This window comes from Peribacillus suis (assembly GCF_059384845.1).
In genome coordinates, this window is sequence record NZ_CM182019.1 from 2,767,080 (window position 1) to 2,882,422 (window position 115,343).

At 41.0% G+C, this 115,343-nt stretch carries 107 protein-coding genes, 1 other RNA gene, 1 pseudogene and 2 other annotated features (1 of these 111 only partly in view); of the genes and pseudogenes, 13 read left to right on the forward strand and 96 right to left on the reverse strand.

From position 1 onward, the window contains the following. Positions 1-59 precede the first annotated feature (59 nt). The 5 genes from recD2 to cymR form a co-directional block, all read right to left on the reverse strand. Positions 60-2,486: an SF1B family DNA helicase RecD2 gene (gene recD2, locus AC503W_RS13540; protein WP_494914466.1), complete on the reverse strand. Its 2,427-nt coding sequence runs from the start codon at positions 2,484-2,486 to the stop codon at positions 60-62. Positions 2,487-2,525: 39 nt separating this feature from the next. Next, the gene (locus AC503W_RS13545) at positions 2,526-3,191 is read right to left on the reverse strand and encodes a tetratricopeptide repeat protein (protein ID WP_494914467.1); all 666 of its coding nucleotides are present in this window, start codon (positions 3,189-3,191) and stop codon (positions 2,526-2,528) included. 132 nt (positions 3,192-3,323) lie between these two features. Beyond that, entirely contained in the window at positions 3,324-4,439 is a 1,116-nt protein-coding gene (gene mnmA / locus AC503W_RS13550) for a tRNA 2-thiouridine(34) synthase MnmA (RefSeq protein WP_494914469.1), read from the reverse strand. Positions 4,440-4,465: 26 nt separating this feature from the next. Continuing rightward, entirely contained in the window at positions 4,466-5,611 is a 1,146-nt protein-coding gene (locus AC503W_RS13555) for a cysteine desulfurase family protein (protein WP_494914470.1), read from the reverse strand. 200 nt (positions 5,612-5,811) lie between these two features. Next, positions 5,812-6,231, reverse strand: a complete 420-nt coding sequence (cymR, locus tag AC503W_RS13560; RefSeq protein WP_494914472.1) for a cysteine metabolism transcriptional regulator CymR — start codon at positions 6,229-6,231, stop codon at positions 5,812-5,814. Positions 6,232-6,620: 389 nt separating this feature from the next. Between cymR and AC503W_RS13565 the strand changes: the two are divergent. Continuing rightward, positions 6,621-6,782: pseudogene (locus AC503W_RS13565) on the forward strand (nuclease-related domain-containing protein); the annotation flags it as partial. 175 nt (positions 6,783-6,957) lie between these two features. On the opposite strand, the gene AC503W_RS13570 reads toward AC503W_RS13565, so the two are convergent. Further along, positions 6,958-9,111, reverse strand: a complete 2,154-nt coding sequence (locus tag AC503W_RS13570; RefSeq protein WP_494914473.1) for an LTA synthase family protein — start codon at positions 9,109-9,111, stop codon at positions 6,958-6,960. A 960-nt stretch (positions 9,112-10,071) separates the two neighbouring features. On the opposite strand from AC503W_RS13570, the gene AC503W_RS13575 reads away from it, so the two are divergent. Next, positions 10,072-11,343: a replication-associated recombination protein A gene (locus AC503W_RS13575; protein WP_494914474.1), complete on the forward strand. Its 1,272-nt coding sequence runs from the start codon at positions 10,072-10,074 to the stop codon at positions 11,341-11,343. A 28-nt stretch (positions 11,344-11,371) separates the two neighbouring features. Here AC503W_RS13575 and AC503W_RS13580 read toward each other — a convergent pair whose 3' ends face one another. The 6 genes from AC503W_RS13580 to AC503W_RS13605 form a co-directional block, all read right to left on the reverse strand. Next, complete coding sequence (locus AC503W_RS13580) at positions 11,372-12,019, reverse strand: DUF2642 domain-containing protein (RefSeq protein ID WP_494914476.1); 648 nt, start codon at positions 12,017-12,019, stop codon at positions 11,372-11,374. 217 nt (positions 12,020-12,236) lie between these two features. Continuing rightward, positions 12,237-13,385 carry a hypothetical protein gene (locus AC503W_RS13585; protein ID WP_494914477.1) on the reverse strand — a complete coding sequence of 383 codons (1,149 nt, stop codon included), beginning with the start codon at positions 13,383-13,385 and terminating at the stop codon, positions 12,237-12,239. A 200-nt stretch (positions 13,386-13,585) separates the two neighbouring features. Beyond that, positions 13,586-14,872: a hypothetical protein gene (locus AC503W_RS13590; RefSeq protein WP_494914479.1), complete on the reverse strand. Its 1,287-nt coding sequence runs from the start codon at positions 14,870-14,872 to the stop codon at positions 13,586-13,588. A 187-nt stretch (positions 14,873-15,059) separates the two neighbouring features. Further along, a complete protein-coding gene (locus AC503W_RS13595; protein ID WP_494914480.1) occupies positions 15,060-15,752 on the reverse strand; it encodes an ABC transporter ATP-binding protein in 693 nt (230 codons plus the stop codon). Beyond that, a complete protein-coding gene (locus AC503W_RS13600) occupies positions 15,749-16,126 on the reverse strand; it encodes a GntR family transcriptional regulator (RefSeq protein WP_407406827.1) in 378 nt (125 codons plus the stop codon). The genes AC503W_RS13595 and AC503W_RS13600 overlap by 4 nt, the downstream gene beginning before the upstream one ends. Positions 16,127-16,130: 4 nt before the next feature. Next, positions 16,131-16,916, reverse strand: coding sequence for a hypothetical protein (locus tag AC503W_RS13605; protein WP_494914482.1), 786 nt, complete (start codon positions 16,914-16,916; stop codon positions 16,131-16,133). A gap of 154 nt (positions 16,917-17,070) precedes the next feature. Here AC503W_RS13605 and tagU point away from each other — a divergent pair, with 154 nt between their 5' ends. Beyond that, positions 17,071-18,000: a polyisoprenyl-teichoic acid--peptidoglycan teichoic acid transferase TagU gene (tagU, locus tag AC503W_RS13610; protein WP_494914484.1), complete on the forward strand. Its 930-nt coding sequence runs from the start codon at positions 17,071-17,073 to the stop codon at positions 17,998-18,000. A 461-nt stretch (positions 18,001-18,461) separates the two neighbouring features. Here tagU and AC503W_RS13615 read toward each other — a convergent pair whose 3' ends face one another. From AC503W_RS13615 to AC503W_RS13695, 17 genes are all read right to left on the reverse strand, one after another. Continuing rightward, a complete protein-coding gene (locus tag AC503W_RS13615) occupies positions 18,462-18,920 on the reverse strand; it encodes a hypothetical protein (RefSeq protein ID WP_494914485.1) in 459 nt (152 codons plus the stop codon). A gap of 85 nt (positions 18,921-19,005) precedes the next feature. Continuing rightward, complete coding sequence (locus AC503W_RS13620; RefSeq protein WP_494914487.1) at positions 19,006-19,494, reverse strand: VanZ family protein; 489 nt, start codon at positions 19,492-19,494, stop codon at positions 19,006-19,008. Next, on the reverse strand, positions 19,481-19,618 hold the full coding sequence (locus AC503W_RS13625; protein WP_494914489.1) for a YwzD family small protein: 138 nt from the start codon (positions 19,616-19,618) through the stop codon (positions 19,481-19,483). Before AC503W_RS13625 ends, AC503W_RS13620 begins: the two co-directional genes overlap by 14 nt. Positions 19,619-20,243: 625 nt before the next feature. Next, the gene (locus AC503W_RS13630) at positions 20,244-21,665 is read right to left on the reverse strand and encodes a lipopolysaccharide biosynthesis protein (protein WP_494914490.1); all 1,422 of its coding nucleotides are present in this window, start codon (positions 21,663-21,665) and stop codon (positions 20,244-20,246) included. A 76-nt stretch (positions 21,666-21,741) separates the two neighbouring features. Further along, entirely contained in the window at positions 21,742-22,647 is a 906-nt protein-coding gene (locus AC503W_RS13635; RefSeq protein ID WP_494914491.1) for a glycosyltransferase, read from the reverse strand. Beyond that, a complete protein-coding gene (locus AC503W_RS13640; protein ID WP_494914492.1) occupies positions 22,647-23,903 on the reverse strand; it encodes an O-antigen ligase family protein in 1,257 nt (418 codons plus the stop codon). Before AC503W_RS13640 ends, AC503W_RS13635 begins: the two co-directional genes overlap by 1 nt. 8 nt (positions 23,904-23,911) lie before the next feature. Beyond that, complete coding sequence (locus AC503W_RS13645; protein WP_494914493.1) at positions 23,912-25,027, reverse strand: glycosyltransferase; 1,116 nt, start codon at positions 25,025-25,027, stop codon at positions 23,912-23,914. Between the two features lie 17 nt (positions 25,028-25,044). Then, complete coding sequence (locus AC503W_RS13650; RefSeq protein WP_494914495.1) at positions 25,045-26,160, reverse strand: glycosyltransferase family 4 protein; 1,116 nt, start codon at positions 26,158-26,160, stop codon at positions 25,045-25,047. A gap of 139 nt (positions 26,161-26,299) precedes the next feature. Beyond that, a complete protein-coding gene (locus tag AC503W_RS13655; protein ID WP_494914497.1) occupies positions 26,300-27,691 on the reverse strand; it encodes a nucleotide sugar dehydrogenase in 1,392 nt (463 codons plus the stop codon). Between the two features lie 12 nt (positions 27,692-27,703). Continuing rightward, positions 27,704-28,804 (reverse strand): glycosyltransferase family 4 protein, encoded by a 1,101-nt coding sequence (locus tag AC503W_RS13660; RefSeq protein WP_494914498.1) that lies wholly within the window; start codon positions 28,802-28,804, stop codon positions 27,704-27,706. Next, positions 28,801-29,700: an SDR family oxidoreductase gene (locus tag AC503W_RS13665; protein ID WP_494914499.1), complete on the reverse strand. Its 900-nt coding sequence runs from the start codon at positions 29,698-29,700 to the stop codon at positions 28,801-28,803. Before AC503W_RS13665 ends, AC503W_RS13660 begins: the two co-directional genes overlap by 4 nt. A 34-nt stretch (positions 29,701-29,734) precedes the next feature. Beyond that, positions 29,735-30,358 carry a sugar transferase gene (locus AC503W_RS13670; RefSeq protein ID WP_494914503.1) on the reverse strand — a complete coding sequence of 208 codons (624 nt, stop codon included), beginning with the start codon at positions 30,356-30,358 and terminating at the stop codon, positions 29,735-29,737. A gap of 170 nt (positions 30,359-30,528) precedes the next feature. Beyond that, complete coding sequence (gene galU, locus AC503W_RS13675) at positions 30,529-31,419, reverse strand: UTP--glucose-1-phosphate uridylyltransferase GalU (RefSeq protein WP_494914508.1); 891 nt, start codon at positions 31,417-31,419, stop codon at positions 30,529-30,531. Between the two features lie 18 nt (positions 31,420-31,437). Then, positions 31,438-33,258 carry a polysaccharide biosynthesis protein gene (locus tag AC503W_RS13680; protein WP_494914510.1) on the reverse strand — a complete coding sequence of 607 codons (1,821 nt, stop codon included), beginning with the start codon at positions 33,256-33,258 and terminating at the stop codon, positions 31,438-31,440. Positions 33,259-33,379: 121 nt separating this feature from the next. Next, complete coding sequence (locus AC503W_RS13685; protein WP_494914512.1) at positions 33,380-34,147, reverse strand: tyrosine-protein phosphatase; 768 nt, start codon at positions 34,145-34,147, stop codon at positions 33,380-33,382. Positions 34,148-34,249: 102 nt separating this feature from the next. Next, positions 34,250-34,951 (reverse strand): CpsD/CapB family tyrosine-protein kinase, encoded by a 702-nt coding sequence (locus tag AC503W_RS13690; RefSeq protein ID WP_494914514.1) that lies wholly within the window; start codon positions 34,949-34,951, stop codon positions 34,250-34,252. After that, complete coding sequence (locus tag AC503W_RS13695) at positions 34,935-35,681, reverse strand: YveK family protein (protein ID WP_494914516.1); 747 nt, start codon at positions 35,679-35,681, stop codon at positions 34,935-34,937. The genes AC503W_RS13690 and AC503W_RS13695 overlap by 17 nt, the downstream gene beginning before the upstream one ends. 186 nt (positions 35,682-35,867) lie before the next feature. Here AC503W_RS13695 and AC503W_RS13700 point away from each other — a divergent pair, with 186 nt between their 5' ends. Then, positions 35,868-36,641, forward strand: coding sequence for an SGNH/GDSL hydrolase family protein (locus tag AC503W_RS13700; RefSeq protein ID WP_494914518.1), 774 nt, complete (start codon positions 35,868-35,870; stop codon positions 36,639-36,641). Positions 36,642-36,730: 89 nt separating this feature from the next. Here the strand turns inward: AC503W_RS13700 and AC503W_RS13705 are convergent, their stop codons facing one another. The 17 genes from AC503W_RS13705 to AC503W_RS13785 form a co-directional block, all read right to left on the reverse strand. Next, positions 36,731-37,498: a tyrosine-protein phosphatase gene (locus AC503W_RS13705; RefSeq protein WP_494914520.1), complete on the reverse strand. Its 768-nt coding sequence runs from the start codon at positions 37,496-37,498 to the stop codon at positions 36,731-36,733. Positions 37,499-37,812: 314 nt separating this feature from the next. Beyond that, positions 37,813-39,234, reverse strand: a complete 1,422-nt coding sequence (locus AC503W_RS13710; RefSeq protein ID WP_494914522.1) for a S8 family peptidase — start codon at positions 39,232-39,234, stop codon at positions 37,813-37,815. A gap of 133 nt (positions 39,235-39,367) precedes the next feature. Continuing rightward, a complete protein-coding gene (locus AC503W_RS13715; protein WP_494914524.1) occupies positions 39,368-41,251 on the reverse strand; it encodes a S8 family peptidase in 1,884 nt (627 codons plus the stop codon). Between the two features lie 150 nt (positions 41,252-41,401). Continuing rightward, on the reverse strand, positions 41,402-42,109 hold the full coding sequence (locus tag AC503W_RS13720; RefSeq protein ID WP_402869791.1) for an ABC transporter ATP-binding protein: 708 nt from the start codon (positions 42,107-42,109) through the stop codon (positions 41,402-41,404). Then, a complete protein-coding gene (locus AC503W_RS13725) occupies positions 42,109-42,891 on the reverse strand; it encodes an ABC transporter ATP-binding protein (RefSeq protein ID WP_494914526.1) in 783 nt (260 codons plus the stop codon). The genes AC503W_RS13720 and AC503W_RS13725 overlap by 1 nt, the downstream gene beginning before the upstream one ends. Beyond that, positions 42,863-43,828, reverse strand: a complete 966-nt coding sequence (locus AC503W_RS13730) for a branched-chain amino acid ABC transporter permease (protein ID WP_494914528.1) — start codon at positions 43,826-43,828, stop codon at positions 42,863-42,865. Before AC503W_RS13730 ends, AC503W_RS13725 begins: the two co-directional genes overlap by 29 nt. Positions 43,829-43,841: 13 nt before the next feature. Then, positions 43,842-44,720: a branched-chain amino acid ABC transporter permease gene (locus AC503W_RS13735; protein WP_494914530.1), complete on the reverse strand. Its 879-nt coding sequence runs from the start codon at positions 44,718-44,720 to the stop codon at positions 43,842-43,844. A 128-nt stretch (positions 44,721-44,848) separates the two neighbouring features. Continuing rightward, positions 44,849-46,036 carry an ABC transporter substrate-binding protein gene (locus AC503W_RS13740; RefSeq protein ID WP_494914532.1) on the reverse strand — a complete coding sequence of 396 codons (1,188 nt, stop codon included), beginning with the start codon at positions 46,034-46,036 and terminating at the stop codon, positions 44,849-44,851. 513 nt (positions 46,037-46,549) lie between these two features. Continuing rightward, positions 46,550-47,737, reverse strand: a complete 1,188-nt coding sequence (locus AC503W_RS13745; protein WP_494914538.1) for an ABC transporter substrate-binding protein — start codon at positions 47,735-47,737, stop codon at positions 46,550-46,552. 155 nt (positions 47,738-47,892) lie between these two features. Further along, entirely contained in the window at positions 47,893-48,654 is a 762-nt protein-coding gene (locus tag AC503W_RS13750) for a tRNA threonylcarbamoyladenosine dehydratase (RefSeq protein ID WP_494914542.1), read from the reverse strand. A 110-nt stretch (positions 48,655-48,764) separates the two neighbouring features. Beyond that, positions 48,765-49,913, reverse strand: coding sequence for a M20 family metallopeptidase (locus tag AC503W_RS13755; RefSeq protein ID WP_494914544.1), 1,149 nt, complete (start codon positions 49,911-49,913; stop codon positions 48,765-48,767). Between the two features lie 168 nt (positions 49,914-50,081). Continuing rightward, positions 50,082-50,807 carry a nuclease-related domain-containing protein gene (locus AC503W_RS13760; protein ID WP_494914546.1) on the reverse strand — a complete coding sequence of 242 codons (726 nt, stop codon included), beginning with the start codon at positions 50,805-50,807 and terminating at the stop codon, positions 50,082-50,084. Beyond that, positions 50,746-51,087 carry a hypothetical protein gene (locus AC503W_RS13765; protein ID WP_494914548.1) on the reverse strand — a complete coding sequence of 114 codons (342 nt, stop codon included), beginning with the start codon at positions 51,085-51,087 and terminating at the stop codon, positions 50,746-50,748. Before AC503W_RS13765 ends, AC503W_RS13760 begins: the two co-directional genes overlap by 62 nt. Before the next feature lie 192 nt (positions 51,088-51,279). Further along, positions 51,280-51,465: non-coding RNA, 6S RNA (ssrS, locus tag AC503W_RS13770), on the reverse strand. Positions 51,466-51,548: 83 nt separating this feature from the next. Then, positions 51,549-53,321 (reverse strand): aspartate--tRNA ligase, encoded by a 1,773-nt coding sequence (gene aspS / locus AC503W_RS13775; RefSeq protein WP_494914550.1) that lies wholly within the window; start codon positions 53,319-53,321, stop codon positions 51,549-51,551. Between the two features lie 12 nt (positions 53,322-53,333). Continuing rightward, the gene (gene hisS, locus AC503W_RS13780) at positions 53,334-54,605 is read right to left on the reverse strand and encodes a histidine--tRNA ligase (protein WP_402869810.1); all 1,272 of its coding nucleotides are present in this window, start codon (positions 54,603-54,605) and stop codon (positions 53,334-53,336) included. Positions 54,606-54,679: 74 nt separating this feature from the next. Further along, positions 54,680-54,916 (reverse strand) — a binding site (T-box leader). A gap of 80 nt (positions 54,917-54,996) precedes the next feature. After that, positions 54,997-55,170 (reverse strand): hypothetical protein, encoded by a 174-nt coding sequence (locus tag AC503W_RS13785; RefSeq protein WP_402869812.1) that lies wholly within the window; start codon positions 55,168-55,170, stop codon positions 54,997-54,999. A gap of 129 nt (positions 55,171-55,299) precedes the next feature. Here AC503W_RS13785 and AC503W_RS13790 point away from each other — a divergent pair, with 129 nt between their 5' ends. Then, the gene (locus tag AC503W_RS13790) at positions 55,300-57,063 is read left to right on the forward strand and encodes an N-acetylmuramoyl-L-alanine amidase family protein (RefSeq protein ID WP_494914552.1); all 1,764 of its coding nucleotides are present in this window, start codon (positions 55,300-55,302) and stop codon (positions 57,061-57,063) included. An 85-nt stretch (positions 57,064-57,148) separates the two neighbouring features. Here AC503W_RS13790 and dtd read toward each other — a convergent pair whose 3' ends face one another. The 6 genes from dtd to AC503W_RS13820 all read right to left on the reverse strand — a co-directional run bounded on the left by dtd (position 57,149) and on the right by AC503W_RS13820 (position 65,878). Further along, positions 57,149-57,592, reverse strand: a complete 444-nt coding sequence (gene dtd / locus AC503W_RS13795; protein ID WP_494914554.1) for a D-aminoacyl-tRNA deacylase — start codon at positions 57,590-57,592, stop codon at positions 57,149-57,151. Positions 57,593-57,606: 14 nt separating this feature from the next. After that, complete coding sequence (locus AC503W_RS13800) at positions 57,607-59,805, reverse strand: RelA/SpoT family protein (protein WP_402869817.1); 2,199 nt, start codon at positions 59,803-59,805, stop codon at positions 57,607-57,609. A gap of 318 nt (positions 59,806-60,123) precedes the next feature. Next, positions 60,124-60,636 (reverse strand): adenine phosphoribosyltransferase, encoded by a 513-nt coding sequence (locus AC503W_RS13805; protein ID WP_402869819.1) that lies wholly within the window; start codon positions 60,634-60,636, stop codon positions 60,124-60,126. Further along, entirely contained in the window at positions 60,627-63,002 is a 2,376-nt protein-coding gene (gene recJ, locus AC503W_RS13810) for a single-stranded-DNA-specific exonuclease RecJ (RefSeq protein WP_494914557.1), read from the reverse strand. Before recJ ends, AC503W_RS13805 begins: the two co-directional genes overlap by 10 nt. A gap of 121 nt (positions 63,003-63,123) precedes the next feature. Next, positions 63,124-65,376, reverse strand: a complete 2,253-nt coding sequence (secDF, locus tag AC503W_RS13815; protein ID WP_494914559.1) for a protein translocase subunit SecDF — start codon at positions 65,374-65,376, stop codon at positions 63,124-63,126. A gap of 196 nt (positions 65,377-65,572) precedes the next feature. Continuing rightward, positions 65,573-65,878, reverse strand: a complete 306-nt coding sequence (locus AC503W_RS13820; RefSeq protein ID WP_407407123.1) for a post-transcriptional regulator — start codon at positions 65,876-65,878, stop codon at positions 65,573-65,575. A gap of 166 nt (positions 65,879-66,044) precedes the next feature. Here AC503W_RS13820 and spoVB point away from each other — a divergent pair, with 166 nt between their 5' ends. Next, the gene (spoVB, locus tag AC503W_RS13825; RefSeq protein ID WP_494914567.1) at positions 66,045-67,607 is read left to right on the forward strand and encodes a stage V sporulation protein B; all 1,563 of its coding nucleotides are present in this window, start codon (positions 66,045-66,047) and stop codon (positions 67,605-67,607) included. Positions 67,608-67,627: 20 nt separating this feature from the next. Here spoVB and AC503W_RS13830 read toward each other — a convergent pair whose 3' ends face one another. Continuing rightward, positions 67,628-68,287, reverse strand: coding sequence for a DUF421 domain-containing protein (locus AC503W_RS13830; RefSeq protein WP_494914569.1), 660 nt, complete (start codon positions 68,285-68,287; stop codon positions 67,628-67,630). Positions 68,288-68,476: 189 nt separating this feature from the next. Here AC503W_RS13830 and AC503W_RS13835 point away from each other — a divergent pair, with 189 nt between their 5' ends. Next, positions 68,477-68,848, forward strand: coding sequence for a TIGR04086 family membrane protein (locus AC503W_RS13835; RefSeq protein ID WP_402869831.1), 372 nt, complete (start codon positions 68,477-68,479; stop codon positions 68,846-68,848). A gap of 42 nt (positions 68,849-68,890) precedes the next feature. On the opposite strand, the gene yajC is transcribed toward AC503W_RS13835, so the two are convergent. The 10 genes from yajC to safA all read right to left on the reverse strand — a co-directional run bounded on the left by yajC (position 68,891) and on the right by safA (position 77,881). Next, positions 68,891-69,175 carry a preprotein translocase subunit YajC gene (gene yajC / locus AC503W_RS13840; protein ID WP_402869833.1) on the reverse strand — a complete coding sequence of 95 codons (285 nt, stop codon included), beginning with the start codon at positions 69,173-69,175 and terminating at the stop codon, positions 68,891-68,893. Between the two features lie 39 nt (positions 69,176-69,214). After that, positions 69,215-70,354 carry a tRNA guanosine(34) transglycosylase Tgt gene (gene tgt, locus AC503W_RS13845; protein ID WP_402869835.1) on the reverse strand — a complete coding sequence of 380 codons (1,140 nt, stop codon included), beginning with the start codon at positions 70,352-70,354 and terminating at the stop codon, positions 69,215-69,217. A gap of 37 nt (positions 70,355-70,391) precedes the next feature. Next, entirely contained in the window at positions 70,392-71,420 is a 1,029-nt protein-coding gene (gene queA / locus AC503W_RS13850; protein ID WP_402958220.1) for a tRNA preQ1(34) S-adenosylmethionine ribosyltransferase-isomerase QueA, read from the reverse strand. Between the two features lie 39 nt (positions 71,421-71,459). Next, positions 71,460-71,663 (reverse strand): DUF2905 domain-containing protein, encoded by a 204-nt coding sequence (locus AC503W_RS13855; RefSeq protein WP_427686640.1) that lies wholly within the window; start codon positions 71,661-71,663, stop codon positions 71,460-71,462. Continuing rightward, positions 71,660-72,661 (reverse strand): Holliday junction branch migration DNA helicase RuvB, encoded by a 1,002-nt coding sequence (gene ruvB / locus AC503W_RS13860; protein WP_402869841.1) that lies wholly within the window; start codon positions 72,659-72,661, stop codon positions 71,660-71,662. Before ruvB ends, AC503W_RS13855 begins: the two co-directional genes overlap by 4 nt. An 11-nt stretch (positions 72,662-72,672) precedes the next feature. Continuing rightward, the gene (gene ruvA / locus AC503W_RS13865; protein ID WP_407406682.1) at positions 72,673-73,287 is read right to left on the reverse strand and encodes a Holliday junction branch migration protein RuvA; all 615 of its coding nucleotides are present in this window, start codon (positions 73,285-73,287) and stop codon (positions 72,673-72,675) included. 229 nt (positions 73,288-73,516) lie between these two features. Beyond that, complete coding sequence (locus AC503W_RS13870; RefSeq protein WP_402869845.1) at positions 73,517-74,017, reverse strand: BofC C-terminal domain-containing protein; 501 nt, start codon at positions 74,015-74,017, stop codon at positions 73,517-73,519. A 128-nt stretch (positions 74,018-74,145) separates the two neighbouring features. Further along, positions 74,146-74,748, reverse strand: coding sequence for a YhcN/YlaJ family sporulation lipoprotein (locus tag AC503W_RS13875; protein WP_427686642.1), 603 nt, complete (start codon positions 74,746-74,748; stop codon positions 74,146-74,148). A gap of 108 nt (positions 74,749-74,856) precedes the next feature. Continuing rightward, positions 74,857-75,795: a phosphotransferase gene (locus AC503W_RS13880; protein WP_402869849.1), complete on the reverse strand. Its 939-nt coding sequence runs from the start codon at positions 75,793-75,795 to the stop codon at positions 74,857-74,859. Further along, the gene (gene safA, locus AC503W_RS13885) at positions 75,785-77,881 is read right to left on the reverse strand and encodes a SafA/ExsA family spore coat assembly protein (RefSeq protein ID WP_427686644.1); all 2,097 of its coding nucleotides are present in this window, start codon (positions 77,879-77,881) and stop codon (positions 75,785-75,787) included. The genes AC503W_RS13880 and safA overlap by 11 nt, the downstream gene beginning before the upstream one ends. Positions 77,882-78,164: 283 nt before the next feature. Here safA and ypfJ point away from each other — a divergent pair, with 283 nt between their 5' ends. Together ypfJ and AC503W_RS13895 are read left to right on the forward strand one after the other, a co-directional pair. After that, positions 78,165-79,010, forward strand: a complete 846-nt coding sequence (ypfJ, locus tag AC503W_RS13890; RefSeq protein ID WP_427686646.1) for a KPN_02809 family neutral zinc metallopeptidase — start codon at positions 78,165-78,167, stop codon at positions 79,008-79,010. Between the two features lie 153 nt (positions 79,011-79,163). After that, complete coding sequence (locus tag AC503W_RS13895) at positions 79,164-79,697, forward strand: transcription repressor NadR (RefSeq protein ID WP_427686798.1); 534 nt, start codon at positions 79,164-79,166, stop codon at positions 79,695-79,697. Positions 79,698-79,741: 44 nt separating this feature from the next. On the opposite strand, the gene AC503W_RS13900 is transcribed toward AC503W_RS13895, so the two are convergent. The 11 genes from AC503W_RS13900 to AC503W_RS13950 all read right to left on the reverse strand — a co-directional run bounded on the left by AC503W_RS13900 (position 79,742) and on the right by AC503W_RS13950 (position 88,901). Further along, positions 79,742-80,428 (reverse strand): DUF6944 family repetitive protein, encoded by a 687-nt coding sequence (locus tag AC503W_RS13900; protein ID WP_427686648.1) that lies wholly within the window; start codon positions 80,426-80,428, stop codon positions 79,742-79,744. 295 nt (positions 80,429-80,723) lie between these two features. Further along, positions 80,724-81,599: a prephenate dehydratase gene (gene pheA, locus AC503W_RS13905; protein WP_427686650.1), complete on the reverse strand. Its 876-nt coding sequence runs from the start codon at positions 81,597-81,599 to the stop codon at positions 80,724-80,726. A gap of 127 nt (positions 81,600-81,726) precedes the next feature. Further along, positions 81,727-82,176, reverse strand: a complete 450-nt coding sequence (locus AC503W_RS13910; RefSeq protein ID WP_402875772.1) for an ACT domain-containing protein — start codon at positions 82,174-82,176, stop codon at positions 81,727-81,729. 45 nt (positions 82,177-82,221) lie between these two features. Beyond that, positions 82,222-83,511: a GTPase ObgE gene (obgE, locus tag AC503W_RS13915; protein ID WP_402875773.1), complete on the reverse strand. Its 1,290-nt coding sequence runs from the start codon at positions 83,509-83,511 to the stop codon at positions 82,222-82,224. Between the two features lie 48 nt (positions 83,512-83,559). Then, positions 83,560-84,099 carry a Spo0B C-terminal domain-containing protein gene (locus tag AC503W_RS13920; RefSeq protein ID WP_402875775.1) on the reverse strand — a complete coding sequence of 180 codons (540 nt, stop codon included), beginning with the start codon at positions 84,097-84,099 and terminating at the stop codon, positions 83,560-83,562. 550 nt (positions 84,100-84,649) lie between these two features. Beyond that, positions 84,650-84,940 (reverse strand): 50S ribosomal protein L27, encoded by a 291-nt coding sequence (gene rpmA / locus AC503W_RS13925; protein WP_402875777.1) that lies wholly within the window; start codon positions 84,938-84,940, stop codon positions 84,650-84,652. Positions 84,941-84,952: 12 nt separating this feature from the next. Then, the gene (locus AC503W_RS13930; RefSeq protein ID WP_402958202.1) at positions 84,953-85,285 is read right to left on the reverse strand and encodes a ribosomal-processing cysteine protease Prp; all 333 of its coding nucleotides are present in this window, start codon (positions 85,283-85,285) and stop codon (positions 84,953-84,955) included. 14 nt (positions 85,286-85,299) lie between these two features. After that, positions 85,300-85,608, reverse strand: coding sequence for a 50S ribosomal protein L21 (rplU, locus tag AC503W_RS13935; protein ID WP_402875780.1), 309 nt, complete (start codon positions 85,606-85,608; stop codon positions 85,300-85,302). Between the two features lie 13 nt (positions 85,609-85,621). Next, positions 85,622-85,706 (reverse strand) — a sequence feature (ribosomal protein L21 leader region). Positions 85,707-85,781: 75 nt separating this feature from the next. After that, a complete protein-coding gene (locus AC503W_RS13940) occupies positions 85,782-87,251 on the reverse strand; it encodes an Rne/Rng family ribonuclease (protein ID WP_427686652.1) in 1,470 nt (489 codons plus the stop codon). Between the two features lie 41 nt (positions 87,252-87,292). Then, complete coding sequence (locus AC503W_RS13945; RefSeq protein ID WP_402875783.1) at positions 87,293-88,159, reverse strand: M50 family metallopeptidase; 867 nt, start codon at positions 88,157-88,159, stop codon at positions 87,293-87,295. Then, positions 88,152-88,901 (reverse strand): peptidoglycan DD-metalloendopeptidase family protein, encoded by a 750-nt coding sequence (locus AC503W_RS13950; protein WP_427686654.1) that lies wholly within the window; start codon positions 88,899-88,901, stop codon positions 88,152-88,154. Before AC503W_RS13950 ends, AC503W_RS13945 begins: the two co-directional genes overlap by 8 nt. 272 nt (positions 88,902-89,173) lie before the next feature. Between AC503W_RS13950 and AC503W_RS13955 the strand changes: the two genes are divergently transcribed. Then, on the forward strand, positions 89,174-89,617 hold the full coding sequence (locus tag AC503W_RS13955) for a S1 domain-containing RNA-binding protein (RefSeq protein WP_402875787.1): 444 nt from the start codon (positions 89,174-89,176) through the stop codon (positions 89,615-89,617). A gap of 126 nt (positions 89,618-89,743) precedes the next feature. Here AC503W_RS13955 and minD read toward each other — a convergent pair whose 3' ends face one another. The 20 genes from minD to AC503W_RS14055 form a co-directional block, all read right to left on the reverse strand. Then, entirely contained in the window at positions 89,744-90,547 is an 804-nt protein-coding gene (minD, locus tag AC503W_RS13960; RefSeq protein WP_402875789.1) for a septum site-determining protein MinD, read from the reverse strand. A gap of 2 nt (positions 90,548-90,549) precedes the next feature. Further along, positions 90,550-91,233 carry a septum site-determining protein MinC gene (minC, locus tag AC503W_RS13965; protein WP_402958197.1) on the reverse strand — a complete coding sequence of 228 codons (684 nt, stop codon included), beginning with the start codon at positions 91,231-91,233 and terminating at the stop codon, positions 90,550-90,552. A 116-nt stretch (positions 91,234-91,349) separates the two neighbouring features. Continuing rightward, positions 91,350-91,868 (reverse strand): rod shape-determining protein MreD, encoded by a 519-nt coding sequence (gene mreD / locus AC503W_RS13970; RefSeq protein ID WP_402958195.1) that lies wholly within the window; start codon positions 91,866-91,868, stop codon positions 91,350-91,352. Then, positions 91,865-92,737 carry a rod shape-determining protein MreC gene (gene mreC / locus AC503W_RS13975; protein ID WP_402958193.1) on the reverse strand — a complete coding sequence of 291 codons (873 nt, stop codon included), beginning with the start codon at positions 92,735-92,737 and terminating at the stop codon, positions 91,865-91,867. Before mreC ends, mreD begins: the two co-directional genes overlap by 4 nt. Before the next feature lie 154 nt (positions 92,738-92,891). Then, positions 92,892-93,911, reverse strand: a complete 1,020-nt coding sequence (locus AC503W_RS13980) for a rod shape-determining protein (RefSeq protein WP_402875797.1) — start codon at positions 93,909-93,911, stop codon at positions 92,892-92,894. A 148-nt stretch (positions 93,912-94,059) separates the two neighbouring features. Next, the gene (gene radC / locus AC503W_RS13985; RefSeq protein ID WP_402875860.1) at positions 94,060-94,734 is read right to left on the reverse strand and encodes a RadC family protein; all 675 of its coding nucleotides are present in this window, start codon (positions 94,732-94,734) and stop codon (positions 94,060-94,062) included. 58 nt (positions 94,735-94,792) lie between these two features. Beyond that, the gene (locus AC503W_RS13990) at positions 94,793-95,362 is read right to left on the reverse strand and encodes a Maf family protein (protein WP_407407944.1); all 570 of its coding nucleotides are present in this window, start codon (positions 95,360-95,362) and stop codon (positions 94,793-94,795) included. Positions 95,363-95,566: 204 nt separating this feature from the next. Further along, complete coding sequence (locus AC503W_RS13995) at positions 95,567-96,550, reverse strand: hypothetical protein (protein WP_494914581.1); 984 nt, start codon at positions 96,548-96,550, stop codon at positions 95,567-95,569. A 108-nt stretch (positions 96,551-96,658) separates the two neighbouring features. Beyond that, positions 96,659-97,093, reverse strand: a complete 435-nt coding sequence (locus AC503W_RS14000; RefSeq protein ID WP_494914582.1) for a type II secretion system protein — start codon at positions 97,091-97,093, stop codon at positions 96,659-96,661. Positions 97,094-97,118: 25 nt separating this feature from the next. After that, positions 97,119-97,949, reverse strand: a complete 831-nt coding sequence (locus AC503W_RS14005; RefSeq protein WP_494914583.1) for a hypothetical protein — start codon at positions 97,947-97,949, stop codon at positions 97,119-97,121. Continuing rightward, the gene (locus AC503W_RS14010) at positions 97,946-98,581 is read right to left on the reverse strand and encodes a hypothetical protein (protein WP_494914585.1); all 636 of its coding nucleotides are present in this window, start codon (positions 98,579-98,581) and stop codon (positions 97,946-97,948) included. The genes AC503W_RS14005 and AC503W_RS14010 overlap by 4 nt, the downstream gene beginning before the upstream one ends. A 2-nt stretch (positions 98,582-98,583) precedes the next feature. Continuing rightward, positions 98,584-99,582: a type IV pilus biogenesis protein PilM gene (gene pilM, locus AC503W_RS14015; RefSeq protein ID WP_494914586.1), complete on the reverse strand. Its 999-nt coding sequence runs from the start codon at positions 99,580-99,582 to the stop codon at positions 98,584-98,586. A 24-nt stretch (positions 99,583-99,606) separates the two neighbouring features. After that, positions 99,607-100,356, reverse strand: coding sequence for a prepilin peptidase (locus AC503W_RS14020; RefSeq protein WP_494914587.1), 750 nt, complete (start codon positions 100,354-100,356; stop codon positions 99,607-99,609). Positions 100,357-100,358: 2 nt separating this feature from the next. Next, entirely contained in the window at positions 100,359-100,823 is a 465-nt protein-coding gene (locus AC503W_RS14025; RefSeq protein ID WP_494914589.1) for a prepilin-type N-terminal cleavage/methylation domain-containing protein, read from the reverse strand. A 113-nt stretch (positions 100,824-100,936) separates the two neighbouring features. Then, a complete protein-coding gene (locus AC503W_RS14030; protein WP_494914591.1) occupies positions 100,937-102,148 on the reverse strand; it encodes a type II secretion system F family protein in 1,212 nt (403 codons plus the stop codon). Beyond that, a complete protein-coding gene (locus tag AC503W_RS14035) occupies positions 102,149-103,189 on the reverse strand; it encodes a type IV pilus twitching motility protein PilT (protein WP_402958171.1) in 1,041 nt (346 codons plus the stop codon). Between the two features lie 10 nt (positions 103,190-103,199). After that, on the reverse strand, positions 103,200-104,858 hold the full coding sequence (locus AC503W_RS14040; protein WP_402986462.1) for a GspE/PulE family protein: 1,659 nt from the start codon (positions 104,856-104,858) through the stop codon (positions 103,200-103,202). An 18-nt stretch (positions 104,859-104,876) separates the two neighbouring features. Then, complete coding sequence (locus AC503W_RS14045) at positions 104,877-106,313, reverse strand: VanW family protein (RefSeq protein WP_494914600.1); 1,437 nt, start codon at positions 106,311-106,313, stop codon at positions 104,877-104,879. A gap of 17 nt (positions 106,314-106,330) precedes the next feature. Next, positions 106,331-107,068, reverse strand: a complete 738-nt coding sequence (locus AC503W_RS14050; RefSeq protein ID WP_402875820.1) for a PRC-barrel domain-containing protein — start codon at positions 107,066-107,068, stop codon at positions 106,331-106,333. A gap of 33 nt (positions 107,069-107,101) precedes the next feature. Further along, positions 107,102-108,802 (reverse strand): hypothetical protein, encoded by a 1,701-nt coding sequence (locus tag AC503W_RS14055; protein ID WP_494914602.1) that lies wholly within the window; start codon positions 108,800-108,802, stop codon positions 107,102-107,104. Positions 108,803-108,925: 123 nt separating this feature from the next. Between AC503W_RS14055 and AC503W_RS14060 the strand changes: the two genes are divergently transcribed. The 3 genes from AC503W_RS14060 to AC503W_RS14070 are packed head-to-tail and all read left to right on the forward strand — an operon-like array spanning position 108,926 to position 111,690. Then, entirely contained in the window at positions 108,926-109,417 is a 492-nt protein-coding gene (locus tag AC503W_RS14060) for a type II secretion system protein (RefSeq protein WP_494914604.1), read from the forward strand. Next, positions 109,372-110,034 (forward strand): PilW family protein, encoded by a 663-nt coding sequence (locus tag AC503W_RS14065; RefSeq protein ID WP_494914606.1) that lies wholly within the window; start codon positions 109,372-109,374, stop codon positions 110,032-110,034. The genes AC503W_RS14060 and AC503W_RS14065 overlap by 46 nt, the downstream gene beginning before the upstream one ends. 12 nt (positions 110,035-110,046) lie before the next feature. After that, positions 110,047-111,690, forward strand: a complete 1,644-nt coding sequence (locus AC503W_RS14070; RefSeq protein WP_494914608.1) for a hypothetical protein — start codon at positions 110,047-110,049, stop codon at positions 111,688-111,690. An 18-nt stretch (positions 111,691-111,708) separates the two neighbouring features. Here AC503W_RS14070 and AC503W_RS14075 read toward each other — a convergent pair whose 3' ends face one another. Both AC503W_RS14075 and AC503W_RS14080 read right to left on the reverse strand, forming a co-directional pair. Continuing rightward, a complete protein-coding gene (locus tag AC503W_RS14075; protein WP_494914610.1) occupies positions 111,709-112,626 on the reverse strand; it encodes an ankyrin repeat domain-containing protein in 918 nt (305 codons plus the stop codon). A 59-nt stretch (positions 112,627-112,685) separates the two neighbouring features. Continuing rightward, positions 112,686-115,343, reverse strand: partial view of a DUF5057 domain-containing protein gene (locus AC503W_RS14080; protein WP_494914612.1) — the 3' portion only. It continues 843 nt past the right edge of the window; the window shows 2,658 of its 3,501 coding nt (coding positions 844-3,501); the start codon falls outside the window, past its right edge; it ends in the stop codon at positions 112,686-112,688.

The window sequence follows — 115,343 nt, forward strand, 5'->3', positions numbered from 1 at the left end:
CACTAAAACTATGAGTTATAAACTAAATCTAGACAAAAAGCCGAAGATTTAATCTTCGGCTACATAAAATCATAGGGTGTAACATTACCCATACCAATCATCGGATCAGCATGCAGGAGTACATCAAGATAGCTTTCCTCATGTTCCGGCACTCCTGCTTTATCATCCGGACCGGCAACTTCCTTCGTAAGGATATCCCCATCTAAGGTTTCCCGAAGCTTTTCAAGCAAGGTCGTTTTCCTGCGCATTTCATCGTTGCGCTCGATACCCAGGCGGAAAGCATCTTCTTCACCGCACAGAATCAGGAAACTTTTGCTTCGCGTTATGGCTGTATATAATAAGTTCCGGCGTAGCATCCGGTAGTAACTTTTCACGACAGGTAAAATCACGATCGGAAATTCGCTTCCCTGTGATTTATGGATTGAACAGCAATACGCGTGCGTAATCTGGTTCAGGTCCTGCTTCGTGTAGGTCACTTCAATGCCTTCAAACGAGATGATCACCTTATCTACATGATCCGTATTTTCCTTTGCGAACAGAATCGAGACAATTTCACCCATATCTCCATTGAAGACGCCCTCCTCCGGCTGATTCACCAGCTGGAGAACCTTGTCACCCGTCCGGTAGACGACATCACCGAATTTGATTTCGCGACGCTTTTCATCCTTATTGCTATTGAATACTTCTTGCAGCATCTTATTCAAAGCGTCAATTCCTGCAGGCCCCCGGTACATCGGTGCCAGCACCTGAATATCCTTGGCCGTGAAGCCCTTCGTCCTGGCATTCGCGACGACTTTCTCGATCACCTGAGCGATTTGTCCGGTCTGACAACGAATGAACGAGCGATCTGCCTGCTGCTTCGTCACATCGTCAGGAAGCCGGCCTTTTTTAATATCATGGGCGAGTTCAATGATCGATGAACCATCTGCCTGACGGTAAATATGTTCAAGACTGACAGTGGGCACACACTTTGACCCGAGCAGATCCTTGAGCACTTGACCTGGTCCCACCGATGGAAGCTGATCTTCATCGCCCACCAAAATCAGCTGGACATTTTCCGGCAACGCTTTAAATAACTTTTGGGCCAACCACGTATCCACCATGGACACTTCATCAATGATGACAATTCGTCCTTCGAGTGGATTATCTTCATCATGAGCAAAACCCTCGCTTCCGTTCCATCCAAGCAATCGATGAATGGTCACCGCCGGAAGTCCAGTGGACTCTGCCATTCGTTTTGCCGCTCGACCTGTAGGGGCTGCAAGGACGAATGGAAAAGGATCTGCCCCTTCTTTTTTATAATCGTGGATGTCCATCGAAACCCCATGAAGTTCCGCATACAACTCGACGATTCCTTTAATGACAGTCGTCTTCCCCGTACCTGGACCACCCGTCAAAATCAACATCGGCGATTGGAGCGCCGTTTGGATCGCTTCTTTTTGTGCAGGAGCATAGGAAACATTGAGCCGTTCTTCCAGCTTACCAAGCGCAAGTAGGAATTCCGATTCCGGAAACTGGTCTTCGTACTCCGTTTGGGCTAGCAAGCGCTTTATGTTCGCTACGATTCCCTTCTCCGAATAGTAGAGGGACGGCAAGTAAATACGTTGGTCTTCAACAATAATTTTGCCCAGCTCGGTCAATTCGATTATTTCCGAGGAAATATTCGTAAACTCTATTCGGTCCCGCTTATTTTCCTCTAGCAACCGTTTGACGGCTTCTAATAACTGCTCGGCCTCTATGTAGATGTTTCCATCCTGTAAGCATTGAGATTCAAGCGTATATAAGCAGGCAGCCTTGATGCGATCGGGATGGCTGCCGGAAATGCCTAGCTGGTGGCCAAGCTCATCGGCACGTCCGAAACCGATCCCTTCTATATCCTCCACAAGCTTGTAGGGATTCCCCTGAAGCATCGTGACGGTATCCTGTTTATACGTTTGATAAATCTTCATCGATAACTGTGGACCAAAGCCATATTGATTCAGGGCAATCATCACCTGCTCGAGGCCCTGGTGCTCGACCAATGTATCGTAAAGGCTCTTCGCCTTTTCCCCCGTCAGCTTCGGAATATCATCAAGAATGGATGGCTGGGCCAGAATTTTGGAAATGGCATTCTCCCCAAGTTTTTCAACAATGCTCTCGGCCGTCTTTTTCCCGATGCCCTTGAATAGTTCACCGGACAAATAACTGACGACGCCTTCCTTGGACCGGGGAAGGTCTTTCTGGAATTGTTCTACATGGAATTGAAGGCCAAACCTGGGATGCTCCTTCAGTGCCCCGTAGAATATATACACCTCATCCTCATGCATCCTCGGAAAGTACCCGGTAACGACCGCTTCCTTCTCATCATAATTCAAATTTGTTTCATCCAAACGGATTCTGACAACCGAATACATATTATCTTCGTTATGAAAAATCGTCACCAAATGGCGGCCTTTCATAAACATCTTCTCTTCAGAAAACAAATCCATCGAATCCTGCTGAGCCAACGCTTCTCCCCACCCTTCCCATGCTTTTTTCCATTCTATTTATTCAGTAGCCATTTCTTCCATCAGCTTCTTACCATGGGCCGCTAGCATATGATCTGGCTGTGCTTCCAGTGCCTTTTCAAAATAACCGATGGCAGCCTTGGAATCTTCCTTATGCCCTGCATATGCCACACCTAGATTATAATAGGCATCCGCATGAACAGGGTCTTGTTCCACCACAATATTCAACTGCTTGATCAACTCATCATATAACTCCGCATTGGCCAGACAAAGCGCGAATTGGAACCTTGCATCCACATCCTCCGGGCTCAATTCCACCGTTCTTTGCAGATAAGGCATCGCCAATTTCGGCTGGTCCAACGCCATCAAGGTCAGTCCAAGCATAAAGTAAGCATCACTGTTATCAAGGCCCAAACGGATTGCCTTTTCAAACATATCCTTCGCTTCAACCAACTTGGAATCGACTTCGTAATATAAGTTCCCTAATGAATAATAAGCAGCCGCTGCATTTTCATCGAGTTCGATTGCCTTTTTATAGAACTTAACGGCTTTATCCGTCTCGCCAACCGCAGTCAGCACATTCCCAAAGTTTATGTAAGCAACTGGCTCAGTCGGATTTTCCTCAATCGCCTCATTAAAAACCTTCGCCGCTTCCTCATATTTTCCTTGCTGCATAAATTCAATACCTTGTTGATTCTTATCCATCCTATTTCACACTCCATTTTTTTATTGAAAAGTATAGCATATGTTTTTATGTACATTCATTGATTCCATTGCAGTCTTTCTACAATGCAAACAAAATCCCCAACCGCAAATACAGCTGGGGACATGATTATTTTACCCTACGTAGGTCAGTTTTTCACCTTTTTTAAACACTTCATCAATCGTACCGCCGCCTAGGCATATTTCGCCGTCATAGAATACGACGGATTGCCCTGGCGTAATCGCCCGGACCGGCTCGTCAAATACGACCTCGACATCCCCGTTTTCCAGGACTTTCACCGAAACGCCGCTATCGACTTGGCGGTAGCGGAATTTAGCCGTACACGTAAATTCAGTGGCTGGCATGTGTTCGGCAACCCAGCTCATCTTCACAGCTTTCAGTGAATCAGAGTAAAGCACATCATTGTTAAAGCCTTGGCACACATATAAAACATTGCGTTTCAAGTCTTTACCCGCTACGAACCAAGGCTCGCCGCTTCCACCGATCCCAAGACCGTGGCGTTGACCGATTGTATAATACATCAAGCCATCATGTGTCCCCATGACTTTTCCATCCATCGTGGTCATTTGACCAGGTTGTGCCGGTAGATATGTGCTCAAGAAGCCTTTGAAATCACGTTCCCCGATAAAGCAAATACCGGTTGAGTCTTTCTTTGTTGCCGTCGCAAGACCCGCTTCCTTTGCAATTTCACGGACTTCCTTCTTGTCGATATGACCAAGAGGGAACATGACTTTTTCCAGCTGCGTTTGCGTTAACTGGTTCAAGAAGTATGTTTGGTCCTTATTATTATCCACGCCTCGAAGCATTTTGTACTCGCCATCTTGGTACTTGACCTGTGCATAGTGACCCGTTGCCACATAATCGGCACCCAGGCTCACCGCATGCTCAAGGAAAGCCTTGAACTTGATTTCCTTATTGCACATCACGTCCGGATTCGGTGTCCGTCCTGCCTTGTACTCCTCCAAGAAGTATGTGAAAACCTTATCCCAATACTGCTTTTCAAAGTTGACCGCATAATAAGGAATTCCGATTTGGTTACAAACCGCAATCACATCATTGTAATCTTCCGTTGCTGTACAGACCCCGTTTTCATCCGTATCGTCCCAGTTCTTCATGAAAATCCCGACCACGTCATAGCCTTGATTTTTCAAAAGCAGGGCGGACACAGAAGAATCGACGCCCCCTGACATCCCAACGACGACGCGGGTGTCTTGTGGTGCTTTCTTCATTCTGTCACCTCATCTATTTACAAAAATTATGGTTGTACTAATCTTTTCACGATCTTCACGGTTATTTCCGCAGCTTCCCTGACTTCCTGCTCGGTATTGTTCAGGCCAAAGCTGAAACGAATCGCATTCTTCGTCCGCTCCGAACCTTTTCCAAACATCGCGACCAAAACATGCGACGGTTCAATGGACCCCGCCGTACAAGCAGATCCGCTTGATACCGCAACACCGGCCAAGTCCAAATTCACGAGCATCGATTCAACATTCGTACCAGGAAAACTGACATTCAACACATGTGGAAGCGCGTGCTCCCTCGATCCGTTAATTTCATATTGTACCTCTGCCTTGTCAAAAACGGCAAGCAATACGTCTTTGAAAGAGTTGTATTGCTCCGTTTTACTCTTCATCGTACTTTGGGCAATGGACACGGCCTCGGAAAAACCAGCGATTGCCGGGACACTTTCCGTACCCGCGCGCCGTTTCCGTTCCTGTTCCCCACCGTATAAATGAGGAGCGAACTTCAATCCATCACGCATATATAAGAAACCGGTTCCTTTTGGTCCATTGATTTTATGAGCGGAAACACTCAATAAATCCACGCCAAGCTCTCGGACATCGATAGGTATCAAACCATATGCCTGCACCGCATCCGTATGGAAAAGGGCTTGGTGCTCGCGTAAGAGTTGTCCAATTTCAGCGATTGGCTGGATCGAACCCACTTCATTGTTGCCAAACATGACGGAAACCAAAATCGTATCGTCCCGCAATGCCGCTTTTAAATCAGCAATCGAAATGAGCCCCTCTTCATTCACAGGTAAATACGTGACCTCAAAGCCAGACTTCTCAAGGAATTGACAGGTATGCAGAATTGCATGATGCTCAATCTCTGTTGTAATGATGTGGTTGCCTTTTTTCTCATTCGCATGCGCAGCCCCGATAATCGCCGTATTATCCGCTTCCGTTCCACCACTGGTAAAAATGATTTCATTCCGTCCCGCATTGATACTTGCGGCAATATTCGAACGCGCTTCATCTAAAACATGACGCGCTTCCCGTCCGTACGCATGAATGCTCGACGGATTCCCAAAGTCATGGCTCATGACCGTCATCATCTTATCAATCACATTCGGATGCATCGGTGAAGTCGCAGCATGATCTAAATATATTCTGTTCACTTTTTTGTCGCCTCCATAGAATAGTTAGGCAATGCTCTATGATTAACCTGACTCTCGTGTTTACTAATGAAATGAAACTTGCAAAAAAATGCCTATTCACATAGGATTTTACCTTTAAATCAACCGGTAGTCCAATAATGGTTGTAAGATAGAACCCTTTTGAATAGGTATTTTTGCTTCATATTAATCTGTAGTCCCAATTAAATATAGTACATATAATCGTTTGTTTCACCATTGTCCTTGTAATTCGCCAAATCCACAAGCGTCGTATTATCAAGGACTTCTTTGACCGCATCGCGAATCCGGATCCAAAGCTGACGTTTCACCGGCTCTTCATCCTCGATTCCTTCAACCGGGGTAATCGGTCCTTCCAACACGCGAATGACATCACCAGAAGTAATCTCATGAGGATCTTTCGACAAGACATATCCGCCATATGCACCGCGGACACTCTTCACCAATCCCGCATTACGAAGGGGCGCAATCAGCTGCTCCAAATAATGCTCGGACAAATCATGCGTCTGGGCAATCGATTTCAAACTCTTCGGACCTTCACCATAATGCTTAGCAAGCTCAATCATGATCGTTAAACCATACCGGCCTTTAGTAGATATCTTCATGTATATACACCTCAAATTATTAATCCGTTACTAAATTCTCTTGAAATTATAGCATATCCCTAGTAGAAATGCATTCACCCACCCTTCATTTGTCAAATAATTCTAATTGGAGAGGTGGGGGAAATGGTGGGATGGCGGATTAATTGACTGAAAGTCGTATTAGTTTAGTGAACACGACAGTCGAATTCTAAATAAAACCCCATTTATAGCAGTAATTTTTTCAAAAAATATAAAATGATGATAAAAAACTGAAGGAGTGATTTATTAAAGATTGCGAGATTCCATTACAAGCACGAATGCTTGAAACGCTTATAAAATGATTGCCAAGCAGCCATCCATTACACCCACTACTAAGCTCAGACTATAAAAAAATGTAAGCTGGATACCATGGTGACCATAGCGTTTTGTCTGCTTTACAAGCCGTTCGTGAAAAAGAGTATCTACTCTTTCATAACCTCCATCTCCTTGGCTCCCCTTACCCCTTTCAAATGGACATTCTCATTCTCACTTCTTCTTTCCTATTAATCCTTGAAGTAAAAAACATGGCCTAATATAGTGGGCTTGTAGAGACCCAAGCTTTTAATCTTGAGCAAAATTCCAAAAAAATATCAAAAGGGGGTTCGGAATGAAACCATTCCGGACCCCTTTTGTCTACAAACTGAGAGCCTTTGAAAAGGCTCTCCTTAAATCGTGGAGAATGTCCCCCATTTCCCAGCTGTATCTACTTTACTTTTTTATTATGAAAGGTTTTGTACTCTTCAGCTCTTTATGTGTGGAATCAAAGACAACGAATCGATATTTCTCCTTTGCGTGTACGCTCGCTTTACTCACTGTAAAGATCGCAGTCTCATCCTTGCTGCCCCTCCAGATCACCCTGGTGATATCTCCATCTTGATCGACTAACTTCGTATACTTAGGGGCACCATGTACCTCCATAACATAAGCATTTCCTTTAGTAGACAAGCTTTGAAGCTCCATCTGTTTCATTTCTCCAAGAAAATATGATTTATCCGGGTGCACATCCATGTTTGCTGTAGTGTCTACCGAGTAGCGTTTTCCGTGAAGCAAATCATATTGAATGAGCTTTAAATCAAGCATTTCTTTTGACGGACTTCCCATTTCCTTTTTAAATTTCGCATAAGGGATGACCGACTTTTCCTGTTCCCTCAGATTATCTAAAATAGCGGTAACGTTATTCCCTTTTACACCAGCCATTTTCAGGGATAGGGCGCTAATCTGATTGGGTGATAGATTAAGCTGCTGAGATTGATTTCCCTCAGACTTCCAGATAAAGTAGGGAACACTATGGGTGGTTATAAAATCATCGTAGTCATTCAGCATATTATTGGCAATTTTCGTTCCTTGCTTTCCGTAAACCAAATCGTTCGACGGGAAGGTTGGATAGTGATCCCCGAAAAAGATAAGAATCGTTGGTTCCGGTCGTTTTTTCACTTCATTAACAAGCCGTCCCAGCTCATTATCCACGCTATGAATCAGTTCAGTATACCGATTTAGGTATGTCCTTGTTTTCTCCGGAAGAGTCCCTTTCTGAAGAAACTTAGAATCCTGAAGCGGCTGATAGGATTGATGAGCCTCAAGCGAGACGGCGTGAATGAAATCGGGTCCATCTGTACGGTCAAGCTGCTGCAGGATTGTATCCGTCATATGCTTATCCTTCGGGTAGCCGTGACCAGATCCATTGACATGATCCAGATCCATAAATTCCCCAGAAATAAATTGCTGAAAACCAAGCATCTTATATACTGATTGTCTTTGATAATACCAGTTATAAAAAGCATGAACAGCAGTTGTATGATAGCCTGCATCCCTTAATGCATAGGCCACTGAAGGAAGCGGATGCTTCACGAACTGCTGATAAGCCACCACGTTATCTGGGAAAAACTGCCGGCTTAGCCCGGTAAGTGCTTCAAATTCAACATTCGCAGTTCCGCCGCCAAATTCCGGCGAATACATCGTTCCATGCAGCGACTCGTCATATAAACGATGAAAGTTGGGAATCGGGTCAGCTGTAAAATGCTCTTTTCCAAAGTGCAATGGATCCGTGAAGGCCTCGCTCATTATATAGATTACATTCGGCTTTACAGCAGGCTGCTGTGGTGATGCTGGCTGATACTTTTCCCCTATCGATTTTACTGTATCTTTTGAATACCCTTTTGGCGGCTGGATTTGACCTTGCTTAGCCATTAAAATAAAGTTTCCCATCAGTCCATTTCTCATGGTGCCTAGTTCAAGCCGCCAATATGTATTTTCGAACTGAGCTTTTGCCATAGGAGACATAGGAAACCCTGTCCATATAACCGCCCAGACGACAATTGATAGAACAAAAACCCCTGCTTTTAGTATCCATCTGTCTTTAAATCGCGGGACTAAATAAATTCCTATGAGGACAAGAAGGATAGCCGCAGCAGAAATGATGATTACCATTGTATTAATATCTATAGGCTGCTCAAGCCCTTTGAGTTCTTTAGATAAGGCAAGGTCTCCAATTGTAATCGGCGCATTCCTTAATTCTAATTTTATTTTATTCGCAAAGGCAAATATGATAAGGAAGCCACTTAACAAAACACTCATCATCATATAAAGTCTGCGCGGAAGAATATAAAAAATATTATAAAGAGCAAGGATCATAACCATATTTAAAGCAAAACGCTTTGTGTACTCGCCTGTCCAATGTGTAAAGGGCATCCATAAATAGCTGCGGACGATCATTTCGCAGACAGCTAAGGTCATTAGCGGCAAAATCACCATGAAAAACGCAGTCAGTAAATGAAGGGCAAGAGCTTTTTTTCTTGAAAGTATATATTCTGGTAATATAGCTTTTTTCTTAGAAGTATCAATCTTAGGTAAAGGACTTTGCATCAAAATTACTCCTCCTATATTTTTCAAACAAATTAATATCAGAAAATTATATAACTTTTTTAATTGTTTTTACTTGTCGTTTTATGCTTGAGATATACTAAATAATTGTACAGGCTCACTATAGAGCACGTGTTGAATCATCAGCAGTAAAGAATGTTTCGTATGCTTCAACAGCTTTATTTTCTAAAGTTTTAGCTTGGTCAGCGAGTAATTGTACAGAATATGTTCCATAACCTGCAGCAGTATCAGCTACTAAAGTTCGAGTTTAACTATCTACTTGCTTTCATAAATACCCTTGACTTTGCCAACTTTTACTGTATATTTTTTTCTACCCCAAATACCTATCATTCTTTTTCTATGTAAAAACACCTTAGATTAAATCTATATATCGCTAAAATTTTACTTTTTATGCTTCATTTATGATACCACTATATTATCCTATGGTACATAAATTGTTAGAAATTTACCTTACCTTTATACCTTATATACCTTAGTACCACCACTCAAATCAGACTTCCCTTCTCTTCTAGCTCTTTGACCTTTTTCAGATAAGTTTCTATAGCATACTCCTTATCTGCCAAAACTTTAAGATGTCTACTGATTCATTACGAACCTGGGTATTCTGACCTACCTGTTCCACGTATTCCATGGAGAGACGATTAAGAAAGTGGATATGCCGCATATGTATGACCTCTTCTCATGATGCAATACCAACAGCGAATGTTGGCAATTCCTCCAGCTCCACTCTCCAGCGGTCGCAAAAAATTTATTACATTCCTTGCAATTAGATCATTCCGGCCATACTAAGGGTAGAATTTATCTCTTAAACTCGCTTATGTCGAATTAATCCCGTGAATGTTGAATGATCCCACACAACCGTCGAATTCCCTCCCCCAAACGCATATTCTGAGCATTTCCCCCTTTGTTTGTGATACCTTATATAAAAAGGAGAGGTGCATCATGAATATTAAACCGCTGGCTTTCCGGATGCGGCCCCGTTCGATTGATGAAGTCATCGGGCAGGAGCATCTCGTCGGTGAAGGGAAAATCATTGCGAGGATGGTCAAGGCCAAACAGCTGTCTTCGATGATTCTGTACGGTCCTCCCGGCATTGGCAAAACGTCCATTGCGAGCGCCATCGCCGGCAGCACGAAGTTTGCCTTCCGGACACTGAATGCTGTGACCAATAATAAAAAAGACATGGAAATCGTCGCTGCCGAAGCCAAGATGTCCGGTAAAGTGATCCTGCTGCTCGATGAGGTCCATCGCCTGGATAAAGCGAAACAGGATTTCCTTCTTCCCTACCTTGAAAATGGGATGATCACCTTGATTGGTGCGACGACAAGCAATCCCTATCACGCCATCAACCCAGCGATCCGCAGCAGATGCCAGATTTTCGAACTAAAGTCGCTGGAAGTCAATGATATTATCAAAGCCCTCGAACGTGGATTACAAGATGAGGAGCGTGGTCTCGGTCACTATAAAACGGATGTCAGCACCGATGCTCTTGCACATTTCGCGACCGCTTCGAATGGGGACGTCCGCAGCGCCCTTAACGCTCTAGAGCTTGCGGTCATTTCTACCGAGCCTGACGAATCCGAAACGATTGTCATCGATGTAAAAATTGCCGAAGAGTGCATGCAGAAAAAGAGCTTTTCGCATGACAAGGATGGAGATGCCCATTATGACGTCCTATCCGCCTTCCAAAAATCAATCCGTGGCAGCGACGTGAATGCGGCCCTCCATTATTTAGGACGATTGATAGAAGCCGGTGACCTGGTCAGCATCGCCCGTCGCTTGGTCGTCATCGCGTATGAGGACATTGGCCTGGCGAACCCTCAAGCTGGTCCTCGTGCCCTTTCAGCAGTCGAGGCAGCCGAGCGCCTTGGTTTCCCGGAAGCCCGGATCCCGCTTAGCAATTCAGTGATCGAGCTTTGTCTATCGCCTAAATCGAACACCGCCTATAAAGCAATTGATGCGGCACTCGCCGATATCCGAGCCGGCCATAGCGGCGACGTACCCGATCACCTTAAAGATGCCCATTATAAAGGGGCTACCGAACTGGGCCGCGGAGTCGACTATCTCTATCCGCACGATTATGAAAGCGGATGGGTGAAACAGCAGTACCTACCGAACAAGCTGCGCAACAAAAAATACTATCAACCGAAAAAAAGTGGGAAATTCGAACAAGCCCTCGCATCGGTCTATGAGAATATCGAGAAAAAGAAATAACTCCGGATCTTAGTAGATCCGGAGTTATTCATTGAGGAAACTGAAAGCTCTTGACATGCCGCATATTTACGTAAACCTCTTCGCCTTGAGCATCCATCATATGGATGATGCCATCCTTCACTTGGATGATTCTCCCTATGCCCTTCGGGTGCTGCCCTAAATCGAGCACCACCAATTTATCGGTCAATTTTTTCAGTTGTTCCTCCAGAGTACGGGCCCAGCTCAGACTGGAAACCTGAAGAAGCTGCTCGCTTTTACTCAATCCGTATGGCCCTTTTTCATCCTCACGAACCGTTAGCCACTTTACATGCTCCATGGGGATGAACATCGTTTTATAGGCAGGAGAATGAAAAATGAAATAGTTATTCATGATACCCACGATATAGCCGTAGAGGGGTTTGTTTTTCATGAGCAAAATTTCCACAAAGAGCCCTTTCGCATTCATCAGCATCTTACGGAATGATGTCTCACTGATTTCCGGGTCCTCTCCTCCTTCAATCTCTTCATCTATCATGGGAAAAGAATAATTCTTAACGTGTCGCTGCGGTACATAGCGGTACACTTCCCCCGTGTACAGGACTAAGATATCCGTACTTTCTTCTATTAAGTTCCCAAACACAGGAATGTTTCCTGAGAGTTCTAGCTCCATATACTGTCCAATATATTTAGAAAACAAATATAATCCACCTTTCCTTCCTTATGGCGAGGGATCGTTCTTGAATCCTGTCCTACTTTGGTACACTCCGACTTGTTTCAGAGATTCGCTATAGGAATCACCCCTAGGTCTAGTCCAATATGCCCTTGATCACCTTTTGGACAACCCATATGCCTGTCCCTTTTTAATAAGAAGGCACAACAACTGCATTGGTTGCTGTACCTGTGGGGTCGATCCTTTATAGAGTTGTCTTTGAAACTTTAATAAGGTTCTCAAGCCAGATTTTCTTAAACGTATTGACACGCGTACGGTTTTTATCCTTTCTATGACGGCGACGACGTTTCTTGCCTTCATCTGAACTTTCAGGTGAGCTGCTGCTTTCACATGAAGAGGAACTTTCAAATGAACTGCTCTCACTTGATGAACTTTCCGGGGAACTGCTGCTCTCGAATGATGAAGAACTTTCAAACGAACTGCTACTCTCGATTGACGAGGAGCTTTCATACGAGCTGCTTTCACATGAAGATGAACTTTCAGGGACTATGCAGACACATGATGAACTTTCGCTTGAGCTGCTTTCACATGAGGATGAACTTTCATGCGAACTGCTTTCACTTGAACTGCTTTCGTGTGATGAGCTTTCATACGAACTGCTTTCACATGAGGAACTCTCATGGGAAGAACTTTCTTTGCCTTTATCCTTATCTTTTCCCTCCCCATCATTTCCCCTTGGGAAAAATAGTCCAATGGATTGGATTTGATCTGTCGTGATATAAAATATTTCGTCTTTATTTACGACAACAATAAATTCATCTGCGACTTGTATCAAGACACCCTCTACTTTTTCAGGTCCGCCTGCATGAACCGAAATCCAGAAGTAAATCAATTGATTAAGAGCGCCATTTAGGGTATCAAGATCGACAGTTGGAAACTCCGGCCATGATGCACGGAAGGAAACCTCCACAATCGCTACACTCTTAATAAGAGCAATCGGGAATAGAACGAGCCCGTCCTTCTTAGTCGATAACACGATAAAATCTGTCGCTACCTCGACAATCTGGCCGACTTTTGAAGCTGGACCTCCACCATTCACCTGGACGAATCTGTTATCCAATGTTCGCAATAACTCCACGAACGTTGATGGAAATGCATAGCCCTCATCATAAGGAGGTAGTAAATCCTCTTGAGATTTCTTTGCATTCACAACCACGATTTTCAGTTGGGCAATCGTATAATACACGAGTTGCTTATCTTCAGTCAGAATGACGATATACTCGTCAGTAACTTCTATCAGCCTGCCTTCTCTTGAATCAGGTCCGCCTTTAAATACTTTAACAAATTTCCCCTGCAAAGCTTGAAGGTACGGTAAACTAATTATTTCTGCCATTTTTCCTTTAGCCTCCAATAGTTATTTATACTTTAGTGATATCCGTACTGCATATATATGCGCCTTCTTTCTATTGCGGACTCTTCTAAGCACCCATTTTCTAGTAAATCGTCGTTTACCTAGAGAGATTACATGTAAAATGACCATGGACATGCCTCTCTAAAAAAAATAACCCCGGATATATGATCCGAGGCCACCTTTTACTTTTCTTTTTTATAGGAAACTGCCACTCTCCCACTTTCCTGCTGTCCTGACTTTGTTACTGTCACGTACACTTTGCCCGATTTCTTACCGAGCTGCTTTATAGAAAGAGTGAGCTTTTTGCCTTTTGCCGTCCCTTTCACCAGCATGTTTCCTTTGCTTTTTGCCTTGTAAATCTTCACGACATCGCCTTTGGCAAGGGAACTGATCACCACGGTATCGGCTTTTCCCTTATGATTCGTCAGCTTGACCTGGCTTGTCTTCACGGAAGGCGAGGTTTCACCCTTAAACGTTTGGGCGACACGATCACTTTCCCTCAAGGGTGATTTCATCACGGTCACGTAGACCTTACCTGTCTTTTTGCCAAGCTGGCTGACCTTAAAACTCACTGAAGTGCCTTTCGCCGTCGTTTTCCCTATGACCTTCCCTTTGCTTTTCGCATCATACACCGTGACGACATCACCTTTTTTCAGGTTGCTTACCTTTACACTATCCGCTTTGCCTGTATGATTCGTCACGTTGATTTGGGAGGCCTTTAAGGAACTGGTCCTATCCGAGATCGTAAACTCATACGGGACATCGACGGAATCATCATGGTTTTCCATCACAAAGGAATAGGTCCCTTTTTTCAAATAGGTTGTGAGGCTTCCATTTTCGTTCGAATATAATTCTGCCAACTTTTTATTGGAACGATCTTGGATAGAGCCCCTCCATATCGTGTCCCGTTTTTGTTTCACGCTCAATGTCACATTCCCATTTTGCGGGACGATGAATGTAAAGAAATCGCGATCATCAGAGTGACTAATGACCCCTTTATAGGTAGCATTCAGGTTGATGGGATTCGCTGTAGCTACCTTATCATTGGACTCTTTTTCGTAAAACTGGCTTTTTGTATATTTCGTGGAAAATTGATAATCCGCTTTGGAACCTTGTCCGCCACTATTGCTGATCCGCACATAGTACGTCCCTTTGGGCAAACCTACTTGCACTTCATCAAACCCGGATGTATCATCCTGCCTTTTCGTATAAACGAACGTATAGATATAGCCTTTACTATTCTGGATATGTCCCTCAAATGAGGTCTTGGCGTTCCGTTTGATCGATAACGTGACATTCCCAGGCTCGGGTAAAGTTACTTTATACAAAATCTCCTTCTTATTAGCTAAAGAACCCTTATACATCTTGTTCACGTTAATCGCTTTAGCTTGATTCACGTTCGAAGCCGCCTGTACATCCGCTTTTCCTGCCACCGAGAACATAAAGAGGCAAGCTCCAAACATCATCAAAAACCTTATATATCCTTGTTTCCGCACACGTTTCATTTCCCTTCATATGTAAATTAGTAGTTCAATGAGATTAGTTATATTTTCCTATTAAACCATGATTTTATCAATGATTTATTACGTGGTAATTATAACCATATTCTTTTTTTGCAATAAAAAGACCCCAAATCCTCATTTGGGGCCCTACTACTCACTTATAATGTGCTTTCATCCATCCCACTACCGACTCCCCGTTTCTTTCACGGATGCCTTCTACTTCCTCTTTCCCAATGACCTGCCCATTCTGAATCAAGAGCACTTCATCCAGGACCTTTTCGATATCATCGATTTCATGCGTCGTGATGATGACCGTTTGTTTTTCAAAATCAATATACGTAAGCAGACTGCGGACAATCTCCTCACGAACCATCACATCCAACCCTGAAAATGGTTCATCCAATAATACGATGGATGCCTCCCGTGACAAAGCCAGCACCAATTTAAGCCGGCCCCTGTTTCCCTTCGACATCGAACTGACTTTCTTTGCAACATCCAGTTTCATGAATGCCAGCATTTCCATGGCCTTCTCACGATTGAAATCCGTAAACTGCGAAGCATGGAAGTCGATATAATGGCCGACCGTAAACGTGGGATAGAAAAAATCCAACTCCGTCAAATACGACACGCAAGAAGCAACCCTCCTGCTAACCTTCTTCCCCTCGACCGTCACTTCACCCTGATCAGGTTTCACCAAACCGGCAATCAGTTTGAGGAGGGTCGACTTACCGCTCCCATTGGCCCCTAACACCCCATAGATTTTCCCTACATCAAACGAAAGTGAAACACGATCCAGTGCCACAACTTTTCCATATTTCTTCGTCACGTCCTGCATTTCAATCATCATTCCACATCACCCCGTTCTGTCAAAAATGCCTGTACCGCCGTGAGCATTTCCGTTTTTGACAACCCAATTTCCTTCATATTTTCCACGAACGTTTCCATGATTTCCGTTTGAATCCGCACCCGTAACGAAGCGATCAAGCTTGGATCATTTTTAACGAATGTTCCTTGCCCCCTTTTTGTCTCCACGATCCCATCCCTTTCAATCTCAGCATACGTGCGCTGTATCGTATTTGGATTGACGCCCGTTTGAATAGCCATCTCTCGAACCGATGGTAGCTTTTCACCACTTTTTATCTCCCCGCGGACAATCGAATAACAAATTCGATCCGCTACCTGTAAATAAATCGGCTTTGTCGCATGAAACTCCTCTGTCATACACTTACACCTCAATCTTTCGGTCCAGCAGCCAACATGAAGCTAGGAATAATAACACTAACGTGATGATATCCAACCCGGTTGTCAGGAGGGATATCCCGCCCGTATTTAGATAAAATCTCAAATTATCAGCCGACATGGTAAATGAAGAATCACTCAACACATCCACGACCCAGACCGTATCCATTTGTTGATAAACAGCCGTACTTTCATACCAGCTCCCCACCATGACCATCCCTATAAATAGAAGGGAAACGATCAGCCAACGAAACGGTTTAATGGCTAAGACCCGAGCCAATGCATGGTAAACCACCCATAAAAATAATATGACCAGGGCAAGAAAAAGACTGACTGCCATCAACAAAATGCCCATTTGCAGTAAATTATAGAATGACATCATACTCTCCGTATGAAAACTCACATCAAAATGGCTCGTAGGAATCCTCATCGTCACAAAAGTGAGCAGGCAGGCAAACAGCAATGACATCCCCTGGAACAGTACACTGATCAACAATTTACTACCTAGTAGCATCCCGGAAGACTGTGGATTATACAACCATACCTGTACCTTCCCTTCCACATTCAACCGACTACATATAAGGAAAATCATAATCAGCGGATGCATCAAGATGACCATTGGTGAACTGATATAAAACAAACCAGCCACTTCAAAATACTTCGAAAGCAAATAGGCAACAAACACTAACCCCGCCTGGGCCAGCAGCAACCAAAGAAGCACCGACTTCCCGATCAGCCACTCCTTTTGCATCAATCCTCTAAACGCTTTCACTTCCCCATCCCCTTTACCACTGTGTTAGTTAAATAGTACACAGTCACACCATAAAATGTCAAAGGTATTATAAAATAACAAAAAAAGCTACTCTTTCAATCTCGAATTTACTATAATAGACTAAGTGATTACATAGCGAGGAAGGAAGTTAAACATGAGACATGAAAAAAAGAAAAAAAAGAAACGAACATGGCTAAAAGTAGTCGGCATTATTGTCCTTCTTTTTGTACTAGCTGGGGGGGCTTTTGCATTCTCCGTTTGGAATTCCTTAACCAAAACCGTAGAAACCATGCATACGCCTATAGACCGTCAAACAGATAAACGAACAGAAAAACTTACATTATCAGATCAGGAGCCTTTCTCCATGCTGATGCTCGGTGTTGATGAACGGGATGGCGACAAAGGCCGTTCAGATACGATGATTGTCTTAACCGTCAATCCGGAACTGAAATCGGTTAAGATGCTGAGCATCCCGCGTGATACCCGTACAGAAATTGTCGGACACGGCACTCAAGATAAGATCAACCACGCCTTTGCATTCGGCGGCGCCGAGATGGCGATGGATACGGTCGAGAATTTCCTTGATATCCCGATCGATTACTATATGAAGATCAATATGGAAGGCTTTAAAGATATCGTGGACGCAGTCGGTGGTGTCACCGTCCAAAATGATTTGAACTTCACTGAAGAGGGGACGACCTTCAACAAAGGCATGATCGAACTGAATGGTAAAGAGGCGTTGGCCTATGCCCGAATGAGATACGAAGATCCTAATGGTGATTTCGGGCGTCAATCCAGACAACGTGCCATTATCGAAGCGGTCATTAAAGAAGGGGCGAGCGTATCGACCTTGACGAGTTACGGCGACGTATTCGACGCACTAAGTAAAAATATCCAGACGAATTTGACGTTTGATGACATGATGGACATTCAAAAGAACTATAGAGACGCAAGTAAGGACATTTCCCAATCCTCCATCGCCGGTACCGGAACGAAAATCGACGGAATCTACTACTATCTTGTGTCGGAAGAAGAACAAAAAAAGATTCAATCAGAATTAAAGGAACATTTAACCGTCAAATAACGCAAAATGAAAAAGCTGCCTGGACCGCATCCAGACAGCTTTTTCATTTGACCCATCCAACATTCTGACAAAAAACGGACACCCATTGTAGAGATTTGTTGGAATTTTTGTTGTTTATTAGAGGGGAAAAGACGGTATAATCTAACTAAGAGCTAAAGATATTCCTTCTTCCCCTTGAATCTTTCATTACGAGAATCAACTTTCATTAGACACAAGGTCACGTGAATCATCATGCTTAGGTAAACATTTTTCAAAAAATAAAAGGAGTGGATTGTATGAAAATCAAGGCAGGTAGTTGGGCAATGCTAAGCAAACAAGACAAAATGTTTATTCTGAAGGCCATCAGTGATCGCTCTAGAATGAAATATGCTTCATGATCACTACCTTAATCCGTCAATTCCCTTATAAATATCCTCTCCCTTTTCGATAAAAGGAGCGAAATGTTGAAAAAGGAGAGGCATCTATTCAAATCGATAATCCCAAAACAGACGCCATTCGCCTTTTTCCTTCACTACATAACAATCCTGTTCGATCGTAAACAAACCAAAATGAGACTCAAACACCTGGGTGACAGGGACCCTGTACGCGGTTTTATGGACCTTTCCGCCTTTCCCCATGCTCCAATCCTTCACTTTCTTTGAATCGCCCACTTCATACTGAAAAGTTTCCACATCCATATGTTGCAAGAAGACATGAGCTCGATTTTGCACATAATCGGCACGAACCGGAAAGCGCAGCTTCATTTCGCTACTTAACAATTCCCACGACTTCCCGAATTCCGCCTCACTCTCGTATGCATAAAAATCATCCACTAATCGCTCAGGTCCACTGGGCCACAGAAAAATGATACAACCTCCAACGACTAATATCGCGATTATAAAAGCCCCTACTCCAAATGGACTTCTTTGGCGTCTCATCATATACATCACCTTCAGAAAGCCGATCCTTACCCTATCTATATGAAAGGAACGACAAAAAAAGAAGCATGCTTAACAGACATACTTCTCACGCAGGGTGCCTCCACCATCGACTGACCATAATAAAACACAAAATGCCCATTACTCCCCCGAACGTATCGATCATAACATCCTGCAACAGTGGTGTTCTCCCACCTGTAATGTTCTGATGCACTTCATCCGCACTCGCATAAAGCAGCACGCAAACAAGAGCACCTGAAAGGCTAATACCTTTATGTTTTACAAAAACCCGCCAAACACCAAATGTCAAAAAACCGAATACAAAAAAGATAAAAAGATGGGCACCTTTTCGAATGAAAAACTCAAAGAACCCATCCACCCCAGCGGTATGAGCACTCACCTCGACCCCACCATACATAAACGAAATGCCCTCAAGCAATTCATACCAATACGGCGTATTAAACCGTCCTAAAAAAGAAGAAAGGCTCTGCTCCTCATACTTCTGCGAGGAGAAAAAGAAGATGAGTATCGCCCATAACGTGAGCAAAGCCGGGAATAGCCACTTACGGCCTCTCATGTAAAGGTCCTTCCATAATCCCGCTCAATTTCTCCTTCAGTTCCTCTACTAAATCATATACGGTTACATCTTGTTCTGATTCCACTTTTGAAACCATTTCTATTAAAATATCATTAAAAGTCATTAGAAATATCCACTCCAAATAATAATTAAAGCCTCATTGTAATACCATGTTACTACCTCTCCACCATTGGTAAAAACAAGAAATTTAGCTCTCTTAATAGATAATTACATATTAAACGTATAATGGCAAGTAGAACATCGATGTAAGTGGTTTCATTTACTACAATTACCCAAAAAACCATTACTTATAGCACAGTTTACACATGAGGACAATGACAACCATCCTACTAAAATCACAAAAAGGAGACTGAAAAATTGTTCTAAACAACCTTTCGCCCCCCTTTTCATATTAATATACCTTTATTATTCTTTTACCACTTTGATTACCTGCTTTATACTTTGCACAAAGAGTTAAAGCTGTACCTTTCTTCTGAGTTTTTATTTTTAAAATTCTTTTTGGAATCTGTAATAAACGGTCTATTTCTATAGGTTCAAAATGTGTAAGGAAAAACTCATTTAGCCCTATCCTTCGTCGTAGAAGCTCTTAAACAAAGGATATACTACCTTATTTTTAACAGCTGATGAAGTTGGTATCAGACTGCAAAAATGTAGAATCTAAAGGGACATCTATCGCTTAGTTAACACAAAGAACCGACCCTATTTACTCATCATCGATGAGAAAGGATTCATTTTAAATAGTTCTTTTTTATAACTTTTATAATTTTTATCATATCTTTCGAATATAAAAATATCATAATAACTATTACAAATAAGCCTATTAATATATTGTAGTAAAAATTTTCAATTTTAATGGAAAAGAAGGCATATATAGAAATAATAACAATCATACTATATATCCTTGTTAAATCATAATTCACTTTATAATATTTTAATGATATTTGGGTTCTTAGTGTGAAAAATACTATAAAAGATATAGCTGTAGCCACTGTTGCTCCAAATGCACCATATCTTGGGACAAATATCCAGTTACCTATTATGTTTATCAGACATGTAATAATAGCTATAAATATATGCCATCTTGTTTTTTTAAAAAAGTTAATACCAATTACTGTTGTTTCAGATAATGTGTACATTATAGGCATAAATACTAAAAAAGGCATCAATTTTGAGGCTTTACTGTATTCATTTCCTAAAATATATACCACTAAATCTTTTCCAGAAATTATAAGTATAGCAATTAAAAACATAGAGAATGCAACTATTTTGGATACACTCTGAAAAAATTCTTTATCTTCAGGGTTTTGCTGAAATTTTTCATAACATACAGGGGCCCAAAATGTTGAAAATGTAATCTTAATGATATTTAAAAGTGCTATAATTTTAAATGCAGCAGTATATAACCCTAATTCTTCAAAGTTGCTCCATTGCTTTAAAGCAAATTTATCGAATGCCTCAAATAGCCAAGTTATAAGAGTTGTTAATACTAAGGGAGAACTATATTTTAATATGTCTATTTTACTGTGTTTTAATTTATAAACAGATATATTTCTCAAAGACCAGAAATCCTTTTCTAACATGATTGCTATTATTGCAAGAAATAGTAGGGTCAAAATAGTTGAGTAAACTATTACCTCAAAACTCTTACCTATTATAGTATATAGTAGCAACAAAAATATTAAGCTTAAAACCCTATCTAATATTTGCAAATTAGAAAACGATTTACCTTTTTGTTTCATTCTTATAACCAATGTCCCATAACGATATAACACCTGTGCTACTATTCCTATAATTAACATAAAACTCAATATCATACTTTTTTCTTCTAATAGATACATTGTTATTTGTTCATTAAAAACTATTATAAATAAAATAATAATTATTAATATTAAGGATGGAATCTTTAGACAGTTATATAACAAACTACTTCTATTCTGCTCTTCTTCTTCGTGGAAAAACCTAACAAAAGTCTGATCTGTTCCAAAAATTATAATTATCATAAAAATATTTATTGCAAGTGTAAACATTGAGGCTTTTCCAAAGTCTTCTGGAGCAAGTATTCTGGTTGTTATCATTGTACTTAAAAGACCGATAACCAAGCCTATCCAGTTTCCATAGGAAAATGATAGAAACTTTTTAAATAAGTTCATCTTGTTTCCTTTCTATTAACTATAACTTATTATTACAAATTTAATTAAGTCGTTGAAACTAACAAATAAGAAAAAGTTATTTTATATCTATACTATAAACTTCTTGTATTTTTTTTAATTGAATATCATTTTGATTCTTTCCGACATTAGCTTTGTTTAGAGAATCAGTTTGACTGGAAGATATTACATACAAATTTTGAGGAAATCCAGATGTTTTTACAACTAAAGTACCTTTCCTAATTGACATTATTTTAAGCCATAGATCATCAGCCATCAAACAAGTTGATTTAATCGTTTCTTTATCAAATACTGCATTATCTAAAGAATGAGGTGGATATATTACTCCCCCTACACCAGTAGGACATAATAATAAATTAGGTCGTGTATTATTATTAATTGCATGCTCCCATAAAGAATATGGCAATATACCATCCTCATTTAAAGTTATCATATGTCCTCGGTTACATGAGATGCAATTTGGGTATTTTGCATTTGAATCTATTAACTTTTTAATTGCATATGATGGATAAAGAATATCATCATCAAAGGTTATTACAGTTGCTTCGGGATTTTCTAAAAAGGTATAAAAATACTTTTTATGCGGTTTTAAATCATCACAAAATTTAATTTCCAAACCTCTACTTTTTAACTTTATTAATTGTTTAGGAAGTAGATTTTCATTATCAATTTGATCCCTAGCTAACCATAAAATAATTCTATCCGGTTTATATATTTGTCGCATTAAAGTCTCAATACATATCCATACTGTATTAATTCTTCCAGGAAATGTGGTTAAAGAAACTATTACCTTTTTTTCATTTTCTCCCGTACCTTTTTTCTTAAAAAACCTCCAACATAACTTATAATAGCTGATTACTACAATATTAACTAAAAATGAAAAAAATTGATGTATTCTCAAATTCCATAGTTTTTTTTTTTCTTTTTTTAACAAATGTTCAACTATATAAAAAAAATTCAACATTATAAATCCTTCTTTCCCTCTAAGTAATCTGCATTAGAAAGTAAACCAAGTATAAATACTGGTACGATAAATAACGAATTATGCCAAAAAGTAAAAAACATTCCGCATAGTATTACATATAAAATCCCAAATCTCAATATGGAGTTTTTAGTTTCTATTAGAGTTAATATTAACAACAAGCATAATGAACCAGTACCAATAATGCCGAATGAAAGGAGGTACTGAAAAACAAAATTATGGTTTTCAATATCCAAACCGAATTTATATAGGTCCAACCAACTTGATCCAATACCAGAAAGTAAATTACTTTTTATAATTGGCCAACTCTCATAAATAATTTCGTATCGTCCATTATCATCAAAAAAACCAGTAATATTATCTCGCATATTATTTAATATGGGTAAAGATATTAAAAGTAAAAAGAAAAAAACAATTAATGTTATACCTATATTTAGTTTTTTTACTTTTTCCTTTTTACCGAACAGTACATATAGAATCACTGTAGTAATTAAACATAAAACACCAGTTCTTGAAGTATTGATAATATTTGCAGCTAGAATTAGAATTATACAGAAAAGGGTTCTATAATTAAATATCTTAAATAACTTACAAACAAGAAAAAATGCTCCAAGACATAAAAACCCTGATAAAATACTTTTTTGGATGAAATACAAATTAAAAATAATCCTTCTCTCACCAAAAAAGATAAAACCTATCTGCTTTCCAAAAAACTCATACAAAAAAAATTGTATTACTATGCCTATAGCTAATGCTACAGTAACATCAATTATTCTATCAATGAAATAATTAATTTTATTATTATCTATATGCAAGCCATTTTTTTTGTGAATGATGGATATAAAAAGAGAAAAAGTAATTATTAATAACTTGAAAGTAAACTCTAAAGACTCTAAACCATCACTAGACTTAAATATACTTAAAAAGAAAAAGCTAGAGAATAATACAATAAGATATAAATATTTTATGTTTATTTTTAAGTTATTAAAACAAATATTAATAAAACCATATATTATATAAAAGAATAATATAATTGTTGTCAGTGAAAAATTATCATTGTAACCAAATATCCCTTTATAAAAAAACGGCAACGAATATATTGTTATAAGAAGTACTTTCTCAACTACCGATTTTTTTTTAAATAGAAATATTGTTGCAACTATTAATAACATAGCAGAACCCAGTATTTCATTAAATAAAAATAGAATTATATTTATAGTGACTAATATTAAAAACAAATTCTCACCTAACTAATATAAATTTTTTCAAGTTGTTTAACCACTGTCCTTACATCGAAGTCAGAGTTTTTTAACTTACTAGCAAATTCTTCTCTATTATTACTTCCACTTTTATAGAGTTTCATAATATGTTCTGCCCATTTTGCTGTTGCTAAATCTAATGATAGATAATTGGCATTACCTGTTATATTAGTAGTATAAGGAACAGTATCAGACACTATACAATTTAATCCTGATGCTTGAGCTTCTACTAAAACAGTGCCGAACCCCTCATATAAGGATGGAAAAACAAAAAGATCCATACTATTTAAATAATCATTAACATTTTCTTTATAACCAACAATCTGCACTTTATCTTCAAGATTTAATTCTTCTATAAATTTAACAATATCTGTTCTTAATTCGCCATCACCTACTAAAACCAGTTTACTTTGTGGTAAGGACTTTAAAAATTCAAAAAAGGTTTCTATTAAAAATTTATGGTTTTTAGCATGCGTGAATCTGCCTATATGACCGATTACATATTCATCTTGAATATCCAGTTCCATTCTAATTTTTTTTCTTTTTTCTAAATTGAACTGGTATTCATTGATATTTATACCATTGTTAATTACAGTACATCTATCATCTAGTTCACCTTTTTTCACCCATTGTATTGCTTCTCGCGAACATCCCAACAAATGAGTTGCTTGTTTTACACATTTTTTTTTAAAGATATTTCTAATAAAATGATAGGATAAATCACCATAAGAAGTGGTTCGAGCATGAATTATTCTTTTTTTTATTTTATACTTTTTTGCATATTTTAATAAAAAATAACTATTATCCACAGAATGACAATGGATAGCACAATAATCATTATTTCCTTTTAGAAAATTCCTAACAGCCTTAATATGCTGTAGTAATCCAACCTTTTTTATTGAAGGTACATAATATACTGAACATCCTAATGATTTGATTTCATCAAATCTTTTATCTAAAGGATCAATATATGTTATCAGATCAAAGTTCACTATTTTATTATCTATTAAATTCAACCAATCTTTAAATCTCTCTTCTATTCCCCCATAACTATATCCAGGTATAAAGTGTAGTACTTTGTTTTTCCTGACTACTGATTTCACAGTTGAACCACCTTTAGTTAATCTTTATTAATTACATTTGAGAACAAAATTATATATTTTTTAGATATCTCATTCCATGAGAACTTATCAACAAGGTTTAAACAGTTTGCAGATAACGAAGATTGATTTGCTTTAATATATTTAATAGCATTTGCTAGTTCATTTACTGAATTAGGCTTGACAGAAATTCCTACAATTTTCTCATCATATTGCTTATCAAATCCTTGTCCTTTGGTATAAATAATTGGAGTGCCTTGACTCATTGATTCCGCATAAACAAGACCAAAGGACTCTTTAAAAGATGGCATAACAAAAATATCACTTTTTCTATAAAACTTTAATAGTTCTGAAGCATCCATAAAGGAGTAATGTCTGACAAAATCATTTTGCATTATAGAGTGCGCATATTGCTCATCTTCAATATCCCCAATTATCGTGAAATTTATATTCAAACCTTCTTTCTCTAACAATTTACAGGCATCTAAAGTAAGTTTCGTATTTTTATTTTTATTTATCTTGCCTACAAATAAAATATTTAAATGATTATTATTGTTCAAAGGGGATGGAAGGTGTTTATTTTCAATCCAATAATCATCCACACCGAAAGGGATAATTTCAGAAGTTCTCATTATTTGAGAATGATATTTTTTAGGGACATATTTACTTAAAACATTTTCTCTATATGTTGAAGAAATAAAAACTACTTTAGATGCGTTCAGGATAATATCCAAACCTATCTTTCTCAAATGAAACATCTTTTTAAAATAAAAATTCACATCTGTGTTTTGTACTATTACTATGTACGGTGTCTTATTGACTTTATTAATAGTCCTAGCTAGGTAGCCATTTGAAAAAAGTGAATATGCTAAAATAACATCATGCTTGTTTCCGTATTTTTCAAATACTACCTTTGCTAACTTCCTATTTCTTGAGAAGAAATTTATAAAATCATATTTTCTTAGACATTTAATAGTATCTACATTTTGTAATTCTACGTTTTTATTATCTTCATAATAGATATTAACTGGGAAAAAAACCTCACCACTTACATTTTCGTTATTATTTATTGAGTTAAGCATATTTTTGTATATTGTTGATTGATTAAAATTCGAGTTCAAATGTAAAATTTCCATATTAGTTCACCTTTTATTAATACTAAATATCATTTTTTTAAATCAAAATAGTATATATAATATATAAGTTTAACCTTATACTTCACCTTGTAAACTGTATGTTGAGCTAATAATTATTGGAGTGATAATTAAATTGCTCTTACAACCTCCAATATTGATATCCCAATTTCTGTGCCTCTTTCATATTAAAAATACCTTTTAGATCAATTAATACAGGGATATGATTTTCTTCATATGTGACGGCTACTTCCTCTATCATCATTGTTTCTTCTTTTAATAAACCAATCGAATCACCATAGAAATCCTTTTGATACTTTCTTTTCAAGTCTAGTAACGAAAGATGTAAAAATTCTTGATGTGGCACTGCAAATACTATAGCATCTGCTTCATCTATGTCCTCAAAATTATGAAGTTCAATTTTGTATTCATCCCATACCTCTTTTGCATCAGCAATTGGATCTACTACTTTAATGTTAACATCATAATCATTAAGTGCATTAATTAAATCTATAACTTTAGTATTTCTTGAATCAGGACAGTTTTCTTTAAATGTTATTCCCATAATAATAACTTTAGATCCTTTAACTTTTTTATCTGCTTGAATCATTTTCTTAATTATATTTTCGGCTACATATTTACCCATATCATCATTAATTCTTCTTCCAGATAAAATTATTTGGGAATGATATCCTAATTGTTCAGCTTTATAAACGAAATAATAAGGGTCGATTCCTATACAATGTCCACCTACTAATCCTGGCTTAAAATCTAAAAAATTCCACTTTGTCTTAGCTGCCTTGAGAACAGATGTCGTATCAATATCCATCTTATTAAAAACTATTGAAAGTTCATTCATAAAGGCAATGTTTATATCTCTTTGAGAGTTTTCAATTACCTTTGATGCTTCAGCAACTTTAATACTCTCTGCCCTATGAACTCCCGCTTCAATTATCATCTCATAAGTTTTTGCTATAATTTCTAGAGTCTCATCATCCATACCAGAAACTACTTTTACTATTGTTTCCAGTCTATTTATCTTATCACCCGGATTTATACGTTCTGGCGAATATCCAACTTTAAAATCTATTCCATATCGAAGACCAGATTCTTCTTCAAGAATCGGCACACATATTTCTTCTGTTACTCCAGGGTATACTGTTGATTCATATACCACGATAGAACCTTTGACTAAATTTCTTCCTACTGTTTTACTTGCTCCAATTACAGGCGCTAAATCTGGAGTCTTGTCCATTGTTACGGGTGTAGGTACCGCCACAATATGGAATTTACATTTTTTTAATTCTTGTTCGTTCGAGGTAAAAATTACTGACGTTTCTCTTAAAATATCATCTCCAACTTCATTTGTTACATCTATACCATTAAGGTACTTTTGAATTTTCTCTACATTAATATCAAAGCCAATTACATCCGCCTTTTTCGCAAACGCAACTGCAATAGGCATTCCCACATACCCTAAACCCACTATTGAAATCTTTTCATCTCTTTTTACTATTTTATTGTATAAATTCATAAAACCCCATCCTTATCCTAGTAATTTTGTTATTTCATCTATATAAGCTGATACTACAATTTTCCGATCAAAATCTACTTCTGCCCTTTCTCTACTTCGTTTTCCCATTAGTATTTTTTCTTCTTTTGATAAATTAATAAATTGTTCCATACTTTTCTTTAGAGATTCTGAATTAGCCACTTCACATAAATATCCGTTATACCCATCCTCTACATTCTCTTTACAACCATAAGTGTTACAAGTTATCAATGGTCTTCCTATAGCTGCACCTTCTTGAAGTACAGTACCTCTTCCTTCACCATAAGAAGGCAATACTATACAGCTTGATTTTGTTATTATTTCAGGAATATCATTTCTTTTCCCTAAATATTTTATTATTCCTTCACTTTCATATTGGCTCAGCAAGTCTACATATTTATTCTCGTCAACAAAACCAACTACTTCAAACTTTACATTTTTATAACTTTGCATGAGCTCCTTAGCAGCGATAAGATACTCTTCAATTCCTTTATCTTTTAAAATTCTTCCAATGAAGGTAAAGGTAATATTTTCATGATTTAATTGTTCCTTAAATCTAAATATATCTAAGTTGACACCTGATCCTGGAACAATTAGAGTATTATGTTTATTTGAAATTATGCCCATTTTGTAATAAAATGCTCTGTTATCCTCATTTAGAAAAATTAATTTTGATGCTGTCTTAAAAGCTACTTTATTTAGAATGATTGCAATGTTTTTTTGCCACATATTTTGGATATAGACGGATCCTAATCCCGTTATTGTATGCATTGTCTTTTTTCTAGAAAACCTCGCTGCCATTCCTCCATATGTATTAGGTTTAATTGTATAAGTAAGTACTAAATCAGGCATTATACTTCTAAATATTTTTATATATTGAAAAAATAATTTCATATCAGAGAATGGATTAGTACCTCGTCTCTCAATTGGAGTTTCTATTATCGTACAACCCATTTTCGTAAAAAAATCATTTTCTTCAGATTTAGGCAATCCAAGGAATACTTGATAATCCCGTTTTAATAACTCTTCAACCATTTCTTTCCTAAAAGCATATATAGTTATAAAATGATTTGCTAATATTAATATTTTTTTCATTTTGCTCTTTTAGCCTCCAGATATTCTAGTATTTCATTATGAATCCCCTCTTCAAATAAGATGGGGTTATACCCAAAATCTTTACTGGCCTCATCATAAGGATAGCTCCTGTTTTCACCCATTCTCTGAACTTTTTCAATATAATCAACTTTTCCAACAGATACCACTTTAATAATTTTCGCTAAATACACACTTATATTTAGGGGGACATTAATATAAATAGTTGGTTTATTTAGTTCTTTACTTATTATTTTAAAGACATCAATCATCTTTATAGCTCTATCACCTGAAAGATTATAAGCCTTATTTTCCGTCTCTGCAGGAGACATTAATACTTTATAAAATGCTTTCCCTAAATCTCTCGCATTTACTGGTTGTATCAAGTTTTGACCATTACTAATAATGGGTAATATTCTTAATTTATCAACCATCTTTATAAATTTACTCATATTTCCATCGCATATATCCCCATATATCATGGTGGGTCTTAGTATTGTTACTTGTGTACAACTAGGTAAGTTAGTTAACTCGAAGACTTTCTTTTCCAATTTTTTGTATTCCTGAGAAGCAGTCTTGTAATTTGAAAATATACCTGTAGTATGAACTAATATCACCCTTTTAACATGATGTTCGATAGCCTCTTTCACAATTATTGGGGAATGATGAATATTATATATATGCATTACTATATCTATGCCTTTCATGACCCGTCTTATAAATTCTCCATCGTTTAAGTCCCCGACTACCTTTTCTATATTCAGATTACTTTCATCTAATAATGATGTATCAGAGGTGTTCCTCACAACACATCGAATAAGGCCGTTATAATTATTTTCAATTAATTCTCGCAAAAAATATTTTCCAGTATGACCAGTAATTCCTGTAACTAATAACATTGTTACACCTCAATTATATTTACTATCTAACTTTCTATAGACCCTTTCCACCTATACTTGTTACATCATTCTTTTCTTGCCTTCCTTCAATCACACCATCTTTTTTCAAGACGCTTATAACCGTCCCAAAGAAACACTTAGTATCCATCCAAAGGCTAAGCTTTTCTACGTATTGTCCGTCTAGCTTGGCCTTTATCTCGATTGGAAGTTCATCTCTTCCATTAATCTGCGCCCACCCGGTAAGTCCAGGTGGTACATCGTTTGCTCCATACTTGTCCCGTTCATCAATTAAATCGTATTGGTTCCATAAGGCTGGTCTTGGACCGATGATGCTCATTTCACCAACAAAAATGTTCCATATTTGTGGTAGTTCATCAAGCGACGTTTTTCTCAAGAATTTTCCCACCTTGGTAATATATTGATTGGGATTTTCTAATAGATGGGTCGGCGTGTCCTTAGGAGTATCAATCCTCATTGTCCTGAACTTCAAAATGTGGAAATAGGTCTTGTTAATCCCTACACGCTTTTGCTTGAAGAATACAGGACCTTTAGAATCCAGTTTGATGGCTACAATCAACAATAAATACACCGGCGATAAAATAAGAAGTCCCAAGAAAGAAAGAATGACATCAATGACTCGTTTGATTTTTAGATACATGCCAGTTAAACACCCCTTGATGATTATTTAGTAAATTAGTACTTACTTGATCATGAGTCAACTAACTACTAATCAACTAATTTACTTTTGGTACGCCACTGCTTATTTTTTCCATTCAGTTACCTCACCAAGGAAAGGAATTAAACCCTTTACCCGGCTGAATATTTTATCTACGCATTAATTTCTTTTGCACCCATCTTCTGAATAATGCTCGTTAAGTACTCCAATAACTCATCCTTGATTTCTTCATTCTGCAGTGCAAATTCTATCGTCGTCTTCACAAACCCTAATTTCTCACCGACGTCATATCGTTGGCCTTCGAAGTTATAGGCAAACACCCGTTGAATTTCATTCAGTTTTTGGATGGCATCTGTTAATTGAATTTCTCCTCCAGCACCTTTTTCTTGTTGTTCTAAAAACATGAAGATTTCAGGCGTCAAAATATACCGGCCCATAATTGCTAAATTGGATGGTGCCGTTCCCATCGCCGGTTTCTCAATGAATTGGTTTACTTGATATCTTCTTCCCATTTGTTCGGAAGGATCGACAATACCGTAACGATGTGTTTCGTTCTCTGGAACGGTTTGTACACCTATGACAGACGAAAGGGTTTGATCATATTCGTCTATTAACTGTTTTAAGCAAGGTGTTTCTGCTTGGACGATATCGTCGCCTAAAAGAACAGCAAATGGTTCATCACCAATGAATTTTCGTGCACACCAGACAGCATGTCCTAATCCTTTTGGTTCTTTTTGTCTAATATAGTGAATTTCCACTTTAGAAGAGGCTTGAACCTTCTCTAGTAATTCAAATTTGTTTTTCTCCATTAAATTGCTTTCGAGTTCAAAGGCATTGTCAAAATGATCCTCGATTGAGCGTTTGCCTTTTCCTGTTACGATGATAATATCCTCTATTCCGGATGCTACAGCTTCTTCCACGATATATTGAATGGTTGGTTTATCTACAATCGGAAGCATTTCCTTAGGCATCGCCTTAGTGGCTGGCAAAAACCGTGTTCCTAAACCCGCCGCTGGAATGATCGCTTTTCTTACCTTTTTCATCTTTCTTCCCCCTTCTACTTACCTCGCTACTGAAAAATCTTTGTTCTTTCTCCGATTCGCTAAATTGATTACAAACTCTTTTAGTTGCATTGTCGATAAATCATCTTGTGAACGTAGCAGATACTCAATTTCCGCTTCCTGTTCCAACACGGCTTTTCCAATGAATATCTTAGGGAATACGGCCTCACTGTGTACTTCTTTCTCCCCTAATAATTCCTCATACATCTTCTCACCCGGTCTGATTCCTGAATACTTAATTCCTATTTCTTCTATTGTATAGCCAGATAGTTGAATGAGGTTTGTCGCTAGATCCACGATCTTAACGGGTTCACCCATATCGAGGACGAAAATCTCTCCACCTCGTGCCAGGGAACTTGCCTGAATGACCAGACGGGAGGCTTCCGGTATCGTCATAAAGTATCGCGTCATATCTGGATGAGTAACGGTTACGGGTCCACCCGCTTGGATTTGCTTCTTGAATAGAGGGATGACACTTCCTCTGCTTCCTAAGACATTACCAAAGCGAACGGCAACAAATTTGGTAGAGCTGTTTTTAGCCAACTGCTGGATAATCATTTCGGCAATCCGCTTTGTTGATCCCATGACGTTTGTCGGGTTAACGGCTTTGTCCGATGAAATCATCACGAATGCTCCGACGCCAAACGTGTCTGCAGCTTCTGCTACATTCTTTGTCCCAAATACATTATTCTTCACGGCTTCGCGCGGGTTGTATTCCATGAGCGGCACATGTTTGTGTGCAGCCGCATGATAAACGATATTTGGTCGATAGTTGTCCATTACTTCAAATACTCTATCTCGATCTTGTATATCTGCAATGACAGGGATGATTTCAATATCATCAGCATGTAACTTTTTCAGTTCCATATCAATTTGATAGATGCTGTTCTCTCCATGTCCTAGTAGAATGAGTTTTTCCGGAGAGAAGCGGCATATTTGCCGACAGATTTCGGACCCAATTGATCCACCGGCCCCTGTTACTAGAATGGTTTTAGCTGTAACGTATTTAGATATGTTATCAATATCTAATTCCACTGGTTCTCGTCCTAATAAGTCTGCTACTTCAACTTCTTTAAATTGATTGACTGCCACATTTCCTAACATGATGTCTTCAATCATCGGCATGATTTGTGTCTTGGCATTTGTTTTGATACATTCTTCAAAGATGACCTTTAATTCCTTTTTACTTAATGAAGGAATCGCAATGACGATGTTATCAATATGGAATTTTTCAACAATTTCCGGAATCTGTTTCGATGTGCCTGCAACAGGGATTCCAAGAATGTCTAATTTGTTTTTTTTCGGATCATCATCAATAAAGGCCACTGGTTTTAATTCCGTATCATGATTATTGAGAAGTTGCCGGACGACCATGGTGCCCGCTGATCCGGCTCCAATAACCAAGGTGTTTTTGATTTCCACTTTATTCTTAATATAGCGATCACGTAATACTCTCCAGGAAAAACGCGAACCACCAATCAGGATAACATGCATCATCCACGTCAACGCCATTGCCCTCACGTAAATATCTTGAAAAACGATAACTTGAATGAGAACGACTGAAATAATAGATAACGTGACAGCTTTGACAATGGAGATTAATTCTCTAATACTGGCATATTCCCATGCCTTTTTATAAAGCTTGTATATTGAAGCGAAGAAATGATGGCTGATTAATAGAGAGATGGAACTGACTAGTAGTGTCGTCAACTTAAATATTTCAAAATATGGATGTAAGAATAAATAACTTGCATAAATAGCTGATAAAACAATAATCGAATCTAGTGCTGCTAATATTGTTAGTCGCTTGCGATAGGCCAATTTAAACTTCCCTCCCTTAAATAAAAGTTTGTAACGCACTTCTTTATGACACTTTAGTTACACTCGGTTAAGTCTTACTATACTAAGCACTTTGCTGAGTTACTTCCCAAATTAAATTGATTCAAAATATCCCTAAAAATTTTTTCTTTTTAATTTTCTCCGGAATTTCTCGATAAACAGGTTTCCCCTGCACAAGTAATTCTGCATTATCTAGGAACAAGTCAATCCAATCTACGCCAAACTTCTTTTCAATCACATCAAAGGCTTCATTCATCTTGAAACTTCTGCTGGTGATATTATGAGCATCAGACGAAATGAAGTGAGTTAAATTGGATTCAATTAATTGCATGGTGAATTTTTGAATGTTTTTTCCAAAGGCTCCGGAAACACTGGCTGCCGTCACTTGCGTTAGTGTTCCATTTGTCACAAAATTATAGAGGAGATCTGGGTTGTTGATTAGTTCTTGATTCCTTTCGGGATGGACAATGATGGGAGTAAGGCGTTCGAATTGAATGTCAGCTAGCAGTTGGTCCGTATAACGCGGAACATGGGCTGTTGGAAGTTCAACAAAAAGGTAAGTACCTCCATCATTTAAGGTGACAATCTCATTAAGTTTATAATCTTTTAAAATCTCTCCATAAATCCTTGTCTCTTGTCCTGGTAGAATCTCTAACGGAATCCCCTCTTTAATTAAGGTTCTATTCAACTCTGCTACTTGGCTTATGATATCTAATTTACGATTTTCATATTTTCCATTTTTGTGATGTGGTGTAGCAATAATCTTATGAATGCCTTCCTGAACGGCCAATCTCGCCAACGCCATGCTATCGTCGACAGTTTGAGCACCATCATCAATCCCCGGTAATATGTGTGAATGGATATCGATCATCTTATCACCACCCCCTCTATGTAAATCTTAATACCCAATAAAATTACTTTTATTACCTTTTTCATGTTTTTTATTCAAAAAATCAGGAAATAAGCCACTTATCTACTTATTTCCATAATAATAGGAATATTGGTCATTCTTTTGCACTTTTTTATTATTCAGAACGACTCCCAGAAGATTACAAGAGGCTGACGTTAATTGTTCTTTCGCCTTTAATGCTTGTTCCACCTCTGTTTTTCCACTAGAAACGACTAGTATCGTACCATCACAGCTATTCGACAAAATTTGTGCATCCGTTACTGCTAAAACTGGTGGTGTATCCATTATGATGACATCAAATTCTTGATAGAATTGTTCAAATAACTCAGTCATTGATTTGGATCCAAGAAGTTCTGCAGGATTAGGTGGAATGGGACCACTCGATAAGACAAACAGGTTTCTTTCATCTGTTTCAATTGCTGCTTCATGTAACTCCATTCGCTTTGTTAAAATGTTTGTTAATCCAAATGTATTCGGTAAGTTGAAAGTGTAATGTACGGTTGGTTTTCTTAAATCAGCATCAACAAGCAGGACTCTTTTTCCTTGTTGCGCAAATACGACAGCAAGGTTTGCCGCTGTTGTGGATTTTCCCTCTCCCGGTGCTGAAGAGGTAACCATGATGGAACGTACTTCTTGATCGACAGCAGAGAATTGGATGTTGGTTCTAATCGTTCGATATTGTTCGGATATAGGCGATTGCGGATTTAATTTCGCAATCAGCTTTCGTTTTGTATCTGACTTTTTCTTTTTATCTTGGGGAGCCAATGGATTCACCTCTTCCTCTTGCTGTTCTTTCCTTACGTGACTTCATATCATCTTGTCCATCAAAGATATTTATAACACCTAGTACTGGTAAGCCAAGTTGTGTCTCAATATCTTGTTCTGTTTTGATTGTATTATCTAAATATTCAAGTAAGAAAGCGAGACCTACTCCAGCCATTAATCCGACTATGAGCCCAATTGCAATATTCAATAATGGCTGTGGCTTAATAGGTGAAGGGTTCTCAGCATATTCAGCATTGGCCAATATCGTTACATTATCCACATTCATAATTTCGACGATTTCCTTTTGGAATACTTCAGCCGTTTTATTGGCAATATCTACTGCAAGCTTGGGATTTGCATCCTCAACCGTAATATTGACTACTTGTGAATTCTGTTCACTTGCAACCATAATCTTTTCGTTTAACTCTGCTGGAGTCATGTCAAGACTTAGGTTACCCTTCACTTTTTCCAATATCGCCGAACTTTTAATGATGACATTGTATGTATTAATTAATTGCAGATTCGTTTGGACCTCGTTGTTGCTATAAAGTGCTTCTTCATTCTTTGATTGATTAACGAGTAATTGTGTCGATGCCTGATATATCGGAGTTAAGAGAAAATAACTGACAACACCACTCACAAAAACGGCAAGTGCTGTAATGATAATGATTAGATTCAATCTTTTCCTCAAGGTTAAAAATAGGTCTTTTAAACTAATCGTTTCTTCCATGATTCCCTCCAAATTTTAATTAACAACTATGGTAGTATATCACAATTAATTGCCAATAAGTTTTTTTTTGCCATAATTATAGGCGAGTTACTATTTAAATTAAAGCAAATTTTATCATAAAATGGTATAGTTATAAACTAATTGGTATTATTTGCATAATTAATTAGAATTATATGGAGGTTAACCATGAAAGTCTTTTTACCTATTTTTATGATTTTTGCATGTACTGTATCTTTAGTATTAGGAAATATTAATTGGCAGGATAAAGTCTCAAATGCTAGCAACATACCATTAGAGACAAGAGATAAAGTAGGATCTGACAAATCTACTCCTTCCAACAAAGATCTAGTAATGTTCACAGAAAATTGGCCAGAGAAAAGTAAAAAGGTATATCGGGAAAGAGTAGCAGATGGAAAAGCATTTAAGATTTTGATCGTCGGATCGAATTCGCTAGGCGATAAGGATTACAATTTACCTGATGAACTCGGTAAACGAATGAAAGAAGTATACGGTAAGACCGTTCAAGTCGACGGATTAATTTATGACCTCATGTCGTCCCAGTTTGTAATCCAAGGCAAGCAAAAAGACTTAATTGAGAAAAAAGCTGATTTGATTTTATTTGAACCGTTCACTTTAAAGGATAATGGGAATGTGGCTATTGCTGATTCACTTGATAATCTTACGAAAATAATGGAGGATGTCGCTGCTGCAAACGAAGATACACAGTTTATTTTACAGCCCCCTAACCCTTTATTTAATGCGACATATTATCCTAATCAAGTGAAGGAATTGAAGAATTACGCCGAAGAAAGAAATATTCCTTATCTTAATCACTGGAGTAATTGGCCGGAACAGGATACAGAAGAAATGAAAGATGTTTTAAATGAGGACCTTGAATTACCTAATGAAGATGGTTACAAAATCTGGAGCATGTATCTAGAGGAATTTTTCATCAATTGATCTTAATAACGAACAGCCGCACCTTTTAAAGATGCGGCTGTTTTTATTAGACGTTGTAAGTTATTCCATGTAAGAGATCCTAAAACATTCTAAAATAAGCTGAAAAATTTCTTTGTTTGAATTTTTTGTGGCATTTCCTTGTAAGCTAGTTTCCCCTGCACAAGCAGCTCGGCATTGTCCATAAAGAGATACACCATGTCGGTACCATAACTTTTTTTAATCTCGTCAAAAGCCTGAACCATGTGGAAGGACCTACTTTTAGTATTGTGGACATCAGATGCTACATAATGAGTCAAGTTCAATTCAATGAGCTGTTGGGAAAACTTTTTAATTTTCTTACCATATCCGCCTACCAAGCTTTTGGCTGTAATTTGTGTCATCGCGCCGTTTTTGACAAGCTTATAAAGCTTATTGGGTGAATCTATAAACTCCTGGTTCCTTTCAGGATGAACAATAATTGGGATAAGTCCCTTCATTTGAATATCATATAATAAAGATTCTGTATAAGCAGGAACAGAGTCTGTAGGCAATTCAATAAACAGATATCTTTCCCCATCATTTAGTGTTAAAATTTCTCCATTTTGATAGTCCGCTAGTATTTCGCCATATACTCTTGTTTCCTGACCAGGCAAAACTTTTAAATCGATAGCTTCCTTTTGCAATACATCATTTAGTTCTGTTACCCTCTCTAAAATATTCATTTTTGGGTTTTCATAGAGACCATTTTTATGATGCGGTGTGGCAATAATCGTGTGAATCCCCTCCGAAACGGCCAGTTTCGCTATAGCTAAACTTTCGGTAATGTGCTTAGCCCCATCATCTATCTCAGGTAAAATATGAGAGTGTATATCAATCATTTTTTAAGAAAGCCTCCCTCTCTGTCGGTCTTTTTTCATATTTGTTTAGTCTAATTTAACATTTTTATGTGTCTTTAACAAACAAATTCGCACTATTCATGAATTTTTTGTGTCTTTTTACCCTTTACATACCCATTTTATTTATTTTTTTACTTTTTTTATAGTTATAAGGGATTAGTTGGTATACTTTGGAATATCTCTTTATTCCCACTGCTCAAGAAACTCGTCTATGGTTGAAATAGTGCTGTACGTAAGCGAATTATAGAGTGTGAGGTGAAAACAGCCTCCTGTTAAATCAGGAGGCTGTTTCTATTTTATTTTTTCGCTTTGACCACAGTAACGATTCTGGCTTTGCTGGTATATCCTGCTTTGCTTTTGGCTGTAACGGAAAGTTTTGTTCCTGCCTTTTGTTTTGTCTTGATCGTAACTTTAAATGTTCCCGCGCTGTTGGTTTTTGCTTTGCCAAGCTGGCTGCTTCCTTTTTTAACGGTAACGGTCGAGCCTTTTTCAGCTTTTCCTGTAATGGTTTTAGCATTATCCTTGACTGTATGAACAGTTGGCTTTACAACATAGTTCACAGCCCTTTTGGCATTTACGCGTCCATTTCCGTAAAGGTCGTCTCTTCCTTTTTTACCTAGGTCATCGGCCGTGCTGAATAAGCGTTCTTCGACCTGCGTATTCGTCAAGGAGGGTTTGTTCCCCCATACCAAGGCTGCGACCCCTGTGACGATAGGCGCGGCCATCGACGTTCCTGTCATATAACCATACGATTTAGAAGGAAGCGTTGAATAAATCGAATCACCTGGTGCAGCCAAGTCAATATTGGTTCCATAATTGGAATAGTCGGCAATACGATCTTTCTTGGACGTCGCACTGACAGAAATGACGTTCTCATAGGAAGCAGGATAAGTGTTCCAATAAGTATCATCATTCCCTGCTGCCGCAACTATGATCAATCCTCTATCATGGGCATACTGGATGGTATCATCAAAGCTATAGGAATAATAGTAATTGCCCAGACTTAAATTGATAATATCGGCACCATACTCCACCGCATAATAAAGTGCATAGATGACATCAGACGTGTAGCAAACATTTCCTTCGAATACATTAATCGGCATAACTCTAGTTTTGGGTGCAATCCCCGTACCGCCAGATCCATTATTCATGGTAGCCGCAATGATGCCGGAGACATGTGTACCGTGTTCACCTGCCGGCAAATAGGCACTACTAAAGTTCACCATGTTATAGGGAGCATAAAATTTCCCTTTTAAGTCGGGATGGTTCAAATCTGCACCATTGTCAATGACAGCAACGATGATATTTTCCGAGCCCTTCGTCTTGTCCCAGGCTTGTTCAGATTGAACCAACTTGTGATGGTATTGCTTTGTATAATGGGGATCACTCGGATTTTTCATCATATGAATGAGATGATCTGGTTCCACGTATTCAACGTTTTTATCTTTTTCTAGTTTCTTTATAAAACCATCAACACTTGTCTTATCAGGGACTTCCATCGTTTTCAATAGCCCCTGATGATCTATCGTTTTCTCGCTGACCTTATACTTTTTCAGGCTACCTTCTTTGGCTGAAGATTTCAATTTGACAATGACTCGGTTCGTTTCTATTTTGACCGGATTTGGCTGTTCAGCCGCTAGTATTTTAGCGTTCCCCGTTCCTAAACATATTTGCATACCAAAGACACTGACAACTAGTAAAGAAAAAATCCACCTCATACTCATCCCCTCTTTCTCATACTCTTGAACTACAACTTTACCATTTATTAACAATAATTTAAATACTATTTCACGGCATTCATGACAAAAAAAAGCTTCCCAGATTCTCGGAAGCTTCCTTTCTATAGCAGTTTTACTTTTTCACGGTCACTTTTCTTGACTTACTTGCATTCTTTGCCTCGTCTTTTGCGTAGACATACACGATTTTCCCGGCACTTTGCTTGGCAATCTTGACCGTGAAGCTACCTTTGTTCGTAGCTTTGGCAGATCCGATGACTTTGCCTGATGTTTTGACAGAAACGGTTGAGCTTGCTTCTGCCTTCCCCGTCACCTTTGTTGTTTTAGGCGTAACTTTATTGACTGTCGGCATGCTTGGGGCGGTTTTATCCTTGACCGTCACTTTTTTTGCAGGGCTTATGTTTCCCGCTTTATCGGTTGCGGTTAAAGTCAGCACTTTTCCAGCCTTTTGCTTTTTCGTCATCGTCACGGTGAATGTGCCTGAGCTGTTGGTGGTTGCCTTTCCAAGCATAGTGGTTCCCGTTTGGACGGTCACTTTGGAACTTGCTTCCGCTTTCCCCGTCACCTTTGTTGTATTGTCACCCACAGCATTTACTGTCGGCTTAGGTGGTGCGGTTTTATCGGTGACGGTAAGGAAGACCGGCACGCTTTTATTACCTGTTTTATCGACTAATCGTACATACACTTTCTGGCCAGCCTTCTGTTTGGCAACCATCGCTGAAAATGTCTTTTCCCCGTTGATTTTCACCGTGGCAAGTGTTATTTTCTTCGTATAAATGAAGACGGTTCCGGTTGTAAACTGGCTAGGTATCGTCCCTTTAATCTTTGTATCCCTATCTGAGATGCCTGTCACAGAAGGTCTACTGAGGGTCTTCATCTCAAGCGCCTTTTTTGCATTGACACGCCCGTTACCATAATAGACATCTTTTCCTTTTGTGCCTAGATCGACAGCCGAATCATATATCCGGTATTCCAACGCTAATTGGGAAAGTTTCGGTTCGTTGGACCAAATCAATGCGGCTACACCGGTAACAATGGGTGTCGCCATGGACGTACCGCTCATATAGGCATATCGATTATTAGGAAATGTTGAAAGGATTTTGTCCCCGGGGGCTGTAATATCCACCGATGAATCGTAATTGGAATAAGTGGCGCGCTTATCTTTTGAAGTGGTGGCACCCACCGAAATGACATGACTGAATGCGGCAGGGTATACGCGCTTCTTGCTCTTTTTCAAATCCCCTTCATTTCCAGCCGCTGCAATAATCAGTACCTCTTCTTTATACGCCTCTTGGACCGCTTTATCTAGCGCCTTTGAATAATGATTCTCTCCTAAACTCATATTAATGATGTCGGCTCCGTTTTCGATTGCATAATGGATGGCTTCTATGATATCAACCGTATCTGCATATCTCCCATCAAAAACGTTAATCGGCATAATTTTTATAGTAGGGGCCACACCTGCGCCTCCTAGTTTATTATTAGCAGAGCCGGCAATGATGCCCGCAACATGCGTTCCATGTTCTCCTTTAGGCAGGATATTCATTCTCTCACGCACGGTATCATAACCTTTATAAATCTTCCCTTTTAAATCTTCATGATTACGGTCAATGCCATCATCAATGATGGCCACGATCATTTCTTTTGAGCCCATGGTCTTTTTCCATGCAGCTTTCGTCCCGATTTTTTGATGATGCCATTGATCCTTAAAAATGGGGTCAGAAGGACTTTCCATCTTTTTAAAAAGATAGTTTGGTTCTGCATACTCTACCTTTTTCTGATCTTCAAGCTTCTCTATTAGTTTTTCTGTGGTTTCCCCTTTAGGGATGTCTACTGCCTCAATTAATTCGCTGATAGGCTCATCATTTGTTTCTCTATATTTTACAATGACACCATCGGCATTAGGAGCTTCCTCTGCAAAAACGGCTTCTGGCTGTTGAATCGGCAAAAATGTTAAAAGAAGTGCGATAGGTACGATGGACCGAAATAACTTTTGCATGGAATCACTCCAATAGATTATTGTGGGTACTTTTCATTAGTTCCCTCTATCTAAATTGTATACTGCTAGATATAGATTTACTAATCTTTTCATCTAGTCAATATGAATCATTTCCATTTTTATCAAAAGAAAAAACCGCAATTTGCGGTTTCAGTGTCCTCCTAAATAGGCATTCTTTATTTCTTCACTCGCCGTTAGTTCCTCAGCTTGACCAGAAAGGACGATGCGGCCCGTTTCCACTACATACGCTCGATCAGCAATGGATAAGGCAAGATTCGCATTTTGCTCGACAAGCAGAATCGTCGTACCCGTTTTATTGATTTCTTCTATGATGCTGAAAATCTGTTTCACCAGTAACGGTGCAAGTCCCATCGAAGGCTCATCCAATAAGAGCAGACGCGGCTTTGCCATGAGGGCCCGGCCCATGGCGAGCATTTGCTGCTCCCCGCCAGAGAGGGTTCCCGATTGTTGCTTCAGTCTCTCAAGCAAGCGTGGAAATAGTTCATATACCTTTTCCATATCTTTTTTGATTTCTGCCTTGTCTTTTCGTAAATACGCACCTAGTTGAAGGTTTTCCTCCACCGTCATGTTGGCAAATACACGGCGTCCTTCCGGAACATGTGAGATTCCCATCTTCACAATCGATTGGGCAGGTTTGCCACCGATTGATTGATTTTCATAAAGAATCTTTCCTTGTTTCGGTTTCAATAAGCCAGAAATCGTCTTGAGCATCGTACTTTTACCTGCTCCGTTCGCCCCAATCAGGGTGACGATCTCCCCTTGGTTGATCGTGAGGGAAACACCCCTTAGTGCCTGTATGTTCCCGTAATATACGTTAATATCCTCGATTGTTAACATTATGAAACCTCCTCGCCCAGATAGGCCTCGATGACTTTTGGATTGTTCCGTATTTCTTCCGGCTTTCCGTGGGCGATCAACTGACCATGATCGAGCACATAGATCCGCTCGCATACACCCATGACCAGTGGCATATCGTGTTCAATCAACAGCACGGTCAAGTCAAATTTCTCACGGATTAGCGCAATCAGTTTCATGAGTTCGTGTGTTTCCTGGGGATTCATGCCGGCCGCCGGTTCATCGAGTAAGAGTAATTTCGGGTTAGCGGCAAGCGCACGGGCAATTTCCAAGCGCCTTTGCTGACCATATGGCAGGTTTTTCGCCTTTTCATCCTTGTATCGATCCAGATTGAAGATCTTCAGGAATTCAATGGCCTTTTCCTCCATTTCCTGTTCCCCTTTAAAATGGGTAGGAAAACGCAAGATGGAACTGATAATGCTATGTTTCGAAAGAGAATGATAGGCTACTTTCACGTTATCAATCACCGAAAGTTCGCTGAACAAACGGATATTCTGGAATGTCCGGCTGATTCCTTTTTGTGTGATTTTATAGGGCGGACGTTTCCTCAAGTTTTCCCCGTCAAGGGATATGGTGCCCTCGGTCGGGACATAAACCCCAGTCAGTAAGTTGAAAAAGGTCGTTTTCCCAGCTCCATTCGGTCCGATCAAACCGACCAATTCCCCCGGATACAACTCGACGTTCACATCGGATACCGCTTTAAGCCCTCCAAACTGGATGCCGACCGAGTCGACTTTAAGCAGCGGTGTTTTTGTTGTTGCCATGGCTGCTGCCTCCTTTACGATTGAACATGGACGTTATTTCTTTAGTTCCCATCAAGCCTTGTGGACGATAAATCATCATCACAATCAGGACAAGGCTGTAGATGATCATTCTTGTTTCTGGATAATCTTGCAGGAATGTCGTGACGACCGTAAGAAGGATCGCCGCCAATACGGAACCGGATAAGCTTCCAAGTCCACCGAGTACGACTAGAATTAAGATATCGAATGATTTCAAGAACCCGAAGTTCGACGGTTGGATGATATAGAAGTTGTGGGCATATAAGCCTCCAGCTATTCCGGCAAAGAAAGCACCGATTGCAAACGCGACAACTTTATAATAGGTTGTGTTGATCCCCATCGAGTCGGCTGCCGTTTCGTCCTCACGGATCGAGATGCAGGCCCTTCCATGTGTCGAACTTGTAAAGTTCCGGATGACGAGAATCGTGATGAGTACGGACCCGAACACCCATGGCCATGTAGTCAAATGCGATACTTGCATTCCGCTTGCCCCGCCTACATAGTCAATATTCAAGAGCACAATCCGGACGATTTCGCCAAATCCCAAGGTCGCGATGGCCAGGTAATCCCCTTTAAGGCGCAAGCTTGGAATCCCGATGATCAAACCGGCAAGCGCTGCGACCAAACCTCCTATAATCAATGCCAGGGGAAACGGCATTTGCAACTTCATGGTCACGACCGCTGAAGCATAGGCACCGACCGCCAAGAATCCGGCATGTCCGATTGAAAATTGACCGGTTATCCCGATGATCAAATGAAGGCTCGTCGCCAAAATAATATTGATCCCGATGAACATGAGCGTATTTTGATAAAAAGGATTCAAAGAACCGCCGCCGATCAATACCTGGACCACGGCGAAAAAGATCAGTGATAGGACGATCGAGAGCCAAAAACCTTTAGCTCGCTTAAAAGTAGTCATAGCTTTGTCTCCCTTATACTTTTTCTTTTTTGTTTTTACCGAACAAGCCTTGTGGCATGAAAATCAAGATAAGAATCAGTACGATAAAGGCTACGGCATCCCGCCATAATGAATAGCCGGCGGCACTGACCAAAGCCTCGATGACCCCGAGCAATAATCCCCCGACCATCGCACCCGGGATGATTCCGATTCCACCAAGCACCGCGGCTACGAAAGCCTTCAGCCCTGGAAGCACTCCCATCAATGGCTCGATCTTTATATAGTAGATACCAAAAATGACCCCTGCTGCTCCCGCTAAAGCGGAACCGATTGCAAATGTTGCTGAAATGGTATTATTGACGTTGATTCCCATCAACCTGGCCGCATCTGCATCGAAAGAAACGGCACGCATCGCCTTCCCGATTTTCGTCCGATGGACAATGATTTGTAGGACGATCATCAATGCGACGGCTACGCCAAAGATCAATACCGACTGGCTGCTTATCGAAGCACCGAAAATGTTGATTTTATCCGAAGGCAATACATCACTTGGATAAGCTTCCGGCTGTGCACCCCGGACATAGATGAATCCATATTCGATTAAAAGCGAAACACCGATGGCGGTGATAAGAGCGGCAATACGCGTTGCATTACGCAAAGGTTTGTATGCGATACGCTCAATTAATACACCAAAGATTGCACAGACCGTCATTGAAATGAGAAGGGCCGGCACGAATGACAGATCCAAAACCGTTATCGAGTAGAAACCAACGAATGATCCGACCATGAAGACGTCACCATGCGCGAAGTTTATCAGTTTAACAATCCCATACACCATCGTATATCCGAGAGCGATAAGGGCATAAATGCTACCGAGAGAAACTCCATTTATTAGCTGTTGTACCAATTCCATATACGACTCTCCTTGAAAAATCCAATTTTATAATGCGGCACGACTATTTTTTCAGTGGGTAAAAAATGAGAAGTCGCCAGCACCTTCTAATTTGAAGAAGGGCCGGCGAAGGCTAAAACCTTTCCAGATCATTCAGGATTGATTTTTGTATTGAATACTTGTTTTCCTTCTTTAAACTCAAGGATCGTAGCAGACTTGATCGGGTTGTGTTTTTCATCTAAGGTAAATGTTCCCGTCACAAGGTTCAGGTCTTTTGTTTTTGCCAAAGCATCCTTGATCTTATCCGAATCCGAAGATCCCGCACGTTTAATGGCATCGACAAGGAAGTATCCTGTGTCGTAGCCTAGAGCGTTAAATGCGTCAGGAGATTTATCTTTGTATTCAGCTTTGAATGCTGACACAAAGTTCTGGATCTTTTCGTCCGGGTCACCTGAAGAATAATGGTTGGTGATGAATGTATTATTTAGGGCCTTCTCACCAGCAATTTCAACCAGTTTAGGAGAATCCCAACCATCGCCGCCCATGAATGGCACGTCCAGACCTGTTTCACGGGCCTGCTTAACGATCAATCCAGCTTCTTCATAATAGCCTGGCAGGAAGATGAAATCCGGTTTTGCGGATTTAAGGCGAGTCAGTGTAGATCGGAAATCAGTATCCTTGGCAATATAAGCTTCTTCCGCTACAACTTTCCCACCATTCTTTTCGAATTGTTCCTTAAAGGCTGCCGCTAACCCTTTTGAATAATCGCTTGCACTATCAATATAGATGGCTGCGCTTTTTGCTTTGATTTCGCTAGTGGCGAAATTCGCTGCCACGGTTCCTTGGAAAGGATCGATAAAGCTTGTTCTGAATACATAATCGTTTAATTTATCATCTTTATATGTGATTTCTGGGCTTGTCCCAGAAGGAGAGATGACCGGAACCTTATTATCCTGGGCAATCTGCACCTGTGCGATTGTATTCGTACTTGTTGCGGCACCGACGATCGCCGTCACCTTATCTTGAGAAGTCAACTTGATGGCACCACTTGTCGCTTCAGCCGCTTCAGATTTATTATCAACTTGTATAAGTTTGATTTTTTTCCCATCAATGCCCTCTTTGTTAATCTCTTCAGTCGCAAGCTTGAGGCCTTCTGAAATCGATTGTCCATAAGAGGCTACTCCCCCTGATAATTCAAGGTTCACACCGATTTTGATCGTGTCTCCCTCTTCACCTTTTTTTGATGTTGAAGCAGAGTCCGATCCGGAACAACCTGCCAATACCCCCGCTGCAAGTGATAACGAAAGAAATGCACTTGCTAATTTCTTCTTTTTCATAATGAACCCCCTATTTTGTAATCTTTGTTTGTGGCGCATGGATATTTATTCAATACGCTGTCTAAATAATAGATAAATATAAATATTTACAATTTAATAAATATTTTGAAAATAGTGTACCGCATAATTTTCACCACGTCTAGACGTAAAATGCATGAACATTTTGTCCAATAGTCTATATCTCATAGACCTTTGCAAGCTATTATTATATCGATATATGCCATCATCGTTTTTAACAGAGAAAAATCAAAGAGTTTCTTTATTTCAATGTTATAAATCCACATTTATCATTGGTCATTTTTTATTCCGTCATTAGTAACATCCAACTTTATCATTTCCTTAATTTTCTATTCTCGAGTATCCTGATAGGTTTTTACACCTACATCCAGCGCGTATCTTTTATACAGATTTCTATTTCAAAATTGTATAATACTATATAAATATGCAGGTATTTCTGCTGGCATATTACAACAAAAAGACCGCCATATGGCGGTCCCTTTGAATCAATCGAGATCACGGATCAATCTTCGTATTAAAGGTTTGTTTGCCATCCACATATTCCAAGATGGTGGCCGATTTAATCGGATCATGGTTTTCATCCAAGTTCAAGGTTCCTGAGACTAATTCGAAATCCTTCACTTCTTCTAATGCTTTTCTGATATTTTCAGATGTTGGATCTCCGGCTCTTTTAATGGCATCAGCCAAATAGTAACCAGTGTCATAGCCTAATGCAGCAAAAGCATCAGGTGTTTTGTTGTATTTCGCTTTGTATGCTGAAACGAAATCTTGAATCTTAGCGTCTTCATCTTCCGGCGAATAGTGATTAGTGATAAAGGTGTTCTTCAAAGCTTCCGCTCCGGCAATTTCCACGACTTTTGGTGAATCCCAGCCGTCTCCACCCATGAACGGGAGGTCCATTCCATTTTCCCGAGCTTGCTTCAAGATCAGACCGACTTCTTCATAGTAACCTGGAAGAAATACGAACTCTGGTTTTGCTGACTTGATGCGAGTCAATGTGGCACGGAAATCAGTATCTTTTGTCACATAAGCTTCTTCCGATACGATTTTTCCTCCATTTTTCGTAAAGGCTTCCTTAAAGGCTGCAGCGAGTCCTTTTGAGTAATCGCTTGCACTGTCAACATAAATGGCAGCGGTCTTCGCCTTTACTTCATCTGTTGCGAAATTGGCTGCAACGGTTCCCTGGAATGGGTCGATGAAACATGTTCTAAACACATAATCATTCAATTTTCCAGCTTTGTTCGTAATATCGGGATTGGTTGCGGTTGGTGTAAGTAGAGGAATCTTGTTATCTTGTGCGACTTGAACTTGTGCCAACGTATTCGTACTAGTAGCCGATCCTACAATCGCCACTACTTTATCCTGACTGACAAGTTTAATCGAACCGTTCGTTGCTTCTGCTGCATCCGATTTATTATCCACTTTTTTAATTTTAATTTTCTTACCATTAATTCCTTCTTTATTGATTTCATCGATGGCCAATTGCAAACCATCCATTGCAGACTGACCAAATGAGGCCGTCCCACCTGACAATTCAAGGTTGGCACCAATTTTTATGGTGTCTCCTGAACTCGATGAACCTCCGCCTGAACTACTGGTTTTCGAGTCACCATTACAACCTGCAAGTGCCCCCGCGATTAATGATAGTGATAAAACCATGCCTGCTAACTTTTTCTTTTTCATTTGAAACCCCCTTTTTCTTTAAAAACAAAAAGAATATTCTGAAAATAATGTATCTCATTCTAGGTAGTTTGTCTATATTTTTCGGTAAAATAGTAAATATATGTAATTATTAAAACGATAAAACTGACCCTGGATCAGAGTCAGTTTACCGCTTATTAATCGTTAACACGACGAACTTCAATATCTTTTAATAGGTCATTGATGACCCAGCTCGCCGCAATTAAGCCGGCTACAGATGGAACGAACGCATTGGAAGATGGAGGCATTTGAGCTTTACGGATTTTCGCATCATCATTACCGACCTCTTTCCGGACATCCTCCCGTATGACAATTGGGCTTTCATCGGAAAATACAACCGGAATTCCTTTTGTGATGCCTTCTTTACGCAATCTTGTGCGGATGACTTTCGCAAGTGGATCGGTATGTGTTTTGGAAATATCGGCAATCTGGAAGCGGGTTGGATCCATTTTATTGGCGGCACCCATACTTGCGATGATTTTGATATTCCGTTTTAGGCACTCTTTCATGACATGCATTTTGTAGATGACCGTATCGGATGCATCGATGACATAATCGAGATTATAACTGAAGAATTCCTCGAAGGTTTCTTCTGTATAAAACATCTTCAAGGCGATGACTTCGCAGTCCGGATTAATATCCTGGATGCGTGCTTTCATCAATTCGGCTTTTGGCTGGCCTACAGTCGAAAGAAGCGCATGGATCTGTCTGTTTACATTTGTGATGTCCACATCATCTTTATCGACAAGGATAATCCGGCCAACACCTGTACGTGCCAACGCTTCGGCTGAAAAAGAACCGACTCCGCCTACACCAAGGACAGCAACCGTCGTGTTTTTCAACCGGTCCATGCCCTCTTTACCAATCGCTAGTTCATTTCGTGAAAACTGATGCAGCATATATTTTCAACTCCAATAAATTCTGATCTTATTTGTGTTCCCAATTAACAATATATCATAAACATCAGGGATGACAAGCAAATATGACCAGTTTTATCGGAATTGGCAGGCTAGTTCATTCGAGACAATTTTTCAAGCAAAATGGCTAACAGGAGTGTGCGTTCTAACAGACTTTCTATCTCTAAATATTCATCTTCGCTATGGGCATGGCCTCCAATCGGTCCGAGTCCGTCAATCGTTGCGATCCCTAATTCAGAGGGAAACGACGCATCCGAGCCTCCACCCGTTTCCGTATCGGTGATGGTGATGCCCAATTCTTCACCAGCTTGCCTGATGATTTCCAATAAGACGGTGGTTTTCTCCGTCTTTTCCATGGGCGGCCGGTCCATCTTACCGCTCAGGATAGTTTTTGTTCCCGCTACAAACGTTTGGGCACAGATATCCTTCATTTGCTTAAAGACGAACTGCGCCTGATTTCTTTTTGAGATTCGCACATCTATTAAAGCTGATGCATGGGGTGCAACTGTATTGACCGCCACCCCGCCTTCTATGATTCCAACATTTACACCAATGCCTAGTTGATGATCCGTTAACCGATGCAGGGCGAGGATCTTATGAGCCAATTCTTCAATCGCACTCTGACCTTTTTCCGGTTCAACCCCAGAATGTGCAGATTTCCCTACAACCTCCACCTTGAATTGGCCGCAACCTCTTCTCGCGGTGACAAGTGAACCATCTGCTCTCGCTGGCTCTAACACAAGCGCGAACTTCTTGTCCTTGGCTTTTTCCGAAATGAGCGCAGCGGACGATGGCGACCCTATCTCTTCATCGCTGTTTAGGATGATCTGTATATGTTTATAGCCGGTTTGTCCAGTCAGCTTCATGCAAAAAACCGCATAAAGAAGCTCGACCAAGCTTCCCTTCATGTCAATAACACCTGGCCCATATGCACGCGGGCCCACCATTTTGAACGGACGTTTCTTCGCCGTCCCTTCCGAAAAAACGGTATCCATATGGCCAACAATGAGAATATGCGGAGACATTGCTTCACGGTGCTGGATGACTAAATGATCGCCATATTTCTCCTGTTTAATTACCGTCACAAGAAAATTAAGATCCTCAAATTTCTTTTTTAAAATCGCTCCGATTTCATCAATTCCTTTTTTTGTATAAGAACCGCTATCGATATTCACAAGCTGCTCCAATAATTGGAGCATTTCTTTCCTTTTCGCGTGCAATAAGTCCTTCAAAGCCCTCACTACTTTCTATCCTCGCTAAAGATTTATACTCCTACTCATAATTTACGAACGTACATTACGGAATGTTCCATAAATAGTGCGGCTATCAGTCGGTTTGATGTTTTTATCGGTCAATTTTGCACTTTTATCAGTCTAATGTAACATTTATCGGTCAAAACTCACTTTATATCAGTCAACCTCCCATTCAAGAACATATTCTCGCCCTTTATATGATCCGTAATGATTGACATTCATTCCTGACAAGATACGATTGGCAACCGTTCCTGATTCAATTTGCAAAAACGAACGCACATCTTTATTCGTTACCGTAGGACGGACAAGGAGGGCAAAATCATGCAATGCTTGTAAGTGAGCATTCTTTGAGCTATGTGAACATGAAGGGCAAATCCATTTTCCCCGCCCGCGTTTCATGGGAAGAACCATACATTCCGGACATTGGACACCTCTCAATAATTCAGTTTCAGGGATTTGGTACACGTGTAGGATATTCTGATTGAGTGGGGTGTTTTTTTGGAGGAAGCTATTAGAAAGTTTGTTGAATTGCCTTTGCGTCAGTAAATGGGAAGGATACTTATTTTCAAGGGTTCGTATTCTAGAAATGAGGGTTTCTTTACCGGTAATTTGGCTGAAAATCGAAGTGTGCCCAGGCGTGGTTTTGATGGTGGCATTCGGGTTGGCATTGGCAATGAGGGTTTCTATCGGAATCTCCGGGAATTTATGATCCCTCATCCAATCGATCAAGCGGTCTTTTTGGATATTCACCTGGAGAAGCGGGTCAAAGTAGGCTTGTTCCTGCCCGTCTTTCGTACGGATCAATTGAGGATAAAGTCGATCAAAATAAAGTGAACCGGCAAAGTTTTTCACCTCTATAATGATTATTACGTTTTTGGACAACAGCAATAGGTCCAGTTGAAAAAAAACGGGTTGGGTCATGCTGTAATCGCAGATCATGAAAGATGTAAAATTCTCCTGATAGATAGGCTAACTCAGCACCGATAGCTCGTTCTCCCTTATGGCCCGTGCGTATTTTTCGATAATCACTTGTTATAAGATACTGCTTGGGGTGGTGTTCAGGTAGCCTCCTCGTCAACGCTTCTAGTTTAAGCATCTTAATTGGCTTCTTGCATGGTTTTTTAATCAATTCATCACTCTCCTTACATGCTTTTTTCGACATGTCTGCAGATGAATCCTGCAAAAAAGATTGGACTTGTCTTTTATCGGTCTGTTTGTGTTTTTATCGGTCAAATCCGCACTTTTATCGGTCAATTGAATATATTTATCGGTCAAAACACCACTTTTATCGGTCAACATCCAAAGCGCACAAAAAAACCCATGTTTTCTCAACATGAGTTGCTTTGTTATGCATAAGAGTCCCAATTGTGCCGTTTATGCCTTTGTTTTGAACCCGCTCTCCGCAGGTGGGTGCTCGGTTCCTTGCATTTGTAAGTCCTCTACGAAGGAGGCATTTACGCGGCCTGGAAACTAGTGCTCCCGGTAACTATAAGTGTTCGGTCAAAACTTATAGGTTAAAGAACGAACACATCAGGACTCTTACTTGTTGAAATCATCATAGCATATCACTTAGCTCTGTTTCAAGAGAAAGCATCTAGGTATAATTTATCATTTTTTACCAATTTACTTACTTTTCTTTGCAGCCAATCTGATGCTTAGTTCTGCTAATTGCTTGTCGCTTACCGGACTTGGAGCATCTACAAGCAAATCGCTGGCGCTAGCTGTTTTCGGGAACGCGATGGTATCGCGAAGGTTTGAACGACCCGCAAGCAACATCACCATACGGTCTAATCCAAGGGCAATTCCGCCATGTGGAGGTGTTCCGTATTCAAAGGCATCCATTAGGAATCCGAATTGTGCTTTTGCTTCTTCTTCAGTGAATCCTAGTACTTTGAACATTTTTTCTTGAACATCACGTTCGAAAATACGTAATGAACCACCGCCAAGCTCGTAACCGTTCAATACAAGGTCATAGGCTTGTGCGCGGACATTGGCTGGATCGGATTCAAGAATATCCAAGTCTTCACGGAATGGCATTGTGAATGGATGGTGGGCTGCGTAGTAGCGGCCTTCATCTTCGTCATATTCAAATAATGGCCAGTCTGTAACCCATAGGAAGTTGAATTTGCTTTCGTCGATCAAGCCTCTTTCTTTACCAAGCTTGTTACGAAGTGCACCAAGTGCATCCGCTACGATTCCTTTTTTATCAGCAACGAATAGGATAAGGTCCCCTATTTCCGCTTCCACTGCTGCCACTAATTGTTGTTGATCTTCAGCGAAGAATTTAGCGATTGGTCCTTTTACGCCGTCTTCTTCGACTTTCAACCAAGCAAGGCCTTTTGCACCGTATATCGCTGCAAATTCTGCCAAGGCATCGATATCTTTACGGGAATAGTCTGCATTTCCGCCCTTAACGACGATTGCTTTTACTTGTCCCCCGTTCGCTATAGCTCCTGTAAATACTTTAAAGTCGCTATCTTTCACGATTTCAGATACGTCCTTTAGTTCCATTGCAAAACGTGTATCCGGTTTGTCAGAACCAAAACGGCTCATCGCTTCGTTATACGTCATTTGTGGGAACGGAAGGGTAACGTCCATTCCTTTTACGTCTTTCATGACTTTTGCCATCATGTTTTCAGCCGTTTTAATTATATCTTCCTGGCTCATGAAGCTAGTTTCAATATCGATTTGCGTGAATTCAGGCTGTCTGTCAGCACGTAAATCTTCATCACGGAAACAGCGTGCAATTTGGTAATAGCGTTCAAAGCCAGATACCATCAATAGCTGTTTGAAAAGCTGTGGAGATTGTGGCAATGCGTAAAATTCACCATCATGGACACGGCTTGGGACTAAATAATCACGTGCGCCTTCTGGTGTGCTTTTTGTCAAGATCGGTGTTTCGATATCAAGGAAGCCTTCTCCGTCCAAGAAATCACGGATTGCTTTAGTCGTTTGGTTACGCATTTTCAACGTTTCGAACATGGCCGGACGACGTAAGTCCAAGTAACGATATTTCAAACGGATATCTTCTGAGACTTCCGTTCTTTCATCAATGATGAACGGAGGTGTTTTTGCTTCATTCAAGATTGTTACGCTTTCGGCTTGAACTTCAATCGTACCTGTTGTCACGTTCGGGTTGATGTTCGCCTCATCACGCTTGATGACCGTTCCTTGAATATCAAGAACGTATTCATTACGGATTTTTTCAGCGGTTGCCAAGGCTGCTGCCGAGATATCCGGATTGAAAACGACTTGTACGACTCCGCTTCTGTCACGAAGGTCGATGAAGATGACTCCACCTAGGTCACGACGTTTTTGTACCCATCCTTTTAATGTAACCTTTTCACCAATAGCTGCTTCTGTTACTTCTCCATTGAAGTATGTTCTGCCAAACATGGTATTTCCCCCTTAAGCCTGTAGCTTTTTAAATTGTTCAACGAATGTAGCTAGATCCATTTGGACCTGTTCGCCCGTTTCCATGAACTTTAGACTGATTTTATTGTTTGCCAATTCATCGTCCCCGAGAGTCGCCACGTATTTCGCTTCTAGACGGTCAGCTGATTTAAATTGGGCTTTTACTTTACGGTCCTGGTAGTCTTTTTCGACTTTGAATCCAGCATTACGCAATTGATAGGCAAGTTTTACGTTATAATCCTTAGCCGCTTCACCTAATGAAACAAGATAGCAATCGATGCCTTTTTTAATTGGAAGTTGAACATTTTCGGCTGAAAGTGCAGCAATGAGACGCTCGATGCTAAGTGCAAAACCAATTCCTGGCGTTTCCGGACCGCCAAGCTCTTCGGCAAGACCGTTATAACGTCCTCCACCGCATAGAGTCGTGATGGCTCCAAATCCTTCGGCATCACTCATGATTTCAAAAGCTGTATGATTATAATAATCCAAGCCGCGAACAAGTGTTGGATCTTCGACAAACTCAATATCCAAATTTGTTAAATGCTGCTTCACTTTTTCGAAATAGATACGTGATTCCTCATTTAAATAATCAATGATGGAAGGTGCCGTTTGCATCAGTTCATGATCGTGGTCTTTTTTACAATCAAGAATACGTAGTGGGTTTTTTTCCAGGCGTTGCTGGCAATCACCACAGAACTCGCCAATACGTGGCTCGAAATGCTGAATTAATGCATTGCGGTGCGCTGTCCGGCTTTCTTTATCCCCTAAGCTATTAATGACCAATTTCAGTTTTTTCAATCCAAGTGCCTTGTACAGGCTCATCGCCAATGAAAGAACCTCTGCATCAATGCCAGGATCCTTACTGCCCAAAGCCTCGATCCCGAATTGAACAAACTGACGGAAACGTCCTGCCTGTGGCCGTTCGTACCGGAACATAGGTCCGATATAATAAAGTTTGACCGGTTGATTCGCCCAACCAAACATTTTGTTCTCAATGTATGAACGAACGACAGAAGCTGTTCCTTCAGGACGAAGCGTCAGATTCCTTTCGCCGCGATCCTGGAATGAGTACATCTCTTTTTGCACGATGTCGGTCGTATCCCCTACACCCCGCAAAAATAATTCCGTATGTTCAAATATCGGCGTACGGATTTCTTTATACTGATAACGTTGACAAATTTCGCGCGCAGTCTTTTCAATATACTGCCAAATCTCCGTTTGTTCAGGCAGTAAATCCTGTGTCCCTCTTGGAATCTGAATCGACATAATTATTTCCTCCTTTAAAGCAAACGCCATTTTATCCCAAACAAAAAACTCCCGCCCCTTGTAACATAATCGTTACAAGGGACGAGAGTTGAATATCCCGTGGTGCCACCCTAGTTGAAACACAATAAATACGTGCCTCCGCTTAAAAGCAGTTAACGCCTGCTTACGTCCATCTCCTACTAGTGAAATCGTTCAGAGTGAAACCTACGGAGGGTTCTTTCATTAAGTCATCATGTGGAATGCTTTCAGCCTCGGCATTTCCTCTCTTGTTCATGTGTTTCTTAATTACTCTTCTCCATCATTGGTTGTTACAGTAATAGTTCTGATATTGTATAATCATACGGACGTTGCCTTCAAATGTCAAGATTCCTTGAGAAATTTGTCGAAACTTTCATTGATTGAGATTCTTTTTCAAGTTTTTGATCGTCCGGACGTTCACTTCGAATTCGGATGCTAATTCAACAAGATTTGCAGTTTGTTCCTTTTGGATGAAATCATGAAAATCGACGCCTAATACTTGATTGCCTCCATTTAATGTCGTTTGGGCCTTCTCGCTGAATTTCATTTGTACCCCTCCATCGTTTAGATATGATTTAGTCTTTCCAAAAATAAATCTTTTTTGCATAATAAAGAGGGAAATTTTTTATTGAACGAGAATAGAATACAGATAGACAGAAAAGGGAGAGAGACAGCCATGAAAAGGAAACCAGGAATCATTGCCCTTGCCCTGTTGCTGATGATGACGGCTTTTTCACCGGTACAACACGTACTCGGAGAAAGTGAAGGAGAAATTATCGTGACGTCAAAGGTGGTCAATGTCCGTGAAGGTGCGGGCCTTAGTTACCCTATCGTCAAAAGGCTTACAAAGGGCGACAAATATGAAATCGTTAGTGAAAAAGATGATTGGTACGAAATACGGATTGGTACCGGTAGGACAGGCTGGGTGGCCAATTGGCTTGTGGAAAGAAATACGGAGTCGGGTCAAGTCAGGATGAAAACTGGTCAAGGTACCATTACCGGCGATTCCGTCCGTGTCCGTTTTGGTCCAGGCACCACATTCCAAACGGTAAGTACATTATCAAAAGGTACACCAGTGGACATAATGGAAAAGAATGAAAATTGGGTCCAAATTAAAAAAGGTGACATCGAGGGATGGGTCGCAGCTGACTATATTCAGCTTCCTTCTTCTTCAGCAGAGAACAAGGTGAATCAAGATGTTAAGGAAGAATCGGGAAAGAACCTGAAAACCGGTTTCGTGACGGTCGATAACCTTAATGTCCGTTCAGAACCATCCAAAAACAGTACCTCATTAGGTAAGCTGAATAAAAGTGCTTCGGTCACCGTTTATCAAATCAATAATGAATGGGCTGAAATTAGCTTTCAAGGCAAAAAAGGTTGGGTCGCTGAATCATACATAGAAATTGGCAAGGATAAAGACGTTACCAAGGAAGTCACGGCAGGCACGGCCATAGCAAGAATAACCGCCACAGGTTTAAATGTGCGGAAAAAGGATTCTTTGAATAGCGAAGTCATCGGTTCGGTCAATAAGGATGAGACTTATCCAGTTCTCCAACAAAAAGGACAAATGACACAGCTTCAACTTTCCGACGCAAAAAAAGGATGGGTCGTCAGCTGGTTCCTAGAAATTGAGAATGAGGAACAAACGTCCAAAAAAACGAACCAACCCATCAAAGGTAAGAACATTACAACTTTACATGATGGCACCATCCTTAGAAGTAAACCGGACACTGGCTCCGACATCGTTGGACAAGTTAACGAGGGGGAGACCTTCCCCGTCCTTGGCATGGAGGGAGATTGGTACTCCATTAAGCTTAAGAATGGGAAAACCGCTTATGTAGCAGGCTGGATTGTTAAAGTTGAGGGGAACGCCGATCAAGTTAAACGACCAGGTGTTGAAAAATATTTAGAAGATAAAGTCATCATCATTGATCCAGGCCATGGAGGCCGCGATAGCGGGACAATCGGAGTTGGTGGTACTCTTGAAAAGAACTTGACCATCCAGACGGCTGAGTTACTTCGGGACAAGCTTCAGGCCGCTGGGGCAAAAGTCATCCTAACAAGAAGCTCCAATACGTATGTGGCTCTTCCATCACGTGTCAGCATCTCTCATATTCATAATGCCGATGCGTTCATCAGCCTCCATTATGATAGCACCATCGATCAGATCACAAGTGGGATAACCACGTATTATTATCACGGCTATCAGCAGGCCTTGGCCTCTTCCATAGCCCATTCACTCGGTTCCACCATGCAGGTGCCTAATCGCGGGTACCGGTTTGGGGATTATCATGTAATCCGTGAAAACAAACGAGTCGCTGCACTGATTGAATTAGGTTACTTAAGTAACCCTGTCGACGAATTGACGATTACAACGAACGAATACCAAGAAACCGTCACCTCTGCCATCTATAATGGTTTGGCAAGGTATTTTAAATGATGTAAAGCCGGGGCCCAAAATGTGGGGCCTCGGCTTTTCCCATTTTCTCGGATAAAAAAAATAAATCCCTGCACAATGCAGGGATTTATTTTTTACTTTCCAATAGCAACGTTACTGGACCATCATTGGTGAGCTGAACATCCATCATAGCACCGAATTCACCTGTTTCGGTATGGACGCCACGTTTGCGTAATTCTTCATTGAATAGATCATATAAAGCTTTCGCCTCATCAGGACGGGCGGCGTCCATGAAGTTCGGGCGACGGCCTTTTCGGCAATCACCGTATAAGGTGAATTGTGAAACGGAAAGGATCGAACCACCAACATCCAGTAATGAATGATTCATCTTTTCATTTTCATCTTCAAATATTCTAAGATTGACGATTTTCTCAGCCAATTGGACGGCGTCAGCCACGGTATCCCCATGGGTGACTCCGACTAAAAGCACGAGCCCTTTATCAATTTGACCAATTGTTTTCTCTGCCACAACGACCTGGGCAGCTTTGGAACGTTGTAAAACAACACGCATAGTGATAAAACTCCTTAGTTCATAATCCTTCTTACGGAATAGACATCTGGTATTTGTTTTATACGGACGACGACCTTTTGTAAATGGGCAATGTTATGAATGTAAATGGACATATTGATGGTGGCCACTTTATTACGGTCTGACTTACCTGAAACGGCTGAAATATTTGTCTTAGTTTCATTGACCGCTTGCAGGACTTCATTCAATAAGCCTCGTCGATCATATCCGCTGATTTCAATCTCAACAATGTATTCCTTGCGATCGTTTATGCTGCTTTCCCACTCAACAGGGACCAGACGGTGATCCGATTCGCCACTTTCCAAGTTTGGACAGTCTCGTCTATGAACGGAGACTCCACGTCCTTTGGTAATATAGCCGACAATTTCATCGCCTGGGACCGGATTGCAACATCTTGATAAACGTATGAGCAGATTATCAATGCCTGGTACACGAACCCCAGAGTCACGTTTTTTCGATGAGCTAGGGAAGGTTTTGAGATCTGAAACCGCTTCTGTAATGTCCGCTTCTTGCTCGACCATTTTCTGCTTACGCCATTTTTCAGTAAGGCGATTGGCTACTTGAAGGGCTGTAATCCCGTTGTAGCCGACTGCTGCATACATATCCTCTTCATTAAGGAAATTGAATTTATCCGACACGCGCTTAATGTTTTCGGGAGTCAGGATTTCCTTCAGGTCAAATTCCATTTCCTTGATTTCTTTTTCAACCAGCTCTTTGCCTTTTTCAATGTTTTCTTCGCGGCGCTGCTTTTTGAAGAATTGGCGGATTTTATTTTTCGCCTGGGACGTTTGGGTAAGTTTTAGCCAGTCCTGACTAGGTCCATATGAATGCTTCGAAGTCAGGATTTCAATGATGTCACCTGTTTTCAGCTTATAATCCAGCGGTACCATTTTCCCGTTCACTTTGGCACCTATCGTTTTATTACCGATTTCGGAATGGATACGGTAAGCAAAGTCAATTGGATTAGATCCTGAAGGAAGCTCAATTACATCGCCTTTAGGTGTGAAAATGAACACCATATCGGAGAAAAGATCGATTTTCAGGGACTCCATGAATTCTTCGGCATTGGTAGCGTCATCTTGGAATTCTAGGATTTCCCGGAACCATGTCAATTTTTCCTCTAGGGACGGCTGTTCACCGACATCCTTGCCTTCTTTGTAAGCCCAGTGAGCGGCTACCCCGAACTCGGCAATGCGATGCATTTCCGATGTACGGATCTGCACTTCAAGCGGATCGCCTTTTGGTCCGATTACCGTCGTATGCAACGATTGATACATATTCGGCTTTGGCATTGCAATATAATCCTTGAATCGGCCAGGCATCGGTTTCCAACATGTATGGATGATCCCCAGGACTGCATAGCAATCCTTGATGCTGTTAACCACGATTCGTACCGCTAATAAATCATAAATTTCACTGAATTGCTTGTTTTGGAGAGCCATTTTCCGATAGATGCTGTAAATATGTTTCGGTCTGCCGGAAAGGTCGGCATTTATATGGACTTCCGTAACATTCTTACGCACTTCTTCAATGACTTCTTCTAAATACTCTTCGCGCTCCGCACGCTTTTTCTTCATGAGATTGACGATGCGGTAATACTGTTGCGGATTCAAATACCGTAGTGCGGTATCTTCCAGCTCCCATTTAATCGTGCTAATTCCTAGACGGTGTGCAAGCGGTGCAAAGATTTCCAGGGTCTCATTCGAAATCCTTCTCTGCTTTTCCTGTGGAAGATGCTTCAACGTCCGCATGTTGTGCAATCTATCGGCTAGCTTGATTAAAATGACCCGAATATCTTGAGCCATTGCAACAAACATTTTCCGATGATTTTCCGCTTGTTGTTCTTGCTGTGATTTATATTTGATCTTCCCTAATTTGGTTACGCCATCGACGAGCATGGCTACTTCAGGACTGAAATTTTCTTCGATATCCTTTAACGTGATCTCCGTGTCTTCAACAACATCATGTAAAAAACCTGCGGCAATAGTTGCAGGATCCATTTCTAGGTCCACCAGTATACCAGCGACTTGAATCGGATGAATAATATACGGCTCCCCCGATTTACGGAATTGTTCTCGGTGAGCATGCTCTGCATATTTAAACGCTCTATGAATAAATTCAGCTTCTTCCGGCTGAAGATATAAGCTGGCCCGTTCTACAACCTGCTCGGCAGTCAATATTTGATCATTAGCCATTTAATCACCTTAACCCCACTTTAACTGCCACCGGATACTTTTCCGTCCGGATTGAGTATGATTGGTAACACTTTCCTTCTTTCAACAAAACCCTACATTATTTGCTAAAAAAAATAAATCCGCCTAAACGGATACATGTGCAAATTGATTTAGTAGAAGAAAAACTCTTTATTATTACTATTATCGAAAAAAAACACAAGGATGTAAAGGGTTAAACGTGTATTTTCTTTAGAATGCTTCTTTTTTTCATTGGAAATTCGACAAAATCACTGAAAATGATAAAAAAAAGAAGGCACTCTGGTCAGAGCGCCCTTGTTTTTAGAATGTCATTAATGTTAAAACATCATAACCTTCTAATTTATCTTTTCCATCTAGGTCTGTTAATTCAATCAGGAATGCAATTCCCGCTACAATTCCACCAAGTTCTTCTACTAATTTAATCGTCGCTTCGATTGTACCGCCAGTAGCAAGTAAATCGTCGGTGATTAGAATGCGTTGGCCCGGTTTAATAGCATCTTTATGGATTGTCAATACATCCGTTCCATATTCTAAACCATATTCGACTTTGATTGTTTCCCGTGGAAGCTTACCTTCTTTTCGCACTGGTGCAAATCCCACTTCCAAAGAGTATGCGACTGGGCAGCCGATAATGAATCCGCGCGCTTCAGGTCCAACAACTAAATCAATCTTCTTATCGCGGGCGTACTCCACGATTTGATCTGTTGCGTATTTATAAGCGGCACCATTATCCATTAATGTTGTAATATCTTTGAAGATAACACCCGGTTTCGGCCAGTCTTGCACAATCGTTACAAATTGCTTTAAATCCATTGCTTTGTTTCCTCCTCAAGGTCTATTGCCTCATGAATCAATATATGATTGAACCAATCGAATAATTGCTGATAGGAAGAATAAACTAGCTCTTGCTCGAGCTCAAATTGTTCTTTCTTTCTTATAAACGAAACAGATTCACTGAAATCGCGTTTTTTCGGGTTGGTCGTGAGCATAATTAATCCATTGTCTATTGTAACAAAATCAAGCTCAAAAAACACCTTAGAAATAAAATCCACTGTATCTCTTGACCAGCCGCGGTATTTGGCAAGGTCATCGCCATACCTTTTTATATCGAGCGGGCCCTTTTTGGAAAGAAATGCATAAAACCATTTGAAGTGGTCACGCGTCGGTAGCGTACTCAAAAAATGATCCTGCACATGAGAAAAATGAGCATAGATTCGTGCTGGTTTTTTATTTTCAACCACCTGTTTCAACAGGTTCCTCAGCGGTGGCATGTCCATGAATACGACATGGCCTTCATGACAGTCCAGTTCCAAGGCATCCTTTTCGTCCTCTATATGGACAAGGTCAGGATGTTGTTGTAGAAATGGATAGGCTTTAAGGGTTTCCTCAGAGAAGATAACGATCTTCCGGTTATGTGCCGGAATGTCCGCCAGCCACTTATCAGCTTGTCCCTTTCCTCGATAGTCGAAAAGTTGCCAATGATTGACTTCTATATCTTGCACAAAGATTTGCGGCTTTTTGATGTTATTCCATTCATTGATGGAAAGTTCACCGATAACGGAAACCTTTGCGTGTGGGGCAATCTCTTCCATATAATGCCCAAGCCCGAACCCTACCCCATCAAGTTTATGATTCTCGCTATCCTCAAGCTGAACCTTCAAGTGGTTGTGGTTCGTGCCAATTTTGCGGACGCTCGCAAGCTGAACGGAGTCTATTAAAATTTTCGGCTTAGGGTTCGTCACACCGAAGGGAGCAAGCAAACTCATTTCCTGGATCGTTTGAATGGAGGCTTCAGCCAATGTCGTCGCCCCATCCAGATTGGTAATCGGTGTGAAGTCCTCTTCTTTAAGTTGTTCGTTCGCAATCTTATTCATACGGTCCCGAAGCTCTTGAACGTCTTCGATTTTCAATGTCATCCCTGCAGCCATAGGATGGCCACCGAAATGAGGCAATAGTTCCCGACAGGTTGAAAGGCTTGCGAAAAGGTCGAAGCCGGAAATGCTCCGGGCCGATCCCTTGGCAAGTCCCTTTTCCTGGTCAAAACTTAATACGATGGTTGGTCGGTAAAAACGTTCAACGAGCTTAGAGGCTACAATCCCGACAACCCCCGCATTCCACCCTTCCCTTCCAATGATAAGGACACCATTGGTCTCAGGCGGATAGTTTTCCTCCACTTCCCGAATGGCTTCTTCAGCCATCGATGCAACCATCGTTTGCCGCTCTTTGTTAATATCGTTGATTTCCACAGCAAGCTCGGTCGCTTCTTCCAAATTATCCGACATCAGTAAATCGACGGCCGGATCGGCATCTCCAAGGCGGCCAACGGCATTGATTCGAGGCGCCATCCCAAATCCGATTGATTCTTCACTCAATGCCTCCTGCTGGATATTCGCCACTTTCATCAAGGCTACGAGCCCTGGTCGTTTGGTCAACCGCAGCTGCTCGATTCCTTTCGCAGCAATCAGACGGTTCTCCCCTTGTAAAGGGACCAAATCGGCAATGGTACCGATTGCCGCGATTTCCAGCAGATCCTCGGGCATTTCGCCAAGTAAAGCATGGGCCAGTTTGAACGCTACCCCCACTCCTGCAAGGTCTTTAAAAGGATAGGCGCTATCTTCAAGCTTTGGATGGATGATGGCAAGTGCTTCAGGCAGGATAGGACCTGGTTCATGGTGGTCGGTTAAAATATAATCAATGCCCAGCTCAGCTGCCAGCTTTGCTTCTTCCACAGCAGAGATTCCCGTATCGACGGTTATTAACACCTTAACGCCTTGATCTGCAGCCAGGCGGAAAGCCATTGGATTCGGTCCATATCCTTCCGTAAACCTGTTGGGAATGTAAAAATCGACATCAGCACCTAATTTAGTCAATGTCGTCATCATGACCGTCGTGGACGTTACACCATCCGCATCATAGTCCCCGAAAATCCTGATTTTCTCTTTATTTTGTATCGCTTCTCTTATTCTATATACCGCTTTATCCATATCTTTCATTAAAAACGGATCATGGAAAGTTTGATTTTTTACAAATAGAAATGAACGGGCACTTTCAATGGTATCTAGGCCCCTATTCACTAGTAATGTCGCAACCAAAGGTGTGATATGAAGCTCTTCGGCTAGTATAGCTACTTTATTTTCATCGACGGATTTTACGTTCCATCGAGTTTTTGGCTTTAACATGCATTCACCCCTTAACCTACTTATTATACAAAATCACAAGTTTGGTTTCAATTTTATATTATAGACTTTCTTGTTCAGAAAAAAAAGAAGGCCGGCAATTATGCCAGCCCCCTCTTAGTTATTAAACTTGACCTTCCATACTCTGTTTCTTTTCTTTTGCTGTATTCAATGGTCCTTTTTTCTTCAATTCTTTGATTTTTAAATCGAGCCAGAATTGAGAAGCAATCAATAGGGACGAGTATACGCCACATAATAAACCGATAAATAAAGCAATCGAGAAGTTTCGAATAGCTTCACTTCCGAATATCGCTAACGCCACCACTGTCACAAGAACGGTCAAGACCGTATTAATCGATCTCGTCAACGTTTGTCTTATACTGATGTTGGCAATATTCTCAAGCTCTTCGACCGTTTTGACCTTTCGGCTAAATCGTAGGTTCTCACGGATACGGTCAAAAGTAACGATTGTATCATTGATGGAATAACCCACAATCGTCAAGACTGCTGCGATGAATGTGATATCCACTTCAAGGCGAAGCAAGCTGAATATCGTGATGATGAAGAACGCATCATGTATTAGGGCTACAACAGCCGGTAAAGCCATCCGCCATTCAAAGCGTACGGATACATAAAGGATGATGCCAAGTGATGCGATCAATAAAGCAATCATCGCATTTTTAGCAAGTTCTTTTCCGACTGTAGGAGAAACGGTGCTGACATTAGGTTCGGCACCATAATCCTTCTTGAAGTGGTCCTTCAATTCAGCGATTTCCTGTTTATCAAGGACACCGACCGTACGAACGACAGCATTTTTATCATCTGTACCGGCAAGCCTGATATCCTTCGCTTCAATATCGAACTTGTCCATCTCCGTCTTAATCTGTTCAGTCGTAAGTGCCTCTTTCGAAGCGATTTCAATACGGGTACCACTGGTAAAGTCAATGCCCAGATTCAATCTAAATACGAACAAGAAAATGATCCCGATGAGCGTAACACCGATTGAAATGCTATAAAAGACTTTCCGATGTTTTACGAAGTCGATTTTATCAAAGCGAGTTGGCAATGACATTAAATCGATTTTCTCGGATAGATTGTGAATGTATTTTTTCTTCACGCCAAACCAAGATTTTCGTTTGTCCAGGAACCCACTTTTCACCCATAAGCTCATGAAAAGACGCGTACCATATACGGCGGTGATAAAACTCATTAAGATGGAAATGATCAACGTTGTGGCAAATCCTTTAACCGAGCTTGTCCCATAGAAGAATAGTACGGCTGCGGCCAACAATGTCGTCAAGTTAGCATCCATGATTGTGCCAAGTGAATTCTTCGTACCTTCTGTGTATGCGGCCTTCACAGATCGTCCAAGTTTCAACTCATCCCTGATTCGCTCATAGGTGATGATATTGGCATCGACTGCCATCCCAACACCGAGTACAAGAGCCGCTATACCAGGTAACGTTAGAACCGCATTCATCCAATCAAAGACTAATAGCGTTAAGAAAATGTAAATGCTCAATGTGACGATCGCAATGAAGCCTGGGAAGCGATAATACACAAGCATGAAGATAAAAATAAGTGCAATTCCGATGATGCCGGCAAAAATAGTATCATTCAAAGCCCCTTCACCAAATTGGGCCCCAACGGAAGTGGAGTACACTTCTTTTAAGTCAACGGGCAGGGCACCTGCGTTCAATAACCCAGCAAGCTCTTTTGCCTCTTCTACTGTAAATTGACCCGTTATGAATACTTTATTTGTACTGAAGACTTCACTGACAGCTGGTGCTGAAATCATATTGTCCTGTGAATCTACTTTTTTAATGGAATCTTTTCCTTCTTCAAAATCCAACCAGATAGCCAGTACATTCGTCGGGCTCTCCATGGAAGAAATCTTTTCAGTGATCTCTTTAAACTTGTTTGCATCTTTCAATGTGACTTCAACGACAGGTTTATTATCTTGGAACGTTTGCTTTGCGCCGCCTTCTTTCAGGTCAGCCCCTGTCATCATTTCCTTATCATTGTAATCACGGAAGGATAGTTTAGCCTGAGTCGAAAGAATTTCCCTGGCATTATTTTGATCTTGGATACCCGCTAGCTGAACACGGATCCGATCATTTCCTTCAATTTGAATGATAGGTTCGTTGACCCCCAATACATTGACACGCCGATCAAGTGCGCTCGCTGTACTGCTCAATACATCCTGGGTGATTTTTTCCCCAGCAAGCGGTTTTACTTCATACAACACTTCAAAACCGCCTTGAAGATCAAGACCAAGCTTGATGTTCCCAAGGATTCCTTTTGAAGTCATTCCCATCGCTGCGGCAATCAAAAGAACAATTAGAAAAAACGCAACGATTCTGCTTCTTTTTACCATTATGTAGTAGGCCCCTTTCTTTATTACGCCTGTTCTTGGAGTATAAATAACTGTTTATTTTTTCATGAATGATCTTGTTTGCTCTTTAAGTTTGAGAAAAAAGGCACAGTTCTTCATGCTTTTTTCCAAAAAAAAGCATAACCATATCTATTATGATTCATTTACAAACGGCTGTCAATTTAAGTATATATCTCTTTTATTCTTTCAAAAGCTCTTTTAACTCTTCTTCAGAAAGGGGGGCGAATAGATTCGGTGATTTATAAGCTTGGACCATTTGGAATGACATGAACTGATTGCTTGAAAACGTAACGATGTCAGCGACCAATTCGTGAAGGTGGACGCTTTCCTGCGGTCGTTTCCATTTCATGTCTGTCAACGTACTCCATAGATCCTCCTCGGTAACAGCTTCTAATCCGATCATTTCGAACTCCTCGCATTTACTTTTCAGGAATGGTCGTACCTTTAAATAATAACGTTGATACGGGTGATTTTTTTTCTTCATCACTTTGCCTCCATTAAAATGATTCTCAATTGGATGCGTACATTTCTTAGAAGAGACTCAATCATTTGAGAGAACACAAACACTTTTGTCATGCTTTGTCCAAGTACAAGCATATAGATAATTGTATAGTATAACCGCTTTTTTGAGAAGGCAGGGAGGGAGTTCAATGTCTAAATTTTTGAAAGGGACGCTGATTTTATTAATAGCAAGCCTGATTACAAAGGTTCTTGGATTCATCAACCGCATCGTCATCGCCCGTTTCATCGGCGAAGAAGGCGTTGGTTTATATATGATGGCACTGCCGACCTTATTTCTTGTTATCAATATGACTCAATTGGGCCTGCCGATTGCCATATCCAAATATGTAGCCGAAGCGAACGCCAGGGGCGATGAACGGAAAATCAAGAAAATTCTCGTTGTTTCTTTGGCATGCACATTTGGTTTATCGATGATTTTCACCCCGGCCATGCTCCTGTTGGCACCCGTTCTTTCTGAACACTTGTTCACGGACGGACGAACGGTTTGGCCACTTATGGCGATTGCCCCTATCGTTCCGATCATCGCCATTTCATCCGTCCTACGCGGATATTTCCAAGGTAAGCAAAATATGAAACCATTTGCGTTCTCACAGGTGATTGAGCAGGTGGCCCGGATCACCTTCATCGCGGTGCTGACAAAAGCCTTTTTACCGTATGGAATTGAATATGCCGCAGCCGGTGCCATGTTTGCCTCAATCATTGGTGAACTCGTTTCTCTCGCATACCTTTTAACAAGCTTTAAATTCAAGAAGCATTTCAGATTCAGAAAGGGTTTCTTTCAAAATGTAAAATCGGGAAAAGGCACGTTTACCGAACTGATGGGAATTGCCCTTCCTTCGACAGGCAGTCGCATGATTGGTTCCATTTCCTGGTTCCTGGAACCGATCGTCGTTGCTCAGAGCTTGGCCCTGGCAGGCGTGACGGCTGCTGCGGCCACAAGTCAATACGGGGAGCTGACTGGCTATGCCTTGCCCCTTCTCATGCTTCCTTCCTTTGTTACGGCTTCATTGGCTACAGCCCTCGTTCCTGCTATTAGTGAAGCTCGGACAACAGGGAATTATCTGCTTGTGGAGCATAGGCTTCAGCAAGCACTGAAAATCACCTTCATTACCGGGTGTCTAGCTGTCGTCACTCTCTTCATCTTCGCTGAACCAATCTTACAGGTGATGTATGGTTCTTCTCATGCAGCCGTATTCATTAAGTTCCTAGCACCTTTTTTTATCCTTTTCTATTTTCAATATCCACTTCAGTCCATGCTTCAGGCACTTGACCTTGCAAAAGCCGCCATGTTTAATAGCCTGGCAGGAAACATCCTAAAGATTGGAGTAATCTGGATGCTGGCTTCAAAGGAGAATTTCGGCATTATGGGGGCTGCAATCGGAATAGCGGTAGGAACCATGCTCGTTACGTTCCTCCACTTTTCCACCGTTATAAAAGTCGTTCCTTTCACACTCCATTTCCGGAGCTATATCCTTTCTTTAATCATTGCTTTGGTTTCTGGCTTTGGGGGTTATTATGTGTACGAATTCCCTCTCGTCTCCCTGCCATTGGGATCGCGCTTATTGCTCTCCGTTTCAGTATTATTGGTGCTCTTCACCTTTTTCATGTTAGGGACGGGCAGCATAAAGAAGGCGGATTTGGTTCGTATTCCTTTCGTCGGTGGTTTCTTAGCAAGATTTGCTTGGAAATAGAAATAACCAAGTTCCCTTGGTTATTTCCTCACTTCTTTTTTATCAATATAGATCTGACCATTGATGAAACCGCAAATCGAGACTTCCTCAAGCTTTAGGTCTCCATGCCGTTTCAACTGATGCAGAAGCCAATCTTTATCCTTCCCTATGTACGATAGGTTTTTTTCTTGTATCTGTCCGTCGATGACAAGTGGGTAAGGAGTTTCGATACTTTTCGACTTCTTCCCTTGGCTATTTTTAATGACGGAGAGTTTACCCGAAGATTCAAGTATCGCAAATTGCACTTCATTCAAGTCACTGATTCCCTGTTCCCGGAGCTGCGTCAACAAATCATTAAAATTATACCTTTGCCTTCTCATTACTTTCTCATCTATTTTCCCTTGATTGATGATGATTTGTGGTTGACCGTCCATGAGAAAACGGAACCTTACACTCTTCAATGAAAAGAATGCCAAAGCGATTTGCACCAATGCCAGGACAAACATCGGGAAAATCGTTTTTAAAAAGGGTTTATCATTCCCTTCCAAGACTAATACAGCAAGGTCTCCTATCATGATCGATACCACCAAATCCAGGATGCTAAGTTCCCCGACCTCCCGTTTTCCCATCAACCTAAAAAGGAGCAAAATGAATAAATAAACAAATAGGGTCCTTATTCCACTGCTTAAATAATCTTCCATACAAAGCACTTCCTTCACCATTATCATGGCTGGGATGACGAATAATTACTCTTTATATTTTAAAAATTCACGGAAGGTTCCCAAACCTGGTCTAAAGCGGATAAAAGTGGAATATGCTTGTACAAACACATCAACAGGCTAGTCGATTCAGCCTTTTAAAAAGGGGGAATAAACATCGAAACAAAAAAAATGAGTGTCGCCGTACTTTATGGCGTCGGCTCCATCTTTGCCATAGCTGTGATTGCAAGTTTTCTATTTTCGATTCTTCTTCGTTTCACTTCATTGACGGAATCATCCCTGACATACGTAATCATGATCGTGTCCTTTATATCATTATTCATTGGCGGGTTCATTTCAGGGGGCAAAGGTCAGAAACAGGGGTTATTCCTAGGTGGCAGTACAGGATTACTGTATCTCCTTGTCGTGTTCCTTTTTCAATACTTGGGACATGATGCACTGTTCACCTTGAAACAATGGATTTATTACGGATGCTTTGTCATTACCGCTATGATGGGTGGAGTACTTGGAGTGAATATGAGCTCAGAATCACGGACGAATTAATAGAAACAAAAAACCGGGCACAGGGCCCGGTTTTCGTCTGTCTTATACTTGTGCTTCTCTTGCTGGTGCGCTTTCCGTAATTTCACGGATTGCAGCACGGTCAAACGTTAGTTTTGAACCATCTGTAGATTTAATGACGATTTTTAACTCATCGATAGCATCGATTGTTCCGTGCATTCCACCGATCGTTGCAACCTTGTCGCCTTTTTTCAAGCTCTCTTGCATGTTTCTTGTATTCTTGGCGCGTTTTTGCTGCGGACGGATAAGTAGGAAATAGAACAATACGAACATTAAGATTAACGGAAGTAATTGTGTTAAACCACCCATTTATATTCACTCCTTTCATTTTTTAAAGTATTTATGGAATTAGAAGTTTTTTGCATTTGGCTTATTGAAACCATATTGTTCAAAAAACTCTTCCCTAAAGTCTCCAAGGCGATCTTCTCGGATAGCTTGTCTGACCTGTTCCATCAAGTTTAACAGAAAATGAAGATTGTGATAAGTCGTTAGACGAATACCATACGTTTCTTCGCATTTAATTAAGTGGCGAATGTATGCCCGGCTATAATTTTTACAAACATGGCAATCGCAATTTTCATCGATTGGACCAAAATCACGCGCGTACTTCGCATTTTTTACGACTAATCGGCCAGTACTTGTCATCAATGTACCATTACGAGCGATTCGTGTTGGCAATACACAGTCAAACATATCAACCCCGCGGATTGCACCGTCAATCAATGAATCAGGTGATCCAACCCCCATAAGGTAACGAGGTTTATTCGTCGGAAGGAGCGGACTCGTGAACTCAAGCACACGGTTCATGATATCCTTTGGTTCACCCACCGATAATCCCCCAATAGCATAACCCGGGAAATCTAGGGAAACAAGGTCTTTCGCACTTTGTTTACGGAGATGTTCAAACTCCCCACCCTGAACGATACCGAATAATCCTTGATCATTTGGACGTTCATGAGCATTCAAGCAGCGTTCTGCCCAGCGTGATGTCCGTTCGACAGACTTCTTCATGTATTCCTCGGTAGCCGGGAATGGAGGACACTCATCGAATGCCATCATGATATCTGAGCCTAGTGCATTTTGGATTTCCATTGCCTTTTCAGGAGATAAAAATAGCTTATCACCATTGATATGGTTTCTGAAATGGACGCCCTCTTCCTCAATTTGACGGAATTTGCTTAGGGAGAATACCTGGAAACCGCCGGAATCCGTTAATATTGCGCGATCCCAGTTCATGAATTTATGCAGTCCTCCAGCTTCCTTGATGATCTCATGTCCTGGACGTAGCCATAAATGGTACGTATTGCTGAGGATGATGCCTGCCCCCATTTGTTTCAATTCTTCAGGTGACATCGTTTTGACGGTAGCCATCGTCCCTACCGGCATAAATGCTGGAGTTTCGAAAGTACCATGTGGCGTATGAACGCGACCAAGCCGTGCCCCCGTCTGTTTACATGTTTTGATTAACTCATATCGTATTGCAGTCAACGCAATAACTCCCTTCAAGAGCCTATCACTCTTTATATTACTTGATTAACATTGCATCTCCAAAACTAAAGAACCTGTATTTTTCTTCCACTGCCGTTTCGTAAGCATGCAGAACATGTTCCCTTCCTGCAAGTGCAGAAATAAGCATGATTAACGTTGATTTTGGCAGATGGAAGTTCGTGATCATTGCATCGATTCCCTTGAATTCGAAACCAGGATAGATGAAAATGCTTGTCCAGCCGCTTTCTTCCTTGAAAACCCCGTCATTACGGGATGCAATCGTTTCCAGCGTTCTTGTTGATGTCGTGCCGACTGTGATGATCCTTCCGCCGTTTCCTTTCACTTCATTCAACAACCGTGCTGTGCCTTCGGTCATTTGGTAAAATTCCGAATGCATTTCATGACTGTCGATGTCTTCCACACTTACAGGGCGGAACGTTCCAAGCCCAACGTGTAGCGTGATGAAAGCGATGTGAACACCCATGTCTTTAAGCTTCTCAAGCAAATGCTCCGTAAAGTGGAGACCAGCCGTAGGTGCTGCTGCAGATCCACGTTCACGTGCATAAACCGTCTGGTAACGGTCTTGATCGTCAAGTTGTTCTTTAATGTAAGGAGGCAACGGCATTTCGCCAAGTTCGTCCAATATTTCATAAAAGATGCCATCATACTGGAACTTCATAATCCGGCCGCCATGATCCAGAATGCCTGTGCAGACCGCACGTAGCTTGCCATCACCAAAAACGATAGTGGATCCTTCTTTAATACGTTTTGCAGGTTTCACCAAGGTCTCCCAAACATCGTCACTCTCTTGTTTTAACAAAAGAACTTCAACTTTCCCGCCTGTTTCCTCTTTACTTCCATAAAGTCTTGCAGGTAAAACCTTCGTATCATTCAATACAAGGCAATCACCCGGCTTCACATATTCCGTGATTGAACTGAATACATCATGCTGAATCTCACCGGTTTCCTTGTCCAATACCATCAATCTACTTGCTTCCCTGTTCTTCAAAGGAACTTGGGCAATCAATTCCTCTGGTAAATGAAAATCAAACTCTTCTAATTTCATCTGTTCCACTTCCTAATCTGTGTATCATGTAGTTAGTTATTATTTAAAACGGCTAATTAAATAAAAAATAGCCGACAGCACAATGCTGACGATGATCGAGGTCATGATAGGAAAATAAAAAGTCGTATTTCCCTTCTTGAAAAAGATATCCCCCGGGAGCCTGCCAAGCTGAATGAACTTCATCACAAATCCAATCACAAAAATAATCACACCTAGAGTCATGATCGTCTTAGGCACATTCATCGCTCAGGCATCTCCATCCCGAAATGCTCGTAAACAAGCGAAGTTGCCATACGACCTCGAGGAGTCCTCTGTAAAAAACCAACCTGCAGTAAATAGGGTTCATACACATCTTCAATCGTATGCGCTTCCTCCCCGATCGTAGCTGCGATCGTCTCTAAGCCCACAGGACCACCACGAAACTTTTCAATGATTCCTTTAAGTAATTTATGGTCAATATGATCCAGTCCTAAACGGTCGACCTGCATTAATTCCAATGCATAATCAGCCAGTTTCGTCGTGATTGTGCCATCCCCGCGAACTTGGGCAAAGTCCCTTACACGGCGTAAAAGCCGATTGGCAATCCTAGGGGTCCCCCGCGACCTTCTCGCAATCTCACCGGCAGCCTGGTCATCCATTTCCGTATCCATGATTTGGGCGGTCCGGAGAACGATGTCGGTCAAGTGATGTTCCGTGTAGTATTCCAAGCGGCTCAAGACGCCAAACCGGTCCCTAAGAGGTGCTGATAGTGAACCCGCACGAGTTGTAGCGCCAACAAGGGTGAACGGTGGTAGATCGATTCGGATTGAACGGGCTTCGGGTCCCTTACCGACCACGATATCCAGACAAAAATCCTCCATGGCTGGATAGAGAACTTCCTCCACGACCCGAGGCAAACGATGGATTTCGTCAATAAATAAGACATCTCCTGGTTCAAGGGCACTCAAAATGGCTGCCAAATCTCCCGGTCTTTCAATGGCCGGTCCAGAAGTGGTGCGGATATTGACTCCCATTTCGTTCGCAATGATGACGGCAAGCGTCGTCTTCCCAAGCCCCGGCGGTCCATACAAAAGCACGTGATCAAGCGTTTCTTCGCGCATCCGGGCTGCTTCGATGTACACACTCAAATTCGCCTTCACTTTATCCTGTCCAATGTATTGCTTTAAGTTTTGCGGTCGCAGGCTTTGTTCAAAGGATAGTTCGTTCAAATCGGCTTCCTGATTAAAAACTCTCTCCTCCATTGCGCCACTCCTTATCTTAACATCATTTGCAATGCTTTCTTAATGTATTGCTCGGTCGTCATTTCTTCCACTTGCAGCTTTTTCGCGACCTTCTGTATTTCTTTTTCCGAGTAACCAAGTGCCTTCAGGGCCAGAATCGCTTCGTCCAACTCTTCGGTATGCCCATTTTGATTGATTGCCGTCGGAACTCCTTCATTGAATAAGTTCGGGAAAGCATCCGGGATGATATTCTCAAGCTTGCCTTTTAAGTCAAGGATCATTTGGCGTGCTGTCTTCTTTCCGACTCCAGGGAATTTTACAAGGAACGTCTCATCCTCATTTTCGATGGCTTGCACAACCTGATCCACCTGGCCCGACGCCAATATAGCAAGCGCCCCTTTCGGCCCGATTCCCGTCACATTCAATAGTTTCGTGAACAGTGCCTTTTCCTGCCGCGATTGAAATCCGTATAAAGAAATCATGTCCTCACGTACATAATGATATAGAAAAACTTGAGTCTCTTTCTTAAATTGGGCGGAGTAAATAAAAGGATTCGGAGTCAGCACTTGATATCCGATTCCCCCATTATCCACGACTATGTATTCAGGTCCAATATAATCGACCATGCCTTTTATATAATCATACAAATTAATTCTCTCCCTGATTTAGCTGTACCTCTCATTTTATCATAAAAGGAGAGGGAAGTTTATTAAAAGTTATTTAGCAATTGGTGGTGTTCACCGCCTATGCTTTTTTGAGATAGGCACCTTTTGCCCCGACGCTGGATATCCTGAATTCCCTACCCATCAGTTTGGCGTTAAGTCACCCATCGATCCTTGGAAGGCAGACAAATAGGATGGGTGTATTTCTCCCATCCTAGTTAATCGAATACGGCTCATATTCCTTAATAAGCTGTTTATATTGATCCTTATTTACGATTGGAATCCCTTTTTGCAGTTCTTCCTGCTTGTACACTTCCAATTTCCCTACATCCAATTGATAGAAAGTATGAATGATTTTGGCATGCTCCGGCTTCCCGATAAAAATGGATAGAGTCCCATCCTCCTTCATCCCAAGATAGCCGTTTGCTTTGAGTAAGGGCGATATATCATTCTCTATTTTATTCAATACAATGTGGTCATCATTTTGATCAACCACATTCCATCCTTGGTATTTCAACCAAAAGTCTTCCATCGTCCAAATCTTTTCCGTCAATTTTTCTTCACTTAATTCCCCATCGAGATACAAACGCTGGAGGATGACTTTTTGTTCGATTGGCTGACTTTCCTCTTGTTTTGCTTCCTCGGCAAAAGCAGTCAAACAGAACGGGATGACGAACAAGGCCAAGAAAAACTGGATTTTCAGTTGATTAATCAATGCGATCACCTCTTAAGGCGTTTACTTTTTACATAGTTTGACCTGAAATTCGATTATTAACCGAAAAAATTCCGTTGGTCTTTTTAAAGAAAAGAAGCTGACTCCATTCGAAGCCAGCTTGGATGCGTTTATTTGATATGATCTTTATGAATATCCAGGTTGTCGAACATATCATTGGCATCCAGGACAATTAATTCTTTTGTATCTCCGTCTCGCAGGTTATTATCGAGTGTCATCGTCCGGTAGTATACACCTTCATCCGTCGTTACATAAAGTGCCCGGCCCTCTGTTAGAGGTTCGATTTTCTTCCACACCGCTTCTTTGACCGCCGTCGCCTGATCATAATCATCTAGCAACAAAGCCACTAGCATTTCATCTTTCATGATGATGGCCCTGGCGTCAATGACATTGTCTACACGATTTGCAATCTTATCCGCTTGGTCGACCAATGTCCCTTCATAGGAGTTATAATAGGATGATTTAGCCCGAAGTGGTTTGCTTTCATGACCATGATAGTTACGGTCCTTCTTGCTGTATGCATCATCTTTTCCATACAAATCCTTTTCCATATCATCAAAATTGATTTGACGAACTAGTGCATTCTTTTCGGTTGTATGGTACCCCGTTTCATTCATAGGATTTTGATTCTCTGCCGTATCATTATTGGCACAGCCAATCAAACCCCCAATGAATACCGTGCAAAGCGGCAGTGCCCAAATTTTGTTCCGCACCAACAATCCCCCCTTTGCTAAAATGGATTGAGCCTATTTTCGCTCATAATTAGCATGGGTGTATTGAAGGGATTTCAGTCTGTAAGTTATGTCCATATTAGATACTCATTACCTTTTGGAAATCATGTCCGCCAATTTTTCGTTCATCTCCATTCGCTTCGAAAACCCCTCCACCGTCATTTTCCAAACGGAATGGAATTGTGATGAGCTTTTATTATTCCTGTTCCACTCGCGGAATATATCCGTAGGGAAAGCCAAAGCATAAAGAAATGCCCGATCTTTTTGATATTTTTTCAACTGTGGAACTTGCCAAAGCATCGTGGCAGCATCATCGAGATGGGGTGAAATCCGATTGGCATATTGTAAATAATCGATGCATCGTGGTGCCTTCGCCATTAAATCGAAATCGATTAAAGCAAGTGACCCATCTTCTCTTCTCAAAAAATTATGGTGGGCACAGTCACCGTGAATGATGACGTTTTTTTCCTTATCCCATTTTGATTGGTTTTTTTCAAACCCCTCCAAGGACCATTCCCCCCACCTTACCCACTCATTGATGATTTCATCTGAAACATATTGGCGAGTATACGAAATGTTCTTTTTGAATAATGACAATCTTTCTTTCCATTTTCTCACCTGATCAAATAGGGGAGCTTTGATCGACAGGTTTTCAGAAACATCGTGAAATCTTTCCAATAATTCAATGCCCTCCAACCGGTCTTTATGATGGGAAAAACGGAACTTTTTCTTGCTTGGAGGTATATAGTCCATACTGCCATACCATTTCCCTTTGAATTGGAACGGCATTAACTTCTGGTGAATCTGATACGTTTGTTCGAACCCTTTTTGACTTAACAAGGAAGTCAATTCCCTTTGTCGATCCCATTTTTCAAAGCTATCGAATCCTTTAAGAATGATGGGAGCATCTTTTTTGAATGAAATCATATAGACATTGCTCTGAAGATGATGGACGTTCTTTGGTCGGCGGTTTAAATAAGAGAGGAGACGAGTGTAAAAAACACTGTCCCCCTGATAATTAGTAGTCATCACTTTCGTCCGCATACGTAGGCATTCCAAATGTTTCAGGTGCTTGAACGCCTCCGAATTGACCTGGTTGACCACCCATTTGCCCTGGCATCATTGCTTCAGGGTGACCTCCGAGCTGTCCACGCATCATTCCGGGCTGTCCGCCAAACTGACCTGGCATCGCACCTGGTTGGCCCCCTAGTTGATGGCCATATGGATTACCCATCATATCTCCCATCTGGTTGCCGGGCTGGTTCCCCATCATGCCTCCCATTTGGTTGCCGGGCTGGTTTCCCATCATGCCTCCCATCTGGTTGCCGGGTTGGTTCCCCATCATGCCTCCCATCTGGTTGCCGGGTTGGTTCCCCATCATGCCTCCCATCTGGTTGCCGTATGGATTACCCATCATGCCTCCCATCTGGTTGCCGGGTTGGTTCCCCATCATGCCTCCCATCTGGTTGCCGGGTTGGTTCCCCATCATGCCTCCCATTTGGTTGCCGGGCTGGTTTCCCATCATGCCTCCCATCTGGTTGCCGGGTTGGTTCCCCATCATACCTCCCATCTGATTGCCGGGTTGGTTCCCCATCATACCTCCCATCTGGTTGCCAGGCTGGTGGTTCCCCATCATGTCTCCCATTTGATTGCCGGGCTGGTGGTTCCCCATCATGTCTCCCATCTGATTGCCAGACTGGTGGTTCCCCATCATGTCTCCCATCTGATTGCCGGGCTGGTTCCCCATCATGCCTCCAGGAGGTCCTCCTTGATATTCTTGAATTTGAATTTCATCCACCGATTCTACTTCATATTGCATTGGATGCTGTTTTTCCCCCATTAGACTTTGAATACTAGCTCCCGCATAGGATTCTGAGTATTGTGGTCTGCCTTTATGGAATTGATGATAATCAGGGTGATGGTGCGCCTTGCTTTGCGTTTCCTCCATAGCATAGTATTGGCCCTTCACTTCTTTCTCTGGTCCATATGTTCCTATTTCTCCCTTGTTGCAGCCACAATCCTCACTTTCGGCTTGCATATTGGACTGCATATAGGGCTGCTGTGGATAGTATTGGAAATTCGAAGCATTCGACGATGACGACTCGGAAGATGACTCATAATGGTGCGGCATATATGCACCTGCAACTTGTTGTGGAGTTCCGCCATACATATGATGTGGGACGGGTGCTGAAGCTTGATATGGATAGTATTGCTGACCGGCCTGGTTTTGACTGGCTCCTTGGACGGTACTTTGACCCATTGAATGCATATCAGGAGATTCTCCCCATACGTCTGAACTTTCTTCCATCATTTGATAGCCTTGCATGCCTTGAACACCTTGTTGATAGTGAGGGGCTCCTTGAAAAGCTCCTTGGACTCCATGCATGGGCATGGATGCCCATGGCGGTGGATCGATGCAAAAACCGCTACCTGGCATAATAGGGGTGATTGGAATGCAATCGTCTACCGGTTCACATATTTCCTGAACAACTGGCTTCTTTTTTGATTTTTTCTTTACCGGTTTTTCTACCGGCTTCACCGCTTCAACCTTTTTTGGGGGAGTTGGTGGAGTTGGTGGCTTCTGTACACTCATGTTGGTCATATTGACCAAATAATAATTATTGATATCTATTTCTGGTATCACTTGTTTCGGTACCTGAACCTCTTTAGGTACGACGATTTGTTTTTCCTTAACAGGCATTTCCTTAATAGGCATTTGTTTTTCTTTAATAGGCATTTCCTTAATAGGCATTTGTTTTTCTTTAATAGGCAATTGATATTCTTTTATCACAGGCTGTTGAAATTTCTGCTGTTCTTTTATGGGTGCTTGATATTTTTGCTGTTCCTTCATTACGGGTTGTTGTTGAATTTGCTGTTCTTTCATTTGAATCGGTTGAATTTGAGATTCCTTGGATTGATATGTCACTTGTGGCGCGCCCATCTCTTTTTTAATTGATCCCGATGTATTTCCAGGTATATTAATTTTCATGCCCGGCATCATCATATCCGGATTACTTAACTGAGAATTGGATTTTTTCAGTTGTTCATAACTGACGCCATATTTTTTTGCGAGCTTCCAAAGCGTATCGCCTTTTTGGACTATATGAATTTTCACGCTGATAACCCCTCCTGTGCATATGTCCATATATACTATGATGTAGTGGGTAAATTGCCATTATTATTTATCATGAAAACTTATGCTTGATGAAACTAAAATATGAATGAAAGCCACACAGTCGGAAAAACCCGTTCAAATGAGGGGTTAGCAGGATTGACCGCTTTTTGCCAGAGGGCATTTCTGTCTAATCGATCCGAACTTTGGGTATAAGGTATAGGATTTATAAAATGCTGATCAAGATAGCACTACATAAAAAACAACAACCTAGGAGGATATCTAAATGAAATGGAAAGGAAGACAAAAGAGTTCGAACGTTGAGAACAGAAGAGGAATGGGTGGAAAGAGCATCGCCGGGATTGGTGGCGGATTTGGCATAGTTGTCGTTTTGATCGTTATGTTCCTAGGTGGCAACCCGAGTGATCTTTTGAATGGCCTTGGTTCCAATGATACTACAGACAATGGCTCCTATGAGGAAACGGACCAGGAGAAGGAGCTAACTCAATTTGTCTCGGTCGTTCTTGGAGATACCGAGCGGGTTTGGGCGGAAGAGTTTCGTAAGCAAGGTCTAGAATATAAAGAGCCCACTCTCGTTTTGTATACAGGAAGTGTCGACTCGGCCTGTGGAACGGCCGGTTCTTCAGTGGGACCCTTTTATTGTCCCGGTGACATGAAGCTTTATATTGACTTGAGTTTCTATCAGGAACTTCAAGATGAGTATCAGGCACCCGGAGATTTTGCAATGGCTTATGTCATAGCTCATGAAGTGGGACATCATGTACAGACCCTATTGGGCACGTCTAGAAAAGAAATGCCCGACCGGTCAAGGGTCAGTGAAAAAGAATATAATAAATATTCTGTTCGACTGGAACTTCAAGCTGACTATTTAGCAGGGGTATGGGCTCATCACGCTCAAGGAGAGAACTTACTTGAGGAAGGCGATCTCGAAGAGGCTTTGAGTGCAGCCAGTGGAGTGGGAGACGACACCATCCAAAAGAAAGCTCAAGGGTATGTTGTTCCTGACAGCTTTACGCATGGAACCTCCGAGCAGCGAAAGCGCTGGTTTAATAAAGGATTCCAATCTGGTGATATGAACGGAGGCAATACTTTCAAGGCAAGTAACCTATGATTGTACAAGATTGAGGGCGGACGTTTCCATGTGCCTCCCTCTTTTTTGCTGCATTCACCCGCATGCATTTAAGGAACACCATGGGTAAATCGACTTTCATTCGATTAGCCCCTTTATTTTATGGTAAACTATTTGTACATAACGAGGTGAAGGATCATGCAAAAAAAGAAATTATTAGGCGAAGAAAGACGAACCAAGCTCTTACATATCCTACAAACAAGTTCACAGCCTGTTACCGGTAGCGAACTCTCCCAAATAACCAATGTGAGCCGGCAGGTCATCGTCGGTGACATTACCCTTCTTAAAGCACGAAATGAGCCGATTATCGCTACTAGCCAGGGGTATATCTACTTGCAAACCGAGACTAGACAAAACCCGGAACGGACCATCGCTTGTCAGCATGAGCCCACTCGAGCCCAGGAAGAATTATTTCTACTTGTCGATATCGGCATAACCGTCAAAGATGTGAAAATAGAGCATCCCGTGTATGGGGACTTAACGGCTTCCATCATGGTCAGTAATCGGAAAGAAGTGGCATCCTTCCTTTCAAAGGTTACTAAAACAAAAGCCACATTATTATCGGAACTGACTAGCGGCATTCACCTTCATACCATTAGTGCCGCTTCAGAAGACTTACTGGACGAAGCCGAAGAGGCGTTAAGTGAGGCCGGAATTTTGGTTAACTAAAAAAAGGACACTTCGAAGCACGTCTTTCGAAGTGTCCTTTTTCCTTACGACTCACTTCCACTCTCACCCGATTCATTACTTATTAATTGAGCAATCAGGGTGAGGATGGCCCCTATTGCTTGAATCCAGCTCCCCAATACTTGTATGGATTGCGAATCTAATTGCCCCTCACTATTTCCATTGTTCCCATTCCCTTCGTCTCCATATCCTAGACTTCCATACCCTTGGCCCCCTAGGCTCGCATTCCCTTGATTCCCATATCCTTGGCCAGCACTTAAGTCTTGGTCCCCACTTTTCAAATCGATGATGCCAGCGAGGGCTTGTAATGAATTCCCCACTGCTTGCAATATGTTACCCACTATATTTATTCCTTCGGCCGGCGAATTTTCCGTTATATCAGCTGCAGAAACGCCTCCGCCCAAAGCTTGAATGAAGTTTCCATCTATGACCAATATTTGTTTCGTTTCATCTGAAAAATCCCCAATTAATCCTGTAATGACGGTGGAGTTTCCAATGGCTTGGATAGCACTTCCTATTTGATCCAGGGTGAAAGCTTCCTCCCCATCCGCAATCACCGCATTCCCCGTTCCCTGAAGGACATTCCCCACCACATCCAAGTTTGTAGCCGTCTCCTCTTCCGGTACAAGAGTCGGCGTATTAGCGATGGCGGATAAAACCGTTCCGATGGCTTGAACCCAAGAACCAAATGTTTCTTTGAACTGATTCCCCATCTTTACCGCACATCTCCTATCCTCTACTTTCATCTATTTTCGTTTATTTGTGGTCAGATTCTGTATAAGGACATCATTACGATAACTAACCCCTTGGATATGTATTCTCGTCTTTACATTACTCTATTATATGGGCTAGATGACTTAACGTTCTTTAAAATAATGGGCCTCCTATTTTCTATGAAGAAACGAACTGAACTCCTCGTCCTCAAAGAAAACCGTGATCAAAAAAAATATCCCTGGAATATATCCAAGGATTTTTCACCATACAGTGTCCACTTCCTCGTTCTGTTTCTTATCGGTGCACCAATCCATTTTGAACCGTAAAGCATGGATAACTGCCCAAGATGGAAACGGTACAGCCAAGGGCCTCTAGTTCGGAAATCGTGCCCGGGATGAGCACCTCGTCAAGTGCCATTTCTACATCGATAATGAAGAAATAATGGCCCAGTCCGGTTTTCATCGGCCGAGATTCAATTTTGGATAGGTTGAGCTTCCTCCATGAGAAAGCGGAAAGGACTTGATGAAGCTGTCCCGAATGATCGGCCGGAAGCTGGATCATCAACGTCGTTTTACTGTCTCCCTCAGTCGTCAAATGCCCACTGAAATCGACCTCGCCGTTGGATACGACAATGAATTTGGTGTGGTTATGCTCATAGTCGTGAATATTTCGTTCAAGAATCGTCAACCCATACTCCTGTGCTGCCATTTCGTTCGCGATGGCTGCAATTTTGGCATCCGGATTCTCCATTACCATTTTTGCTGCTGCAGCCGTTGACGTAACATATTCAAATGGGATGCCACTTAGATCTTTATGTAGGAATTTACGGCATTGTGCAATAGCGTGTGAATGGGAATAGACCCTATCCGGTTTAAAGTCAGGATTGGCATGATCCGGATGAACCATGTAATGCTGTTGGATAGGAATCGTGATTTCCCCTTTAATCGGAAGCCTCACTTCATGAACCAGGTAATCCATCGTTATATTTACCGAACCTTCCAACGCATTCTCGATTGGGACCAGCGCATGGCTTACTTCCCCATCGCGGACAGCGTCGAGACTGTCTGGAATCGTACTCATCGGAATTTTACTATCATTAGGAAATAAGCGAGAGACAGCTAAATCCGTGAACGTTGCTTTCGGTCCAAGAAATGCTATTTTTGAAGTCATATTATAATCCCCTTTTCACGGACAATCTATTGTTTATGTTATGCCATTTTCTGATTTATTACAATAGTTAATCTTTAATGACCACACATAAAAAAAAGCCTGTACAATGAACTGTACAGGCTTTATTCTATGCACCATTCCCAAGGATTTCGACCTTTTCGACGAATTCCATTTTACGCAATCTTGTTAAAAGATCATCAATATCCACCGTCATCCCACTCGTGTTGAGCGAGAGAGTGACGTTGGCACGACCCTGTAAGGGAATCGTTTGGTGAATCGTCATGATGTTGCAGCCAGATGAGGCGACCAGTCGTAAGAGCTCCGATAGAGTCCCGGAACGGTCTTCGAGGTAAAAGAACAGAGTGATTAGCTTTTCTTTGACAATCGTATGAAACGGAAAGACCGTGTCCCGATATTTGTAAAAGGCGCTTCTACTCAGATCCACTTTTTGTACCGCTTCCCAAACTGAATCTGCTTTTCCCCGTTCAATCATTTCTTTAGCATCCAGCGTTTTTTTCATCGCTTCGGGGAGGACATCCTCTCGAACGAGGAAAAATTTCTGATCGGCCTTATTCAAAGTCCGCACGCTCCTTTTGCCTACCACCATGGTTTTTACATATTATCAGTCAATAAATTCAAATTCATATTCAAGGATACGAACGATATCCCCGTTTTTCGCACCTTTTTGGCGCAATCCTTCATCGACACCGAATGAGCGAAGTTGTCTAGCAAAACGCTTGATGGATTCTTCACGTGTGAAGTCCGTCATTTTGAATAGACGTTCAATCTTGAATCCTTTAACAGCAAAGCTGCCATCCGATTCACGCTCGATATCAAATTCATCTGAAAGGGCTGTATGTTTATAAAGAACACGATGAACCCCGGTATTCTCTTCTTCATGATCAAGCGGGAATTCAGGTGTTTCTTCGATTTTATCGGCAATTGCATAAAGAAGTTCACGGATACCTTCACGTGTTACAGCTGAAACCGGGAAGACCGGGAATTCCTCTTCAAGCTTTTCTTTGAATGCCGCTAAATTATCTGCTGAATCAGGCATATCCATTTTACTGGCTACGATGATTTGCGGACGTTCAGTCAAACGAAGATTATACTCTTCTAGTTCCTTATTGATTGTCAGGTAGTCTTCGTACGGATCTCTGCCCTCAAGGCCAGACATGTCTATCACGTGAACGATGACTCTTGTTCTTTCAATATGGCGCAAGAATTGATGTCCAAGACCTACTCCTTCAGAAGCACCCTCAATTAGCCCCGGTAAATCGGCCATGACGAAACTGCGGTGATCTTCCGTTTCAACCATACCAAGATTCGGCACGATTGTCGTGAAATGATATTCGGCAATTTTAGGTCGGGCTGCTGATACGACTGAAAGCAATGTAGATTTACCAACACTCGGGAATCCTACAAGGCCTACATCAGCCAATAACTTCAGTTCCATGATAATATCGCGTTCTTGTCCTGGTTCGCCATTTTCACAAATTTCCGGTGCCGGATTGGCTGGTGTCGCAAAACGGGAATTCCCGCGTCCACCACGGCCGCCTTTAGCGATAATGGCACGTTGTCCATGTTCAACTAAATCTGCGATGACTTCTTTCGTTTTTTCATCAATGACAACTGTACCAGGTGGAACTTTAATGACCATATCCTTCGCAGTTGCACCATGCATATTTTTAGACATGCCGTGTTCCCCGCGAGGCGCCTTGAAGTGACGTTGATAACGGAAATCCATCAACGTCCGCAATCCTTCTTCCACTTCAAATACGACGTTTGCTCCATTGCCGCCATCTCCGCCGGCAGGTCCGCCTTTTGGTATGAATTTCTCTCGACGATAAGCAACGATTCCGTTACCACCATCTCCGCCTTTTATATAGACTTTCGTTTGATCGACAAACATGCTATCACTTCCTTGTTTTCTGCAAGTCATTTCTTGCTGTATACTTCTCTAAAACTTAATATCCATCTTAAAGAATAATTCATTCTCATTACAAATACGCATTTCTATTGATTGCTCCGCTGTTAAGGATTTTTCTATAAATTCCACCACCGCGGATTGATCATTGAAACGGCCCTGCAAATGAAAAGAACAACGCATATCACTTATTTCTTTTTTACACATAGAAACAGCCAGTACATTTTCTCCAAAAGGATCGAGATTCTTTTCTAAAACTTTAAAGTAATCGTTCGTCCAACGAGACATCAACTCGTCCAACTCATTGGAGCCCGCAAAAACATCGATAATTTCAAATTCACATTGAAATGTTGAATTACTCCAATTCGACGTCAACAGCATCTCGCTGAACTTTGGCATATTCAAACTAGAGAGCCTTGCCTCATTCTGGGTTTCAATTATGATCTCGTCAATGAATCCTTTGACGCGATCAATTCTATTCAACTCCAAATTCCCTTTTATAATTTGAATTCTATTCAGCCAATCATGTCTAGTCTGACGAAGCGTTTCAATAGTCGTCCAATTTTTATCCATTATTAACACCTTCAATTATGATAAAGAAACTTTTTTTTGGCTCTATCATGTTGAATACTTCCATTTGTATCAGTATATCAAAAAACAAAACAAACAGGAAATGAAGCTCGATTCACATGCCTTCATATGAAAGCCCCCGTCCAAAAAATACAGCCACACACCCTGAGTTCTTTGGACGATGGTAGAGCCGTTTGAACTTGCAAAGAGAATGGGCTTATTCATGCAACAATTGGAGATATAATAGTTGAATTGAACAGTCTATTTAAATTCAATCAATGTGTTAGTTAGAGCAATCCAGGATTTTACCCCCTAAAGTATAAGAAAGCCCGCCAAAACTGGCGAGCCTTTTGTGAATCAGAGGTGGTTTTCCATACTAATTGACTAAAATCTCCTGCAAAACGCTGGTTATTCATCATATTTATAGTATAAATAAAGGGCCGGACCCCTTCTACACTATATAAAGCATACCATTATCAATAATGACGCGATATATAGTGTCTCATAGAAGGAATCAGACCCTTTTGAGTCAGCCTCTGTTCAAAGATGCCAATTATGCTTCTTGTGCAACTGGATATACGCTTACTTTTTTACGGTCACGTCCGAAACGTTCGAATTTAACAACACCGTCTATTTTTGCAAATAGAGTATCGTCTCCACCACGGCCTACGTTCTCACCTGGATAGATTTTTGTTCCGCGTTGACGGTAAAGGATAGAACCACCAGAAACGAATTGACCATCTGCACGTTTAGCGCCTAAACGCTTAGAGATTGAGTCACGTCCATTCTTTGTAGAACCTACTCCTTTTTTCGAAGCGAAGAACTGAAGATCTAATCTTAACATTTGTTCCACCTCCTACTGGTTGAGGATAATTTTCATATATTTACCATAATCACGTTCGATGGTTTGTAGCGATATGAGCATTGCGTTCAAGAGCAATTGCACCTTCTCTTCGGATTCCGGCGAAAGATTCCCCGGGATGACGCAGCGAAGGTAGCCGCCGTCTTGCCCTTGCTCAATCTCAGGTTCTACATCCGTTAAGGACATAATCGCATTGACCGATCCAAAGGATACGGCCGATACGCCTGCACAAACGATATCGGAACCTTTTTTAGCAAAATCAGCATGTCCGCTTAATGTGAACGAAGTGATCCGTTCTTGCGGAGCATCAAAGATAACTTTAATCATCTTGATATCAGCCCTTACGCGTTGATTGCTTCAATAACAACTTTAGTGTATGGTTGACGATGACCTTGTTTTCTACGATTGTTTTTCTTCGCTTTGTATTTGAAGACAGTGATTTTCTTTTGCTTCCCTTGTTTCTCAACAGTACCTGTTACAGTAGCGCCTTCCACTAGTGGAGCTCCGACTTTCACGTCCTCGCCACCTACGAATAAAACTTTGTCAAATGTAACAGTTTCGCCTGCTTCAGCGTTTAATTTTTCAATGTAAACCGCTTCGCCAGCTGCTACTTTAATTTGTTTTCCGCCAGTTTCGATAATTGCGTACATACTTGCACCTCCTTGAATGTCTCAGACTCGCCAATCACAGGCGTTTTGTCCAGAAGACAAAAAACTTAAGACCTGTTGTTGAGCGGTTGTAGCACGGGTGCTACAAACATAACATTAAAATCCTATCATGAAACCTGAATGACTGTCAATACATTTGTTGGATTTCTTGTCCATCACTTTACTGACCGCTTGATTTCTTCATAACTTCCGAAGCGCCTGATGGAATATGTATGGACCGGGCCTGGAACATAAGAGATCACTAGCTTTTTGGATATTAGTTCTTCCAATGTCGCTTTATATGATTCCTTTTCCCCCAACAGGACATCCCCCACTGATTGGCTAAGTTCCACCCAAACGGCCTCATCGTCCGTTTTGCGGTGCTCCAGCAACTCCCGCTCCAAGCGGAAGGCAACGGTTTCAGCGCTTTCCACCTTTCCACTTCCATTGCAGGTTGGGCAAGGAACCGTCATGGTTTCACTAAGCGAAGGGGATGTCCGTTTTCTCGTCACTTGAAGGATTCCTAGTTCAGTAAATCCGACAACCTTCATCCGCATCTCATCTTTCGCGGCTTCCTTTTTGAACAGATCGATGATTTCAAGCCTGTGTTGCGGTTTCTCCATATTGATGAAATCAATCAAGATGATTCCACTAATATTTCTAAGCCTCAGCTGACGGGCGACTTCTTTTGCTGCCGCTGCATTCACTTCAAAAAGCGTCGCTTCCTTTTCCACCTTGCCTGTAAACTTCCCTGAATTGACATCGATTACGGTGAACGCTTCGGTTTCTTCGAAAATCAGATAACCCCCATTATCGAGCCAGACCACTTTTTTCATGGCCTTTTCGAACTGGTTATCTAGATTCCGTTCTGAAAAAATGTTCTTCGCACCAGTCTCATAGGATATACTCCATTCCTTACCATTAGTCAGCACCCACTTTTTCAACTCTTGACTCGCATCAAAATTGTCGATAAAGAGCTGACCTGATACCGTTTTCGCCATTTCAGCGATAACCATCTCTAGGAATGTATCTTTCTCATAGAGGAGGGCAGGTGCCTTCATCGTACCGGACTTTCCTTCCAGTTCTTTATACAGCTGCCTCAGTGTATTCAGCTTGTCGAGAAATGCCGACTCACTTTCCTTCTCCATCGAGGTGCGAACAATCAACCCCTCGTCCTTTTGCTTATATTCTGTTGCTTTTTCTCTCCAATACTTTTGCAAACGTTCATTTTTGAATTTCTTCGACACACCAACATAATCTATTCCATGTATGTAAACGAGGGAATCCGTCGAAAACTCGATCAGCCCCGTCAATTTCGCCCCTTTTGTACCCGTTTCATCACGGCTCACCTGAACGAGCAGCTTTTCACCCTGTTTAACATAATGATTGATGGGTGATTTTCCATCACGCTTCGTCAGTTGATATGCCGGAATTTCATCCCGATGCAGAAAACCATTCTTGTCTGCACCATAATCGACAAACACGGCATCCATTCCTGGCAAGACCTTAGTCACTTTGCCAAGATAAATATTACCTACCGTACTATGTTGATGAGGTGGCATGACTTCGACTTTCCGTAACACTTCATCTTCTAGGACAGCTACTCTCTTCTCACGCGAAGATAGGTTCACAATCACTTTTTTCATCAAAAAAATCCTCTCCTCAATTTGAAGAAAGGATATCATATTTAATAAGAATATAACAGGTCACCAATTTGCCCATTGGTCATTTTCTCGGAAAAATAGGCATGAAGTATTTCCGTCTCATCCAATGAGCCACTCTCTTTCCCATTTTTCATGATGATGACGGGATGCTTGCAGCCACGTTGAAACAATTCCAGCACTTTATAAATCGGTTCATGGGCATCCACCATGATGGGTTTTAATTTGGCCAGATCATTCGTGTTTCCGTAATGGCGCTGCAGAAGAAACCGCATGAACGCATAATATCGCTGTCGCCACTCCATGATTAGAGAAAGACTGATAAAAAAGATGATCAGCCAAATATTCAGGTTAAGCGGTTCGAGAAGAAGCCATGTTAAAAACGCCAATACAGCGAATGCACCAGAAAAATATAAGGTATATTTCTGAGCCTCAAGGAAGGTACAGTATAGGGAAACACCAATGAAGAGTAGCCTTCCCCCGTCCAATGGCCAAATTGGCAGCAGGTTAAAGAACAACAACATAAGATTCATATAGAAGAAGGAATGATACAGATCAGAAGAAACGACAGAAAAGAAATAGAGCAGGTAAGCCGCTCCAATGAGCCATATATGTTGCAGTGGACCCGCCAGTACGACTGCAAGATCTTCCTTCAAACTTTTATTGCCATATTCCTCGGTCTCGACAGCCCCACCAAAGGGGAGGAGCTGAATCGACTTGATCCGCCATTTAAAATACTGTGCACACGCAGCATGTCCCATCTCATGGATAAATACGATGAGTAAAAGCATCATCACTTCAATAAAGTGTGCCGTAAGGATGGCGATTCCTATGACGAACCACAGCGTCGGATGAATCTTGATTTTGGACAGTAAGTTCGCGTATTCAGTCAAAGGAAATCACCTTTTTAGGATCGATGAATGCATCATTTTCTTTAATGGCTAAGTAAAACCTGCCTTTGGAACCATCCTCGCTTACTGTGACCTGTCCTACTTCTTTCCCTTCCCTCACCAGATCATAGAGCTTCACATCAATCTTTTCCAACTGGCCATACCATGACTCACTTTTATTGGCATGCTGTATGACCACAGTCTTACCGATTCCTTCTTTTTCTCCTGCAAAAATGACCACCCCCTCATTGATGGCTTCGACCTTGGACCCTAAGCTCGTTTCCATTATGATTCCCTCGCCGTTCGCCTCGAAGGTTTGGGTAATCTCCCCCGATGCAGGCATCGCATATTCTTCACCTGAATCCGCCGTTTCAGTAGTGGATTCAGTCGGTAAAAATGCGATAGGTTTGCCAAATGCATTTTCATACCAACTGGAAACCGATGCAAATTGGAACTCTTGGTTCATGTTTTCCGTAACAAAGCTTCTGGCTGAGTCCAAGCGAACGGAAGGGTGCTTGAACATCACGGCAACCACTAAGAATAGGCAAATGCTCACCAAGATTTTCAAAAAGAAATATTCCTTCTTAAAGAGCGGATGATCTTTTTCTGAATACCCGTCAAAAGATTCGAATTCGTACGGGTTCTCCTTTTCAATCTCCGTCCAAGTACTGTTAAGCACTGGGCTATCCTTCACCTTTCGTCTCTTGGCGATACGATTGCGGATATCTTTCCTGCGATCATCCATTCCAAATCTACCCCCTGCTCATATCAAAGCGCTCATATTAAAACTTATGAGCAACCTGTCCAGACTATGACGAGGAATCGTTTTTCTTTACGACAGATGAATGGTTTGCGTTTTAAAAACGAATGGACGAAAGAAAAAAAGACTGATTTTCAAACGTTTTGAAAGCCTTTCCCTTTTAATAATGGAAGAGGTGAAAAATCCAATTGATATTCACCTACTTTATTTGTTATAATGAAGTTGTTTTAACATTATTGAGGGGGAACAATTTTAATATGTCAATCGAAATAGGCAGCAAAGTACAAGGTAAAGTAACAGGTATCACTAATTTTGGAGCATTCGTAGAATTACCAGGAGGCTCAACAGGTCTTGTGCATATCAGTGAGGTAGCGGACAGCTATGTAAAAGACGTTAATGACCATCTTAAAATAGGCGACCAAATTGAGGTAAAAGTGATCAGCGAGAAAGACGGAAAAACTGCCTTGTCCATCAAAAAAGCTATAGATAGACCCGAAGGACAAACCTCTTCTTATACTAAACGCCCACCACGCCAAGGCGATAATCGTAATAAAGATTTTCGTTCTAAAGGCAATTTTCAACCTAAGGAAAACTTCGAAGATAAAATGGTCCGTTTTTTAAAGACTAGCGAAGAGAATTTATCTACGCTCAAACGTAGTACAGAATCAAAACGTGGCGGTAGAGGCGGAAGACGCGGATAACCTGTTGCATTTATAATACTTTAGTACAATAGATAAGGTAAGCCTATTATAAGGCTTACCTTTTTTATATCCATTTTTCGATAAAAATAAAAAAAGCGAGGGCATGGAATGCTCCCGCTTACTAAATTAACGCACACTAAAGAATTTTTTCAATTTAGACATGAAACCTTTTTGCTCTCCACCAATTGGAGTCAACGGCACAGATTCACCAAGAATCCGGCGGGCAATGTTCCGATAGGCAATCGAGACCCTGTTGTCCGGATTGTAAGCTATCGGTTCCTTTTTATTCGCAGCCACAATGACCTGATCATCATCAGGTATAACACCGATAAGATCAATTTTAAGGAAATTGGTTACTCCGTCAATATCCATTTCTTCATCTTCATGTAAAAGGTGTCCACGGATTCTATTGATGATCAATTGAGGAGGATCGATATGCTCTTCTTTCTCAAGCAGGCCGATGATACGGTCTGCATCACGGACGGCCGGTCTTTCAGCGGTGGTGACGATGATGGCCCTGTCCGCACCCGCTATCGCATTCCTAAAGCCCTGCTCGATACCTGCCGGACAATCGATCACGATGTAATCATAGTCCGGTTTCATATCACTGATCAGTTTCTTCATCTGTTCCTCATTCACAGCTGATTTGTCACTGTTTTGTGGAGCCGGAAGCAAATAAAGCAAATCTTCGAAATGCTTATCTTTAATAAGTGCTTGATGAATTTTACAACGCCCTTCGACTACATCGACCAAGTCATAGATGATACGGTTTTCCAACCCCATAATCACATCTAAGTTCCGAAGACCAATATCCGTGTCAATCAAGCAAACCTTTTTGCCTAGAAGAGCTAACGACGTTCCTAGATTGGCTGAGGTGGTCGTTTTGCCGACACCACCCTTACCAGATGTTATAACTATTGCCTCTCCCACGATTAGAGACCCCCTTCTAATCTATTTAAATTAGGTCTATATTTCTTCAAAACTTGCAGTTTATCAATGATGATATTTTCTTCGTCGTCCATGAACGCACATTCCAAGTCATGTCCAAATTTCGTATATTGGTCAGGAGATAAGTTCACTTTCCCCGCAATTCGCAATTGTGCAGGTTTCATGATGGATGCAGCGATGATGGCCTTTTTATTCCCCAAATAACCAGCGTGGGCAATGCCTCTCAGCTGTCCCATAATATAGATGCTCCCACCAGCTCGGACAGTACCATCTGGATTGACATCGCCAATGAGCAACAAATCGCCGGGCACTTCAAAAACCTGTCCCGATCTTATCACCCTGGTCAAAGTTGTCACTTGGTTTTCGTCTTTCCACTGTTTCGCATCTTCCTTTGACATGACATTCGAAATCAACTCATCAACGATAAGCTTTTTCTTTTTATGAATAACTTCTTTGATTTTTTCCTTCTGGTCTGCATCTAGATAGCGGTTCCCGGTATGTACTTTAACGGAAATGGACGGGTCGTTTTCTTGAAACTGATAGTTTGCCGAAAGCTTCACTTCTAACTCTTTCAATAATTCGGAAAATGAGCAAGAATCATCGAGATGAAGCATAAACCCGTCCTTTGTCCCCTTAATCATAACATTTTGCTGAATTCTTTTATTCATGACGTTTGTTTCACCTCAATGAAATATAATTCGACATAGGAAAACAATTTACCTTTTTCTACGCACATGTTAAAGAGAAAATACATTTTAGACCGCATCCAACAGTCCAGTGAACGTTATTCCATTTCTCCCTGTAAATCAAACTTTTCAATAAGTCTCTTTAAGGGGTAGCAACTAATAATAATAAAAATGAGATTCAATATGAGTGTTGGAATGAATCTCCTGTCCACAAATTCCCCGAATCCCATATCCGCAAAAGTAAGAATATGATTCATTTGATAAGATACACACTCTACAATTGCCGTAAAGACAAGTGCCATTAAACAGTTAATGAGAATATTGTTTTGAAGGATCTTCATACTTTTGGAAATCAAATATGCTAGAAAAGGTAAAAGGAACATATAAATCCCCAAAATCTCCGTATATACGACATCATAGGTCAGCCCCAAAATGGCTCCATACAACATCCCCAGCTTCCTTGAACCATACATGGTCAGGAAGAAGACGAAAATGATCATGAAACGGGGAACGAGAATGTTATTGCTTCCAAAGACATCCCCCGCGAAAAGTTGCGCAAAGATACTTTCAAAAACGAAGAAGAGTAAGGCTACAAAAGAAAGGATGAAATGTTTCACTTAGCTTCATCCTCCCCTTCACTTTCTTCTTCAGCTCCCTCAACTTCACGTTTAACGACCATGACATTATTGATATCATAGAAATCCGTTGACGGCTCAATATATGCGGTTTGGTTCAATCCATATTGATCCACCTTCACGTCAACAACCTTACCGATTAGCAGACCTTTAGGAAAGATCCCGCCATAACCGGATGTGATGACCTTAGAGTTTTTCTTGATCTTTTTATCATAAGGAATCCGTTTCATTAATAGAAGATTCTTCTCATCATCGAACCCTTCTATCAAACCATATGCCTTATCATTACCCTGGACGATAGCTGAGACGCGGTTCGCTTTATCGATCGAACTCAAAAGCTGAACGGAAGCCGTGAATTCAGTCGTGGCTTTAACTTTACCGATCAAGCCATTGGCAGTGATGACAGCCATATTTTTTTCCACACCGTTACGCTCGCCTTTGTTAATTGTTAGCATTTCATGCCAGCGGTCCGGATTACGACCTATGACCGTTGACTGAATGGGTGCATACTTTCGTAAGTCATCTTCTTTTTTAAGATTATCACGAAGCTCTTCATTTTCTTCTTTCAAATCCTGCACCTGCGTTTTCAACAAGACGTATTCATCCAGACGAGCTTTTAATTTCTTGTTTTCATCGTATGTATGCTGAAGGTCTTTTAAATCCCCTACAAAACCTGTAATACCCGATACTGGTTTATTAAACACATTACCAACCCAACCGGTTGTATCCTTCAAGAACTTTTCGGGCCAAGTTAACTCTTCTCTCTCTTTTAATGAAAAACCGATCAATGCCACGAGAACGATAATACTAACGAGCAAGAGAAGGAGCTTTTTATTAAAAAACTGTGGCATGATGATCTGCACCTCTATTTTAATTTACTCTATTTGCATGAAGTATAATAATATCTTCTGTCAAAAAACTACACATTTAAGACAGGTAAAAAAATAGAAAAGCCGGCTCAAAATTGCGATCTTTTGTTGAGCCGGCCTTTTTTATAAGTACCGCTTAGCGAGAATCTCTAGATTTCGTCTTGAATAAGTGAATATGGTCCAAAGCTTTCCCTGTTCCAATCGCTACACAATCAAGAGGGTTTTCGGCAATAATAACCGGCATTTGCGTTTCTTCACTGATGACTTTATCCAAATTACGCAGTAAAGCACCGCCACCTGTCAATACTATGCCTCTATCCATGATGTCAGCTGCAAGTTCCGGTGGAGTTTTTTCCAACGTGTTTTTGACAGAATCCACAATGGCTGACACTGTATCACGTAATGCTTTGGATATTTCCTCTGCCGTAATTTCAATCGTTTTTGGAAGACCCGTCAATAAATCACGACCACGAATTTCCATGTTTTCGATTCCTTCTGTATCACCTGCAGAACCGATTTCCATTTTAATAGCTTCCGATGTACGCTCACCAATCATCAAGTTGTAGTTTTTACGTATGTAAACGATGATTGCATCATCCATCTCATCACCAGCAATGCGGATTGACTGGCTTGTCACGATACCGCCAAGGGAAATGATGGCCACTTCCGTAGTACCTCCACCAATATCAACAACCATGCTGCCTGTAGGTTCCCAAACAGGAAGATCCGCTCCGATAGCAGCTGCAAATGGCTCTTCAATCGGATAAGCATCGCGAGCACCAGCTTGTCTAGCTGCGTCAATCACTGCACGTTGTTCAACAGCCGTAATTCCTGAAGGCACACAAATCATGACATATGGCTTGTTGCCAAATACGCCTTTTTTCTGAGCTTCTTTCATATAATATTTCATCATCGTAGCCGTTGTTTCATAATCAGCGATTACGCCATCTTTCATAGGACGAAGTGCCACTACATTTCCCGGTGTACGGCCAATCATGTTTTTTGCGTCTTTACCGACAGCAACGATCTGCTTTGTATCTGTCTGCACGGCAACAACCGACGGTTCACGGACAGCAATGCCTTTTCCTTTAACATAAACGAGCGTATTCGCCGTTCCTAAATCAATTCCTATATCTCTTGCGCCAATTCCAAACATTATGGTATCTCCCTTTCGTAAACAAAAATGCCTTTTTATAAGTTCAAATGATAATTTGTCGTTTTTTGACAATAGGTTTTTGAAAAAAGTTCCCTCTTTTAAAAATCATAAACAACATTATATCGTATCGTCAAAAATTTGGATAGTGTCATAAATAACCTTTTTCCTTTAAACTCACATATTTATGCTCCCCGATGATGATATGGTCCAGTACTTCTATCCCCATTATTTTACCACATTCTACTAACCTTTTTGTCACTTCAATATCTTCTCTGCTGGGAGAAGGATCTCCGGAGGGGTGGTTATGAAGACAAATGATAGAGGCTGCCGACCTACGGAAGGCTTCTTTAAATACTTCGCGTGGGTGCACAATCGAAGCGTTGAGGCTGCCTATGAAGACAGTTCGTTTATGAAGGACTTGGTTTTTCGTATTTAAGTAAAGACAAACAAAATGTTCCTGCGACAAAAAACGCATTTCTTCCATGCAATAATTGGCCCCGTCTTCCGGAGAACGGATCACATAGCGGTCTTGATCATTTAATTTATGGATTCGTCGGCCAAGCTCTACCGATGCTAGAATTTGAATTGCTTTCGCTTCCCCGATTCCCTTGATTTCAGTCAATTCCTCTACGGACGCTTCTTTCAAAAGCCGGAATCCCTCAAAAGCCTTGATAAGCCTATTGGAGAGCTGAAGCACAGATTCCTCCTTAGATCCCGTCCTTAACAAAAGCGCAAGTAACTCTTGATTCGAAAGGCTCTGGGGACCATCCTGCAAAAACCTTTCACGAGGCCTCTCTTCTTTCGGATAATCCCTGATTAACATCTTTTCACTCAAAGCATCCACCCTTCCTTAATAAAAGGGAGGAAATCAGTCCGAATTCTTACGTCCACGCGGATTCCATCATCTTTAATTCTCTTGCTAGCCTTGAAACTGGGAGTCCGACTACCGAGAAATAGTCCCCATTGATTTGTTTGACAAGAAGCGAACCCAACCCTTGGATCCCATAGCTCCCAGCTTTATCAAATGGTTCACCACTGTCCAGATAACGTTCGATTTCAGGTTCTGATAGCTCCCAAAAAGTCACTTCTGTTTTTTCTGCGAATATGCTGCTGTGCTCACCATATAGAATGGCCACACCTGTATAAACTTCGTGTGTTCTACCCGATAACATTTCAAGCATTCTTTTTCCATCAGCACGATTGGCCGGCTTTCCGAGGATTTGCCCGTCAAGTACCACGACGGTATCGGAACCGATTACCCAGCTGTCCGGATATCTCGTTGCAATGGCTTCCGCTTTCCTTACAGCTAATTCTTGCACTGCGTCCTCTGCCTGCATGTTTTCGTCAATACTTTCATCGACATTGGAATTCATACTTTCGAAGGGGATTTGTAGGAATTGTAGAAGTTCTTTACGGCGTGGTGATGAAGAAGCTAAAATTAATGAATGCATAATAAAAAATCACCTTTCTTTACTAGGAGAGATACCTTTTCATCCTATCAAATTATGAAGAATTCCACAATTATTGTTTACCAGGAATCGACAAAGATTCAGTCTTATTTCCTGGAAAATAAAAAAAGGTCCCTAATTCAAACAATTTCCTCCTAAAGGGGAACTTTTTCTTTAGAAAACAGCTTCCCCTTCACATACCTGTTCTTAACTCCCCATACTTTGAAAACCCTTTAGAAACTTCAATAGTTTTCCCTGTGCCTCTAATAGCTGTTCATCCTTTTTGGACGTCTCATACTCACTGATCAGCTTGGCTGCAGCCGCTAAATGGGTGTTCATTTGTGAAAGCTCTGATGAAAGTTTCTCATCCTTTAGCTTATCCATATCTTTTTTCAACGTTTCAGCATCCCATTTCGTTTCCTTCCCACGAAGCTCTCCTGATGAAATCTTTGATAGGGATGAATAAATCTCCTTCATGACATCCAGCGTTTTCTCTTCTTCTGCACTTATTCCCGACGCTTTTAAATCAATTTCCTTCCAAAATACTTCCACATCATAGGTCTTTAAAAATAAAGCTAGCTCTTTACTTGAAATCAAGCTTTCAGCTGAACCTAGGAATAAATAATAGCTGTCCTCCATTTTGAATATTTCAGCAGGAACCTGTTTTTCCACGATTTTCTCCTGGATTTGTTTCGCGGCATCCTCGCTACTGAATATCCCACCTTGAACCAGGAACGTTTTCAGTTCCATCCCCTGCCCTTTTTCACCCCCGCTATCATTCTTTACAACTGGGGATGCCGTCGTCGTGATAGCTGTTTCGACCGGAGAATCCGTTGCCTTTTCCTTCGTTATGGTATTTACGGCGATAAGGCCCAGTACCGATCCAAATAAAATCGCACAAAAAACAGCAATCACAAAAGTCTTTACAGACCTGTTACCAGGACGTTTGCCCGTATGTGTATTAAAACCGATAAGTTTCGGCATTTTCTTCTTAGGTGGTGTAGGAACCAATACAACCTTGTTTTCTACGGAATCATCCGGCAAAATCCACTCGAAACTATCATCCGGTTGTTCCTTACTTGCAGCCTCTGGAATTTCCTCTGTAGACTCCCGCTTATTTTCACCCACAAATATTTTTTCTTCTCCATTTATTTTAATCTTTACCCCTTTACGTTTTTCGGACTTGTCCACTTATCTTCCTCCTCTCTGCTTCATTTTTTTCATCCTAACATAGGGGCAAAAAAAAATAACAAGACTTTTGTCGTCTTGTCATTAATAGGTTTCGTCATTTTTCTCTTTTCATTTATCTGTCACTAATTCAGGTGATACATCTTCAAAAGGGATAGCTTTTCCATCTCCTTCATCACCGCAAAGTTTACGTTTCTCACCGTATAGACATATTCCTACGACCTTATTATCCAAGGCAGTCACATAGGATTCATTAATTGAAGGGTCCCAGTACTCTTTCGTATCAGGGTCTACCACCTTATCGAGAAACCCAGCTTCGACAAGCTCCTGATAGCTGATTTCTGTCACACGATCTCCACGCATGACCTTATCCTTTAAATAAAAATTCGAAGCATCCCTAAAAGCATAACCATTTGAAATGAACGCATTCGTCCGAGAATTCTGTATCACATTGAAAAAAATGGGGACGGCCACTGCAGCCAGTATCCCTAAGATGACGATCACCGCCAAGACCTCCATCAATGTCATGCCCTTTTCATTATCCACATCCCTACATTTTCGCTCCCTCATCCTAATTGCCCGTATCCATATCAGCATCATCTCTTTCACTTGTGCTGAATGGATTTTTCTTTTCACTAGGTTTTGGTGTTGCGACAATCGGGGTCTGGTCTTGCAAATCCGTTAATGAAGGATAGTAATAAGCAGACACAGTCAGGCCATACTCTAAAGGTTCTTGGCTTTGGTCACGGGACCTGACTTCCTTAGCTCCCTCGAAGGTTAAGCTGTCTATCGTAAAAATTCGATTTGTTGCTTGAATGGAATGAATAAATTCCAACATTTCATCATAAGAAGACGATTTTACATTCATCGTCGCTGATAGCTTTTTCAAACTATTCGGCAGTGTTCCTGGTGCCTCAGTTACAGTATTATCCTGAGGTTCAGTCATTGTTTCTTTTGAATCCGAAGTACCTTTCCCTTCATCTTCAGGAGCTTGATCATTAGCATCTGAACTTTTAGATGCAGGTTCTTCCTCTCCTGTTGCCTCAGACAGTTTAGGTTCTACCGGAGTTTCTCCATCGGCAAATGCCATATCGACAATAAAGCTATTGGACACGACTTCTGCTTTTTCCAGGTTCAATACAAACTGATCAGTTAAGGGTTGCACAGGCAGTCTTTTTTGCAATTCTGTCGTCGATTCAAAATCAACACCCGTCCCTGTACCAACTTTCATTTGGACCATCTCTAAAATCTGTTCTTCATTTTTTAATTCGGATGTCTTAGAGGCCAGTTCTTTTTTTACCGGATTTAATAGATAAAAGTATAGTAGAATAAAGACCAAGGCAAAGACAAAAAGGGTGCCAGCTAATAAGAATAGTTCCTTTTTATTGAAAAACCTCATCATTCAGAAGCACCACCCTTTTCCCCGGCTTGTTCCTCATCGTCTTTTATAGCTTCTTTTACGGCAGATTTGTCGAGAATAATAGTATACACAGCCAGATAACGCGGTAGAAAGGCCTCTGTTTCTTCCTCAACGTTTTCTATCTCCCTTTCCATTTCCTCAGTGGTCACTGATACCAATTCAGCGGTCCCTATCAGTTTAGACTTAGTCAATTCGCTCAAATAATAAGCAGCTTGCCTTGAGGTATCAAACTGGACGGTTAATTGAATGGAGCCATCTTCATTATAGGAAAAAGCATCGAAGAAACCTCGTTCTGGAAGCAGGAAAGTTAACTGGTTTAACACAAACACCGTATCGATTGGAAACGTATCAGCCCAGTCAATGACACTATGTAATTCAGTAACGGAATTTCCGGAATTCTGTGTATTGAGCATATTTTGTTCTACCGTAGCTGTCGCTTCCCTCACTTGCAATATCTGCTTATCCATGCTTCTAATCCGGTCTGTTTGCAAAGAATATTGCCAATAAAACAAAGCACCCACTGCTAATGCTATCAAGAATAAGAGAATCAGATAAATGAAGAAATGTGGATTTCTTTTTTCTTTCTTGGGGAGTAAATTAATGTCAACTAGCATGATTATTTCACCCCTTTGATGGCCAATCCAACGGCAGAGTGGTATCGCTGCAATAAAGGAGCATCATCCATTACCATTTCCATGTTTTCATTTATGATTGTGATAGGAAGATCCATATGGTCTGAGAGTTTTTCGGAAATCTCCTCAAGATACGGATGATCTCCGGTGACTAAGATGGTAGAAACAGAGTCCCGACCACTATTTAAATTATATTTATAAAAGGTCAGCAATCGATCAATCTCTACATACGTATCCTCGAGCGATTGAAAATAAATATCTCTGTCACCTTGATAAGCGAGTGTTTCCACTCCGCTGCTTGATGAGTGATCGACTTCCCATTCGGAAACCTCATCGGGAAGCAAAATATGACGCATGAATACCGGTTTATCTTCAACAAAAATGGTCGCTGTCACCGAAACCACATCTAATTCTAACAACATGAGCTGTTCGCTGGAATCCAAGTCTCTAGATACATCCCATAATCGATAGATTGCGAGTGAAGCGATATCGGCAGCCAAAGGCTCTAGTTTAGTACTTTCTAGCAAATCACTATATTGCGAGACCAGCTCTTCTGAAGCTGCAAACAAGAGAATCTCCTTACCTTCCGAATTATCCTCCAGGGATACCGTATCGAAAATCGGATCCTCAAACGGTAAATGAATGCTTGTGCCCAGCTCCAAATATAAAAACCCTTCGATCTCATCTTCTTTTATTTCTTTTGGAATCATCATTTTACGAATCACGACAAACGGGTCCGGCACTAAAAAGCGCACTTGTTTTTTCGAAATTTCCCATTCTTCAACACATTGCTCTACAATCATCTGCAGCGTTTCATAATCGAGGATTTTCCCTTCTTTAATGATTCCAGGCGGCAGATACCGTTCACCATATGCTTGCACGATAGGTGGATCCATTTGCTTTAGCTCTACATACCGGATTACATAATCTTTGAAGATTAAATTTACTATTCGATTTTTTCCGCTAAAAAAAGAGAAAGCCATAGATAGATACCCCTTACTTTAAATTCATCTTAAAAAGTTCAAATACCACTGTAAAATGGAATCGCCCCAGAAATAAGCAGTCAATGTACCACATACAATATACGGTCCAAACGGGATTGCTGTTTTCTTCTTGACCACGCCGGTCAGAATCCCGATGATACCAAGAAACGCTCCATAGAATGTGGCAAATAAAAATGATAACAGCACCAGTTTCAGCCCTAGTGCAAAGCCAAGTACACCAAAAAGCTTGATATCGCCGCCACCCATGCCACCTTTACTTGCAACGGCAATCAAAAGCAGCAGGCCAAAGCCAACGGCCGCGCCTATAATGGAATCCCACCATGGGGATAGTGGATAAAATACTCGTAAAAATAAAAAAACCACTGCAAAAAAAAGCAGGATCTTATCAGGTATAAGCATATAAGCCATATCGGAAACGAAGATGATCATCAATAACGAGATCAATGCCCAGGTCACCCATAATTCACTTGTCCATCCTAGAAACAAAGGAGCAACAGCGAACAAAATGCCTGTCAGCAATTCAACAACCGGATAAAGTGGGGAAATCCGGGCTTCACAGCCACGGCATTTCCCGCCTTGTATCACATAAGAAACAACCGGTATTAACTCAAACGGCGACAAGGTTCGTCCACAAGAAGGACAAGCTGAACGCCGATTCGTAAATGACTTGTTTGCCGGTACACTTAAACCGACTACGTTATAGAATGAACCTAGGGTTAGACCTAGGGTGAAGAGTAAGAGATAGGTAGTCATTTTTATAAGTCAATGTCATCTCTTTTTAATTGACTTGGTGTTTTGGCTCTTGAATCTGTTTTAACGTAATTATGGCTGTCTTTCACTAATGTAACAACGTAGGTAAGATTTCCAGTATCGGCAGCTTTTGTAATAGTTACTTTTGTTTTGTCATCATCATATTTACCTCCACTAGGATTATCTACATCTTCTATATACCCTTTAGCTTTTAAAGCTGTTAGTGTAATTTCTCCTGTTATCGTTATAGTACCACTAAATTCTATATCATTACCTGCAACCGCTGTCCTTGCACCACTTGCCAATTGTTGTGCATTGGCAATATGTGCATCTTTCTTCGAGTTATTGATCAATCCCCCAATGCTTGGAATAGCGATGGCTGCAATAATCCCCAGGATAACGACGACCGCCAATAGCTCGATCAGGGTAAGACCGCGTTCGTTTTTCAAATGTTTTTTAATAAAATTCATATAAATCCTCCTCTTCTCAATTACCATTTCGTTACTTTACTGTTACTTTTCTATTAGATTACTATATATTTCTAGAAAAATACAGCATTTAGGGGTAATTATTCTTACATTTTTTACATATTGTCCACTTGATTGAAGATTTCAAACATCGGTACCATGATGGAGATGACGATCGTTCCGACAATTCCCGCAAGAAGGACGATCATGAGTGGCTCGATAAGTGACTTTAAGCGGTCTGTGCTTGCTTCTACTTCCTTCTCGTAGAAGTCCGCCACTTTCCCAAGCATCGCATCCAGGGCCCCTGTTTTTTCGCCAATCGATATCATCTGGGTGATCAATGGTGGGAACGCCCAATGTTTTTTCATCGGGTCCGTGATTGACTGGCCCCGCTCCAAGGAATCATGTGATTCCCGGATGACACGGCCGACCACTTCATTTTCAACAACCTGTTCGACGATTTTCATCGCCTGTAAAATCGGTACCGAGCTACTGAACAGGGAACTGAGGGTCCGCGTCATTCTTGCCAATACTGCTTTTTGCATCATCTTTCCGAATAGGGGCATTCTTAGCATTGCAAAATCATAATAGTATTTCGTCTTCGGATTTTTCTTCACAGACATAATCGCAAAGACAATCAAGAGTACAACCAAGATGACAAGGTACCAGGCTTTCTGCATGAACCCGCTCGCCCCTAAAACAAAGCGGGTTATGGCCGGTAATTCGCCACCAAAATCGCTGAACATATCAGCAAATGTTGGCACAACGGACGTTAATAAAAAGATGACCACGAAAAATGCTACAAAGGCGACCACAACTGGATAGGCCATGGCTGATGTGATTTTCTGCCTCGTTGCCTGTTGCTTTTCAAAATGATCGGCCAGCCGGTCCAAGGTACTATCCAGATTACCACCAGCTTCCCCAGCCTTGACCATATTGATATACATCGTCGAAAAGATTTTTTTATGCTTGGCACTTGCTTCAGAGAGTGCCTTCCCCTCCTGCAAATCCTGTTCGATGCTTTCAAGCGCTTTGCTTAAAGGCTTGCTCTCCGTCTGTTGAGATAAAATGCTCGTTGCATCGACGACCGTGACCCCTGATTGCAGCAGTGTGGAGAATTGACGGATAAAGATAACAAAATGCTGCAGTTTTACCGGGTTTCCTATGGAAAGGTCCCTTGTAAAAAACGTTTCTGGTACCAAGGTCATTTCGATGACCCGAATGCCTTCCAGCTTTAATTTCTCCATTGCCTCACGCTTTGTATCGGCGGTGACTACCCCCGCCTTTTTCCCTGATTTATTCCGACCTGAATATTTGAACCTAGCCATTTACTCCACCTTGTCCTGTAAAAATGCATGGGCGCTTTCTTTGGATATGACGCCTTCTGCCAATAGTTCCTTAATGCTGCTTTCAAGGGTATGCATGCCTTGTGCCTTGGAAGTCTGCATAACATTGACGATTTGATGGATTTTTTCATTTCTGATCAAATTGGCCACAGCTGCATTATTGACTAGAATCTCGGTTGCTGCTTTCCTGCCTTTTTTATCGACGGTCGGAATCAAGCGTTGCGAGATGATGGAAACAAGGACGTTAGCAAGCTGGATTCGAACCTGAGGTTGCTGTGCCGGTTCAAAGACATCTATGATCCGGTCGATTGTCGTCGGGGCACTCGATGTATGTAATGTCCCAAACACCAAATGACCCGTTTCGGCTGCTGTAATCGCCGTCTGGATGGTCTCTAAATCTCGCATTTCCCCTACTAGAATCGTATCGGGATCCTGCCTTAGAGCGGCTCTCAGCCCATTTGCGAAATTATTCGTGTCGAAACCCACTTCACGTTGGTCAATGATGCAATTTTGATGCTTATGCAAATATTCGATGGGATCTTCCAAGGTTATGATATGCTTACGCATCGTCTGATTCATATATTGAATCATGGACGCGAGTGTTGTTGACTTTCCGCTTCCCGTTGGTCCCGTCAAAAGGACAAGGCCTTGGGGTTTTTCGACGATTTTCTTTAAAATGGACGGTAACTGCAGTTCATCTAAAGTAGGAATTCTTGTCGGCACGATTCGGACGGCCAACGCCACGCAGGACCTTTGCATATACGTGTTGATTCGAAATCTGGAAATCCCAGGAATGCCGTAAGAAAAATCCAGTTCACCATGTTCTTTAAATTGCTCCCACATCTCTTCGGGGATAATCGCTTTAGCCATCCCTTCCGTATCGGATGGAAGCAACAGTTCTTTTCCGTATTTCTTCAACTCACCATTCAAGCGCATAACTGGTGGCACACCCACCGTTATATGAATGTCAGATGCCTTTAGTTCAAAGCCAGCCATTAGTAAACTATCAATTTTAGCTCTCAAACTGACACCCCTATTCCAGAACTGCTACTCGAAGAATTTCCTCGGTAGTGGTCAGTCCTTGTTTGACTTTCAATAAGCCGTCATCCATTAAGAAAATCGTTTTATATTTCATGGCCACTTCACGGAGCTTGTTAAGCGGCTCGCCATTCATGATCAGTTTTCTCATCTCATCATTGATGACCAATATTTCTTGAAGGGCAATCCTTCCTTTATACCCAGTCATATTACAAGACGTACACCCGCGCCCCCGGTTAATGCTTTCGATTTTCATGCCTCGTTTTGCAAAAATATCGATTTCCCGCTTACTCGGCTCCTGTTTTTCGACACAATCCCGGCACACTTTTCTTACTAATCGCTGCGCCATGATTCCGCTCAAGGAAGAAGCGACCAAAAAAGGTTCGACGCCCATATCTATCAATCTAGTGATCGTTCCTAGTGAATCATTCGTATGGATCGTGCTTAATACTAGATGTCCTGTCAAGGATGCACGGATGGCCACCTCTACCGTGTCCTTATCCCTGATTTCCCCCACCATGATGATGTTTGGATCTTGTCGTAGGATGGAACGTAGACCGGTTGCAAACGTCATGCCGACATTCGTATTGACTTGAATCTGGTTCACACCTTCAAGCTGAAACTCAACAGGATCTTCAATCGTAATGATATTGACTTCCTCGGTATTCAGCTGATTTAAGGCCGCATATAAGGTCGAAGATTTCCCTGATCCAGTCGGACCTGTAATCAGGACAATTCCATTTGGCTGGGCAATCATGGATTCAAATCGCTGTAGGTTCAATTTATTGAATCCAAGTTGTTTCAAATCATTCAACTTATTGCCTAAATCAAGAATCCGCAAGACGATTTTTTCCCCAAAGACTGTGGGAAGAGTCGACACCCGTAGATCGACAGGATGATGACCGAGGTTCACTTTAATCCGGCCATCTTGTGGAACTCTATGTTCGGTAATGTCCAATTTCGCCATGATTTTGATTCTGGCAATTAAAACGTTTTGCATATTCTTGGGTAACACCTTTTCCAACCGTAATACACCATCCACGCGATACCTGACGACCAATTTCTTTTCCTGGGGATCAATATGAATATCACTTGCCTTATGCGTCACGGCATTCGAAAGCAACTGATTGACAAGTCGTACGACCGGTGAATCCTGATCGACTGTTTCCTCTTGATTATTTACATCGCGATTAAGGGTAACCATCAATTCTTCTAGTCCGTCTTCATCCGTGTAATGTTTAGCAATCGCACGCAAAATATCATCTTTTGTCGCTATGGCTGGTTCGATTTGAAAACCGGTTGAGAGCCGTAGATCATCGATGGCATAAAAGTCCATCGGGTCAGCCATGGCGACATATAGTTTTTCGCCTTCTTTTTTCAAAGGAATCATTAAGTTCCGCTTAGCCATATCCTCCGAAATCAAACTGAAGATATTCGAATCGAACGGGTACCGATATAAGCTCACATGGGGGATACCTAATTGAAATTCCAATACTTCAATCAACTGTTGCTCCGTGATATACCCTTTTTGCAGCAATACATCACCAAGCTTTTGTGACTTACTTTTTTCTTCCAAGGCAATTTGCAGCTGGTCCTCAGAGATCAAACCAGCTTCCACCAATAAGTCTCCAAGCCTTTTTCGGGTTTGAGCCATATTTATCCCTGCTTTACCTTATTTTTGGGGAACGTTGGGATCTTCCACATATTTGGGGTATCCACCCGCTTCCTGGATACTATCACCCTTAACTTGATCACGATCTTGTTTACCTTTTTCGATGTCCTTATTGTTTTCTTTCCTATCGCTATTCCCACTGGCATCTTCGGGCGATTCATTCTCTGTTTCCCCCTGATCCTGCTCAGTGTCTTCGTCAATCCCTTGATCGTCTTTTTCCGTGCTCTCATCCTCCGCATCAGAGGCATCTTCATTATTAGAATCAGAAGGAGGTGGAATGACTTTGAGTTCCAATCCATATACTTCAATTCGATGAATCGGTGCATAGAAATCTTCAGATACGGTTTCCGTCTCCAGAAGATCTCCCGCAGAGGACTCGATGCGACGAAGAACCTTGACTGTTATACCGTCTTTGCCATCCTTTTTCACCTGCATGGCAGCAGGGGCCAACTCATCACTATACTGTTTAATCGTTTTCGGCGTGTACCTTTTTTCATCATTCGTCTTTACCTCATAGGAATTCAGGAAAGATTGCCCCTTTAATGTCGCCTTTAATTTCTTTCCTTCTACCTGAAGTTCAACCCGGTATGCATGATCATTCGTATTGGCAAAAACCAGATCATGGCCATTTTCAGAATCGATATGTGCCTCAAATCCCAATTTGGCATAACCAGGAAGTTGATCACTGATATTCCGCTCAAGAATCGTAAAGTTAGTCGGCAGGACCACACCATAAATCGCTGTCGCCAACCGGCTCAATGTGTCTGAGTTATATTTCTTTCCTTCAAGCTCCGACATTTTCTGCAAAAGAGAAAATTGAGTTTCCCCTTTCACTTCCAACGGCTGTATCAAGGGAATCAATTCCTTAATGGCAGTTGCAGCGTCTCCTACATTCACCGTAGCCTCAGCAATTACCTCGTCCTCGCCCACATCTCCATCGATGTAGTTTTCCAGCTCAAGGGTTTTGGTCCCTTCCGTTAAGAACTCCGCACTTACCGCCAGGTCATTGGCAAGTCTATCTATGTCCAACGTAGTAGATGCAAGTGATAAGGACATGTCATATAAATCTTCTAGCAAAGAATCTTTGTCGACCGAGACGACTGCTTTATTTTTCTTGCCTGAAAGCAAAGAAACAACCGTCTTTTCCCTTTGAAAATTGAAAATCCCATTATCTACGGTCATTTGACCTTCCTTATAAGTAATGCCCAAGACCGTATTCTGCGTCCACTTTTCAGTTGCCTCACTCAGTAGCGTACTTACTTCCCGCTTACTTTGACCCTCTATATCCAGGCTCCCAATCGTCGTGTTCTCACCAAATTGTGCTGAATCTTTGAAAATCTGATTGTAAGCCGACGCTCCAAAATGCGAAAAACTAAAAATATATGCGGTTGATAAAATAAAGACCAGAAAAATTTTCAGCATTTGTGGATTCTTCACATAAAGGCAACTCCTTTTTATGCTTCAACATTCATGGAAAGCCCGACCAATACACTCGGACCCGCCGATTGTGCGTTAATAATATCCTCTTTCGAAAGAACGCGACCTTCCGAGAAAAGGACTTTTCCGTCTAGGCCCGTAACATTATTCACCAATCGCTTTCCTTGAAGCAATTCAATTTGCTTATTCCTTAAATCAGCTTCCCCATTGGGGTTTTCTTCGCCAGCAGCTACTTCTGCCTCAGGGACTTGTTCACCCATCAACTGTTCCGCCTGCTCGAGGAAGCGGGATGAAGCATCTTCCGTCACGATCAAAATGTCCTTGCCAAACGTCAAAACAGTTTCAGATGGGAGAATTACTTCATGATCCCCGACTTTCACCTGCATCCCGATGACTTGACCGTTATCTTCATCCGTAAAATACTCGCGGACGCTTCCTAATAATTCACCTTTTCGGGTCATCACTTTGGCATCGGTAATCTTGATTTTTTTATTCACGAGCTGATTCGCAATCGGGATTTCATTTAAATCGATGACAGAGTTTTCGGTTTCGATCGTTAAAGCGTATTCCCCAATCCCTATTACTTTTTTGAAGGGAATGGCCCTTACACTAACCTGCCAATCTTCATGTTCGATTGTGATAAAGTCTAGTGAGCCTTTTTCAGGATTGATCACTAATGATTTCACCTTTCCAATTTCCATACCTTCTGAAATGCTGATAATGGGCAAGCCTAAAATTTCTGTACTTTTTTTCATATTTTCACCATACCTATCTTCTGATTTTTCATCTTAACAAAAACGGTTTTCCATGAATGCTAACTCTTCTAGAAGAATTGGGTGCGCGCTGAACTTTTCCTTTAACTGCACGATCAATTCACGAAGCTTTTCCGTCTTTTTCGCTGTGATATACGTTTGAATTAAAAATGATGCAAATATGTAATACTGTTGATCCGGTATTTCCGGATGCAAATGGCTCATAACCAGTTGCTCGAACTCGCTATCATTCAACTGATGCTGTGCGATTTGAATATGGGAAACCATCGTTTGAAACATCTGTTGTTGCAATTCGCTGACATGTTCTGTTGGACTCTCAAGAGTTGTTTCTTCAGGCTTAGCAATGACTGACGACGACTCTTGCTCTTCTTTTGCTTTATCTATTTCTAGGACAAGCGCTTCAGGAATCTCTAGAAGGCTTTCCGGTTCTAAAGAATCTTCTAACTGAATATCTGGTTCTTCCACATTCATTTCCTGACTATCTTCACTACCTGTTTCATCGGACGTATTTTCAAGAGTTCCAGGCTCTTCGGGATTTTCCCCTAAACCATTTGATTCTAAGTAACCATGGAAATCCAGTTTCTCTTCCGCAGTATTCACTTCGATAGTTTCTGTGTCATTTTCCGGCTCTATTACTTCCGTTACCCACTCGCGTTCTTCAGGTAATACAGCCAGTTCTTCCATCTCTTCTAGATGAATAGGGTCACTCTCTTCGTCAATCTCCAGCTCCACATACTCATCATCAAGTAGCTTTTCAATCTCGCTTAAATCGTTTTTCATCGGCATTTCTATTTCTGGGATACTTTCTGTTTCTTCAGTTACCGGCTCCATCAAGTCTTCTTCTAGTAATCTTTCAATATCACTTATTTCACCTTTTACCGGCATTTCAATTTCTGGGATACTTTGTGTTTCTTCGGTCACCGGCTCCATCAAGTCTTCTTCTAATAATTTTTCAATATCACTTATTTCCCTTTTTGCCGGTACTTCTATTTCTGGAATACTTTCTGTTTCTTCGGTCACCGGCTCCATCAAGTCTTCTTCTAGTAATCTTTCAATATCATTTATTTCACTTTTTACCGGGACTTCTATTTCTGGGATACTTTCTGTTTCTTCAGTCACCGGCTCCATGAAGTCTTCTTCTAGTAATTTTTCAATATCACTTATTTCACTTTTTACCGGGACTTCTATTTCTGAAATACTTTCAACTTCTTCTAAATCATCCGTTCTCGTATCCAAAAACTCTGCCTCAAAAACAACGATCTCATCATCAGCGAATTCTTGCTCTTCCTCCGTTTCCTGAACGCGTTCCTCAGATACCGCAACATGATGCTCGCTGCTCTCAAATCCCATTTTTTCTTTCTGTTCCGCCTCTGACTCTTCTATTTTGGATAACGAAGCACGATCTCTCGACGTTTCAATCAAAACGGCAGAATCGTTATACCGTTCATAGAAGTCCGACGCTTCTTCTTGATTCGAGAGCATTAATGGCTCGATTTTTTTACCGATAAGGAATAAAGCCAAAAATAACAACAAAGTCAAAAGTAATAAAGCCTGCCAAAGAGGATAGTTATTTGCCACAACTAGACCCGCCAGTGAAACCGCAACAGCACCCCCGATTATGACCAGCTTTCCCTTGAAAGTAAGGGACAATGGTAAAACATAAACAATCGGAATCAATAAAACGAGGGATATTCCAGCAAATACGATTGTCTCCAATAAATCACTCCTATACTATTTTATTATATATTTTCCGTTTTTCGAAAATAGCTCCTTAATTTGGGTAATAAATCCTAAAAATATTGTATAATACTTATAGATATTTTGAAAGAAGGGAAAAGTATGGAAGAAAATATTTTTTCGAAAAATCAAAAGGGATTCACCCTCGTTGAAGTACTTGCTTCTATCGCTATATTAGGAATTATCACCATAACGGTAATGACCTTCTTTACACAATCCTATGATTATACAAAAAGGAACCAGAGTAAGACAGTCGGAATAAATGTTGCGAGAAATGTGATCAATTACTTTGACCAACTTGAGTTTAATGAACTTTATAAACAATATGGAATCGCCTCACTAGACTCAGAAGGCATCAATATATCTCTACCAGACTGCAACACTCGCCCTTCCCTCTATACAACAAGCTGTTCCGAAATCTTGCAACCTACCATAAATAATTACAAATATGATACAGAAATTACCCTTAAAAAATATGAAAATGTAGCAGTGAAAGATACAGGCTATGATCTTAATAAGAATTTGATTAGAATCGAGGTGAAGGTGGTTTGGGCAGACAAAGAAACAGCTGTCACCGGCCTTTTGAAAAAGTAAAAAAATCTCTCTCGAACGAGAATGGCCTGAGCCTGTTAGAAATTTTACTTGCCGTAACCATTACAACCTTCATCACAGGCGTTATCTATTCACTATTCATCACCGGCCTTAGCCTCTATCAAAAAATCCAAATTGAAGGCCAGCTTAGAGAAGATGCGGATTATATCGCCACCATGATTATGAATGAACTGACAACCAACCAGCCTAAATATGTTACCCCTCTTAATGAAGATGAAAAAAACGGCGTTACGTTGAACGTACAAGAAGAGAAAACGGTAGATGGATTCATCATAGAAGATAGCAAGGGAACGGAACCAGTGGATATTTATTTTAAAGATAGCCAGTTCATCATCGATAATAAAGGCGTGTTGACCACTCTTGATCTTTCCACTTCCTCTTTTATCGACATAAACGAAGGTACACAAACGGAAAAGAAAACGGGCATTACACTCGATGCGGATAGTCCCGACTGCACCATGGGCACCTCAGGGACCTCAGGGATCTTATGTACGCATGGTACGATTCATGTCACGATGGTCATTGAAAATAATATTCATGCCAAAGGGTTCTTTGTTACGACCGAACCACTTATATTAGAAAGCTCGTTTGGATTTTAAGGAGTGAAATTCATGAAATGGAATAATGAAGAAGGATATACCCTTTTATCCGTGTTGCTTTCTTTTTTGATTCTGACCACGCTTGGCATGGTACTTCTTGCTGCGAGCATTAATGGAGCAAAGAGAACGGAAATAAGGGAAACAGAAATCGTGGAGGATATCGATGATATAAGTGCCGTAAAAGAGGGGGTTTCGATTATTGAGGAACATGTGAATACAATGGAAACACCTCTCCTTTCTGGTAGTAAGTCTGAATACAATAACGATTTAGCAACATTCATAAACGAGGAAAACTTGAAAGGTATTTTCACAATAGAAGATTTAACGAAAAATTATCCAACGATTGATAACCAACATGATAACACGAGAGTATTTGAAGTAAGCAGCGGCAAATATCATCAAAAGGTCTACATTACGGCGATGCCAAGCTTTCTAAAGTATGCTCTTGGTGCCGGCAAAGATTTGACCATTAATGGTTCTCCCTATATTGATGGAAATATCTACGCAAAAGAGCAATTTAATATCAGTAATCAAGCTTTGTATATGTTTAGATCCTCCCTGCTTTCAAGGAAGACCGACTTGCCGGCCGTTGAAGATTATAGTGAACTACATGCGAATCGGCAAGGGATGAACATTTGTATATCGGCCCCCTCGTGCTATGGTGGAGCAGGACATGACAAAGAAGAGTTGAGATGGCAGCGATTGAATGTTCCCACATTGAAAGACGCTTTTCTTTCTGGAAACATCCTTTTCAATGATGTAGATGACACTTTCAATGAGATTGATATAAAAGAAACGTTTATTGATAAACTATCATCTAGTAGTATTGGTATTTCGGGTCTAGATATTGATATGTCGATTGAAGATTTGAATCAATCCATTAATCAAAAAGATTACCCTAAAAATGAAAAAGTCAGATTCGATGATTTATCGGAGTATGGTACAATATCGCCGATTATTCACTCCGGCGACGCCTATATAGACAGCTTCGATATCGAGCTTGGGGACAAGCAATGGCTAGTCATTTCCGGTAATGCAACGATTGAAAACTCCTTATTGGAATCTATGGATGTTAAAGGCAATATCTTAATTACAGGTGACTTGACGATTAAAGGGAAAGTAAGTTTTGATTCCGTCATCTATGTACTTGGTTCTACTACCCTAAATAATGCAGATATTCCTTGTTACAAAAACAAATGTGGAGATCAACCAGATGATTCGTCGTTGATCTTAATGACACAAGGGAAGCTTAGCATTGCGCGGATAAATAAATTTCAAAATGAAACCAATACGATCAATGGTTATTTTTATACAGAAAGCCAGTCTGCCTGTGAAAATCGCTTTGCTTCTGAATGTGTAGCCAAAGAGAATTCCGATATAGAATACCAAACCCCTTCTGAGATTTATGCATTGGGATCCCTTCTGAATATTAATGGCGGAGTCTTTTCGAAGAGCTATCTAACTGTCAATAGTTATCGTGGAGACGTAGAAGATGATAAGGGCGATGGCGATTTAAGCTTTCCTGCAGTAAAAGAAGACGCCGAGTCAAGGTTGACCATAAAAAACAACAAAAGGCTTTTTCTAAATAAGACGCATGCCCTTCCAAAGGTGGAAGGATTGGATGTCATACCCGATAAGCTGAATAAAGAAAAATAAAACAGGGAGCTCCCTGTTTTATTTTTTCAATAGTTTCATAATCCCTTTATGGTCCCACTCTTTAGCGTAATCATAGGCAGTCTTTCCCTCTTTGCTTTTTATTGATTTATCCGCTTTGGCGTCGAGTAATAATTGGACTTGTTCTTTCTCTCCGAACTCGCTGGCATACATAAGGGCTGTCTTACCCAGCTCATTTTTGCTATCAACCGGAATCGCCTCTGTACGAGTAAGCAGCTTCACTATATCCGTTCTACCACCAATCACCGCTATAGTTAGTAAAGTATTCTTTTCATGATCCTGTATCTTTGTTAGTTCTTTATCGCTTTCTATCAACGCTTGACTAGCTTCGACATTCCCTTCCTGAACGGCAAGCATGAGCGGAGTTTCTCCTGCTTTATTTTTGATTCCAGGGTTAGCCCCATACTTTATAAAAAGTCGTGCTAGTACATCATCCCCTTTTAGGGAAACGATATGGAGGGCCGTGTTTCCTTGTTCATCCTTTTCTTTTAGCTTTGCTTCAGCTTTTTTCAGCGCCACTTTAAACATCTCATTTTTAACTTTCTGCTTTTCTTCGACTTGCATCTGCTGGTAATGATCTAAAGAATAAGCAAGCTGGATGAATAGAGGGTTATCCGCTTTTGGACTCACATCTGCCCCTTGTTCTAAAAGTGTCCTAGATAAAGAATAAAGTTGCATGTGTAAGGCGCATTCCAATGGGGTCTCCCCTTCTTCCGATTCTTTATTGATGAATGCCTTCGTCTTATTATTCTTTAACAGCTTTTCCGCTTTTTCTTCTTCGCCTGATTTTATATAGAAAAGCAACGATTCGTACTGTTCTTTCTTCTCCGCTTTAGCAGTCTTGTATTGATACACTCCACCAGCCACAATTAATATAGTTAAAACCATTGAACTGATGAGTATGATTCTTTTTTTCATAAGATGTCCTTTCCCGTTTAATATAAACGAAAACCGGGTTGCCCCGGCTTGATAAACGATCAGTATTTATCTTGATTGTCATTTGAACCTTCTTCTTTTTTTGGTGTAACGGTAACCTTAACGATAGCGTTATACTTTTTCCCAGTATCATCGGTCACCGTAACAGTAATTTCAGTTTTCCCTACCCTCACTCCATGAACGACTCCATTAGATATGGTTATATAATCATTCTTTAAAGGAGAGAAATCCGTTCTATCCACGTTTGTCGCATCTGCTGGACTATGGTGAACGATAATGGGTTGTGAAGTACCTTTTTGTAGCGTTATCTCTGGCACCCTAATTCCCTCAAGAGGTTGGCCTACTTGAACCTTAATTGTTGCCTTTACCTCAGGATTTGATTTTGAAATAATTTCTATGTTTGCAGTCCCGGTACTGACCCCTTTTATTTTTCCATTTTCCACCACTCCAACAATACTCTCATCAAGTGATTTCCACTCTACTGTTTTATCGGTTGCGTTACTTGGAACGATAATTACTCGAATATCATTAACTACATCAAATTTATTCATGGTAACCGAGGACCGATCCACTTCAATACCTGTTACGGGTACCTTTCTCACCGTAATAATCGAAGTATGTTCTACTAGATTACCATTTGAATCAATGCCTGTTACAGTCATGGTTGTTTTACCTGTCTTTAATCCTGTAATGGTGAATTTCTCTTTATTAACACTAGCTATGTCAGCATGGTCTACTTTTATTTCTAAGCTCGACTTTCCCTTATCTTCAGGTAAGACATCGGTAATCGGTAACGGTAAGGTCTCACCCACATCTAATGTAAGATCTGTCATAGTAAATGAGTTTACAGGAATTCTTACTGTCACAGGAACTCTCTTTTCAAAAACATTTCCGAAAACGTCCGTAACTGTCACATTTAAAAATGTATCGCCTTCTTTTAGGACTTTGGCCGTTCCAAGATCAGAGTCTAAATGTAATATCTGCCCTTGGCTTTCTTCATGCCATAAAATACTCTTAATCCCTGAATCGGCAGGGAGCAGCTTCAAATCAATCAAGAAGTTCTTTTCTGTATCTTTACTTAATAAGTACGAATTAGGAAAGTCAATTCCTGTTAATGCTATATTTGCATTGAAAGATAGTGTATTAAAGGTTAAATCCTTTTGGATATTAGTTAAATCCTTATATCTTAATATAGAATTAGCCAATGTATACTGTCTTTGCTCTGTTGGTACAACCTGCACTTCAAATGTAATAGGGTCCGCTTTGAATAGATTTCCTTCTTTTGTGTAAGTAATATTATTCACTGTCTTTTCTAGTGTTATCCCCGTTGCTGTAGATCCAGTTTTTGCACCATCACTAATAATCTCAAGGCCGCCTGGGAATGTTTCTATTAATTTTATGGAACCTACAGTTACTGATTCTCCAAAAATGGCCTGAGCCTCAGTACCGGTAATGTTTCTCGGAGTAACTGTATATTCAATCGTTACAGGTTTACCGACTTCTACTAAGCTATTCGATTTTAAGTTTCTACTTACCTCGAGATTAGCATTAATTTTTTGCACTTTAACTTTCACTTCTTTTTCGCTGACTGCACCAGAGGCATCTGTTGCTTGAACCTTAATCGTCACATCGCCACCATTTGGTAGATTATGAGGTATCGAAGTATTGATCGTCGAACCATTAGTGATATTGCTCTTAGCTTCTGAAGTTATTTCCTTTCCATTCATGAAGACCTTTGTAGACACTTTTTTATCCTTTAAATCATAGTCTTGAAGTGTATAAGATAATGCGATGTTTTGATTGGAAGGGATAACTTGATTATCCTTCGGTGTATGGATCGTAATCTCCGGTGCATGATTCGACCCTAGGAACGCTCTGTACATCGTGTTAACGAATAACTTTTGCTCATCATCAGGGAAGCTATCACTTCCCCCCTTATGACCTGTTCCAGAGTACGTAATGTTCCCTTTCGAGTAGGTATAATAATGATTCCAGCTATCATTTTCATCCCTACTGTTTCCAGTGATATTATACCAAGGAATTATTTCTGGATCCTCCAAGTCAAGCGTGTAATACTGATTATGGGTTAATGCCACTGATAATTCATTTTTCAAAGCATATGGATAGGTTGTCATTAAACCATCATTGATTCTTTTCGTCGTTCTCGAAGTATTGGGTGCACCATATCCAAGATTCGTCTGAGGACTGATTTGTCCTGTATCATTCATGAAATTTTTTACCCAATTGTTATTATTTTCAAAAATGGTATCGTGGGTAAACATGATGCTTTGTTTAGAAGCAATAAACCTTTTCAATGAAGCCACTGCATTTGTATTTATATTCGCCGATCTATTATAAGAATCGGCAAATCCAAAGATGACCATGTCATATTTTCCATTGATGACCTCATGCGAATAACTCGTTTCTTCTTTTTTTGACTTATTAAAAGTGTCCATGCTCGTTGCGTCAATTGAGATACTATATTCGTTACTATTTAAATAGGATTGATTCATATTATTCGGGTTGCTATTCCTTTTTAACGAACTTTTTTCATTGGTGTAGACTTGGAGCACTTTTACTTCCACTTTTTTGTCAACGAACTTAATCATCCCTTTTTCATAACTCTTTAAGTTATTACCGGAATCCACAAGCTCCATTTTCCAATAACGTACCCCTGAATAACCATTTGGTAGTTTAAA

What these genes read in the sequence shown, in the direction of transcription:
- AC503W_RS13585 (WP_494914477.1), bottom strand. Translation starts at nt 13,385, where the DNA reads ATGGCAGAAATAATTAGTTTACCGTACCTTCAAGCTTTGCAGGGGAAA.
- rplU (WP_402875780.1), bottom strand. Translation starts at nt 85,608, where the DNA reads ATGTACGCAATTATCGAAACTGGCGGAAAACAAATTAAAGTAGCAGCT.
- rpmA (WP_402875777.1), bottom strand. Translation starts at nt 84,940, where the DNA reads ATGTTAAGATTAGATCTTCAGTTCTTCGCTTCGAAAAAAGGAGTAGGT.
- AC503W_RS13705 (WP_494914520.1), bottom strand. Translation starts at nt 37,498, where the DNA reads ATGATTGATATACACTCTCATATTTTACCTGAGATAGATGATGGGGCT.
- pilM (WP_494914586.1), bottom strand. Translation starts at nt 99,582, where the DNA reads ATGGCTTTCTCTTTTTTTAGCGGAAAAAATCGAATAGTAAATTTAATC.
- AC503W_RS13600 (WP_407406827.1), bottom strand. Translation starts at nt 16,126, where the DNA reads ATGACAGAGGAGTTTCATGCGACAAAGCCGATTTATTTACAGGTAGCG.
- AC503W_RS13635 (WP_494914491.1), bottom strand. Translation starts at nt 22,647, where the DNA reads ATGTTGAATTTTTTTTATATAGTTGAACATTTGTTAAAAAAAGAAAAA.
- AC503W_RS13685 (WP_494914512.1), bottom strand. Translation starts at nt 34,147, where the DNA reads ATGATCGATATCCATTCACACATATTACCGGGGATTGATGATGGTGCT.
- AC503W_RS13930 (WP_402958202.1), bottom strand. Translation starts at nt 85,285, where the DNA reads ATGATTAAAGTTATCTTTGATGCTCCGCAAGAACGGATCACTTCGTTC.
- recJ (WP_494914557.1), bottom strand. Translation starts at nt 63,002, where the DNA reads ATGTTAAAGCCAAAAACTCGATGGAACGTAAAATCCGTCGATGAAAAT.
- AC503W_RS13700 (WP_494914518.1), top strand. Translation starts at nt 35,868, where the DNA reads ATGAAAGTCTTTTTACCTATTTTTATGATTTTTGCATGTACTGTATCT.
- AC503W_RS13805 (WP_402869819.1), bottom strand. Translation starts at nt 60,636, where the DNA reads ATGGATTTAAAGCAATTTGTAACGATTGTGCAAGACTGGCCGAAACCG.
- AC503W_RS13655 (WP_494914497.1), bottom strand. Translation starts at nt 27,691, where the DNA reads ATGAATTTATACAATAAAATAGTAAAAAGAGATGAAAAGATTTCAATA.
- AC503W_RS13545 (WP_494914467.1), bottom strand. Translation starts at nt 3,191, where the DNA reads ATGGATAAGAATCAACAAGGTATTGAATTTATGCAGCAAGGAAAATAT.
- AC503W_RS13620 (WP_494914487.1), bottom strand. Translation starts at nt 19,494, where the DNA reads ATGAGAGGCCGTAAGTGGCTATTCCCGGCTTTGCTCACGTTATGGGCG.
- AC503W_RS13615 (WP_494914485.1), bottom strand. Translation starts at nt 18,920, where the DNA reads ATGATGAGACGCCAAAGAAGTCCATTTGGAGTAGGGGCTTTTATAATC.
- AC503W_RS13735 (WP_494914530.1), bottom strand. Translation starts at nt 44,720, where the DNA reads ATGGAATTGGTACAACAGCTAATAAATGGAGTTTCTCTCGGTAGCATT.
- AC503W_RS13650 (WP_494914495.1), bottom strand. Translation starts at nt 26,160, where the DNA reads ATGGAAATTTTACATTTGAACTCGAATTTTAATCAATCAACAATATAC.
- AC503W_RS13665 (WP_494914499.1), bottom strand. Translation starts at nt 29,700, where the DNA reads ATGTTATTAGTTACAGGAATTACTGGTCATACTGGAAAATATTTTTTG.
- secDF (WP_494914559.1), bottom strand. Translation starts at nt 65,376, where the DNA reads ATGGTAAAAAGAAGCAGAATCGTTGCGTTTTTTCTAATTGTTCTTTTG.
- hisS (WP_402869810.1), bottom strand. Translation starts at nt 54,605, where the DNA reads ATGTCGATTCAGATTCCAAGAGGGACACAGGATTTACTGCCTGAACAA.
- AC503W_RS14060 (WP_494914604.1), top strand. Translation starts at nt 108,926, where the DNA reads ATGGAAGAAAATATTTTTTCGAAAAATCAAAAGGGATTCACCCTCGTT.
- AC503W_RS13880 (WP_402869849.1), bottom strand. Translation starts at nt 75,795, where the DNA reads ATGACTACTAATTATCAGGGGGACAGTGTTTTTTACACTCGTCTCCTC.
- queA (WP_402958220.1), bottom strand. Translation starts at nt 71,420, where the DNA reads ATGAAATTAGAAGAGTTTGATTTTCATTTACCAGAGGAATTGATTGCC.
- AC503W_RS14070 (WP_494914608.1), top strand. Translation starts at nt 110,047, where the DNA reads ATGAAATGGAATAATGAAGAAGGATATACCCTTTTATCCGTGTTGCTT.
- AC503W_RS13745 (WP_494914538.1), bottom strand. Translation starts at nt 47,737, where the DNA reads ATGAAAAAGAAAAAGTTAGCAGGCATGGTTTTATCACTATCATTAATC.
- galU (WP_494914508.1), bottom strand. Translation starts at nt 31,419, where the DNA reads ATGAAAAAGGTAAGAAAAGCGATCATTCCAGCGGCGGGTTTAGGAACA.
- AC503W_RS13980 (WP_402875797.1), bottom strand. Translation starts at nt 93,911, where the DNA reads ATGTTTGGAATTGGCGCAAGAGATATAGGAATTGATTTAGGAACGGCG.
- AC503W_RS13790 (WP_494914552.1), top strand. Translation starts at nt 55,300, where the DNA reads ATGAAAAGGAAACCAGGAATCATTGCCCTTGCCCTGTTGCTGATGATG.
- AC503W_RS13730 (WP_494914528.1), bottom strand. Translation starts at nt 43,828, where the DNA reads ATGACTACTTTTAAGCGAGCTAAAGGTTTTTGGCTCTCGATCGTCCTA.
- AC503W_RS13785 (WP_402869812.1), bottom strand. Translation starts at nt 55,170, where the DNA reads ATGAAATTCAGCGAGAAGGCCCAAACGACATTAAATGGAGGCAATCAA.
- AC503W_RS13625 (WP_494914489.1), bottom strand. Translation starts at nt 19,618, where the DNA reads ATGACTTTTAATGATATTTTAATAGAAATGGTTTCAAAAGTGGAATCA.
- ypfJ (WP_427686646.1), top strand. Translation starts at nt 78,165, where the DNA reads ATGAAATGGAAAGGAAGACAAAAGAGTTCGAACGTTGAGAACAGAAGA.
- AC503W_RS13900 (WP_427686648.1), bottom strand. Translation starts at nt 80,428, where the DNA reads ATGGGGAATCAGTTCAAAGAAACATTTGGTTCTTGGGTTCAAGCCATC.
- AC503W_RS13820 (WP_407407123.1), bottom strand. Translation starts at nt 65,878, where the DNA reads ATGAAGAAAAAAAATCACCCGTATCAACGTTATTATTTAAAGGTACGA.
- cymR (WP_494914472.1), bottom strand. Translation starts at nt 6,231, where the DNA reads ATGAAGATATCTACTAAAGGCCGGTATGGTTTAACGATCATGATTGAG.
- AC503W_RS13660 (WP_494914498.1), bottom strand. Translation starts at nt 28,804, where the DNA reads ATGAAAAAAATATTAATATTAGCAAATCATTTTATAACTATATATGCT.
- mreC (WP_402958193.1), bottom strand. Translation starts at nt 92,737, where the DNA reads ATGCCACAGTTTTTTAATAAAAAGCTCCTTCTCTTGCTCGTTAGTATT.
- ruvB (WP_402869841.1), bottom strand. Translation starts at nt 72,661, where the DNA reads ATGGAGGAGAGAGTTTTTAATCAGGAAGCCGATTTGAACGAACTATCC.
- AC503W_RS13940 (WP_427686652.1), bottom strand. Translation starts at nt 87,251, where the DNA reads ATGAAAAAAGTGATTGTGAACCTATCTTCGCGTGAGAAGAGAGTAGCT.
- AC503W_RS13765 (WP_494914548.1), bottom strand. Translation starts at nt 51,087, where the DNA reads ATGTCGAAAAAAGCATGTAAGGAGAGTGATGAATTGATTAAAAAACCA.
- AC503W_RS14025 (WP_494914589.1), bottom strand. Translation starts at nt 100,823, where the DNA reads ATGAATTTTATTAAAAAACATTTGAAAAACGAACGCGGTCTTACCCTG.
- AC503W_RS13715 (WP_494914524.1), bottom strand. Translation starts at nt 41,251, where the DNA reads ATGCAAAAGTTATTTCGGTCCATCGTACCTATCGCACTTCTTTTAACA.
- AC503W_RS13835 (WP_402869831.1), top strand. Translation starts at nt 68,477, where the DNA reads ATGAGTGTCGCCGTACTTTATGGCGTCGGCTCCATCTTTGCCATAGCT.
- AC503W_RS13695 (WP_494914516.1), bottom strand. Translation starts at nt 35,681, where the DNA reads ATGGAAGAAACGATTAGTTTAAAAGACCTATTTTTAACCTTGAGGAAA.
- mnmA (WP_494914469.1), bottom strand. Translation starts at nt 4,439, where the DNA reads ATGAAGAAAGCACCACAAGACACCCGCGTCGTCGTTGGGATGTCAGGG.
- minC (WP_402958197.1), bottom strand. Translation starts at nt 91,233, where the DNA reads ATGAATAAAAGAATTCAGCAAAATGTTATGATTAAGGGGACAAAGGAC.
- pheA (WP_427686650.1), bottom strand. Translation starts at nt 81,599, where the DNA reads ATGACTTCAAAAATAGCATTTCTTGGACCGAAAGCAACGTTCACGGAT.
- AC503W_RS13990 (WP_407407944.1), bottom strand. Translation starts at nt 95,362, where the DNA reads ATGCATTCATTAATTTTAGCTTCTTCATCACCACGCCGTAAAGAACTT.
- AC503W_RS14030 (WP_494914591.1), bottom strand. Translation starts at nt 102,148, where the DNA reads ATGGCTAGGTTCAAATATTCAGGTCGGAATAAATCAGGGAAAAAGGCG.
- AC503W_RS13570 (WP_494914473.1), bottom strand. Translation starts at nt 9,111, where the DNA reads ATGCAAAGTCCTTTACCTAAGATTGATACTTCTAAGAAAAAAGCTATA.
- AC503W_RS13720 (WP_402869791.1), bottom strand. Translation starts at nt 42,109, where the DNA reads ATGTTAACAATCGAGGATATTAACGTATATTACGGGAACATACAGGCA.
- AC503W_RS13630 (WP_494914490.1), bottom strand. Translation starts at nt 21,665, where the DNA reads ATGAACTTATTTAAAAAGTTTCTATCATTTTCCTATGGAAACTGGATA.
- AC503W_RS13950 (WP_427686654.1), bottom strand. Translation starts at nt 88,901, where the DNA reads ATGGATGATCGCAGGAAAGATATCCGCAATCGTATCGCCAAGAGACGA.
- AC503W_RS13670 (WP_494914503.1), bottom strand. Translation starts at nt 30,358, where the DNA reads ATGTATCTAAAAATCAAACGAGTCATTGATGTCATTCTTTCTTTCTTG.
- AC503W_RS13710 (WP_494914522.1), bottom strand. Translation starts at nt 39,234, where the DNA reads ATGAGGTGGATTTTTTCTTTACTAGTTGTCAGTGTCTTTGGTATGCAA.
- spoVB (WP_494914567.1), top strand. Translation starts at nt 66,045, where the DNA reads ATGTCTAAATTTTTGAAAGGGACGCTGATTTTATTAATAGCAAGCCTG.
- AC503W_RS13575 (WP_494914474.1), top strand. Translation starts at nt 10,072, where the DNA reads ATGAATATTAAACCGCTGGCTTTCCGGATGCGGCCCCGTTCGATTGAT.
- yajC (WP_402869833.1), bottom strand. Translation starts at nt 69,175, where the DNA reads ATGGGTGGTTTAACACAATTACTTCCGTTAATCTTAATGTTCGTATTG.
- AC503W_RS13830 (WP_494914569.1), bottom strand. Translation starts at nt 68,287, where the DNA reads ATGGAAGATTATTTAAGCAGTGGAATAAGGACCCTATTTGTTTATTTA.
- AC503W_RS14050 (WP_402875820.1), bottom strand. Translation starts at nt 107,068, where the DNA reads ATGAAAAAAAGTACAGAAATTTTAGGCTTGCCCATTATCAGCATTTCA.
- AC503W_RS13740 (WP_494914532.1), bottom strand. Translation starts at nt 46,036, where the DNA reads ATGAAAAAGAAGAAATTAGCAAGTGCATTTCTTTCGTTATCACTTGCA.
- AC503W_RS13800 (WP_402869817.1), bottom strand. Translation starts at nt 59,805, where the DNA reads ATGGCTAATGATCAAATATTGACTGCCGAGCAGGTTGTAGAACGGGCC.
- tagU (WP_494914484.1), top strand. Translation starts at nt 17,071, where the DNA reads ATGAGACATGAAAAAAAGAAAAAAAAGAAACGAACATGGCTAAAAGTA.
- AC503W_RS13595 (WP_494914480.1), bottom strand. Translation starts at nt 15,752, where the DNA reads ATGATGATTGAAATGCAGGACGTGACGAAGAAATATGGAAAAGTTGTG.
- AC503W_RS13750 (WP_494914542.1), bottom strand. Translation starts at nt 48,654, where the DNA reads ATGCTGCATCAGTTTTCACGAAATGAACTAGCGATTGGTAAAGAGGGC.
- AC503W_RS13955 (WP_402875787.1), top strand. Translation starts at nt 89,174, where the DNA reads ATGTCAATCGAAATAGGCAGCAAAGTACAAGGTAAAGTAACAGGTATC.
- aspS (WP_494914550.1), bottom strand. Translation starts at nt 53,321, where the DNA reads ATGTTTGGCAGAACATACTTCAATGGAGAAGTAACAGAAGCAGCTATT.
- dtd (WP_494914554.1), bottom strand. Translation starts at nt 57,592, where the DNA reads ATGCGTGTTGTTTTACAACGTTCCAAAGCTGCCCAGGTCGTTGTGGCA.
- radC (WP_402875860.1), bottom strand. Translation starts at nt 94,734, where the DNA reads ATGTTAATCAGGGATTATCCGAAAGAAGAGAGGCCTCGTGAAAGGTTT.
- AC503W_RS13725 (WP_494914526.1), bottom strand. Translation starts at nt 42,891, where the DNA reads ATGGCAACAACAAAAACACCGCTGCTTAAAGTCGACTCGGTCGGCATC.
- AC503W_RS14040 (WP_402986462.1), bottom strand. Translation starts at nt 104,858, where the DNA reads ATGGCTCAAACCCGAAAAAGGCTTGGAGACTTATTGGTGGAAGCTGGT.
- AC503W_RS14020 (WP_494914587.1), bottom strand. Translation starts at nt 100,356, where the DNA reads ATGACTACCTATCTCTTACTCTTCACCCTAGGTCTAACCCTAGGTTCA.
- AC503W_RS14010 (WP_494914585.1), bottom strand. Translation starts at nt 98,581, where the DNA reads ATGCTAGTTGACATTAATTTACTCCCCAAGAAAGAAAAAAGAAATCCA.
- obgE (WP_402875773.1), bottom strand. Translation starts at nt 83,511, where the DNA reads ATGTTTGTCGATCAAACGAAAGTCTATATAAAAGGCGGAGATGGTGGT.
- AC503W_RS14075 (WP_494914610.1), bottom strand. Translation starts at nt 112,626, where the DNA reads ATGAAAAAAAGAATCATACTCATCAGTTCAATGGTTTTAACTATATTA.
- AC503W_RS13855 (WP_427686640.1), bottom strand. Translation starts at nt 71,663, where the DNA reads ATGAATGTGCCTAAGACGATCATGACTCTAGGTGTGATTATTTTTGTG.
- AC503W_RS14005 (WP_494914583.1), bottom strand. Translation starts at nt 97,949, where the DNA reads ATGATGAGGTTTTTCAATAAAAAGGAACTATTCTTATTAGCTGGCACC.
- AC503W_RS13920 (WP_402875775.1), bottom strand. Translation starts at nt 84,099, where the DNA reads ATGGATAAAAATTGGACGACTATTGAAACGCTTCGTCAGACTAGACAT.